The 115,343-nt window shown below is 54.1% G+C and carries 77 protein-coding genes, 2 tRNA genes and 2 pseudogenes (2 of these 81 running past the window's edge); 48 read left to right on the top strand and 33 right to left on the bottom strand.

What is annotated here, in order from left to right; translation table 11 throughout:
• On the bottom strand, positions 1-166 hold the beginning of the coding sequence (rpiB, locus tag SH287x_RS01015; RefSeq protein ID WP_479518752.1) for a ribose 5-phosphate isomerase B. It extends 305 nt beyond the left edge of the window; 166 of the gene's 471 nt are visible here — the first part of the coding sequence; the start codon lies at positions 164-166; the stop codon falls past the left edge of the window.
• Positions 166-1,317: an arsenate reductase/protein-tyrosine-phosphatase family protein gene (locus SH287x_RS01010; RefSeq protein ID WP_479516557.1), complete on the bottom strand. Its 1,152-nt coding sequence runs from the start codon at positions 1,315-1,317 to the stop codon at positions 166-168. The genes rpiB and SH287x_RS01010 overlap by 1 nt, the downstream gene beginning before the upstream one ends.
• 611 nt (positions 1,318-1,928) lie before the next feature.
• Between SH287x_RS01010 and SH287x_RS01005 the strand changes: the two genes are divergently transcribed.
• Positions 1,929-3,113 carry a hypothetical protein gene (locus SH287x_RS01005; RefSeq protein ID WP_479516555.1) on the top strand — a complete coding sequence of 395 codons (1,185 nt, stop codon included), beginning with the start codon at positions 1,929-1,931 and terminating at the stop codon, positions 3,111-3,113.
• A 43-nt stretch (positions 3,114-3,156) separates the two neighbouring features.
• On the opposite strand, the pseudogene SH287x_RS01000 reads toward SH287x_RS01005, so the two are convergent.
• Positions 3,157-3,402: pseudogene (locus tag SH287x_RS01000) on the bottom strand (chemotaxis protein CheX); the annotation flags it as partial.
• A 441-nt stretch (positions 3,403-3,843) separates the two neighbouring features.
• Positions 3,844-4,701, bottom strand: a complete 858-nt coding sequence (locus SH287x_RS00995; RefSeq protein ID WP_479516553.1) for a PilZ domain-containing protein — start codon at positions 4,699-4,701, stop codon at positions 3,844-3,846.
• A gap of 270 nt (positions 4,702-4,971) precedes the next feature.
• Between SH287x_RS00995 and SH287x_RS00990 the strand changes: the two genes are divergently transcribed.
• The gene (locus tag SH287x_RS00990) at positions 4,972-6,687 is read left to right on the top strand and encodes an ArnT family glycosyltransferase (protein WP_479516551.1); all 1,716 of its coding nucleotides are present in this window, start codon (positions 4,972-4,974) and stop codon (positions 6,685-6,687) included.
• A 271-nt stretch (positions 6,688-6,958) separates the two neighbouring features.
• Here the strand turns inward: SH287x_RS00990 and SH287x_RS00985 are convergent, their stop codons facing one another.
• The 5 genes from SH287x_RS00985 to SH287x_RS00965 form a co-directional block, all read right to left on the bottom strand.
• Positions 6,959-7,531 (bottom strand): REP-associated tyrosine transposase, encoded by a 573-nt coding sequence (locus tag SH287x_RS00985; RefSeq protein ID WP_479516550.1) that lies wholly within the window; start codon positions 7,529-7,531, stop codon positions 6,959-6,961.
• Between the two features lie 41 nt (positions 7,532-7,572).
• Positions 7,573-7,752 (bottom strand): hypothetical protein, encoded by a 180-nt coding sequence (locus SH287x_RS00980; RefSeq protein ID WP_479516549.1) that lies wholly within the window; start codon positions 7,750-7,752, stop codon positions 7,573-7,575.
• A 617-nt stretch (positions 7,753-8,369) separates the two neighbouring features.
• Positions 8,370-9,680 (bottom strand): xylose isomerase, encoded by a 1,311-nt coding sequence (gene xylA / locus SH287x_RS00975; protein WP_479516548.1) that lies wholly within the window; start codon positions 9,678-9,680, stop codon positions 8,370-8,372.
• Between the two features lie 220 nt (positions 9,681-9,900).
• Positions 9,901-10,380, bottom strand: a complete 480-nt coding sequence (locus SH287x_RS00970; RefSeq protein WP_479516546.1) for a carboxypeptidase-like regulatory domain-containing protein — start codon at positions 10,378-10,380, stop codon at positions 9,901-9,903.
• A 125-nt stretch (positions 10,381-10,505) separates the two neighbouring features.
• A complete protein-coding gene (locus SH287x_RS00965; protein WP_479516545.1) occupies positions 10,506-11,576 on the bottom strand; it encodes a DUF1559 domain-containing protein in 1,071 nt (356 codons plus the stop codon).
• 213 nt (positions 11,577-11,789) lie between these two features.
• Here SH287x_RS00965 and SH287x_RS00960 point away from each other — a divergent pair, with 213 nt between their 5' ends.
• Positions 11,790-12,554 carry a sigma-70 family RNA polymerase sigma factor gene (locus SH287x_RS00960; RefSeq protein WP_479516544.1) on the top strand — a complete coding sequence of 255 codons (765 nt, stop codon included), beginning with the start codon at positions 11,790-11,792 and terminating at the stop codon, positions 12,552-12,554.
• A complete protein-coding gene (locus SH287x_RS00955) occupies positions 12,547-13,809 on the top strand; it encodes an anti-sigma factor (RefSeq protein WP_479516543.1) in 1,263 nt (420 codons plus the stop codon). Before SH287x_RS00960 ends, SH287x_RS00955 begins: the two co-directional genes overlap by 8 nt.
• Positions 13,810-13,905: 96 nt before the next feature.
• Here SH287x_RS00955 and SH287x_RS00950 read toward each other — a convergent pair whose 3' ends face one another.
• Positions 13,906-15,690, bottom strand: a complete 1,785-nt coding sequence (locus tag SH287x_RS00950; protein WP_479516542.1) for a hypothetical protein — start codon at positions 15,688-15,690, stop codon at positions 13,906-13,908.
• Positions 15,691-16,315: 625 nt separating this feature from the next.
• Here SH287x_RS00950 and SH287x_RS00945 point away from each other — a divergent pair.
• The 5 genes from SH287x_RS00945 (at position 16,316) to SH287x_RS00925 (ending at position 23,644) form a co-directional block, all read left to right on the top strand.
• Positions 16,316-17,188 carry a hypothetical protein gene (locus SH287x_RS00945; RefSeq protein ID WP_479516541.1) on the top strand — a complete coding sequence of 291 codons (873 nt, stop codon included), beginning with the start codon at positions 16,316-16,318 and terminating at the stop codon, positions 17,186-17,188.
• Positions 17,189-17,430: 242 nt separating this feature from the next.
• Entirely contained in the window at positions 17,431-17,925 is a 495-nt protein-coding gene (locus SH287x_RS00940) for a universal stress protein (RefSeq protein ID WP_479516540.1), read from the top strand.
• A 391-nt stretch (positions 17,926-18,316) separates the two neighbouring features.
• Positions 18,317-20,932: a hypothetical protein gene (locus tag SH287x_RS00935; RefSeq protein ID WP_479516538.1), complete on the top strand. Its 2,616-nt coding sequence runs from the start codon at positions 18,317-18,319 to the stop codon at positions 20,930-20,932.
• A 15-nt stretch (positions 20,933-20,947) separates the two neighbouring features.
• The gene (locus SH287x_RS00930; protein ID WP_479516537.1) at positions 20,948-21,370 is read left to right on the top strand and encodes a hypothetical protein; all 423 of its coding nucleotides are present in this window, start codon (positions 20,948-20,950) and stop codon (positions 21,368-21,370) included.
• 165 nt (positions 21,371-21,535) lie between these two features.
• Positions 21,536-23,644, top strand: a complete 2,109-nt coding sequence (locus SH287x_RS00925) for a thioredoxin domain-containing protein (protein ID WP_479516536.1) — start codon at positions 21,536-21,538, stop codon at positions 23,642-23,644.
• 633 nt (positions 23,645-24,277) lie between these two features.
• Here the strand turns inward: SH287x_RS00925 and SH287x_RS00920 are convergent.
• Positions 24,278-25,705, bottom strand: a complete 1,428-nt coding sequence (locus SH287x_RS00920) for an IS1380 family transposase (RefSeq protein WP_479516535.1) — start codon at positions 25,703-25,705, stop codon at positions 24,278-24,280.
• A 604-nt stretch (positions 25,706-26,309) separates the two neighbouring features.
• Between SH287x_RS00920 and SH287x_RS00915 the strand changes: the two genes are divergently transcribed.
• Positions 26,310-26,396: transfer RNA gene (locus SH287x_RS00915), tRNA-Ser, on the top strand.
• A gap of 716 nt (positions 26,397-27,112) precedes the next feature.
• On the opposite strand, the gene SH287x_RS00910 is transcribed toward SH287x_RS00915, so the two are convergent.
• Together SH287x_RS00910 and SH287x_RS00905 are read right to left on the bottom strand one after the other, a co-directional pair.
• A tRNA-Ser gene (locus SH287x_RS00910) sits at positions 27,113-27,199 on the bottom strand.
• 80 nt (positions 27,200-27,279) lie between these two features.
• Entirely contained in the window at positions 27,280-27,522 is a 243-nt protein-coding gene (locus SH287x_RS00905) for a hypothetical protein (RefSeq protein ID WP_479516534.1), read from the bottom strand.
• A gap of 694 nt (positions 27,523-28,216) precedes the next feature.
• On the opposite strand from SH287x_RS00905, the gene SH287x_RS00900 reads away from it, so the two are divergent.
• Positions 28,217-28,525, top strand: a complete 309-nt coding sequence (locus SH287x_RS00900) for a branched-chain amino acid aminotransferase (RefSeq protein WP_479516533.1) — start codon at positions 28,217-28,219, stop codon at positions 28,523-28,525.
• A gap of 285 nt (positions 28,526-28,810) precedes the next feature.
• Here SH287x_RS00900 and SH287x_RS00895 read toward each other — a convergent pair whose 3' ends face one another.
• Entirely contained in the window at positions 28,811-28,909 is a 99-nt protein-coding gene (locus SH287x_RS00895; protein ID WP_479516532.1) for a 50S ribosomal protein bL37, read from the bottom strand.
• A gap of 565 nt (positions 28,910-29,474) precedes the next feature.
• Here SH287x_RS00895 and SH287x_RS00890 point away from each other — a divergent pair.
• The 4 genes from SH287x_RS00890 (at position 29,475) to SH287x_RS00875 (ending at position 37,248) form a co-directional block, all read left to right on the top strand.
• Entirely contained in the window at positions 29,475-30,458 is a 984-nt protein-coding gene (locus SH287x_RS00890) for a hypothetical protein (RefSeq protein ID WP_479516531.1), read from the top strand.
• Positions 30,459-30,617: 159 nt separating this feature from the next.
• Positions 30,618-34,115, top strand: coding sequence for a hypothetical protein (locus SH287x_RS00885; RefSeq protein ID WP_479516530.1), 3,498 nt, complete (start codon positions 30,618-30,620; stop codon positions 34,113-34,115).
• 271 nt (positions 34,116-34,386) lie between these two features.
• On the top strand, positions 34,387-34,818 hold the full coding sequence (locus SH287x_RS00880) for an ExbD/TolR family protein (RefSeq protein ID WP_479516529.1): 432 nt from the start codon (positions 34,387-34,389) through the stop codon (positions 34,816-34,818).
• Between the two features lie 132 nt (positions 34,819-34,950).
• Entirely contained in the window at positions 34,951-37,248 is a 2,298-nt protein-coding gene (locus tag SH287x_RS00875; protein ID WP_479516528.1) for a prenyltransferase/squalene oxidase repeat-containing protein, read from the top strand.
• Positions 37,249-37,272: 24 nt separating this feature from the next.
• Here SH287x_RS00875 and SH287x_RS00870 read toward each other — a convergent pair whose 3' ends face one another.
• Both SH287x_RS00870 and SH287x_RS00865 read right to left on the bottom strand, forming a co-directional pair.
• Positions 37,273-37,809 (bottom strand): hypothetical protein, encoded by a 537-nt coding sequence (locus tag SH287x_RS00870; RefSeq protein WP_479516527.1) that lies wholly within the window; start codon positions 37,807-37,809, stop codon positions 37,273-37,275.
• A complete protein-coding gene (locus SH287x_RS00865) occupies positions 37,802-38,479 on the bottom strand; it encodes an RNA polymerase sigma factor (protein ID WP_479516526.1) in 678 nt (225 codons plus the stop codon). The genes SH287x_RS00870 and SH287x_RS00865 overlap by 8 nt, the downstream gene beginning before the upstream one ends.
• A gap of 53 nt (positions 38,480-38,532) precedes the next feature.
• On the opposite strand from SH287x_RS00865, the gene SH287x_RS00860 reads away from it, so the two are divergent.
• Positions 38,533-38,697 carry a hypothetical protein gene (locus tag SH287x_RS00860; RefSeq protein WP_479516525.1) on the top strand — a complete coding sequence of 55 codons (165 nt, stop codon included), beginning with the start codon at positions 38,533-38,535 and terminating at the stop codon, positions 38,695-38,697.
• Between the two features lie 159 nt (positions 38,698-38,856).
• Positions 38,857-42,537 carry a hypothetical protein gene (locus SH287x_RS00855; RefSeq protein WP_479516524.1) on the top strand — a complete coding sequence of 1,227 codons (3,681 nt, stop codon included), beginning with the start codon at positions 38,857-38,859 and terminating at the stop codon, positions 42,535-42,537.
• A gap of 199 nt (positions 42,538-42,736) precedes the next feature.
• On the opposite strand, the gene pyrE is transcribed toward SH287x_RS00855, so the two are convergent.
• Positions 42,737-43,291, bottom strand: coding sequence for an orotate phosphoribosyltransferase (gene pyrE / locus SH287x_RS00850; protein WP_479516523.1), 555 nt, complete (start codon positions 43,289-43,291; stop codon positions 42,737-42,739).
• A gap of 560 nt (positions 43,292-43,851) precedes the next feature.
• On the opposite strand from pyrE, the gene SH287x_RS00845 reads away from it, so the two are divergent.
• Positions 43,852-44,721 carry a GGDEF domain-containing protein gene (locus tag SH287x_RS00845; RefSeq protein ID WP_479516522.1) on the top strand — a complete coding sequence of 290 codons (870 nt, stop codon included), beginning with the start codon at positions 43,852-43,854 and terminating at the stop codon, positions 44,719-44,721.
• Between the two features lie 272 nt (positions 44,722-44,993).
• On the opposite strand, the gene SH287x_RS00840 is transcribed toward SH287x_RS00845, so the two are convergent.
• Positions 44,994-46,586 carry a tetratricopeptide repeat protein gene (locus SH287x_RS00840; RefSeq protein ID WP_479516521.1) on the bottom strand — a complete coding sequence of 531 codons (1,593 nt, stop codon included), beginning with the start codon at positions 46,584-46,586 and terminating at the stop codon, positions 44,994-44,996.
• Between the two features lie 1,247 nt (positions 46,587-47,833).
• Here SH287x_RS00840 and nusA point away from each other — a divergent pair.
• The 10 genes from nusA to SH287x_RS00790 all read left to right on the top strand — a co-directional run bounded on the left by nusA (position 47,834) and on the right by SH287x_RS00790 (position 65,307).
• Positions 47,834-49,234 carry a transcription termination factor NusA gene (gene nusA / locus SH287x_RS00835; RefSeq protein ID WP_479516520.1) on the top strand — a complete coding sequence of 467 codons (1,401 nt, stop codon included), beginning with the start codon at positions 47,834-47,836 and terminating at the stop codon, positions 49,232-49,234.
• 240 nt (positions 49,235-49,474) lie between these two features.
• Positions 49,475-52,417 (top strand): translation initiation factor IF-2, encoded by a 2,943-nt coding sequence (gene infB / locus SH287x_RS00830; RefSeq protein ID WP_479516519.1) that lies wholly within the window; start codon positions 49,475-49,477, stop codon positions 52,415-52,417.
• Positions 52,418-52,699: 282 nt separating this feature from the next.
• Complete coding sequence (gene rbfA, locus SH287x_RS00825; RefSeq protein ID WP_479516518.1) at positions 52,700-53,272, top strand: 30S ribosome-binding factor RbfA; 573 nt, start codon at positions 52,700-52,702, stop codon at positions 53,270-53,272.
• A gap of 142 nt (positions 53,273-53,414) precedes the next feature.
• Entirely contained in the window at positions 53,415-54,515 is a 1,101-nt protein-coding gene (locus SH287x_RS00820; protein ID WP_479516517.1) for a hypothetical protein, read from the top strand.
• Positions 54,516-54,859: 344 nt separating this feature from the next.
• Positions 54,860-57,217: a tetratricopeptide repeat protein gene (locus SH287x_RS00815; protein ID WP_479516516.1), complete on the top strand. Its 2,358-nt coding sequence runs from the start codon at positions 54,860-54,862 to the stop codon at positions 57,215-57,217.
• A 269-nt stretch (positions 57,218-57,486) separates the two neighbouring features.
• The gene (locus tag SH287x_RS00810) at positions 57,487-58,233 is read left to right on the top strand and encodes a YebC/PmpR family DNA-binding transcriptional regulator (protein ID WP_479516515.1); all 747 of its coding nucleotides are present in this window, start codon (positions 57,487-57,489) and stop codon (positions 58,231-58,233) included.
• Between the two features lie 159 nt (positions 58,234-58,392).
• On the top strand, positions 58,393-59,451 hold the full coding sequence (recA, locus tag SH287x_RS00805; RefSeq protein WP_479516514.1) for a recombinase RecA: 1,059 nt from the start codon (positions 58,393-58,395) through the stop codon (positions 59,449-59,451).
• 306 nt (positions 59,452-59,757) lie between these two features.
• Positions 59,758-61,296, top strand: a complete 1,539-nt coding sequence (locus tag SH287x_RS00800) for a trypsin-like peptidase domain-containing protein (RefSeq protein WP_479516513.1) — start codon at positions 59,758-59,760, stop codon at positions 61,294-61,296.
• Between the two features lie 158 nt (positions 61,297-61,454).
• Positions 61,455-64,067 carry an alanine--tRNA ligase gene (gene alaS, locus SH287x_RS00795; RefSeq protein WP_479516511.1) on the top strand — a complete coding sequence of 871 codons (2,613 nt, stop codon included), beginning with the start codon at positions 61,455-61,457 and terminating at the stop codon, positions 64,065-64,067.
• 277 nt (positions 64,068-64,344) lie between these two features.
• Positions 64,345-65,307 (top strand): alkaline phosphatase family protein, encoded by a 963-nt coding sequence (locus SH287x_RS00790; protein WP_479516510.1) that lies wholly within the window; start codon positions 64,345-64,347, stop codon positions 65,305-65,307.
• Positions 65,308-66,091: 784 nt separating this feature from the next.
• On the opposite strand, the gene SH287x_RS00785 is transcribed toward SH287x_RS00790, so the two are convergent.
• On the bottom strand, positions 66,092-67,216 hold the full coding sequence (locus SH287x_RS00785; protein WP_479516509.1) for a D-TA family PLP-dependent enzyme: 1,125 nt from the start codon (positions 67,214-67,216) through the stop codon (positions 66,092-66,094).
• 205 nt (positions 67,217-67,421) lie between these two features.
• Positions 67,422-69,320: a polyprenyl synthetase family protein gene (locus SH287x_RS00780; RefSeq protein ID WP_479516508.1), complete on the bottom strand. Its 1,899-nt coding sequence runs from the start codon at positions 69,318-69,320 to the stop codon at positions 67,422-67,424.
• 524 nt (positions 69,321-69,844) lie between these two features.
• Between SH287x_RS00780 and SH287x_RS00775 the strand changes: the two genes are divergently transcribed.
• A complete protein-coding gene (locus tag SH287x_RS00775; RefSeq protein ID WP_479516507.1) occupies positions 69,845-71,323 on the top strand; it encodes an alpha/beta hydrolase in 1,479 nt (492 codons plus the stop codon).
• A gap of 13 nt (positions 71,324-71,336) precedes the next feature.
• On the opposite strand, the gene SH287x_RS00770 is transcribed toward SH287x_RS00775, so the two are convergent.
• Positions 71,337-72,452, bottom strand: coding sequence for a Gfo/Idh/MocA family protein (locus SH287x_RS00770; protein ID WP_479516506.1), 1,116 nt, complete (start codon positions 72,450-72,452; stop codon positions 71,337-71,339).
• A 263-nt stretch (positions 72,453-72,715) separates the two neighbouring features.
• Between SH287x_RS00770 and SH287x_RS00765 the strand changes: the two genes are divergently transcribed.
• The 6 genes from SH287x_RS00765 (at position 72,716) to SH287x_RS00740 (ending at position 79,135) form a co-directional block, all read left to right on the top strand.
• Positions 72,716-73,492, top strand: a complete 777-nt coding sequence (locus SH287x_RS00765) for a hypothetical protein (protein WP_479516505.1) — start codon at positions 72,716-72,718, stop codon at positions 73,490-73,492.
• 148 nt (positions 73,493-73,640) lie between these two features.
• Positions 73,641-74,150, top strand: coding sequence for a DUF4339 domain-containing protein (locus SH287x_RS00760; RefSeq protein ID WP_479516504.1), 510 nt, complete (start codon positions 73,641-73,643; stop codon positions 74,148-74,150).
• A gap of 59 nt (positions 74,151-74,209) precedes the next feature.
• Positions 74,210-75,217 (top strand): MBL fold metallo-hydrolase, encoded by a 1,008-nt coding sequence (locus SH287x_RS00755; RefSeq protein WP_479516503.1) that lies wholly within the window; start codon positions 74,210-74,212, stop codon positions 75,215-75,217.
• Positions 75,218-75,324: 107 nt separating this feature from the next.
• The gene (locus SH287x_RS00750) at positions 75,325-76,641 is read left to right on the top strand and encodes a hypothetical protein (protein ID WP_479516502.1); all 1,317 of its coding nucleotides are present in this window, start codon (positions 75,325-75,327) and stop codon (positions 76,639-76,641) included.
• A 748-nt stretch (positions 76,642-77,389) separates the two neighbouring features.
• Positions 77,390-78,388, top strand: coding sequence for a DUF1559 domain-containing protein (locus SH287x_RS00745; RefSeq protein ID WP_479516501.1), 999 nt, complete (start codon positions 77,390-77,392; stop codon positions 78,386-78,388).
• Between the two features lie 309 nt (positions 78,389-78,697).
• Positions 78,698-79,135, top strand: coding sequence for a transthyretin-like family protein (locus SH287x_RS00740; RefSeq protein ID WP_479516500.1), 438 nt, complete (start codon positions 78,698-78,700; stop codon positions 79,133-79,135).
• A 181-nt stretch (positions 79,136-79,316) separates the two neighbouring features.
• Here SH287x_RS00740 and SH287x_RS00735 read toward each other — a convergent pair whose 3' ends face one another.
• From SH287x_RS00735 to fic, 3 genes are all read right to left on the bottom strand, one after another.
• Positions 79,317-80,270, bottom strand: a complete 954-nt coding sequence (locus SH287x_RS00735) for an ABC transporter ATP-binding protein (RefSeq protein ID WP_479516499.1) — start codon at positions 80,268-80,270, stop codon at positions 79,317-79,319.
• 88 nt (positions 80,271-80,358) lie between these two features.
• Complete coding sequence (locus tag SH287x_RS00730; RefSeq protein ID WP_479516498.1) at positions 80,359-81,189, bottom strand: 3-keto-disaccharide hydrolase; 831 nt, start codon at positions 81,187-81,189, stop codon at positions 80,359-80,361.
• A 196-nt stretch (positions 81,190-81,385) separates the two neighbouring features.
• Entirely contained in the window at positions 81,386-82,474 is a 1,089-nt protein-coding gene (gene fic / locus SH287x_RS00725; protein ID WP_479516497.1) for a protein adenylyltransferase Fic, read from the bottom strand.
• A 440-nt stretch (positions 82,475-82,914) separates the two neighbouring features.
• Here fic and SH287x_RS00720 point away from each other — a divergent pair, with 440 nt between their 5' ends.
• Positions 82,915-84,219, top strand: a complete 1,305-nt coding sequence (locus tag SH287x_RS00720; RefSeq protein ID WP_479516496.1) for a hypothetical protein — start codon at positions 82,915-82,917, stop codon at positions 84,217-84,219.
• Between the two features lie 4 nt (positions 84,220-84,223).
• Here SH287x_RS00720 and SH287x_RS00715 read toward each other — a convergent pair whose 3' ends face one another.
• A complete protein-coding gene (locus SH287x_RS00715; protein WP_479516495.1) occupies positions 84,224-85,033 on the bottom strand; it encodes a HisA/HisF-related TIM barrel protein in 810 nt (269 codons plus the stop codon).
• A gap of 205 nt (positions 85,034-85,238) precedes the next feature.
• On the opposite strand from SH287x_RS00715, the gene moaC reads away from it, so the two are divergent.
• The gene (gene moaC, locus SH287x_RS00710) at positions 85,239-85,715 is read left to right on the top strand and encodes a cyclic pyranopterin monophosphate synthase MoaC (protein WP_479516494.1); all 477 of its coding nucleotides are present in this window, start codon (positions 85,239-85,241) and stop codon (positions 85,713-85,715) included.
• Positions 85,712-86,548, top strand: coding sequence for an alpha/beta hydrolase (locus SH287x_RS00705; protein WP_479516493.1), 837 nt, complete (start codon positions 85,712-85,714; stop codon positions 86,546-86,548). The genes moaC and SH287x_RS00705 overlap by 4 nt, the downstream gene beginning before the upstream one ends.
• Positions 86,549-86,777: 229 nt before the next feature.
• Here SH287x_RS00705 and SH287x_RS00700 read toward each other — a convergent pair whose 3' ends face one another.
• On the bottom strand, positions 86,778-87,905 hold the full coding sequence (locus SH287x_RS00700) for a glycosyltransferase family 4 protein (RefSeq protein WP_479516492.1): 1,128 nt from the start codon (positions 87,903-87,905) through the stop codon (positions 86,778-86,780).
• Positions 87,906-88,182: 277 nt separating this feature from the next.
• Between SH287x_RS00700 and SH287x_RS00695 the strand changes: the two genes are divergently transcribed.
• The gene (locus tag SH287x_RS00695; RefSeq protein WP_479516491.1) at positions 88,183-88,686 is read left to right on the top strand and encodes a hypothetical protein; all 504 of its coding nucleotides are present in this window, start codon (positions 88,183-88,185) and stop codon (positions 88,684-88,686) included.
• Complete coding sequence (locus SH287x_RS00690) at positions 88,683-89,561, top strand: hypothetical protein (protein ID WP_479516490.1); 879 nt, start codon at positions 88,683-88,685, stop codon at positions 89,559-89,561. The genes SH287x_RS00695 and SH287x_RS00690 overlap by 4 nt, the downstream gene beginning before the upstream one ends.
• Positions 89,562-90,302: 741 nt before the next feature.
• Here the strand turns inward: SH287x_RS00690 and SH287x_RS00685 are convergent.
• The 3 genes and pseudogenes from SH287x_RS00685 to SH287x_RS00675 form a co-directional block, all read right to left on the bottom strand.
• A pseudogene (locus SH287x_RS00685) lies at positions 90,303-90,850 on the bottom strand (REP-associated tyrosine transposase).
• Positions 90,851-90,921: 71 nt separating this feature from the next.
• Entirely contained in the window at positions 90,922-91,725 is an 804-nt protein-coding gene (locus SH287x_RS00680) for a hypothetical protein (protein ID WP_479516488.1), read from the bottom strand.
• A 681-nt stretch (positions 91,726-92,406) separates the two neighbouring features.
• Positions 92,407-95,523, bottom strand: coding sequence for a vitamin B12-dependent ribonucleotide reductase (locus tag SH287x_RS00675; RefSeq protein ID WP_479518751.1), 3,117 nt, complete (start codon positions 95,521-95,523; stop codon positions 92,407-92,409).
• A 901-nt stretch (positions 95,524-96,424) separates the two neighbouring features.
• Here SH287x_RS00675 and SH287x_RS00670 point away from each other — a divergent pair.
• Together SH287x_RS00670 and SH287x_RS00665 are read left to right on the top strand one after the other, a co-directional pair.
• On the top strand, positions 96,425-97,483 hold the full coding sequence (locus tag SH287x_RS00670; RefSeq protein WP_479516487.1) for a hypothetical protein: 1,059 nt from the start codon (positions 96,425-96,427) through the stop codon (positions 97,481-97,483).
• 64 nt (positions 97,484-97,547) lie between these two features.
• Positions 97,548-98,282 carry a DUF6655 family protein gene (locus tag SH287x_RS00665; protein WP_479516486.1) on the top strand — a complete coding sequence of 245 codons (735 nt, stop codon included), beginning with the start codon at positions 97,548-97,550 and terminating at the stop codon, positions 98,280-98,282.
• A 364-nt stretch (positions 98,283-98,646) separates the two neighbouring features.
• Here SH287x_RS00665 and SH287x_RS00660 read toward each other — a convergent pair whose 3' ends face one another.
• Positions 98,647-102,255, bottom strand: coding sequence for an AsmA family protein (locus SH287x_RS00660; RefSeq protein WP_479516485.1), 3,609 nt, complete (start codon positions 102,253-102,255; stop codon positions 98,647-98,649).
• Between the two features lie 435 nt (positions 102,256-102,690).
• On the opposite strand from SH287x_RS00660, the gene SH287x_RS00655 reads away from it, so the two are divergent.
• The 4 genes from SH287x_RS00655 to SH287x_RS00640 all read left to right on the top strand — a co-directional run bounded on the left by SH287x_RS00655 (position 102,691) and on the right by SH287x_RS00640 (position 108,190).
• Positions 102,691-103,821: a DUF1559 domain-containing protein gene (locus SH287x_RS00655; RefSeq protein ID WP_479516484.1), complete on the top strand. Its 1,131-nt coding sequence runs from the start codon at positions 102,691-102,693 to the stop codon at positions 103,819-103,821.
• Positions 103,822-104,061: 240 nt separating this feature from the next.
• Positions 104,062-104,526: a carboxypeptidase-like regulatory domain-containing protein gene (locus SH287x_RS00650; RefSeq protein WP_479516483.1), complete on the top strand. Its 465-nt coding sequence runs from the start codon at positions 104,062-104,064 to the stop codon at positions 104,524-104,526.
• 351 nt (positions 104,527-104,877) lie between these two features.
• The gene (locus SH287x_RS00645) at positions 104,878-105,942 is read left to right on the top strand and encodes an Mrp/NBP35 family ATP-binding protein (protein ID WP_479516482.1); all 1,065 of its coding nucleotides are present in this window, start codon (positions 104,878-104,880) and stop codon (positions 105,940-105,942) included.
• Between the two features lie 79 nt (positions 105,943-106,021).
• The gene (locus SH287x_RS00640) at positions 106,022-108,190 is read left to right on the top strand and encodes a hypothetical protein (RefSeq protein ID WP_479516481.1); all 2,169 of its coding nucleotides are present in this window, start codon (positions 106,022-106,024) and stop codon (positions 108,188-108,190) included.
• A gap of 24 nt (positions 108,191-108,214) precedes the next feature.
• Here the strand turns inward: SH287x_RS00640 and lepB are convergent, their stop codons facing one another.
• Positions 108,215-110,011 carry a signal peptidase I gene (lepB, locus tag SH287x_RS00635; protein WP_479516480.1) on the bottom strand — a complete coding sequence of 599 codons (1,797 nt, stop codon included), beginning with the start codon at positions 110,009-110,011 and terminating at the stop codon, positions 108,215-108,217.
• Between the two features lie 232 nt (positions 110,012-110,243).
• On the opposite strand from lepB, the gene SH287x_RS00630 reads away from it, so the two are divergent.
• Entirely contained in the window at positions 110,244-111,266 is a 1,023-nt protein-coding gene (locus SH287x_RS00630; RefSeq protein ID WP_479516478.1) for a glycoside hydrolase family protein, read from the top strand.
• Positions 111,267-111,298: 32 nt separating this feature from the next.
• On the opposite strand, the gene SH287x_RS00625 is transcribed toward SH287x_RS00630, so the two are convergent.
• Positions 111,299-112,171 carry an alpha/beta hydrolase gene (locus SH287x_RS00625; RefSeq protein ID WP_479516477.1) on the bottom strand — a complete coding sequence of 291 codons (873 nt, stop codon included), beginning with the start codon at positions 112,169-112,171 and terminating at the stop codon, positions 111,299-111,301.
• An 853-nt stretch (positions 112,172-113,024) separates the two neighbouring features.
• Between SH287x_RS00625 and SH287x_RS00620 the strand changes: the two genes are divergently transcribed.
• Positions 113,025-114,953 carry a vWA domain-containing protein gene (locus SH287x_RS00620; RefSeq protein WP_479516476.1) on the top strand — a complete coding sequence of 643 codons (1,929 nt, stop codon included), beginning with the start codon at positions 113,025-113,027 and terminating at the stop codon, positions 114,951-114,953.
• Positions 114,954-115,260: 307 nt separating this feature from the next.
• On the opposite strand, the gene SH287x_RS00615 is transcribed toward SH287x_RS00620, so the two are convergent.
• Positions 115,261-115,343, bottom strand: partial view of a four-helix bundle copper-binding protein gene (locus SH287x_RS00615; protein WP_479516475.1) — the end only. Its footprint extends 334 nt past the window's final position; the window shows 83 of its 417 coding nt (coding positions 335-417); its start codon lies off the right edge, out of view; the stop codon is at positions 115,261-115,263.

Raw genomic sequence — 115,343 nt, 5'->3', positions numbered from 1 at the left:
CCTTTGAGACCGCGCGAGCGACCAGGGCGCCGTAATCGGGATAATCGACGCTCTCCAGGTCAGAGGGGCCGAAATCAATAGGGGTATGCCCGAGATCGGAGATCTGCGAGACAATCTTGGATTTGATCTGCACGCCGCGATGATCGCTGGCAATGGCTATCTTCATCATGACGGTTGAGGTCTTGTCGACAAGAGTTCCTGAACAATCTTCTGTAAATGCGTTTCAATGATCGAACGACATTCCCGGTAGATCTCTCGACCGCCGCCAATAGGATCCGCAACATCCTTCCCTTGTGGGCTAAGAGTGCGAACCCGTGGGGCGAGGTCGGGACGTTCCGCCAGCACAGCGTCACGATGGCCACGCGTCATCGTGTAAATCATATCAACCTGTTGAAGAAGTCGCTCTGTCAACGGTTGGCTTTCATGGTTACGGAGGTCAATTCCTTCCTCAGACAGCAGAGCAATGGCTTCCGGGTTAGCAGGTGCCCCAATGGCAGCCGCCAGCCCTGCTGAGAGAACGACAAAACCATGATCGACTAATTCTTCTTCCTGGCAACCTAACTTGTCTGAAAGAATCTTCCGAAACATCACTTCAGCCATCGGACTGCGACAGGTATTTCCGGTACAGGCGAAGAGAATGACTTCACTGGCCAGGCGGCCCATGGTTCTCTCTGAGACAACTCCTTCACCAGAAATCTTCCAGCCGGAGTCGCTGATATCCACAACGGTGCCAGCTTCGCCATAACGCGATGGGCCATCATCCACGATCAGTGAAAGGGCCTCGCCATAGGTGTTCGACAAATCCGTAGCGCGTCGCATGGGGGGCTTGCCGGGCTGGATTTCAGCAAGTGAGACAAGAGGCCCAGGGAGCAGACTGAGGATGTCGGCAGGGAGGGTATGAGCCGGAACACGGAACGAAACAGCATTGTCTGTATGGCTGAGAATCTGTTGTGAAACCAATGGCAATTGCTTGAAGAACCAGCCGCAATGGGCTTGCGGAAAACGCAGGGTGACGGGGCCGGGCCAGCAACGGCGGATCAGTTTTCGACCATAGCGAGATTGCTGTTCGAGAAAATCCAGTGCTTCTTCAGCAGCTTTCAGCAGCAGTTCACAACGAATCGCAGGAGCTGACGCCTCGGGTTCCTGCATGAGCTGGCCAAGGCGTGTGATCCCTTTTTCTGAAAGGGCACTGGCAACCACGATATAGGTGGTTTCCGTGGGCAGGCCAACCAGATCTCCTTGAGCCAGAGACTGGCAGACACGATGGACGACATCTCTCGGATCGTCGGAACGGCGGATCTCTACGATGTCAGTCATCGGTGGCCGATCTGTTCCGATCTCTTGTCACGAGAAACAGTTGCGAATGAATCCCCTACGGACACCTTTAGTCTATGAACCTCGCGCCAGACGTTCAAGAGCCTCATCAAAAAACGATACGAACGTCCATTCTTCCGGTTTGAACTGATGGCTGTGACGTAAAAACAACCTCGCATGACCGGACTTGCGGCACGGCACCAGGAGAAATCGCATGGATTTACTGTACCCAAAATTCAAATCAGGAAACGCCGCCGCCACTACAACCAGCTAAATCGGAAAATTCTCGGCAAAATCCGCTGTTTTCCAAATCGCGTTATATTGCCTGCTCTACTTGTTTGGACGTGACGCCGATCTTCTTTGTAGACCAATCACGACATGAAACACGGCATGAAAACCGTACGTTTGATCTGATCACGTCCCTGCTGAAAGCGTTGGGGCCGTGTTCAGAACGCACTTGACGTGATGCCCCTTTAACAGCCCGTAAAAGCATGCTGGCTCAAAGCTGCATGCGTGACACTTTGAGAGGATCTGTGAGCAGACCCATGCGTCTGCGAGCGAATTCAGCAACCAATCCAGGACAAGGTGGCCGCCCCACCAAGGAGGGTCGAGCGATGTACGATTGCATCATTGCAGGAGGCACGGCTTTAGCAGCCCAGGCTGCGATGGTGGCATCGCGCCTGGGAATGCGGACAGCACTGATTGAGCCACGAGCCTCATGGGAAATTTCCGTTCAGCGCCTAGGGCCGCAGTGGACTCCCCATCTGCTGGGGCGATTGATTGAGCAGAGATCTTCTGAAGTTGAGCAAAGCAAGCGGCCGCGTCCTGAACAAACAGGCCGTCGTTGCCATCAAGCTGAAAAAGGTCGAGTTTCTCAATCAATGGCGATTCGGATGACAGCGGCAGCACGCGTGTGGGCAGCTCAGCAAAAAGCCGAGTTGCAGGCTGCATGTGTCGATTGCTTTGGTGGTCTGCCTCGCATTTTAGGAGCAGATGCGGCATCGGTGATCGTGGCCGCTTTGTCACAGAAAAATGATGGCACTCTCACCCTCGAGAATTCGGGGCCAACACTGGTGACTCGGATGTTGCTGGTCGCAACGGGAAGTGTGGTCGCGCCAGTGCGGCGGCTTCCCGCTTCTGCCGCGATGGGGGCAACCGCGTGTGAATCGACACAGTCCGGCTGCCAGGAAAATGATGTTTTACCGATCTCTCCGGGAGAATTATTGCTGTCTGATCAAGCTCCTCAGCTTCTGGCGGTTCTGGGAAGCAACTTATGGGCAGAAGCGGTCGCGGACTGCTACCGGGAACAGGGAAGTGAAGTCTATCTGATTGGACGACACTTGCAGGATCGGGGGCCATCAACACTGTTGAAGAGCTATCGATGCGGAGTTCGCGGGGTTCGTCGGCGCGGAGAATTCGTAGAACTGGAGCTGACTTCTGGTGAAAAACTGCTGAGCAATCAAGTGGTCTGTTGCAGCCCCGAGGTGGGTTGCACCGCACAACTGGGGTTGGCTCCTGTCGGAATTGAAGTCGATGAACGAGGCCAGCTTTGGTGTGATCCTCAGGGGCAAACATGGCATCCCCGCGTTTACGCTGTGGGGAGTGTTGTCGGATTTCCTGAGGAACTCAGCGAAGTGAATGCCGCTACGCGACTTCTGGAAGCGTATTATCGCCAAACGAAACTCCTGTTGGAAAATCCCAGCTTACATCCACCAGGCATTTCCCCAGTGAAGTCTCCAAGATGGCTGTCTGCCGGGATATCCAGCTTGCAGAAGGATGTGCCAATTCCTCCGGCGTGAGCTGGCGAGGCGTACTAATGAGAAAGCCAAGCTGAGGGAGATTCCCTTTGCCCGAGCCTGCGATCATGTTGGCCACTTCCCCAACAATATCGCGGAGAAGGGCAAGGTCTCCTCCGGCTCCTTCCCCCGTCAGGCGTTCGACAAAAAGATCGGCCGTGGTTTCCGAGACGCTGATGACCACTCGCCCTGAACCAGGGCCGGTCAAATCAATGGCGACTGAAAGCGAATCCAGTGGTTGGGCCAAAGCCGCTGACTCGATGCGATTCGTGATACATTCGGCCTGAAGCATGCACCGAAAGACTTCAGCAGCCGCATTACAAAAGGGGATGACCCAGACCGTTGGTGATTCCGGTTCATCCATGAGAGGGGTTCTCCCTGAAGAGATTAATCCGGGAAGGTTCCCTTTCCCCTCGAGGGAGAGGCCCGGGATGAGAAAGCTGGGTGAGGGGCCGATGAACCAGATGTGTTTCCAAAGCCAAGACCCATCCCCTCATCCAGTCTGCAGCCACCTTCTCACTCAATCGATGAAGGATTTGAGCGCTTTCGGATAGCCTCTCAGATTCTGTTGTAGAAAGTGCTTCTACATAATCTGTGATCAGTTTCCAAGATCGAGATTGCTTGGTAAGCAAGGGGAATGATTGACATGGCATGCTCTCGGCCCGCAGTTCCCTGAAAATGCGACCGCTGGCCTCGAAGCCTGTCTCTCAGTCGGTCAAGGGCCATTGCTGGGTTACATGAGGCAAGTCAATGTCGCATCATCGTGGCTCATCAGTTCATCAAATGATAATGACCAGTTGGCCCGCATTTCTTCTGGCGGAGATGTCGACCAGGTCGAATCACGCGAGTCGTGCATCGACCAGGGATCTTTGGCTGCCCAGGTCAGTCTTTCCAGTTGGCTGGCTGAAAGGGGGGATAAAAAGCGACAAACCACTTTATGAATCCCTTGACCGAGTTCGATGATCCGCACCACCGTCACAGCGGCGTCGATGTAACCCATCGTTGCCTGAACCGCCAGCATCCGAATCAGCAGTCGCTCGCCAGGAAGCCATTTGGCAGGAACCGCGATGGCACACCCACTGAAGCTGATATCCAGAACATCTCCCTGCTCACTACGATGAGTCATGAGTTCATCAATCACCTGCGGTAAGGGAAGCCGCTCTTTATTGACGCGAATCACGGAAGCCTTAATCGCCAGGTTCATCCGCCAATCCAGCCGACGATCCTCAGATTGACCAATTGAGCCTGCTTCAGAATCAGGCGCAAATGTCTGGTGGAAATCCTGTTCACCGGATGGCGAACTCAACTCCTCTCCTGATCCCGCAGACCGGGGCAGGTCATGATCTGATTGAATGAGTTCATCAAGTTGATGGGCTGCTTGCGGCGAAATCAATGTTTCGCGTCGCTCTTGATCGGCCGCCTGCGCCATGAACATGTCGAGCGTCATCGATGATGCCGGACAGGCTTCAACATCTTGCCATGTCACGGGTAGAAAGATGGTGTGTTCGATATCTGACAGCCGGGCTAATGAACGTGTCACCCGTGAACCAGAGTTTTGAGACCGCAAGACTGGCGATGTGAATGGAGACATGGTGACCTCGGGAACTGCGTCTGTAACACGGCGTTTTAACAACGGAACACGTTGATGGAAATCTACGTCCGATCCACGGTCGGTCAAACTCGTTCAGCGGGGTGTTCACCTCAGCTTTCAAAATAGAGAGTTTGCGCTCTTGGCGAAAAACCAGAAAGCTTTGCTGAACAGGCGGTGTTTTCGTTATAAACGGTTCAATTGAAGCTGTTCTTCCAAGGGTTTAGTGCCCTCCGTACTCTGTTTGCCGCCTTTTGTTCGCAAGGATGCGTTATGGCCACTGGTCAGATTCCTCTGGAATTGGAAGTCTCTCCCTGGGCATTTCTCACAGCCCGGCGAACCCCCTGGTGGCTGGAGACGGAGTGCTGGGTTCTGGCGTTGATCGCTATGACCATGCTGTGGTTGGCTCCCATTGAGGCGCCACTTTCAATGTCGGAAGCGACGGTTGGCCGAGCGGCTCAAGAAATGTTGCTGACCGGTGAATGGATTGTTCCCCGGTGCCAGATGGTGCCTGTTCCTCAGATTGCTCCGCTGCAAGTCTGGCTGATTGCCATGGTGGCGACGATCTCCGGGGAGGTAGATCGCTGGGCGATTCGACTTCCCACATTGCTGGCTTACTGGCTGACTGCGCAGTTGCTGTATGCCTACTGCCGTCAATTCATTGGGACGGTCGGAAGCCTGGGGGCCGGGCTGATGTTTCTCACAACATTAGGAGTCCAGATTCAGGGAGGCGTTAGTTCAGCGCTTCCGATCACGGCATTCTTTCTGGCCGTTGCGCTGCTGGTCTGGCATGTCGCCTGGATTCAAGACTGGCCGGATCTGATTCAGTGGGTGCTGCCTTATCTGGCATTGACGTTAGCCATCCTTTCAAGTGGTCTGTTTGCGGCTGTGATCTTTTGTGGCAGTGTCGGTTGCTATCTGTTCCTGCGTCGCAAAGAAGAATATGCCATCACGCTGGGGCACCTGGCAGGATGTTTGTTATGCCTGGGGCTGGTCGGTTCCTGGGCGCTGACTTATTCCGTCGTGACAGGAATGAATCCGTGGTGGGCGGCATCCACAAATCCTCTCAGCCAGGCAAACCCGTTATGGGCACTGGTTGAACATCTGGTGACGTTTCCTGTGATCGTCGCTGTGACGATGCTCATGCCCTGGGGATTGCTCCTGCTGGTCTATCTGTTCGATCACTTCCGCCGGCATTTGGGTGAGGCACGCTCTGCCGTGCAGTTTGTGAGCGTCTGCCTTTTTCTGCCGGGCATGTTGATGTGGGTTGACCCTCGCAGCACCCCATCGGCGGCATTATTGCTGCTGCCGGGGATCAGCATTCTGGCTGCGATTGTTGTCCAGCGTTCGGTCGAGGCCTATCCCACCAGCGACTGGCAATTTGTCTGGCCCACGTTTCTCCAGTGGACAGTCACCGTGACGGCTGCGGGGATTCTTTTAGCCTGCCTGGCCAAGATCCTGCTTCCAGAACGCAGCACTTCGCTGCCGTGGGATGTGCTGGGGTGGTCACTTTTGTCGCTGGGGGGGCTGGCTATCATTGTGGGACGATCAATGGGCAGGCATCCCCGGCAAGGATTGTGGGCCATGGGAGCCGTCGCTTTATTGATCACCTTGACGATTGCACCACCCATTCGCGCGGTGCTCGTGCCACCGTTGAAAATGACTGCCAAGCCGTTCGTGCCTCCACGGCCGCTGGCTGGGCAAATGCCAGAAATCAGCCTGGGGGCCATTCGTGCCGATGTGCTTCTGGCCCTTGATCAATCGCTCCCCCGACAGCCATGGCCGTTGGAAAACGAAACACTCGACGTCCGACACAACCTGTTTTGCTTTATGGAAGTTGACCATCAATCCCGCCGACTGCCATTCTCCTGGAAGCTGATTTCCCGCCAAGAAATCGCCCCCACCCCCGAGTTTCCCTATAAACAATGGTTTGTCATGGGGCAGCGCAGCGAAAAAGGTCGAACAATCTCAACAGCCCCACAACCTTAATTAACCCTCGCCCGCGCAGGCGGGAGAGGGTGGCACGCAGTGCCGGGTGAGGGATTTTCCAATGGGCGTTCTCTATAGAGCAACGTGCCTGGGTGGCCTAATGATTTGGAGTATCTACGAATCGTTTTCTAGCTACGGCTCGCCCTCACCCAACCTCTCCCATCGGAATGCATAGGTCTCTACACATCTTTAGGCGGTGTTGAGGAATGGGAGGGCTTGGGCGACAGGGTGGCGGGGGCGCACCGCACAGCGGAAGCCCCCGAATCCGCAGCTATTTGCGGATCGGGTTAAACCATTCACGGGGCAGCGGGTCGGGCGGCAGATCATTGGGTGTCTGTCTTTGATACCAGCCTGCGGATGACCACTTCCAATCGCCCGGCTGGGCTGTCAGCTGCTTCCGCACGGGATTGAGATGAATGTAGTCGATCATCCGACTCAGCGTCTCGGTTTCCGTGACGTTGCGATCATAACCTCCACCGCGCTGCCAAAAGTGGTACTCCGTCCGGCGACCCCTGGTCTGGGAAAGTCGGTCGAGGTAGCTGGGAGCCTGACTCCGAAGAAATGCCAAAGCCCGGCGGGACACAGGCAATTTGATTTCGCGAAGAATCCAGGCCACGGAATAGTCCGGGGACGGCGACCAGATCATTAAATGAACATGATCGGGCATGAAGACGTAGGCCCACACCTGAAAGCCCAGGGATTTTCGGGCTTGTCCAATGGCTTGCGACAGCCACTGGCAAGTTCGCTCGCGTGACAGCAATGGAAGTCGATGGTGGCAACTGAACGTCAATTCGTGAGCGTGACCAGGGAGGTTCCATTCTCGACGATGTGGATGATGAGGCATCGGAAACCCCCGAAAAGATTTCGAAGGCCGCACTTCAGAGCCTATCCGATCGTCACTGACCAGTCTTTTAGGGCCACAAACTCACGATCGCGTGCGACCATTCCGGGGGCTTCCGCTACGCGGTGCGCCCCCGCCACCCCGCCGAAAAATAGGCCAGCCCCCATGGGCCACCCCGCGTCCCGTACCAACGAGCCGGAAGCGTCAGCGACGGACACTCGCATTAATGATCTCGCAGTCGGGAGCATTGGTCTCTACACATCTCTGAGTCAAGATTGAACTCGAAAAAACATCCTCTGAAAAAGTAGAAAAACGTCCTCAAAGAGATCGTTAGATTCACAGAATAGGCAAAGCAGGATAGCTGGGTTTCAGGTGATGTCCCTCTACGCTTCGGGTTTTATCCTATTATTTTGGATTTTTTGAGATGTGTAGAGACCAATGCATCGGAATGGGAGAGGAGTCAATCAATTAACCCCAAAGAGAACCACCATCCTGGCGGCGTAAGACCCATTCGCGGATGAACAACTGGCCTTCATACGCCGCCACAAACCCCGCAAGGGGAACCCTCACCCGCGCAGGCGGGAGAGGGTGGCACGCAGTGCCGGGTGAGGGTTTTCCTGTGGGCATTCTCTGTAGAGCAACGTGCCTGGGCATCTATTCGTATAGCAAAGTAATGATCGCTATTTTAGCTACGGCTCACCCGCACTCAACCTCTCTCGCATCAGAACGAGAAAGGAGTAAATCAATCAACCCCAACGAGAACCACCACCCTGGCGGCGTAAGACCCAATCGTGAATGAACGACTGGCCCTCATACGCCGCCACAAACCCCGGCAGGGGTTTTACAGGTAGTCGTTGATAATGTTCTCAAGGAGTTCCTGCCGGCCCGATTGATTTGGTGCGGAGGCCTTTCCTTCGAGGACATACTTTTCGAGATCGGCAAAGCTGGCTTTATCGCTTTCGATGGTGGAGCCAATGCCGGCATCCCAGGTGGAGTATCGCTTTTTGACGAAGTCTTTCAGCACACCATCCTGGCGAATGGCGGCTGCGATTTTTGCCCCGCGGGCAAAGGCATCCATCCCGCCAATATGGGCGTAGAAAAGATCGACAGGTTCAAAGCTCTCACGGCGGACCTTGGCATCGAAGTTGATCCCTCCTGGAGCCAATCCTTTCTGCTCCAGAATGACCAGCATGCACTGCGTTGTCAGATAGATATCGGTGGGAAACTGATCGGTGTCCCAGCCGAGAAGGAGATCACCGGTGTTGGCGTCGATGCTGCCCAAAGCATTCTGCATGGAGGCATAGGCCAGTTCGTGCATCATGGTGTGACCAGCCAGTGTGGCATGGTTGGTCTCGATGTTCATTTTCACGTAGTCGGTGAGGCCGTACGCACGGCAGAAGTTGAGACAGGCCGCCACGTCAAAATCGTACTGATGCTTGGTTGGCTCTTTGGGTTTGGGTTCAAAGAGGAACTGGCCGGTAAAGCCAATCGACTTGGCATGTTCAACAGCCAGGTGCATGAATTTGGCAAGGTGATCCAGTTCCCGCTTCATGTCGGTGTTATAGAGGTTTTGATATCCCTCACGGCCACCCCAGAAGACATAGTTTTCGCCGCCTAATTCTTTTGTGACTTCAATGGCCTTTTTGACCTGAGCACAGGCATAGGCAAAAACATCGGCGTTCGGGCTGGTGGCGGCACCATGCATGTAGCGGGGATGTGAGAACAGATTTGCCGTTCCCCAGAGGAGCTTAATGCCCGTTTCGCCCTGTTTTTCTTTGAGCCGTGCGACAACGGCATCGAGATTTTTGTTGGATTCGGCGAGTGTGGCTCCTTCGGGGGCGACATCGCGATCGTGGAAACAATAGAACGGGGCGCCGAGCTTATCAATAAATTCAAACGCGACATCGACACGCTTGATCGCGTTCGCGACGGAGTCCGTCCCATCATCCCAGGGCTTCTGACTGGTGGCTCCGCCAAAAGGATCGCTGCCCGTCCCGCGGAATGTGTGCCAATAAGCCACTGCATACCGGAGCAGAGCTTTCATGCTCTGTCCTTCAACCTGCTCATCAGGGTTGTAATGTTTGAATGCGAGCGGATTCTTGGACTTTGGGCCTTCGTAAGCAATCTTGGGAACTTCAGGGAAGTATGACATGAGCGTGGCTTCTCGGGGATAAACGACAGATCAGCGCAGGCAGCCATTTCCACCCGCCGCGCGAAGTTTACCACCGAGCGAGCCACAACAACAGATTCATGATCACTGATGAGAGTTTTCGTGGGTTATTTGATTTTTTTCACAGCGCGGCTCAGGTCATTTTGAAGCTTGCCGGCAGTAGGGCTGAATAACGGCATTAACCCGTGGAGCCGGAAACCTGTTATTTTGTCAGTTGGAAAACTAAGGCCTCGGTTCCGTCATCGGGAATGTTTGCAGTCAGCCCGGACTTTTCGGGGAAGCCATAGATTATCGGAATAAGGGAGACGACCATCACGGAACTGTCGTCGGAAGCAGATGATTCGTCATTTGTTCCGGAAATGGTTTCTTCCGGCTTTCCACTGGGCGGGCCAGTTTTGGAGACAGTGACACGATATTCGCCAGGAACCACACCCATTTGAGGGGGAAAGGTGCTGAGTTCAAACTTTCCTTCGGCGTTGGTGACTGCGGATGCACCAATTCCTCCCGTTGCCACAGGATGAAAGACAACAATTGCTCCGCTGAGTGGCTGACCTTCAAAGACCACCCGGCCGTTGGCGATGACTGTTTGCGGGCGATTGGCTGTCCAGCGATCGCCCTGCTGGAAGCAGCCAGAGAATGTCAGCAGGAAAAGCATGAGCACAAGAGGTGTTGAGCGAAACATTTCTTATCAGGTTCCAGCACAAGGCTCTGAAGGCATGATCCATGAGAAGTGGCCAAACCCTGCCATTACAAAATGGCAGGGCTGGCTGGTTGTTCCTGGAAATATGTGGTCTGGCATTGACTGCTTTAGAACTCAGCGATGACTTCGCCGCCACTTCGTGTCCCCAAAGCTCCCCACACGCCGTACGGGCTAGCCGAAGTCGTGGAGATTGCCGGCAGCGGAGCGGCCTGATTGCCGGCATCAATATTATCACTAATGAAGCGAACGGCTCCGTCAGCCATCAGTGCATGAATACCCCCGGCATGCCGGCTCTCTGCACTATAAAGGCCATCGCAGTGACCAGCACCACCACCATTGCTGAGACAGCTTCCAGCGTTGGGCGGGGCGGCAGTTGAAAAAGCTGACCACCAGCCAGCGCCATCGGCCCAGCGGTACGATCGAGCCTGATCGCCGATCTTTCCGCCATCTGTGTAGGATTTTGTGGAAGCATTCCAGAGCGCACGGCAACTGGCAGGACTGGCAGTACCAGCAGCCAGAACGGTGTTGGCAATCGCACCGGGGCCGTTCACACGGTCAGCCGAGACCATCTCAGCCATCGCAATTGTATTGCTAGTTCCATCTGTCGCATCGCGGATGCCATAGCAGGTTAATGTTGCGAAGAGGCCGCGGTTTGGCAGTGTGACGGGATTGGGTGGCCGTGTGCAATTGGCGGCTGCATTCCCTGCGTGGGTATCGCCAGCGCAGAACATGTAGTTCTTTTTGCCGCGAGTATTGCCCGGATTATTCGGGTCGGCCATGCCGGAATCCGAAGGACATTGCAAAGCGGGAAGCATCTTCTTATACGGATCGTAGTTGTCGTAAGGTGGGGCGTTGAGCGTCACAATCTCACGATAGAGAGGGGTTTGCTCAATGTAAGGAAGCAGGAAAACGATCCCACTCAGGCGTGTGCGGTTACCACTGGCAATATTCAGCCCGCTTCCTGTTCCCCCCGCGAAAGGCGGAAACTTGCTGTGGATATCGTGGTAATTATGAAGAGCCAGCCCCAGTTGCTTGAGGTTATTCTTGCACTGCGTCCGCCGGGCGGCTTCGCGGGCTTGTTGAACTGCGGGCAAAAGCAGTGCAATCAGAATGGCGATAATCGCAATGACCACCAGCAGTTCGATCAAAGTGAATCCGGATTGACCACGCTTGGCCATAAAAAATCAGCTCCCAAAATGAGTTCGAGGTAAACTCAACGCGATAAACAGGCGTTCCGGTTCGGTGGGCAGAAAAATCGCTCACACCGATATAATGGCGCCTATCGTTAAAAGACACATACGCAACAGAGGTGTTCAGATGCGTTGTGGGCACTGCGCCCGCTTCTTATATCGCGGAGGCATCGGGTCTGTTACGCCGAAAATCACGACCTCATGGAAACTTCACAATACAGTTCTAAAATGGTCTTTGATCACGTTCATCAACAGCTGAAAAACGGGAAACTGATTTTGGCCATGATGTCAAACGAGAACTCTCCGGGGAGAATCACTTTAATGGAAAAGGATGCCGAACAGCCAGACGCTGTGGTTGCGCCCGGATCGTCTCCCGCGTTTTCTCCGGCAACGAATTCTCCGGCAACGGGTCAGCCACGCCTTGTTCGGGAATTGTCGCGTGAGAATTCGCGTGAACTGTTTGCCATTAATTGGGCAAAAGCCCAGCCTTCCTTGACCGCTTTTCTGATTGCCTCCACCCCCCAGTTCTCTGATGCCGAAGACCTGCTGCAGGAAGTTGCTGCGGAAATTGCTCAACGCTTTGATGAGTACGATCTGGCCCGGCCATTTCTCCCTTGGGCGCTCTGGGTGGCCAAAATTAAAATCGCAGATTTTTATCGGGCCAAAGAACGTCGACCGGTCAAATTTATTGGTGATTCCATTGAGTCACTTTCGGAAGCCTGTGATCGCGTGCAGTCGATTGTCTCTGAAGAAAAATGGGCTTTGGAAAAGTGCCTTACCAATTTGCCGGGAAGATCGCGGAGCCTGCTGCAACTGCGTTATTTTGAAGACTTGACAACCGAAGAGATTGGCGGAAAAGTCGGTATGACATCGGGCGCGGTGCGGATTGCTCTGACGCGCATTCGTTCGGCTCTTATTACTTGCGTGCGTACGAATCTGAAAGAGGCCACGGGATTACATGGATGATGCCGAAGCCTTTGAATTGATCGATGCTCATCTTGACCGTCATGAACTCACTGACGAACAGTCCGATGCGCTCACGGCATGGATCAAAGCCGATCCTCAACATGCGGATGAGGCGTTCTATCGAATTTTTCTACATTCGTATCTTCGATTAAGACTGCAAGTCGGTCTGCCACCTACTGAAGATCTCGCACGAATTTCCAGCTCCCGATCCAGCGTTGCACTCCGACAACAGCTGGCCGTCACGGACAAAGAGATTTTCCCGCAAGACAATTCGTCAGCAGCCATCGATATCGCGGCAACACAAAACAAAGTGGGTGCCCCTGGTTATTCCATTTCATGGAAAATCGCGGGAGCATTTTTCGCTTTGGCATGCGGCATTGTTGTCTGCGTTGCCGGTGTTTATCGCGGGTTTGACTCCAGCAGTCTTTTTGGAAGACGCGTTGGAGAACTCTATGTCTATGAAGGTTTTGATTATCCTGCCACCATCATGCCTGTCTCTGAAGACGGGGCCCCCTCGTGGCCAACATCCGGCGGCATGCAAGGGCTTGACGGGGGATCAGGCTGGTCGGAACCCTGGCAGGAAACCAATTCCAAAGTCGCTGTAATTGTGGACTATTCCGATAAGGGCATTGCCTGGAATCCCAAGGATATGCGGAAATTTGGCCCGCTGGGATACACGGATACCGTTGGCAATGTTCTTAAATCCTCGGGCCATCTTCTGAGAACCGCAACGAAACCCCGGTCGATCACCATGCGTCATTTTGACGCCTTGCGATTCCCGGAAAAAATGCGGGACGACGATGGTATCGGGACGGATGGAACGATTATCTGGCTCAGTTTTCTGGCGCAATCATCCATCAGCACTGCTGATAATAACCGCTACTCCTATTTACTGATTGGCTCAAAAGCTGTTGCGGGGTTGCGCATTGGTAAGTTAGGAGCCTCGCCTTCCGGCAACTGGACTGCGGTGGCGCTTCAGACGGAAGCAGAAGTTAACTTGAAAACCAGTGCGATTCCTTCCGGCGAGATGGTTTTTCTGGTCACGCGAGTCATCTTCCGTCCCGGATCAGAAGAAGCGACGGTCTGGATCAATCCCCGGCTTGATAAGGAACCCTCTGCCGACGAAGCGGCTTTGAAACTGACAATTCCCGATTTTCGCTTTGACAGCATTTCTATCCATGCGAATCACTCCACGGACTTCGATGAAATCCGATTTGGAGACACTTTTGAAGCGATTGCTCCCATGGCCAATTAAGCCATGTTTTTGCCTCGGTCACTTTCTGTTGTGATCTCCGGCTTCATTTTTCTGGCTTTGTCTCTCTGGCCTGATCTCACAGCCGGTGATGCTGAATTACCACGCTGAGAAGAGGGGAGCATCTTCAAAATCCTGAGGCACTTCGTTCAACTCTTCCGACTCTCCCCGGTCACGAAAAATCTGGAGAATCCGGGCGCGGCTGATGTCGTCATATTCAGGCTCGGGATAATTTGTCCGACCATGTTCCAGGGAACGATTGATATCGAAGTCATGGATAATCACCCGGATGCCGGGAAGTCTATTGAAGTGACGTTCTTCCGCCCGTTGACGTCCTCCGTGCATGTCATAGAGTTCAAAGAGCACTCGCATGACTTTCACAAAGTGACGGAATGACAGCCCTTTTTCCAGATAAATAAGGTCGATATCCACCCCTTTGGTGATTGACCAGTAGTGATGCCGGGCCGAGTGAGAAATCGTTCGGTAAAATGGCCATGAGAGGATCTGGTCGAGAATCGTCCGTTCTTGCAGCAACTTTGATTCACGATCCCCATCAGAAGCCAACCCAAGAATAAACCAGTGTTGCAAGCCGATCACAACACCGGCAGGAGCCGTTCGGCGTTGGCGAACGACAGGCTTCAGCAGCTTTTCTAAACCGCGAAGAAACTCTCGCCGAGCGGCAATCTCACCTCTTCGGCGGATGCGAAAAGTTTCGTCATCTTCCACAAGTGGTCGCTGTGGAGGGATGTCGGAACCTTCGATCAGCGGCTGCTCTGCTTCCACTGGTTCACGTCGCAAGAGACGATTAAAAAACGCCTTCAAACGTGTCTGTGAAATTAAAGCGAGTCGTTGAAAAGTATAGGCTCCGGGAGCGTGTGCCGGGTTAGCGATTGTTGCCAGCCAGGCATAACGGGCATTGAAAGTCGCAATCATCAACGTTCCCAGACAGGCTGACCAACCGACGACTCGTTGCATGACCGTCAGCACCATGAGGTTTGAACTCACGGTTGTTCCTGTTCCTGCGAATAGCACGACCCCTGTGGCCAGGCCAATCGGGAATGTCCATTGAACCAGCATCAGCCAACGACCATCGATCGAGATGAGTCGCGTTCCGGACGATTGCCGCCGTGTCAGCAGCAGTCCTTCGCCACAGCAGGCGATGGAAGCCAGGACGATCAGATATCCAGCAAGCAGCAACATGACAGCATATTCGATCTGGCCCCAGATCGAAGCCATCAGGACAACCCCTACGGCTCCCCAAAGACTTGAAGCGATCATCCGATGGATGCGTGCTTCCTCGTCCAAGATTTGATAAGGATCGTTGGTCATCTTGCTGGCATGCTCGACCAGCAAATCATGCAGACTGGCATAGAAAAAGATGCCGTGCAGAAGGACAGCGAACATGGCCGTTAATAGTGTGAAACTCCAGATCGCCAGCCAGGGGAGGTAAAAATAATGTGTGGCCACGAGACGCAGTTGCGTTGCCGGAAAAAAAGTGGCGAATAGCCCTAACGTCAGGATGGGAAGTGTGAGGGCCGCAATTCCGCCCCAGATACCAGGCAATCCATAGGTGCGTATGGCCCGAGTCGAGCGGAAGTCCACCCCATAATGCTGAAAACTTTGCTTGAGCTGATGAGTTCCCAGAACAGCTCTGCGCTCCAGCCAGCTGAGAAACGCCAGTGGCTGACGCCGATGAACGGCCAGAGTCAGGCCACAACCGATGAAGAGAGCGAGCAATGAGGCCAGATCAAACCAGTCGGATGTTGTTTCTCGACCGAGCAGTTCAATCAGGATCAGCAGACAGATCCACAGGCCAATCGCTGAGTGGGCCACAGGGCTGGAGGATCTGACAAGCCGCCATGTTTTTAATAGCACTTGTGCCATAGTCTTGGGTGGTCACGGGATTTCACGTGGTCATTTTTTCAAATGACATGATGACTTCAGTTTAGACAGTTCAGGCTCTCTGGCAACTCGCTGATTGATCCCGATGCAGATGATCTGAGAAACGATCAAGGATCCAACAAGAAAAAAAGGATTAATACGAATCGCAACATGAAATGGCGCCTTGGAAATCATGAAGACGAGATCCTTCAACCGACGTTCCGGTTAATCCGGACAATGGTTACTGGTGTTGCAATCGGTCGGGGCGTTGAAATCAAGATGGCAGTCACCATCAGCCTATCCTGCCCTCCTTCCGGCATCTCCACGATCTCGGGCGTTGACCCTGGGGACTCCCTCCGTTTAGGCTAATGTAGGAGATTTGAGGGAGCGATCCTGGAAAATCTTGGGCAGATTGTATCGGCCATCCGTAATTTACCATGACAAGCGTGTGAGTCGTGCTTGTCCGGTGGAGACCCATGACCTGCTATCGTCTGTCGGGCTTAACCTGCCGATCAGTAAATAAGGCAGCGAATCAAGAATAACGGGGCACCGGTCAACGGTGTCAGCAGGCATTTTTTGTTTCGGACGGGAACTTGCAGGTTCATTCTGAAACTCACAAAGGCATCTCATGCATACGACTGGGAAAGTTCTCATCTGGCTGGTGGTTCTGGCGGCTGGTGCGGGAACTGTGTTGACCGCAAAGCTGATCCAGGTGCGGAACAGCCACACACGCAAGGCCGAGCGGTTCGACAGCGAATTTGCCAAGGTCTCGCCACAACTGGAGCAGGCGGAACAGGAAAAGCAAAACTTGCAGTCGGAAATGGCACGTGAACAGTTGAGCTGGGATCGCGTTTTTCCTTCAGTGACGACCGCCGTTATCAATGCCCAGCAGGGACGGTTGACGGTCGATCTTGGCCGTGCGAACAATCTGAAAGAAAAACAATGGCTGTATGGGTTTGAGATCACTCCCGATGGCCAGTCGATCTATCGGGGCGCCTTTGAAGTGGCTCAATTGAACGATAACCAGGCCGCGCTGGTGCCGACATTCCGTCTGCGACCGGAAGATATTGCCAGCCTGAAAAGCGGCACCTGGCGCTGGCGCACGTTGATTCCCTCCGCATACCCTGCCCGCCATGGCGACTTGCAAGTTCAACTTCTCAAAGGAGATGAGTTGCTGGTTGACCGTACGGGTAACGTCCGCCTGCAACAGCAGCTCCTTAAAGATGCAACAGCTCAGTTGACTCGACGGCGTGAAGAACTGGTGGGTGGTGCTTCACTTCCCACAGAGGAATTTCGCCCAACCGAAGAACGTGCCGGACTGGTGGCCGCTCTGCGGGAAGTCGAAGAACAACGCAACCAGCTTCTGATTGATGTCGATCAACTGCGCCATGAACTGCGAAATGTTTCTGGAGCGATTGGTGTCACTCAGGAAGAAAATCTGGCCCTGGCCACCAAGCTTCCCAAGTCAGCCAATGAAACAGCCCAGCGACCCCGTGAGTAATTGGCTTGGCCACCTGAAATGTCGTGCGCTGCAATCAGATGGCTGCTGGCAGAGGATTGCTGATTAGCGATGCCATCCCCCTTCCGAGCCATGCCTAACCCCGACGAAGAACATGCGACACATTTGCTGTAGCCGCAATCCGTGGAGTAGGATCGCAGGTTCGCTGTGCGGAACATCGCCTGACAGACTGGCTTGCCCCGCGATTTCGCTGACTCCTCTCCTGTGATTCAAAGGAAGATCCCTTGAAACTACTGCTTTGTGTGGACACATCAGGGTCGTCGGATAAAGCCATCTCGCTGGTGACAGAACTGGGCCTGGGAACATCAAAATCGGTTCAGGTGACTCTCTTTACGGTCTGTGAATTCCTTCCAGAACATGTCTTTGAACTGAGCGAAACAGCAGGTTTGCAGGCCAAAGACCTGGCCACCGCCTGGGCACACAAATCCAAGTCTGTGGGTGAGTGCTCTTTGGAGGCGGCCAAAGCCAAACTCGTTTCTCAGGGATTGCCAGAATCGGCGATCAGTTTGAAGCTGAACGTTGCAAACACGACTCCCGAATCGCGCCAGGTCGCGGCTGCTGCGGGCATCATCAGTGAGATGAACGACGGGGGCTATGATCTGGTGGTGCTGGGCCGCCGTGGAGCAAAGCATGTTGCCGATAGTCTCGTCGGTAGCGTGGCCGAAAAGGTGCTTCGCGCGGCGGCAGGCAAAAGTGTTCTGCTCGTTGACTGCGTTTGACTCGTTGATTGATTTTATGGGGGGCGAGACCGCAGACATGGCTTGGCCCACATGTATGGCTTGGCCTGCACCTATGGCTCGGCCCCCAGGGAAATTCAGCATCGCCCTGTCATCGGCTTTCATGACTTACGCCTCGCTTTTGCTGGACAAAAAAGCGTAGACTCAAATGATGCACTGGCGGGTGATTCACTGGCCATGGGGGCCTTGTATCAGCGGTTCCTTTTCTGCGCCCATCCGGACACCCTTCTGTTCCACGGTTTCGTTTCATTGTTCCAATGCCAGTCCCGAATTCCTCGGAGGCTGCGAGAGAAATCTTTGGGACTTTGGTGCAAGAACCCTGCTTTCTTAAATGACAACTGACGACATTGAAGGCCTTTGAAAGACGTTCATCATGGAGTTCGCGGTCTGTCCCAGTTGTAAACAATCGGTTCTGGACGACGACGCCGTCGACTGCCCTTTCTGTGGCGCTCCGATGAAAGGGGGGCCGCGGCCTCCGGGAAGTCCAGCAGCCAAACCCGTTGCAACCAATCCAGCGGCTACGAAGCCATCTGCTGGCAAACCTGTGTCGACGGGAGCCACTACTGCCGCCAAACCCGGCGCCAGATCTGGAGTCAAGCCTGCGGCCAATCAGGGGGATCACGACGATCTTCCCTTTGAGAAAGAAGCCGCCGCAGCCACCACACCTGCGGTTGCCGCACCGACGAAGCAGCGTTCGTTCCGGATCGTTTGCCCAATGTGCGAAACGGTCGGCTATATCCCGCCCAAGGCCGCTGGCACACGGGTGAAATGCGCTAATCCGAAATGTATGGTGCCGACGTTTGATGCTCCGCCACTTCCGCCACCAGAACCTGAGCATCCGCCAGAACCTCCTCGTAAGCCGAACTATATTTTGCTGGGCGGTATCACGGCTGCCATTTGTCTTGTCGGAGGAGGCGTCGCGTTTTTTGTTGCATCGCTGCCTGCTCCACAGACCATTGGGATTCAGCAAATGAGTCCTGAGGAGGCCGCTCGCATTCTGGGTGAGGTCACGCCACCAGCACCGGTTTTACCGACGCCTGATTCCACCACCCCCACCCCTGCGACGAATGGTGACGGCAAAGCGGCCTCGGCGGCGGCCGTGACCAACCTGGCTAAAGAGTTGCCCGTCCTGATTGAAAAGGCCGTGCTGATTCGCGGAAAGCAGAATCGTAACCTGCCTTTTTCCCGCCAGCTTGCTGCCGAAGCGTATGCCGTGATGGGGAATATCCCCAAAGCACAGGAACATCTGGCGGCGTTTGATCGTGTCGGGCAGAACGTCCCGTTCTATAAAATTGCCATCTTGACTGAACTGGCATGGGCACAGCTTCGTGAACAGGATGTGGCTGGGGCCAAAACGTCGGCGTCCACGGCTTATGACCTTGTTGATAAATTGCCGACTAATGGCCGTACGCGACTGCTGATTGCAGCGCGGTTGGGGAGTCTATTAATCGCATTGGGTGACTCTGATCGAGCCACCCAATTAGCGAATAACTATTCGACACGGTGGAAGGCGGGGCTGATTGATCCTCATCAGGAAGCCGAACGGCTGGAGCGTCTGGATGGCCAAGTGGCCGCGATCTTGCAACCTCCTTTAGATCGTCTTGAAGTGACGGTGGAATCGATTGATGTTGCTCGCCCCGGTTATGCCTGGACTGAGCCACAAGCAGCGGCCATGGTGCAATCAGCGGCTGGACGAGGGTTTCAGGATCAAGCCATGGCTTGGGCCGGTCAACTCACGGGACGTCGGCAAGTTGAAGTGCTCGGGGAACTGGCGGCGTTTGAAGGTTCTCGAATGTCATCTTCGGGAACAGGAGAAATGTTATCGGCACGTGTTGGTGCCATTATGAAAGCGTCTGCCGCGAAACTGTCACCATCAGGGCGGGCTTACATCCATGCTCGTGCGGCCAATGGAGCCGTTGGCAGTTCCTCGGAAGCGGCTCGTCAGATGGCAGATGCGGCAGCCGCACGCCTGGCTGAGATTCCAGCGCCCACTCCTTTGGTTTGGCCGCAATCTGCGGGATTGATGACGCCTGAGCTGCCTGATGTCGGGCCGTTGGAGGAGCAGTTTTCGGCCTGGAGCGAACTGGCATTGGCTCGTTACCGATTGGGTGATACGGCCGGTGCCGATGCCGCTCTGAAGAGTGCGTTGGTCGTGACTTCGGCTTTGGGGCCGGCTTTGGCTCATGTCGATAAAGTTCTGGAGCAACTGAACGCGCAGGACGTCTCGGCCATTCGTAATCGGTTGAAAGACGAACTGGGGATCCGCTCAGAAGATGCAGCCCGGCAAGCCTTCTCCAGCTATCGCCGGGGGGTGCTCAACTATCGGGAACTGGCTGCAATTCGCACTGATATCGAAAATGCCATGTTTGAGCGGCTTGTCGACGCCAATGCTCAGGCGTTGGTCTGGAAGCAGCTGGAACAGATGGGAACTCAGGCGGAGAGTGTGCAGAAGCAGGTTCCGACTCGAGCCTCATCAAATCTGTACTCCCACCTGGCAACCGCTTTTCAGCTGAGTGGTGATCAGGCTGCTCAGCAAGCTGTGACAGAATGGTATCTGTCATTCACGGGAGCCTCCTCTCTGGCACCTTCCGTCACACTTCAGGCGAAAAGTCGTTTTGCCGCTGGTGAAACAGCCGCTGCGGCTCGTCATTTGAAAGAGGCTTCGGCGCCTTACCGGGCATTATTGACGGCCGTTTTTGCGGGAGGTATTCGCGATGCCTCATCAATCGATCGGGCCATCGCATTTCTCTCTCAAACAGAAGATGTCAGCATTCGCGAAGAAGCGGCTGTCTATGCAGGCCATCGGGCGAATGTTCTTGGAGGAGCAGCCAAAATTTTGACGCACTTGCAATCATTGACGCAGGCGATTGAACGGTTGGCCTGGATTCGCGGGCTGGCCATGCCCTTACCTGTCGAGACACCTGCAAAAGATAAAACCGCTTCTGTGACGAATACGAATCATTCACCTGGTGTGAATCCTGCCGACTGAGGGATGCGGCCAACAATGCCTCAATTCGCGTTATTGAAGCATGACTGGCCTGCCCCGCATGCTGATCTTCTGCTTGAAATCCCCGGATTACTCGACAATCAGGGGCAAGGGTTATGCTGGACATGGCGGGTCTCACTGGATTTCCCGACATGTGCCCGCTCCCGTGCGACACCGTTGGCCAATCATCGCGCCCACTACCTGGCTTATGAGGGGGCCGTGACTCCTGCGCCTGATGGTTCACCCCGCGGCGAAGTGCAACTCATTGATCGGGGCCACTATCTGCTGCGAACTCCGCTTGAAATCGTTGCCAGCGAGTCTCCTCCTTCCAGGCTCCTGATGCGGTTGGAAGGAGCACGATTCTGTGGAATGATGACTTTACAGTCACTTCAAGCCACTGGAGATTGGCACGCAGAATTTCTGGCGGAATCCTCTCCGTGAAATCGCAACACGAGATCGTTGTCTCACTTGATCTGGGTACCTTTCGTGCATGCTCGGGACTAGACTGCAGTGTGGCCGGGAGTGGCCGAAGCCCGCTGCGCGACTGATTCGCAGCGACACATCACCAGCAGAACGACATCCACGGATTCAAGGCGTCGAATCGATATGGAACTGAAGAATCGACTCTCGACAGAAACCAGCCTCTATCTGAAGCAGCATGCTGGTAATCCCGTTGCCTGGCAGCCCTGGGATGAAACGGCATTGAGTGCCGCGCGGGAACTGGATCGCCCTATTTTCCTGTCAATCGGTTATAGCGCCTGTCACTGGTGTCATGTGATGGAGCACGAGAGCTTTGAGAATCCACGCATTGCCGAGCTTCTGAATCAATGGTTTGTGAGCATTAAAGTTGATCGGGAAGAACGCCCGGATCTCGATCAGATCTATATGGCTGCTGTCGTGGAAATGACGGAGCAGGGGGGATGGCCGATGTCGGTCTTTCTGACACCAGATGGCCAACCCTTCTTTGGGGGGACATATTTTCCTCCTGCGGGTCGATATGGTCGACCGGGATTCGCAGAAGTTCTTGCAGCGATTCACGAAGCCTGGGAAAACCGGCGTGACGTGATTGCCGAGCGGGCCAGTCATCTCACCAGCAAAATTCAGGAACGCTGTGCGCAGATCGTGGGGAAGTCGCCGCTCAGTGAAGACTTGCTGGATCGGGCAGGCCGGACGCTGGTGAGAACATGCGATGAGCGCCATGGCGGGTTTGGGCATGCTCCCAAGTTTCCGCATGCCATGGATCTTCGCCTGGCGCTCAGGTTGGCCCATCGATTTGATACGACCGAAACCGCTGATGTCGCCCGAATCAGCCTGCTGGCGATGGCTCAAGGGGGGATTCATGACCATCTGGGAGGTGGCTTTGCACGCTATTCGACGGATGAAAAATGGCTGGTTCCTCATTTTGAAAAGATGCTCTATGACAACGCGTTGCTCTTAAACGCTTATCTCGACGGATGGCAGCACTTCCAGCTGGAAGTTTTCAAGCGAACCGCACAATCGCTGGTGGATTATGTGTTACGGGAAATGCAGGTGCCGGCTGATCAGTTAAGTGGCGGATTCTGTGCCGCGCAGGATGCGGACAGTGAGGGTGAGGAAGGTCGGTTCTTTGTCTGGACACAGGCGGAAATCCAGCAGGTGCTGACGACGGCCGGGTGTTGCGAATCTGATGTCGCTCTGTTTGAGCGAGCCTACAATGTCACTCCCGACGGAAACTGGGAAGGACATACCATCCTGAATTTGCCCATTTCACTGGCGACATTGGCCAGAGAATTTGGCTGGAGCGAAACCACGCTCGAGGAAAAGCTCGCACCGCTAAGGCAACATCTTTTTGCGCATCGTGCCCAGCGAATTGCCCCCGGCCGCGATGAAAAGCTGATTGTTGCCTGGAACGGATTGATGATTTCGGCACTTGCCCGTGCAGGAGTTGTCCTGAACGATTCGCGTGCTCTCCAGGCGGCGCAGCAGGCGGCGCAAGTGATTCTTGAACAGGCGAACGATAGCGAATTCGGCTTGCCACACTCCATTCAAGAGGGGAAAGCCCGGCAAGGGGGCTATCTCGATGACTATGGCTGCTTCATTGAAGCGTTAACGGATTTATTCCTGGCCGACGCTGATCCCGTGTGGCTGACCCATGCCAGGACGCTCATCACGGGCCTGATCAGTCGGTTTCATGATGATGAGCATGGCGGTTTTCTGTATGTCAGTTGCCATGCCGAGAAACTCATCAGTGAAAGTCGCGACTTTCAGGATAATGTGACGCCGTCGGGGAACTCTGCGGTGGCGAATGCTCTGCTCAAGTACAGCCGCCTGACGGGCGAAACAGCGATGGAAGCCATCGCGGAAGAGGTTCTTCTGGCCAGTTCTGGTCTCATGGCTCATTCGTCGATGGCCACACCCCATGGGTTGGCGGCTCTCGATCTGTGGCTCGGGCCAACTTATGAATGCGTTTATGTTCCTGCTGAGAGCGAGGGCAGCCCGGCCGATCACGAAGCGATCATGTCGACCGTCCGCACGCTCTATTTGCCGCAGGTCCTTTTCGTTCAAAGTCATGCCGGGTTGGCAGGCACATTGGCAGATGGCCTGGTGGCTGGCCGATGGAATTCGCGCGAACGTCCCGCCCTCTACGTTTGTGAAAAGGGGATGTGTCATCAACCGATTGTGGGGGCCAGTCAGATCATTCAGCGCTTGCGAGAACTCTCTCGAGCACTCGATTGATCCGCATAATACGCATTCCCATTTGAAATAGCGTTCTACGTGCCATGCTTGCGGCTCTGTGCTGTCTTTTATACATAAATTTCTTATTCCCTTGAGCAAGCGGCACGGCATTGACACCATCAAGGGGTGATGACCAGATCAACCCACGGGAGTTCCGGCCTGGGGGAAAAACCTGCTCATCGAAATGACTCCTTTGCGTTCTTCGCGCCTTTGCGGTGAGTCAAAGAATTTTTACCGCGAAGAAAAGAAGAGCGCGAAGGAATTCGGAAGAGATCGAAGGGAGACGAACGGTATGGGGCGGGAGCCTGCTCTGTGACTTTTGGACAGTATCAACCCCATGAATTCCCTCGGCTGTGTGCCAGATGTTGAGGTAACGGCCGCAAGGTGCTATCCCGGATATCTCACCAGGGCGTGGGGGTGGTGTTTTTTTGCTGGTTGGTAATCGGTTGGAGGGCTGGTGGGGGCCGATCGTTGGGGATTTCGTGATCGCGGAGCGGAATTGCAACGGATTTCCGGCGGGTTCATGGTTTTTTTCTCTGCTCAGCGCAGAACTTCTCCCCGCTCTTCGCTGTCGAAACAGGTCTTCGACCGAAGAGGACTTGGCAAACTCCCGATTTCTGAGCCATAGGCTGGTTACACTCGCAGAGGTGTCCGTTCCTGACGCCGGAGGTTGCCAAGGATCTCTCGGAACAGCGCCTGATACGGATACGCCTGCGACAACGACAGCACCACCCGTCGCACACTCACGCTGATGCGTCCACCGATCTTGAGCAGCCTGGCCCGAATCGTGTTGACCTGAGCTGTCGCCAGCGACGTGCCTTTCAGGCCGAACTCCTTGAGCGCTTTATGCAGCACATACGCCATGGTCGAGAACAGCACCCGCAACTGATTACTGCGCATGGCGTGGGTACTCGTGCGGTCGGCGAACAGGAACAACTGCTGTTCTTTAATCCGGTTCTCCATCTCGCCGCGAGCACAATACAGATCCTCGTATAGCGGCCGGGCAGCCATGCGTCTTTCCGGCAGACTCGTCACCACGAACCGGGGGTTGCTCCCTTTCGATAAGTGCTCAGCCTTGCCCACCACCCGGCGGGCCTGCGACCAGCTTTTCCGGGTGCGATACTCAAAGTCTTTGAACACCCGGGAAGAGGCCTGAGTCTGCTCGAACAGAGCTTGCGCCTCGTGCAATTCTTTCCCGATGATGTTCAGCAATCTCTTGTTCTTGGCCAGGCCGAAGACATAATCCACGCGGTTTTGTTCACACCAGTGCAGGATCGCTTCGCGACAGAAGCCGCTGTCTCCACGCACAATGATCCGCACCTGAGGCCAGGCAGCACGCAGCTTGGGAACGATCTTCGCCAAGGCCTCCACGGTGCCCGCACAGGCGTCGATATTCGAGGGTTTGAGTAAGGCCAGGAGCGGCCAGCCATCACAAAAACAGGACAGCGGCAGGTAGCAATAATTCTGGTAGTACCCGTGAAAGAACTTGCCAAGCTGATCGCCGTGAATGGGGTTGTCTGTGGCGTCGAAGTCGAGAATCAGTTCTGGCGGTACGCACAGTTTGGCCTTCATCCGAATGAAGATATCGACCAGCGTTTCCTGCAACTGGTCGATGCTGGCGACAATCTTCTTGTAGCGACTTTTCGCACTGGCTCCGGGCGGTGTGAGTTCCAGCCGGTTGAGCGTGCTCTTGCCCGCCAGCGGCTTGCCGTGATCTTGTGGATGGAGGCGATTGTGGCCAGTGATATCCTTTCGTCCACAGAGCAGCGCCAGGAGAGGATCATGGCGAAGTTGTTCGTGATCGTTGAGGTCTTCATACCCCAAAGCCAGCCCCATCACCCGCTGGAGCAGGAGTTCTTCCACGGTGAATTCAATGAGTTCTTCATCGCGATGATCGGTGAAACACCCGGCCAACTGGCGGACGATGCCGAACCGCTCTTCGACTTCGCGGAGTAAGAGCCCCCCGGCATCGGAAGTGATCTTCCCGCCGTCAAAATCAGCGACCACTTCCCGGCGATCGTGGTGCTGAAAGAGCAGCTGCTGCGTGTTACACTCTGTCATGACGAGACGTCCTTGTGCTGGCGTGGTGAGTTGTGTGGTAACAACACTTTACGCAAATCCAGGCGTCTCGTTTATGCTGCGCTGTGAGAAATCCGGGTTAGATCTTGGGTAGCAATAGAAAAGCCTTGCCAGCAAGTAGCAATCCGTTTCAACCGTATAGAAATCAGCCTCTCCTCTTCACTGCTGTCTTTCTGTCAGCCGTCCAGCGTGGCCTTCGGGTTCGCTGGACGGCTGCGTGTGTTTTCCGTTGTCTGCATGAGATGACCAACCGGCCACGCAAGTCGGCGCTCCAGGAAATTCCTCGAGGCAACTGAAGCAGATCTCACTGACCAGTGTTCGGCGAGCAGTTCCCGTGAGAAAATTGTCAAGAATGGCATGAAGTTTGAGGTCGTGCGATCAATTCCGTGCGAGCTTGCCCACGCTGGGAGCGCGAACTCAGTCAACACTGAGAGTGCGAACTCGGCTAATAAGGGGAATGCGAACTTGGCCAACAGAGTGAGTGTCTTTTGGTCAATTCAAGGCGTCAAAACTTGACAGTTGAAGCCTCATGCCGTAAACCCTGCATTACGCACTGCGAAAGCACGGCCCTGTCAGGGGGCAACCCGGAGAGATGGCAGAGCGGTTTAATGCACCGGTCTTGAAAACCGGCATACCCGCAAGGGTATCCAGGGTTCGAATCCCTGTCTCTCCGCTTGATATTGCGTTCATGTGGCAGTCGCGTTGTTTTTGTCCGTAGATCTTGCGGCGGGTATCATCGAAGCTCGCCAAGTCGATTCAACGCTCAATTTGGAGAGACCATCGGGAATTCTCCAAGCAATCGGTGCTGAAAAACACAAGGTCGCGTTGCCAAGGCTGGTGAGGGGCAGATTTCATGGCATTGGTAAAGACCATTGAGCCAAGCCAGAAGGATCGCACTACGGCTAACAGACCGACCCGTTGTCTGTGTATTGTCAAAGCTTAAAAGCGAGGTTTGAACAGGTAGTCAAGTCCGACGTCGGAGGACGTGACTACGCATGAACCCCCAAGACAAAGCCGTGGCACGGCACTCGACGCATATAGCGATATGTACACGTAATTTCCGCACAGCGCCTCATTTCAGAGTGCTCAGAAGCAAAGCGATAAGCATGCTTAAGCAAGAGAAGAGTGCGGGGGTCGGAGCGAAATACTCAAGCTCGTCACGCGGCCAGGATGAATGCTGATTACCGAAAGCCTCAATCAGCAAATGGCTCCAGGTGCAATCACCCTGGCGTTCAATTCCCCGGGGTTCAACATTCCCTACAAATGCCGAAGAAATCTTTGAACTTCTCTCGACCTGTGAAACTATCGGCGTTCAGATCGCCATCCCTCTTTTTCTGATAAGGGAGAGCCAATCAAGGGTCTTAATATTAGACCCATCTTGAAAACAAACGGAGAGGGAGGGATTCGAACCCTCGGTACCCTTTCGAGTACACAGCATTTCCAGTGCTGCACAATCGACCGCTCTGCCACCTCTCCGGGGCGAATGGCAAATGCCACTCATTCGCTAAATTTCACACGCGAAGAGCCTACTCGCAGTGAAACTCTTGTCCGTGCGATTACTCTGAAGCTTCGGCGCCAGCCTTACGGGCGGCCACAACTTCATTGTTCTTTTCAATCGCAGCAACAGCATTGAGCCGGCGAGAAATCTTCAGGCAATTCGCGGATAGCTCTCGGTACGCTGGGTACTTGGAGAACTTGGCCTTCTCAACACCTGACTGCTCAAGCACGGAAGCACGATCAGCCAGAGCTTTACGGGCGGTGACCAGTTGACGCTCCAGAACTGCACGACTCAGAGGCATGAAAACACCTTTCGGAAACCATCGCACTGACAGCGATATGAGAGCACTCCTGAGAGCGCTTGACTTATTCTCAAATTGAGCAGGAACTCCACAGTTTCGCAGATTGGCGTCTGACCTTCAACTCCACCGGGTATCCAGAAATGCGGCTCTGAACGAAATCTCGCGAATCTCTCTTGTGATTCAACGCAACTGTCGTGTTTTTCGCCGCAAACTCTTCATCGGATCAACTCGCCATCTCTTTGCCGGCCACTTGATCACTGTGGTAAGCGCCATGTGGTGGATTCCCACCGCACGATGCACCCAGGAACCCTTTGTGGTGATTTCTCACCAATTCCGTGTTGCCAGAACCCCACAGAGAAACCACACGAGGTAGCTCATCGCAAAGCATTACACAGCATTGCGATACAACGTTTTTTCTTCAAAACCCATGTTTAATGCGGTGATTTTACGCATCATTCATGCAAGCTGGGGAATCGCAAACCACCACTACGATTATTTACGTTAAACTGCTTGCCAGAAATGAGTTACAAGATGTAATCACGCTTGCCTGGGCCGAAGCATGGATTTCCACACCACGAATGGCATTCAACCTGCTTTACATTTTGTCATCGCAAACGCAGCCCACAACAACGGTTGCTCAGCATCAGATTAACGCCACACAGTTTAGCATTTAGTGAAAAGAAAGATCTCGATCATGACCAACCTCTTCAACGCTCTCCTTAATGACGAAGCCGGTTTCATTGTTTCTGCCGAACTGGTGCTGATCTCCACCATCGGCGTGCTCTCGATGATCGTCGGACTCTCTGAAGTGGCCCTCAATATCAACAACGAACTCGAAGATGTCGGAGCCGCCTTCGGCAACATCAATCAGTCTTATAAAGTGGGCGGAGTGGACGGCCACATGGGTGGCACCTACGGCTCCAAATACAAAGACAGCCAGGACTTCTGCGACAACTACTGCAACATCGTCCCCAACGGCGACTTCTCAGGCGAACGCCCATAAGCTTGCCCGCTGATCACCCGTGATTTGAATGAACGCCTGCTGCGAGATGTTTTCCACACCTAAAACAGAACAGCCCGTCGAGACGGCAATCTCGACGGGCTGTTCTGTTTTTTCAGACGGATTCGTTCAGACAAGCCGTGAGCGTGCTGTCTCATCAGGCGGGTTGATAAGCGAGATGCCTATCAACAGGAAAACCCGACCACCAGAAACTGAGGCCGGGTGCGCTGTCGGTTGATTTCAATGACTTGGTACAGCAGCTTGCGTAACTGCTATAGCACCAATGCGTTACGTACGAACCTTGGCTCGCTTGGCTTTACGGGCCTTGGAACTGGCTGGGCGTGTGCCATGGTTGGCGGGCTTGATTTTGCGGGTATTCTTGGCCATGGCTCGGCTCGCTTTGATTCAATGTGCTGAGTAAATGGACTCGCGAGAATACAGGAACCTTTGATGATCTGTCATCAGGACGGGTTCTGAACTCTCGCAGGAAACAGTGAGTGTAGTCGCCATTGGAACGGTTGCCAAGCGAATCGAGTGAGACGCCGGCACCTCATTTTTCATAAATCTTCCTTCGCTCACGAGAACAAAGGGAGAAGTATGGGCCACGCCACAAGAGAGAGGGTCACGGAATAAGGATTCTTCCTGATTTTCCTGTGGTATTTCCTTTTGACGCAAGCCCCGTCCCTTCTTGGCGTTAATCTTCTCCAGCCGGTATGATTCTGGAGTCGGCCCATCACTCAACTTTTCGCGCTGATCAGTTCTCTGTCTGGTCAATCGTTTTTTCTCACATTCAATGAATTCTTCAGTGTTCATCAATGGAATTCCCGAAACTGCCTCATGCTGGGGCCGCTGAAGACGGTAGAAAGTCATTCTTATGAAAGGCCCCGCAGGACGGATACAGACCGATTGCCGGCGACTTTGGAAATGCCCCGCATGCGGAGCAGAACGGCGCTTGTCAGGTGAGATCACCTCAACTCGCTGCAAATGCACCGGGACATCCAGCGGACAAGCGAACTCCAACTCTCCCTGGATGGTCTTGCAAGAGCCAAAACTGCGAGTGCTGCGGCCCATTGTCACGTTCGATCCTCATGCGCCGCGTGGCCCTCAATTCACTGAAGACGCTGACCCCCACCGGATTTCACAACCTGGCGTCGTGCAACCACGCACCGTTCCCAAGGGACATAAAACGCCGTTCAAACGTCCAGAAGAAAACGGCAGTAACGAACGATCTGATCAAGAAGAAGCCATCTCCCCTGTCACGAATTCGATACCTGCAATCACTGTTTCCGAAGAGACAGTGCCACAGACGTTGGCAGTTCCTCCCGAACAGAAACAGTACGCCGAACAGAAACAGCGCGAAGCGTCAAGATCCTCTCGCGGGGATCGCGGTCAGGCCGGTCATCAGCCAGCCTTGAACAAACACTCCGGTCAAGAAAAGAGAGATTCCAGAACATCGGCCCGCGAACGACTGTCAACGGCCCCCGACAAACCCCAGCAGCACGAAGACAGCCGTCGAAGGTCTCCTCATCATCCAAATAATCCAAGAACAAAAGCGGCTTTCAACGAAAGTTCCACAGCCGAAATTCTTGAGCCGGGACAAAGAACTTCTGCAGCGACCGAAGCACAACCGGCACTCCCTCCGGACGTACCGGTTTTCGTGCCTCGACTTGCAGAAGGAAATACACCCCGTGGATCATCCAGGCCATCCGCTCCGAAAAATCAAAAGGAGGAGATGACCAGAGGTGGAAATGACGATGACTTCGCCGCTGGGCTGGATATCCCGGTTGACGATTCGCCTGCCAGCCAGACGCACCACCGCGAGAAGCCATGGACTGCGCCTGTTCAACAAGAACGTCCCCGGTTATCGCAGCAGCGAAGCGAGAAACCAACTCCCTCGACTCAGGACGAAAGTTTTGGTGAAGGACTTCTTTCCTGAACTCCTGAGCTGTTTCTTCAAACATAAAAAACGCGTCGCCAGTTGAAGTTCTTGGCAGTCATGGATGTTTCGGGTGATCAAGGGAGACTGGTCGGAATGCCTTTCAGAACCGATCCATCAGATGAGGCTCATCAAGGTTCATTCGAGGGGCGAGACTCCGTGCCGGGTTTAAGTGTCGCTGCGGCCAATTCTCAGGAACAGGACTCTCCGGAAAGAAATCCTTCCGCATTCTCATCGGAAACGCGACCTCACCCAACGGATTGGACGGGCGGTGTAGAGGCCGCTATTCACCGCCTGGAACCACGGGCGTTTGTTGTGATGCCGCGGGTCTTGAGGCGTGTGATTCGTAGCGAGCTTGAACTTTCAAGCATCTGGCTGCACGTTCCCCATGCGGGGACTTATGCCATTCCCCGGGATCGATTGGTCTGGTTCGTCGCCAGAGACGAACTGGGGATCGAAATGGGCGAAAGTCTGCCCGATACGATTTTGCTGATTGCGCGTGAAGACCGCTATACCGGGGCCAGTATCGAACTGAAGCCGCAATTGTTCACGAGATACTGGAGGGCATTGTTTCATTGTCGGCTGGATCTGGAACTAAAAAAACTTCTCTCGCCAGCCTGTTTCTCGGAGTCCGAATTACGCTCGCGCATCGATCATATCGGCCAGACAGAATTTGATGAGATTCGAGGCGTCCTCAAGAGTGAAGGGCAACTCCTTTACCCTGAGAGTGCCCGGAATACTTATGCCGAGTTTGTCGCGATCTATCACGAACTCCGGTGTTTTGAACCAGAATTATTGAATCACTATTTTCCATCGCTGAAAGTTACTGACTCGCTCCACGAAATTCTTATCGAGTCATTGAGCCTTGATGAAATTCTGAAGCAGACTCGCCCGCCTGAACTGGATGAACTCACCGCGCCAACCGCTCTGGCCAAGAGCCTGCCCAGCGAGACTGATGACGATCTGATCACTCCGGGAAAGCGGTCAGCCATTCGCAGTCGCTGGCTGGCCAGAGCATCTGTAAAACCGGGCCTCCGCGGGAATGATGCCCGAGCGGCAATTCTCCTTGCAAACGCATTGGAGGCCGCACCACAGGATCAATCGGCTGATATCAATGGACAACTTCAACGACATCTCAGGCATCTGGCCGAACGACTGACAGAAGCCCTAGAACTGGATACAGCGGCTGTGGCCCGCTGGCAGAACGTATTAAATGCACTGGCCCAGGCCGCTTTCCGTAGCTATTGGAACACCTCAGCCCGTCTGCTATATGACCTGCAAAAAGTTTGCGTAGATGCTGAGCGGCAAACCTATCAGGTCAGCACCTGGCAATGGCTCTTTTCACTGGGGAAAAAGCCCCTTCGGATTCCATTGCCCAATCAGAAAGTGGTCTTGATATCCCGCCATCTGCGTTCGGCGATCGCACGTATCGGCGCGGCTCAGGTGAAACCCGAAATTCGTAGCGAGCTTTATCTCCTTCTCGAAGATGCCGCGCATGCCGCCGAGAGGCTTGCGCGCCGACAATTAAACCCTCTTATCGTCGAGGCACTGAAAAACTCCGGGCTTGTCAGTAGCAATTTTGTGGAGTCAATGGCTTTTAGTAAGGTTGTCGATGAGTTACTGGATCGCGTCGTCGAACGCGGCTTCTTTGGGCTGGGAGATGTCCGCGATGCCTTGTCGCGGAATGCCTTGAAGCTTCCTGACCTCTCCGGGGTTGGCGAATTCATCGGCGGCGATGCATTGCTGCGCACTGACCGTGCTTTAGAGGCCCCACTGGCCGGTGTCTATCAGCCTGGCCCCTTGTATTTACGAGCGTTTCAACGATTAAGTTCGTTAGCCTTTGGTGTCCCTTTAGGGAGGCTGTTTACCAAATTTGTGGCACTTCCTTATGGCGGTGCCTATGTGATTCTGGAAGGTCTTCAGCATCTGATCGGCCCGGTTTATGAATGGATCAGCGACCATAAACTTCATCTAGCAACGTTAGAAAGTATTCTGGTCTGCGGCACGTTTCTGCTGGCACTGATTCATGTCACCGCGTTTCGGCAACAGGTCTGGAATATTGTCGAAACCACTTGGAAATTCCTTCGTGGCGTGGCCTATGACATTCCCCACTGGTTGTTGAAGCAGCCTGTCGTTCAGGCGTTTTTACGCAGCCTGCCTGTCAAGATCATCCGTAGCTATCTATGGACACCCGCACTGGCCACCTGCGCCATCTGGCTGGCTGTCTGGGCCTGTGGCGAACTCCCGGCCAGATGGGGTTGGCTGGGTGGCGGAACTTTCATCATCTTATTGGCCCTGTTCAACTCGCGCATGGGCCGTGATACAGAAGAACTTGCTACAGAATGGGCTTCAGACGCCTGGCATCAGTTCCGTGTGAAGATCATTGTCGCGCTGATCACTTTCATTGTCGATCTCTTCCGGCGGATTATGGATCTGATCGAGCGTGTTCTATATACCGTTGATGAATGGTTACGATTTCGTTCGGGGGAAACAGCTCTCACATTAGGCTTCAAAGCTGTTCTGAGTGCGATCTGGAGCGTGCTGGCCTCGATTGTCAGGTTCTGTGTCACATTGCTCATTGAACCTCAGGTCAACCCGATCAAGCATTTTCCTGTCGTCACGGTTTCTCATAAACTGCTGATCCCGCTGGCCATCCCTTTAACGAAATGGAGTGCGCCACTTTTAACGCCATTCTTCTCGGCATTTATCGGCCATCGCTTCGGGCATTGGCTGGCCAATGCGTCAGGCACGATTGTGATTACCTGTATCCCTGGAGTTTTTGGATTTCTTGTCTGGGAACTGAAAGAAAACTGGCGGCTCTATAAAGCCAACCGACGGAAAGATGTCGGCCCCACAATCATTGGCCATCATGGCGAATCGATGCTGAGGCTGCTCAAGCCGGGCTTTCATTCGGGAACCATCCCCAAAATTTTTGCACGCCGCCGCAAAGCAGCACAATTGGAAAAGCCTGCTGATCGAATTCGCAAGCTGGCGCGAACCGACATGCAGTTGGAACAGGTCATGGAATCTGTTCGCCATTTTGTCGAACGCGACTTCCTGCAGTTGCTGGAAGCTTCACCAGAATGGATAGGGCCGATCCCTCGATTGGAACGCATCGAACTCTCGACGAACCGAGTTGTCGCCGTCATCGATCTCCCTGCGGTGCACGAAACCGTGGCCGAACTGGAGTTTGCCGAGCAATCCGGACTGATTGTGGCAGGTTGGCGGACAACCGGCTGGATCGATCATCTGGATGCTGCCCAGCGATCGGTCTTGCGCGCCGCCCTGCTCGGTTTTTACAAGGCGGGGGCGGTGGACATCATCCGCGAGCAGATTGAAGCCCGCTTGTGCCAGGGAAACCGGCGATACGATATTGGCCCAAGCGGGATTGTTCTCTGGCCAGATCCGGACTACCAGTCGGAAGTCACGTATTCACTCACCGAGCATCCTGTGATCTCTCCCTGGCCGAGGTCGATCGCTCGCTCTAATGGCCTTGAACCAATTCGTAGCGAAGAGTTGCTTTTCAGTGAGGTCACGCTGAAATGGGATGACTGGGTGACAGTCTGGTCGTTGTCCACGCCTCCTGGGGAATCTGATTCAGCGAACCGGTTGCTACCAATGATTGAAGTGTTTCCCCTCAAAAGACATGGAAAGTGAACAAGTATTCACGTGGATTCTTGTGCCTGATTCAGAAAGAACGATGAAACCGGCTGTCGCCCTGCTCTCCTCCGTTGGCAGGAAAGTGGTCAGTTGGCAGGAAAATGGATAGTATCAATTCCATCACCATGACAGGTTCATCTGTTGTATTCCGTTTCCTGTGATCGCTTTTCCGCCAGATCGTTCATTTGATTGTTTGGAATTGTCGATGGGATAAAGCTGGAAGAGAGTTTTTCCAGGATGCCAGCTCTTTCAGGCCCGGATGCCTGCAATGCCGCTTAAGACAGAACCCCTCGAAGAACCCAGTCTGAATCTGGCCTCGATGCTCGACATCGTGATGCTGCTGCTCATGTTTTTCATGGTTGGAACCCAGTTCAAAGAGCACGAAAAAGAATATAAGGTGCAGCTTCCGCTGGTTTCAGACGCGAAAGCTCTCAGCGGCCAGCCTGATGAACTCGTCGTGAATGTGTCGCGCGAGGGGGGGATTTTTGTCAATTCTCAGCCCAAAACGCTGGAAGAGCTGGAAGCGACACTCAAGGGAGCGATCGAAAACTTTCCCTCTCAGAACGTGATGATTCGGGGAGATGGTGCCGGGCCTTATCAACGTGTGATGGATGTCATGTCAGCAGCCAAACGTGCTGGAGTACGAAACATCTCTTTGGCGCACAAACCGGGAGTTGCTCCCCCAGAAACTTCACGATAATTCATCAGAAAGACGTATACCCGGGAACATTCGGGAAACATGGAGTGGAATTCATATTGAACGAAGCAACAACCGTTACATATTGAGCACAGGGCTGCGAAGCCCCATGGCAATGAGGGGCAATAGGGACGCATGCTTGAAGGATGGTTGGAATCCCTGGTCTGGCTAATTGATGGCGGGAGTGCTGAGACTCCCTGGCAGTGGATCGCAATCCGTCTGGCTCTTGTCTGTTGTTCGTTCTTGCTGGTCGTGCAGATCCTCTCGCTGTTGGCCACACGCTGGGGTGACCATAACGCCACGGGCAAATCGTTCCTGGCGTCACTGGTTTTGCATGTCTGGTTGGCCTTGGCCTGGGCCACCGCAGTTCAGAATTCTGTGGAATATGCAGGTGACCTGCGCGAACCAGAGATCCAATCACCTGGCCCGCCAATCAAACTGGCAGATGATGGCGACGAAAGCTCCGTCTCCTCCACAAACGCCAGCCTGTCCCACTTGATTCCCAACGAGTCGATCGCGGTCGAGCGGACGGAGCGGACGGAGCGGACGGCCTTGCCGGTGCCTCAAGCTTCTGATTTCCCCCAGCCTGAAAAAATCAGCCCCGAGAAACAGGCGGAAAGCCTGCTCCCTCAGGAGCTTCCCAAACCCGAGTTGGCTGCTCAGATGGCCCAAGTCCCGGAAGCGGTTTCTCCCCAGAATCGCCCCGTGTTCCCTTCAGTTCCCGTGGCCACCGCTCCTCTGGCGAACGAATTGCCCGCCGAGCGGCCGCTGGAAAACCCTCTGGCGGCCCGCACCCGGCAATCAATCGCAAGGACGAAATCCTCGCTCGATTCATCCGATGAACGCCCCCCCGCGTCAGGGGGAGCCGATCGGGCCGACGAGAAAATTCAACCGCTGGCTTCCCGGCTGGAACTTCCACTGGATTCAACCAGTTCAGAACCACAGCCCCAGGCATCAGTCGCTGAAAAGATGGTTCGCCGGACGGCTCCACTGGCAACCCCCGTACCCGCCATCACGCCGGGAGCTGACGGAGCAGGAACCGATCCCACTGTTCGCCCGGCTGTTCCCGCGCCTCCCCAATTTTCGCGGCAAACACCAATTCGTTCTGAACGTATGACAGAAGGATTACCGCGAGATGCCGTGCCTGGCTTGACGCCACCTCCCCCAGCCAGCAATTCAGAGAATCTCCTGGGGAACGATCCGCTGGCAGCATTACGTGTCTCGTCATCGGTCTCTTCAATGAACAACCTGGAGACACCCCCGCCTCTTCTCCCAGTTCGTCCCTCCGGCCCGATCGTGCAACGTCGGCCAGCCATCGCGATGAGTCCTCAGACCTATCAACTCCGCCGACTGGATCAACGGAAAGAGATCGCACTACAAAACGGAGGTTCGGAGGAAAGCGAGGCGGCTGTTGAACTCAGTCTGAAATGGCTGGCCACTCATCAGGAAGTCGATGGTTCCTGGAAATCGAGCCGTTGGGGCGGCGGATCAGTCAAGAGATCACCTGAAGACCCTCCCGATCTGCTGGATCGCAAAGGATCGGGATTAAATGCCGATACCGGTATCACCGGGTTGGCCCTGCTTTCGTTTCTGGGGGCAGGTTACACCCGCGAAGAAGGCCAGTATTCGCAGAATGTCAAAGACGCCATCGCCTGGTTAATGAGCCGACAACGGGAAGATGGCTATATGGGTGGCCAGGCCAACTACTACGACGGCATGTATTGCCACGGCATCGCCAGCTATGCGCTCGCTGAAGCCTGCGCGATGCAGGAAGACTCGCACAGTGATCGTGAATTACGTAACGCGGTAGCACGGGCCGCCGGGTTTACCGTGCAATTGCAGAACCGGGATGGTGGCTGGCGATACCGACAGGGAATGTCCGAAAGTGACATGAGCATGTTCGGCTGGCAGTTAATGGTACTCAAGTCTGCTGAAATCGCTGGCCTGGAAATCCCGCCAGAAACTCGCGCCGGAATGATTACATTTCTTAAAGAGCGCAGCCGGGGGACGCGCGGCGGATTGGCAGGCTATCGACGAAGCAGCCAGATGACTCCCGCCATGACAGCCGAAGCGTTATTTTGCAAGCAGATGTTCGGGATTGCTCCGACAAATGGGGCCAGTATCGAAGCGACGGCCTATCTACAAAATGCGTTGCCGCGGATGTCTCAGCCCAATGATTACTATTGGTACTACGGGACGCTGGCAATGTATCAACATGGGGGAGAACCCTGGGCTGACTGGAACAGCGCGATGCGGGAAACATTAATCCGTACTCAGCGGCAGTCAGGTCAAAACGCCGGCACCTGGGATCCGACTGACCCCTGGGGCGGGATCGGCGGGCGTATATACTCAACGGCCCTGTCAACACTCTGCCTGGAAGTTTATTACCGTTTCCTGCCGCTCTATCGAGTGAATGCAGTGCAGGGAGAATAACCCCTGTCCAACCGCTAGAGATCCCTATCGTTGCGGCGATGTCGCTGGCCAGGCCGATTGTGCCACAGCGGGTAGCGCATGAAGAATATCGTAGCGCAGTCGCTCCAGATTCTCGATGAGCACCTGCTCGGGAGTGGACGGAGTGTTCGTAACGAAACTCTGTGGCATGGGTGGTTTGGTTTTCACCGCCATGGCTCCTCGAACCACCGCTTCCAGTTCATACCAGGGGATTTCATAAGTCATTGCTAAAGAAATGACAGGTGAGATTAACAGCATCAACGCCACCACCAGGCTTTGCCCTGCGATTTGCTGCCGCACGATCTCATATTTCCTGCGCTCGGCGACCACCGCATGAGCGACTAACCGATCACGGATCACCGGATCGATTTCCGCTGGTTCCTGGCCTCGTCCTGCATGGGAGGTGACCTCTTTCGAGAAGAGGATGTTCAGTCCCTCTGACTCACCTTCAAGTTCAGTCTCCATGAGGTCAGGACTCATGAGACCAGAGAAGCCCAGTGCGCGAGCCACCAGTTGTTCGTCATCTTCAAATGAGTCAGGCATGAATGGCTTCTCCTTCGAGAGAACGAAGGAGATTGGCCAATTTGGAAATGGCGTAGCGATACCTGCTCGCCGATGTGTTCGAGCTTTCACAGGTAATGGCGGCAATTTCCTGGAACGTCATCCCTTCCCAGAATTTCAGGATAACAACCTCGGCCTGTTCAGGAGGAAGCGTGGCAAGAGCCGCCTGAATCAATTGCTTCTGCTCGGCATTTTCCAATGGATCAGCAGCGAGCAACGGCGGAGTCAGTTCCGCAAGAGCCACATCATGCAAAGGGATCGTCCGGTGGTGCCTGGCACGAAATCGGAAGGCTTCATTACGAACCATTCTCAGGAAATAAGCCCACGGATGCTCGGCAAGCTGGAGCACCTTTGGCTGCCGGGCCAGACGGGCCAAAGTCTGCTGAACAACATCTTCAGCATCCGCAGCGTGTTCTGTCAGGAACCGGGCATACCGCAAAGCACGGGGAGCCACGAGCGACACAATTTTCGACCATGCCTGCCACTGCCCATCGCCAATCAACTGTAAGGCGGCTGCAAGTTCCTGTTCCAACAGACTATTTTTCCCTCTGGCCTGATCTTGCGAACTCACGGCATCTTGCGAACTCACTGCCGGAGAAGTTGTCAGTTCGACCTGAGAAGACGCTTCTGGCGGCTGCGATGATGAGGACATACCCCGCTCCCAGTGAACCGTCGAGCGGATGCCGCAGGATGGTTAGACAATTGATGCTTGATCTGACGTGGTTCAACGCTGAAGTGACACAGGCCGCAGGGGACTCGATCAAGCGACCATTGGGAAATTTTCCGGGATTTTCCGCGCATCGTGGTCTGGAAACCTCCCTGTCGAAAGGAGCATCCATCAACCTCTGTTTGTCTATCGAAATCCCGTGAGTGGTGAAAAATCAAGAAAAAAAGCGAAATCCTTGATCCGCCCCCTGGAAGGATGGGTGAGATTTGACGAATGACAGGCAAGATACGGAAAATGGACTTCAAACCATCGGCAAAATCTGCTATTTCTGTCAAGTTGGAGAGACTTGAGGAGTTGCCGCCATGGCGGTTGCTGTGCGAGCTGACCCAGCCAGCGCAGCCCGAAAGTTGCCACGTGGACAGGGATCGTCAACGGTGCGTTATCGCTATCGCCATTTCATCGAGCGTGAGTTCTACGCGACCCGCAAGTGGTTGGGAGCGTCGTTTTTCCGTTGGTCTGACTGGTGGCGCAATGAGCTGGCACAGCTTGAACGCTACTTCCAGCAGCGCGGCGAGTGGTATGCCGTCGCTCTCGCCGGCTTTGTTGGCATTATCCTGACCACCTTATTATTGGCTGCTGCGCGAACGCCAACTCTGCCTGACGCCGTGATTGAATTACCGCAAGTTGAAATGCGGACTCCCCATCGACCTGAACCTCTCGTCGCAGAGGTTGATTCCACAATCCGACTGGCCCCCGCCATCGTACAGGCGAACTACCCTGCCGAGTTTCGCTTTGAAGGGCTGGTGCGGCAGCATGTCGCTCCCGTCGCGAGTTGGACAGCCACACCGACTGAAACAAACCTGGCTTTGCAGGTCGACTGGCTGCATGGGGTTCTGCCCGATGCCGTCATTCGAGCCATGGAATCAGCCCGGACAGAAGCCACCGGCAGCACCGATAACCGTCTCACGCCCGATCAGTGGCGACCGTTGCTCCGACTGGTGCAAGATGGCTGGAATCGCGCACAGCCGCTTCCTCCCAGTTTCGATCTGCAAAATGGGGCGAATGCGGTGCCGTACGCTGGCATTGGCGGGCGTCCCGTAACGAATGCGATGGATGATCTGACATCTGATGTTCCTCGCGCTTCCATTCCTCCCCGTGGTGAGGCATTTTTTGAAGTGGCATTGGAATCGTCGCGCCGCCCGGATTCAGCCAGTCTGGGAGAATCAACGATCAGTGTGCGAAATCTGTCTCAGGACACGTTGCCACTGATCGAGATCACGGAGCCTTTTTCCCGGATGCCGCTTGTTGTCGGTGCCTTCCCCGATGGCTACGTCGATCAACAGGGATTGAAGCGGTCGATCAGCCTCCTTCCCCCTGGGGAAACCGAACGATTGACAACGCGCTGGCACTCCAATCGGCAGATTGCGGGAGATCTGTTAGCCACTGACCTGGGACGATTCCCGCAGGGGGCCTCCAGCCGTGAAGTGTCTGTCAACCAGCCAGGAGGAACTGTCGTTCAGACGGTCGCAGAGATCAGTGCCGGAGCACTGGCGGGTTCGAGAACGGTTGTGGCACCACCCCGAAAGAATGCCGGGCTGTCGATTGAATTGGCCAGCAGCAATCAGATTGTTCAGGGCAAGAACCTCAAAATGAGTATCCGTGTGCAGAACACGGGTGAGGTGCCACTTGATAACGTGCGGATTCTGGCCGACCTGTCACCGGAACTCGCTCACTTTTACGGCAACGCCGTCGAGTATGAAGTGGGGTCGTTGAACCTGAGGCAAGAGCATGCCACCGTCTTCATTATTGAAGGAAAGAACCTGGGATCCGGGAAGGCGATCCTGCGGGCCGTGTCTCCCAATGCTCCCGTAGCGATGCAAGTTTCGGAACTGCTGGTCACTGATGGCGTCAGCTTGGCGCCTGTCAATCAATTTCCACCTGTCAATCCACCGCTCAATAACTCCCCTCTCAATAATTTGCCACCAGGTAACACGCGCGACCCACGCGATTCCCGCGAGAGTCGACCACCGCTTCCTGCTCGCGATGAGACAAACGCGTGGCCATCTGAGCCACCGGTGAGAACGCCCGAACGAAGACCAACCTCATTGGATCCACTCAACCAGCCAGTTCCCCGACAAAATCCCTTACCAGAAAGACCACTGCCGGAAAGACCGCGACCTTCTGGTAATAATGATCCCTTTGGAAATGAGCCATCGGACTTCATGCCTGTTCGGCCACGTGAACCATTGCCTCCAACGACTCCGAATCGTCCGCCCGTCGATAGTCGCTCGTTACCTGACAATTCTTCGATGAATCGTGACAGCGATTTCGGGCCAGCGCCGGAGGAATTAAACACTTTGCCCGCTCAGCGAATCCCCGCTTCACCAGAAAGACCACTCCCTGATAGGCCACTGCCAGAAAGACCTCTCCCAGAAAGACCACTGCCAAACAATTCGGGATTTGATCCGCTGGAACCACGATCAAGAGAACCACTTCCGCGCGATCCTGTTTCAACAGAAACCCAGATCCCCGCTCGCAGGCCGCTGCCGCCCATAAGGGAGACGGCCCCGCGACCCGAGTTGAGGGAGACCGCTCCTTTGCCAGCACGTCGACCGCCCGTCGGGACACGCCTCCCTGACGAGTTGGATGATCCCTTTGGCCCGGTTCCCAGCCAGCTTCCGACCACACCACGCGATCTGGTGACACCACGAGATCCAATCGTTCCGTCCACCACACCATCTCGAAGTGCTCCAGCCATAGATCGGGAAGACACGGGTTTTGGCCCGGTTCCTGGCGATCTCCTGAATACGGCTCCACCATCAAGAAGCATGAATGAACGGGACAGGCTGCAGCCCACTCCAGCTAATGGCGTTGATCCGCTCGACGCTTTGGGGCCGCTCCCTCTGGATTCTCAGGGAGATCGTCGTCGTACGGTTCCGCCGCTGGATAACGCTTTCCCCGCCGAAGGAAATCCATCAGCCAGACCACCGGTGAGTACTCAACCAGCCCCAATACGAACTCCGTCTCGTCCTTCGGCTGATCCTCTGGACGACGCCTTCCCCGATTTCCCAGCGTCTCGGCCAGCCGCAAATCCGTTGCCATCTCCGCGGCCAGCCCCGCTTTCCACTGAAGACCCCTTCCCGGCCAGCACACCGCCACCCGCTCGTTCGGAGTGGAATCCCACAATGCCGCGTTCTGCTCCCGCCTCAGCACCGGTGAATGATTCGTTCAATTTGCCTCCAGCAGGAAATTCATCTCGTGGTGGCACTCTGGACGCCGGTGATCCGGGGAGAAGCCGGAACTCTGGTCAGCGTCCGTTGGCAACAGAACCTGACCCTTTTGATGGGGCGTTTGATCCCCTTGATCTACTGGAGAACGCCAGCCCTGACAAATCGCTCTCCGACAAACTGCCCCCTGCTAAATTACCTCCTGTGAACTCTTTTCCAACTGACTCAACGCGTGAAGACAAAACCCGGCCAGGTGTGGGGGGCAATCCCACGCTGCTACCGTCGGACTCTCCAAGAACACGTCCTCTTCCTGCATTGCCGACAGAAATTCCCGACGATTTCCCAGCTTTCAGCCCGGCGGCCAATCCAGAAAGGCCTGGAACAACTCCTGCACGAGGGCCAGCTTCGCGATTGGAAACAGTCCCTCCTGTGCTTCCACTGGATCTTGATGATCCCTTCGCTCCCTCAGGTGTTGGGTTACCCTCCCCTTCCATGAATCGTCCGGCAGGAACACCGTCCCCGACGCGCGAGCGTGAAGCACCGCTTCCCAAAAGAGAAGATCCCAAGCGAAGTGACCCTCTGGATCCCTTCCCTGAGGGGGACAATATTATTCACAAACAGCGGATTCCCGGTCGACAGATCCCTGTGCCTGAATCTCCCAATATTCCTATTGCGAGAAACAGCCATGATTCACCGAGGGTCAATACGAGCCGATCCCCAGGGGCCGTCCGGGTGGCTCCCGTGTCGTCCAGCCGGGTGACAACACCGCCAACAGGACACATCATTCCCACTCACAATGCCCCCGGCGCCCGTTGATCAAGAACTTGATCGATGTCGAACAGCCTGGCAGGCCTGCTGCTTTGGGGGGAAGAGTCTGTCCAAGAATCCTCCCTCTCCCGCCAGCGAGAAGGCCGGGGTGAGGGGTATTGAGTCTTCCGTCTTTTGATAGCTATCGATAACACTTCGTCGTTTTCAACGCGCCATTTCAAGTGGCGAGCTGTCTCAGGCGATGGCCTTAAGCGGCGGGTGGTTCAATGCCAAAATCTTCAATCGAAAGCAGGCTTTTGAAAGGGAGGTTTCTCGCAGCAAAGTTAGCGGCTCCTCCTTCTTTGCGATCAACGACGCCCACAACCTGAATAATCTCCAGGCCAAATTCGATCGAGCGATCCACGGAGAGCAACGCACTGCCACCGGTGGTGACAACATCATCGACAATGACGACTTTCATGCCGGGCACCACAGGGCCTTCCAGATACTTCTGAGTCCCATGCCCTTTGGATTCTTTTCGCACAAGAAACCCGGCCAGGTCTCTTCCCCGGCGGGCAGCCTCAGTCAGTACGCCACCCACAATGGGGTCAGCCCCCAGCGACATCCCACCGAAGGCGTCAAACTCAAGGCCATCCAAAAGATCCAGCAACCCTTCGCTCAGAAGCTTCAGTCCTTCCGAGTGCAACGTAATCTGCTTCCCATCGAGGTAGTACTTCGACTTCTTACCCGAGGCGAGAGTGAAATCACCAAACTTCAATGCTCGTTGGTGGAAAAGCTCAATCAGGCGAGGGCGATCGTACATCGTGTGGCAAAGCCTCTAAAAACATCGCGACAACAGATTTTAGTAAGAGCCGATAGTCCACCCAGAAGTCTGACTGAGAACCCGCCCTTAGGCCACCTTCTCCCATAAGGGGAGATGGATTTGAATGTTCTCAGACTGACCGCTCGTGGAGTTGGTCATCTGATGGGACATGTTAAGCAATGGGCCTCAAGCAGGCCAACGAACGTGAAGACAAGTTCAATCACTTGCCGGGCACGAGAGATCAGAATGCTCTCCATTAAGAAAAAAAGACTAACAAAAAAGCAGACAGAGAACCTGTGTTCAGAAACCGTGAGCCTGCGAGAAAGATTCCGGCTGCACTAATCCCTGAAACCCCTTTAATCGTCAGCCCGCCCAGTTGTGACACCTCATTTGAGAGAACCGATCCCATCGGGTGTAAGGATCGTGAGGCATGCTTGCTTCTGTATAACTGCGGAGAACGTGTCGACACGGTCATTTACAGGGGATATCCCACTGACTCGACAGTGACTTTTGATGGTTCTTCGCTCACCAGCAGGGTGGCTGGCGAGGGGGGAATGTCTATGTTTGACACATTCAATGGCCAATGGCTGTTCGTCACCGCGATCCTGGCGGGAGTGATGGCCTTACTCATTTGCGGCGGAACAGGCTTCCTGCTGGGGTTATGGTTAGGCCCCTGGTGGCAGCGTCGGCAGTTTGAGCGGGCGCTGAAAGACGCAGCCCTCTGGCAAAACCGGTTGCTGATCGAGTTGGAGCGGGCTGAGGCCAACTGCCAACAGGCTTTAGGAAGATCGTCCCAGCCCTTCCCCATCGATCGACAAAGTCGTCTGGAGCGGGTTTTGCACCAATTGACGACGGCCCTGGAAACACTCTCTTCCCGACGTGCTGCCGGCAAACAGAACTTCGGCAGTTCGCACATCTTCCGTTTTGATTGGGTCAAGGGGGGAGAGAATACGATCTCTGGCCTGCCTGACAGAGAGGCTTTTGATCAAAATCTGGTTGGTTTATTGAACGCGACCGAGATTGCCGGAACGACCAGCAGCCTGATTCTGTGGAAAATGGATCGATACGATTCGTGCGTGACACGTTATGGCCAGGAGGCGGTCAACAAGCTTTGGTTACGCCTGGTGGCCATGGTGATTCGAGCTTCCCGAGATGAAGATCTGGTGTGTCAGATCGAGCGGGACACATTGGCGATTCTTCAACCCAATCTGCCTTCGTCCGTGTCTTGGAACCGGGCCGAGTCGCTGAGAGAATCCATCCGTTCCCATCGTTTTCTGTTGGAAGAAACGTCCCAGGAAGTGATTGTCACCGCGTCAGCCGGGTTCACCTCCAGCCAGCCGGAGGATCTCGGTGATGACATTCAGGCGAGAGCACTCAGGGCGTTATCCCGTGCGGAAATGCAAGGGCGTAATCGTCTCGAAGCGGAGTAACAGGCGATGCCCTGCGAACGATCCGTCATAGCGAACAAAGATTTACGACAGAGTGATACGCATTCCCATTTGAAATAGCGCTCGGTGTTCCATGCCTGCATCTTTGGGGGGGGCAAGCATGTTTTTGCGATCATCAACGCGCTATTTCAAGTTGCGATTCGTATCACGACTGCATTGTCAAATGCTTAAAAGCAGGGTTGAACAGGTCGTCAAGTCCGACATCAGAGGACTTGACGACTTATGAAACCCCAGGATAGAGCCGTGACAGGGCACTACTGGGCAAACTTGCCAAGCATGAAGGCGGCTCCGCGATAAGCCGAGAGATGCCGGGCTTTTGTGGCCAGGGCCTGCTCAAAAAACTGGTTGGCACCGGCTGTATTGCCTGCTCGTAATCTCTGCTGACCAATGAAGTAATAGGCTTCACAGAACTGAGCATTTCGCAAGTCGAGATCGTTCCTTTCTGCCGCGTTGAAGAGATCCTGCTCTGTGATCTTCCCTGCAAGAAAGAGAACCAGTTGATCCATCCAGTCTCGCTTGTCGACTGGTTTTGTCAGGCTGTCGGAGAAGGTTGCCGCTGCGGCTCCTTCTTGCCCGGAAAAGGCCATGGAAAGATACCGCCATGGGTTCAGATAACGGAGATTCGGGTCTTCCAGGACCGCGTTATTGAACGATGAAAGAGCACTTGGGTAATCCTTAGCAAAGAACTTGTTAAACCCGACGTCAGCCATGGCAATCGGATTTTTCGGCGAGAGCTTCAAAGCTTCATTGTAATCAACGAGAGCTTCGTTCAGCTTGCCTTGCTGCAACTTGGCGGCTGCTCGCAGGCTGTAAAGTCCGGGCTGCTGAGGATTCAGACGCAGTGACTCGTTAAAGTCGGCGATGGCGGCTGTGGGATTTTCACCATCGTTCAAATTAGTGAATCCCCGGTTGGTATAAGCCACATAGAACTTGGGATCGATCTGGATCGCACGCGAGAAATCAGCAATCGCTTCACGAGGCTTGCGGTTCTGTTGATAGAACATTCCCCGATTATTGAAGACCAGCGGATTGTTTGGGAACACTCGCGTTGTGTTCGAGAAGGCGGCTTCCGCCTCAGCCAGCTTCCGGGTTTCTGCATAGGCACCTGCCAAAGCGACATGAGCACCCAGGTGTTGAGGGCTGGATTGAAGGGCACCCAGATAAGCCGCAATCGCCTGGTCATAACTCTTCAGGTACAGCAGAGCACCGGCCTTCTGATACTGAAGATTTGCCCGTTCTTCCGGCTTGAGACTCGGGCGGGCCAGCACACTGTCAGCAAACTTGACAACCACCTCGGCATGCTCTTTTTTCTCTTCCAGATTAGCGAGAGAAGTCATGCCGTAGAGATAAGGGAGATAATAATTAATCTTATCGGTACCACCCAGCTTCAAGGCGGTACGGGAGTCTTCGATTCCGCTGCGAATCAAATCCAGATTCTGCTGCTGAATTCCCAACTCGACTCGCGCTGACCCCCGCAAATAGATCGCAATGTCATTGTTTGGATTGCGGGCCAGCATGGCCTCGGCGAGTTGAAGGGCCTTGTTGAAGTCGCCTCGTTGATAGGCCGCTTCTGTTTCGGCTTGCATCGGATCAGCGGGAGCGGGTGTTGCGTTAGAAAAACTTCCCGGCTCCTGTGACGGGTTTTGGGGACGGCTTGCCCCTGGACGGAATAACTGTGCCTGGGCAACGCGTGGCTCGCTGAGTGAAAACGAGGCAAGAAATTCATCCACCGTCCCACTTTCCGTCAGGCAGACGAAAGCCAGCACAGCCAGCCGGCGAGGCGATGCCCCCAAACTGCCGGAGATCGTCGTGATCAATGAGCACATGGAGTGTTGGAAAGTGAACATAAGAAAACTCGCTCCTGAGTTGTCAAAAATGCCATCGTGGCGGTTGGTATTCGAGTTGATTGAGTTTGTACAGGCTTCGCGCTTTCAGAAGAGAGGGACGCCAGTGAACACCCGTCGTCTTCAGGTTAAAGCGAGATCATTGTGTGATGATGCGTTCAGTCTTGGTGGTTTGTTATCGCGAAATCTGAGTCCAGGCAATTGCAATCACAATCATTCAGGGCCGCAGATTATTTCCCGCCAATGTCTTGGAGTCATGAGGCGCAATTGTGGGTCAGTTGTAAGGGTTAAAGGAGGTTAACTCACCAAGGGCTGTCCATATGAAATCGTGGCCAATTCCTGGGTTTGCAGTCAATGGGAGAGGGTAACACGGGCCGCAATTTCGATAGAGATTCTTTAAGGTATTCCCATGTTCTACCTGAATTCTTTGAGAGCGGCGTCCGCAAATCCCCATTAAAACCCGCACATACCGCATCCATCCTTTTCTCTCTGTTGTCTTTATTCTTGTTTTTTTGTGTAAAACGAACACTTGCAACAAGTGAGAAGCCCGCCACCTCTTTATCAGGGAGCTGCTGGAAAACGGCGGATGTCGATGAAATGAGAGCCAGTGCAAAGAATGGCAGATTCGTGCACAGGGGATGGTCGCAGCAGCTTGACACCCTGCTGTGACACATGTACTTTCACTAGAGAAGGATGTTCTGTGTTAATTGGTCTATGCTAGGCGCCAAGTGGAATCACTGGGTGCTGCCGTAGACTGCTGACATTCTGCGGAGGCGATCATGGCTGGTGTTGGTGTGCATCGATGGTGAGTTTCGACTTTCCATCGCTGGTTTTCGCCGTGCTGCCTGTCACTCTCTTCTAGGTACCTGCTTTGCGCGGGCCGCGGATGAGAGCGGCTCGCGACATTTCGACCCAATGCAGCCTGTGCTGCCGCAGAAAGTAGGGCATTCCCTGCTTTTTTTGTTTTAGGCCCCTCCTTTGGGGGTTGGTGTAGAGGTCATTGCTTCAGGGCAATTTCCTGTGCAAGGGTTCGCAGGTTTTCTTTCATTACTGACTGAGGTCAGCCATTGCTCTCTTTGGCATGTTAAAGAGTTCTCTTTGGCCTGACCAAGATGGTGATTCCCGAAGGAAAACAGTCCCTTTGTCCAGGAAGCATCGGTTGCGGAAATTGGTGGTGCCACTGTGGCCATCGCCTGAGGTTCCGGACGATTCGGCTTGCCGGAAGTTAATGAGTTCAGAAGAGGATAGTAATGAACGGCAACGAAGTGCTGCGGATCGTGGATTCGATCCATCGCGATAAGAGCATTGACAAGGAAATTGTCTTTGAAGGGGTGGAGCAAGCCATTCTTTCGGCCGCGCGCAAGCACTTTGGTGAAGAAGAATTGGTTGAAGTGCGGATTGATCGCAATAGCGGTCAACCTCAGGTGAAGACCAACGGCCGTGACATTGACCGCGATGAGCTGGGCGACATTCTTGGTCGCATTTCAGCCCAAACCGCCAAGCAGGTCATGATTCAGAAAATCCGTGAAGCAGAACGCGACACGTTGTTCGATGAATTCGCTCAATTGCGCAGCCAGATTGTTTCAGGCACAGTCACCCGAAACGAAGGCAGCGCAATTACCGTTAATATCGGCAAGGCTGAGGCCATTTTGCCTCGGAGCGAGATGATTCCCGGCGAGTCTCACCGCCCGAATGAGCGGATTCGTGCCGTGATCTTAGAAGTCAAAAAGATGGGGCCTCGCGTTCGCGTGGTGCTTTCGCGTGCCCATCCCGATTTTGTCCGCCGTCTGCTTGAGCTGGAAATTCCGGAAGTCAGTGAGCGAATTATTGAAATCCGTTCACTCGCTCGCGAAGCAGGCTATCGGACGAAAGTCGCGGTCTCGTGTATCGACACTAACATCGACCCTGTCGGCGCTTGCGTCGGGGTACGTGGCGCCCGTATCCGCAATGTGGGCGAGGAATTGGGTGGCGAGCGGATTGAAGTTGTCCGCTGGAATGATTCGCTCCAGGTTCTTGTTCCCAACGCCATGCAGCCTGCGGAAGTTGAAGACGTGATTCTCTGCCCAATGCTCGGTCGCGTGCTGGTGCTGGTACGTGACGATCAATTGTCGCTCGCAATCGGCAAACGTGGCCAGAATGTTCGCCTGGCCTCCAAGCTGGTGGGTTGGGATATTGATGTCATGACCCGCGAAGAGTTGGATCAGCAGCTTGATCAGGCTGTCGTTGCTTACTCACAGATTCCCGGCGTCACAGAAGAATTGGCAGAAGGATTGGTTTCTCAGGGCTTTCTCAGCTTTGAAGACCTTTCGGTCATTGAACCCGATCAGCTGATGGAAATGGGTTCATTGACGCAAGAACAGGCAGACGTGATCGTCGAGTATGCAGAGGCTGAAAGCGAACGCCTGGAAAAAGAACAGGATGTCCGCCGCGCTGCAGAAAAGGCAGATCGGCAAGTCCAGGATCGCGAGCAGCGCCGGCAAGACGAGCTTTCGAGAACAGCTGCACCGGCCAGCAAGCCTGCCAGTCCAGTGGCTGATCTCCCTGCGGCAGACAATCATGTCGTAGAGAACACGGTGGTGGACAAAACAACGACAGGCAATACTGCTGCTGTTGATGTTTCTGGTCAAGGCGAAGGGGAAGCGGCAAACTGAACATAACTCCCCCGATGTCAGCAGGTTGGTAGATCTCTCGAATCCCTGGCCTGTTGAAATGGACTATTAAAATGCTGTGAGTGGACGACGATTTCATCCAGGTGGCTCCTCAAACTGTTGCGGATCTGTCTGGTTCAAAGGGTGACTGGTTCCTGAGGCAGTGGGAAAACAACCCTCGATTTTGAACAGAGGAATGAGCGTTTGAAGATTCGAATTTTTGCTCTCGCCAAAGAGCTCGATATGGACAGCCGACTGTTGATCGAGCACTGCGCGAAGGCCGGTATCATGGTCAAAAATTCGGCCTTGGCGAGCATTTCGCCAGAGGAGCGTGATCGCGTTATGGCAATCATTCGTGGTGATGGGGCCACAGCCGTCATGACCGCCAGCGGGCCAGAAACAGTCCGCCAGCCACAGCGTGAAGAGCAAGCCCGGGAATTGGCTGGTGCCGTCCGCAAATTGCGGGATATGATCGCCAAGCCGCCAATCACCCGGAGCCATGCCGTTGCAGCTCCCGAGTTCGAGTCTCCCGCATCTGATGAACCTTCTGAGACAGAGCCGTTCACTGACGAAGCCGCTGTTGACGGTACAGATGCTAATGAGCCGGAAGAGCCACAACCTGAAGTTGCGGCTGATCTGGAAGAAGTCATTCCCGCCGCTGAAGTGATGACGTCCGCCGAGATTGAGCCGACAGTTGTCGAGACATTGGGTGGCGATTCAGTGGATGAACCACCGGCTGCTGAAGCCGTGGTTTCTCCGAAAGAAGAGAGGCCAGCAGACCCGGCCCCCATGGCCCCTGTTGCAGAAAAACCTCGCACGCCGGTCACTCCGCCTTCCCGAATGTCTGGTGTTCCGGAGCGGCCTGCGATGCCGTCGCGGATGCCAGCTGGTCAGATGCGCGCGATTGGCAGTCGGCCAATGCGTGACATGGGGATGAGCAGCCGTGGAACACCTTCACGCGGCGAACAGGGAGCAGCACCTGCAGCGCCAACTCCCCCGGCGCGTCCTGCTAACGAATCACGTCCACGCTCGAATGTTCCCGGTGTTGCCAACCTTGGAACATTCAGCGGCCCACCGGTTCCCAAGAAGGAAGAAGTTAAGCCACAGGCTCCCGAGATTCGAATCAACGGGGACGGCAAGCTGGTTGTCGCCTCTCCACTCGGTGACCGGATGGCTGGCGGCGGACGCCGTGGTGCCGACGACAAAACGAAGACCGCTGTCGGTGAATCAATTGACACACGCGGCGGTCGGCGTGGAGCCGATAAAAATCCAGCTGGCGCGGGGATGGAAGAGCTACGGGAAGCTCGACGCATCAAGCGGACCAAGGATGTACGCGGTGGCGAAGAGGACGAATCGTCTGGCCGCAAGTCCGTTCGCAAGATGATTCGCCGCCCAGGCCAGAAGCAGAGCGCTCAGCTGAAAACGATGGCTGAGATTGAGCCGCCGATTAACGTTCGGTCTCTGTCAGAAGCCATGGGACGTCCTGCCAAGCAGATTCTCGGCATTCTCTTCAAACGAGGAGAAATGTTGACCATCAACAGCCTTCTTCATGAAGATACTGCTGTGGAACTGGCCCTGGAATTGGGCGTGGATCTGACGATTAACAAGCCGAAGGACGTCGAAGACGAACTTCAGGAATACATTGATCTCCCTGACGATCCAGAAACTCTCGTCAACCGGGCACCGATCATCACCATTCTTGGTCACGTCGACCATGGCAAGACGACTCTCGTCGACAAGCTGCGTTCTGCCAACGTGGCCGCTTCAGAGCATGGCGGAATTACACAGCACATTGCGGCTTATCAGGTCGTCAAGAATGGTCAGAAGCTGACTTTTGTTGATACCCCCGGCCATGCGGCATTCGGTGAAATGCGTGCCCGTGGTGCCAACGTCACAGACATTGTCGTGCTGGTGGTGGCTGCCAATGACGGAGTGATGCCGCAGACGGTGGAATGTATTGCTCATGCGAAAGCTGCTGGCGTGCCGCTGGTGGTGGCGCTGAACAAGGTCGATTTGCCAGATCGCAACGAACAACGCGTGCTCCAGGAATTGGCTGCTCAGAACGTGCTGGCCGCTGAGTGGGGTGGCGATACCGAAGTGGTAAGAACCTCAGGTTTGACGGGCGAAGGCCTGGACAACCTGCTGGAAACCCTGTTGTTAACTGCGGAATTGAACGAGTTCAAGGCAAATCCTGATCGTCCGGCGACAGGTGCCTGCCTCGAAGCCTTCCGCGATGAAGGACATGGGCCACTGGCCTGGCTGATCGTGCAGAAAGGAACTCTCCGTAAAGGGGATGTCGTCCTGTGCGGCAAAGCCTATGGAAAGGTTCGAGCCATCTTCAATCAGAAGGATGAAGAACTCGAAGAAGCCCCGCCATCAACGCCAATCAAGCTCGCCGGTCTGGATATTGTTCCGTCGCCGGGTGATAAGTTCGTGGTGCTTAACGACCTCGATCTGGCCCGAGAAATTGCTGAACGCCGTCGCATGACCGGTCGGCAGACCTCGTTGGCATCTCGCGGTGGCAAGCGAACACTGGAAGATATTCTGAATGCAGCCCGTGAAGGGGCAGTTCAGGATCTGGGCGTCATCATTAAAGCGGATACTCCTGGCTCGCTAGAGGCTCTCCGCAATGAAATTGGCAAGTTTGAACATCCTGAAGTTCGCGTCCGGATCCTGCACGAAGGTGTGGGTGGCGTGAATGAAAGCGATGTCTACCTGGCGAGTGCCTCGTCGGCAATTATTGTGGCCTTCCATGTGATTCCTGAAGACCGGGCTGAAATGCTGGCTCAGCAGGAAGGCGTGGAAATCCGTCGCTACAACATCATTTATGAAGTTGTTGACGAAATTAAGCAGACGCTTGAAGGGATGCTTAAGCCCGCCAAGAAAGAAGTCACTCTGGGACGTGCGATTGTTCTCCAGACGTTCAGCATCAGTCGGTTTGGTACGATTGCCGGCTGTCGCGTATTGAACGGAACGATCGACCGCACGAACCGGGTTCATGTGATTCGCGATCAGAAAGTGCTCAATTCCTATGGGATTGCCTCGCTGCGACGTGAAAAGGACGATACCCGCGAAGTCCGTGAAGGGATGGAATGCGGTATCCGACTGGAAGGTTTTAACGATGTGAAGGAAGGTGACCTCCTGGAAGCCTACAAGATCGAAGAAGTCAAGCGGACATTCGATTAATACCGTGGTTGTTTCTCTGTTAAAATGCTTTGATCAGCGTTCAAGACAAGCTCAATGTTGTGCGCTGATCAAAGTGGAAAAAGTTAAAATCTGGTCGCATTGAGAGGTTAAAAGCCTCAGAGAAGTGATCGCAAAGAGTTCTGCCCTGGATCTCGAAATGACGTCCGGGCAGAGAAAATGTGAGATTGATGGGTGCTTCAAGAGAATGAGTTCTCGGTATTTCCAGTCCGAACCGGCGGAAAGCTCCCTGGTTCCCGGCGATAACTCTGGAGTTTGTCCATCATGATGTCCCGTCGTCTGGCGAAAGCCTCTCAAGCTGTTCTGGAAACAGTCAGCCTGACGATCATGCGGCACATTCGTGACCCTCGAGTCAAGAATGTGACCGTTCTGGGAGCGGAAGTCGCCCCCGATATGCGGACTGCCCGCGTGAGTGTCTCTGTGATGGGAACTCCCAAGGAGCAGTCGCTGTGTATGCACGGCCTGGAATCGGCCAAGGGGTTCATTCAGTCCAAGATCGCAGATCGACTGGAGACACGGTACACGCCAGTACTGACTTTTGTGCTTGATCAGGGCGTGAAAATGAGCATTGAAACATCACGAGCCTTACGTGAAGTTCTGCCTTATACCGACTCTGATGAAGAACTTGACGACGATGAATTTGAAGAGAGCGGGTTTGAAGAGAACGAAGACGATGATGACCTGGATAGTGATGAAGATTCTGAAGAGGGCATCGAAGAAGAATCGGAAGAGTTGACTGATCAGTTCAAGGGAAATGTCCCTGTTGAAGGAACGACAGATCTGGAAGTGGATGAGGTTCGAGACGTCAACGGCGAAGAGGGAAAGCCGTCGGCATGACGTGTCCATGATATCAGCAACAGATGCCGAATTTTTCACGGCAGCTCACTGTTGGCGGCAGCTTAAGTAGCGGATCCGCCAAAACTTGCAAAACGATGAGTCGGTGGGATTTCCTGAAACCTGACTGCGGAAGATACAAACGATGGCCTCTGCCGTACGAACAAAAACCGCCGATAAGCAGGCATTGCTCAAGAAACTTCATCCTGTTGTTAAAAAGCTGCATAAGCTTCCTCCCACGCCTGAATTTCCCGTTTTAGAAACAATGCTCTTCGCTGTCTGCCTTGAGGATTCCTCAATTGAAGAAGGGCAGGCGGGTTACGAACGATTACGAGCCGCTTTCGCTGATCTCAATGAGGCTCGCGTCAGTTCCGTCACAGAATTGCGAGAAGCTTTAGGGACAATCGAAAAGGATGAATGGAAGGCGTATCGTTACAAAGGCGTGTTACAGCATGTGTTCGATAAGAACTACACCTTTGAGTTTGAAGGTCTGAAGAAGCGTACGCTGGAGCTGGCTCAGAAGCAGCTGATCAAGATTAAGTCTGCCACGCCATTTGTCCGGTCGTTTACACTTCATGCCGTTCTTGGTGCTCACATCCTCCCTCTGGATGAACGTTCCATGCACGCGTTAGTCTGGCTGGGGCTGGCGATGCCCGGGCAGAATGCTGATGAAGTGGGTGAGTCTTTGCGGGCAGCGATCAAGAAGTCCGAAGTCGATCAATTCTGTGCGATGATCAGAGCTTTGGGAACGGATGCCAATTTAAGAGATGCCTTCCATCCAGATGTGATTGCTCCTCCCGCTGAAGGTCACGATGCGGCAACTGCGATGGATCGTCTGGCTGAATTGATGAAGCACGGCGCTGCAGCTTATGTGGATCGTCTCCGTAAACTGGAAGCCAAAGAGCAGGCAGCCAGCGACGCAGCAGCGGCCAAGCTGGCGAAGAAAGTCGAAAAAGAAACGGTCAAGAAGGCGGCAGCCAAGGCCAGTGCCAAAGAGAGTGTGACCACACCGGCACCGAAAGCCTCTGCAAAATCCACCAAGGCACCGGTTGAAAAGCCTGCTTCCGGAAAAACGTCAGAGAAAGCGACTGAGAAGAAAGTCGAGAAAAAGGCTGAAAAGGCTGTCGACAAATCTTCTGCTGCCAAGTCGGCCAAGCCTGCGGCAAAATCGACTCCGGCGAAAACCACCTCTGCCAAGTCAAAAGCAGCGGCTCCTGTCAAAAAAGCGGCCAAGAAAAAGTCCTAAGTCACCTGGTTGATTTATTCTCATAACAGTCGTGAAGGACGATATGTCCCTCACGTGTTTGAATTCACGCAAGACAGAACGTCTGGTTTGTAGGAATTAAAGCTTCCCAGGCAATCGTTCCTCCTGATGGCACCTTGTCATGGGCATGACGGGAATTGCACCTCGCCGAGATCTGTCATTTCCTTTTTTTGACAGTTTGATTGACAGTTCGTCACGATCTCCAACTTCGATTTGCTGCCTGAGCCGAAATCCGGCTACAATCAGGGGAACGAAAAAAGGGACTGCTTGATCAAGATGAGCAGCCGCCACGGAAGGATGCCCGGGGAACAGCGAAGGGGGAGCTGATGGAACGAATGGGGAATCGGGTTCGCTCGCTGGTTGTCGGCGGTCTGCTGGCGTGTACAGCGCAGGGAACAGGAGTGCTGTGGGCGAATCAGACCAGCGAGTCTGCGTCACCTGCCAAAGCGCAGACAACGGTCGAAGGCTCTCAAGACTCTGCGGAACAGCCGGCCGGAGAAGACGCCAAAGCTGGGCAGAGCGTCCCTGTGAATCCACCAGCCGCTGGCCCCACGATTCAGCTTCAAATGCTGGATGAGCCAGCGACTCCGCTGAAACCCAAGGTGCCACTCACCGAAGCGGAAGCGAAAAATGCGGAAGCCCTGGCCTGGTTCATGTCAGGCTCGCTGTTTGAATCCCGGCTGGAATGGAAGCGGGCTTATACGGCTTATCAACGTTCGGCTGAACTCAACCCGCGAGCGCCGGAAACTTACCGCAAGCTGATGCAGATCTCGCTCATTCAGGAGCAGCCGTCTCAGGCGATGAACTGGGCCATGAAAGTGGTCGACCTGGATCCTACTGATTTTGAAGTGCTGCATACGTTGGCTGCGGGAATGGCTGCCCAACAGCGTGGGGCCGAGGCAATCAAATTTCTGGAGCAGGCAGCGGAGTCACCCACTCTCGATGCTCAATCAAACTGGGCCATCCGCCTGAATCGGGATCTGGCGATTCTTTATCTCGCGACAGGCGAGCTTTCAAAAGCTGCGGACAAGTACGAAGTCCTTTTGAAAGTTTTTAAGAAGCCAGAGGATTTCAAACTGGATTCACGGTTCCAGCGAGAACTGATGAATGACCCACGCACTGGTGCGGAACGCGTCGCGCAGGTTCTTCTGGATGCCGAACGTGTTGCTCCCGCCCGCGAAGCTCTCGAACTGGCAATCAAGACAGGCAAAGCCAGTCGAGGTAATGTCAATTTCTATCAGGCCAAGCTCCTTCTGCTTGAGGGAAAGACGGCAGAGGCCCTGGTCGAACTTCAGAAGTACCTGGATGCCCAACGACAATCAAAAGGTCGCGAAGCTTATGAGCTGCTCACTAAAATTCTTGCGAAAAGCGGACTTGATAGTGAATTGATCAGCCGCCTTACCACTTTGGCAGAGAAAGATCCCCGCAATGCCACGTTGCAGTTCTTCCTCGCTGAAAAGCTGACCGATCAGGCAGACTATGAGAAAGCCGAAAAGATCTACGAAGCTTCGTTGAAGGGGTCTCGCGATCTCAAGGGATATTTAGGGCTTTCCCGTCTATACCGCAAACAGAAGATCGCAGACAAGCTGCTGGATATTCTGGGACGCGGCTTAGGGCAGGCACCTCCAGATGCGATTGATGAGATTGAAGCCGAATTTGATTCGGTGGCTAAAGATAAAGACCTGGTGATCAGCGTCATTGAAGCAGGCCGGCGGCAAGGATCTGCCGAACCACGAGAACTCACCTTTGAAGAGGCCTATCTGGTCGCCAAGTTGGCTGCTCAAAGCGAGCAAATCGATGCGGCTGTCGAATTCTTCAAGAAAGCCAAAGAGATTGCTCCCGATCGTTCAGCAATCATCCTTTCCGATCTCGCCGAAACATTATTGAAAGCCGATCGATACACCGATGCTGTGGTGGTTCTAGAAGAAGCGCTTGAAGAACCGGGCCTTGCCGATCGGAAGCCTAACCTACTTTTCCAGCTATCACAGGCCCGGGAAATGGCCGGGAATACTGCGGGTGCTCTTGAAGCGATTGAGCAAGCCATTCGTTTGATTCCCCGTGCGGCTGTCCTTCAGTTTCAGAAGGGGTGGATCTATTACCACAGCCGGGATTTTGATAAGGCCATTGAGCAGTTTGAATCAGTGATCCGAGAGTTCCCTGAAGAAACTCGCGTCGTTCGACAATGCCAGTTCAGCCTGTCCAATATCTACGTAATGAACGGAGAGATAGGACGAGGAGAAGCAATTCTCGAAAAAGTTCTCGAGGAAGATCCGGAAGATATTTCGGTCAATAATGACTTGGGATATCTCTATGCCGATCAAGGAAAGAACCTTGAAAAGGCCGAGAAGATGATCCGCAAAGCGGTTGAAGCGGAACCGGAGAACGCGGCTTATCTTGATAGCTTGGGCTGGGTGCTATTTAAGCTGGGGAAGTATCAGGAATCGATCGCTCCGTTGGAAAAAGCTGTCGGGCTGCGTTCTGGCGGTGATGGGACTGTCTATGAGCATCTGGGGGATGCTTATGAGAAGGTCGGACGATCTGCCGATGCGATCAAAGCCTGGGGCAAAGCCTTGGAGAAAACAAAAAGCGAACGATTTCCGGATGAAAAGCTGCTCAAGCGGCTTGAAGCCAAATTGACTGAGCCGACGAAGGCTTCAGATTCGCCACCTGTGCCAGCTTCCTAGAGTTTCTCCACATCCCACCTCGCTGTGCGTGCAGATTTTTCCGGGCATTCAAGGCGTTTCTCACAGATGCAACCGGTTGTGTCAGGTGTTCCTGGTCTCTTGCGGCTATTCGATTCGGAGGGAGCTTGAACGCCGTCAGGACAGCCATGAGGGCCAGCTTGATCCGGGATAGTGGACTCAACTTGCCTCAAATAGAGATCATTGAAAGCCTCGATGGTTTCTCAACAGAGTGATTCTCAAACAGTGACTTCAAGAAAAGACTGGTAGCAATGGCAGGGCATTCCCATTGGGCGAACATCGCTCACAAAAAAGGGAGATACGATCAGAAGCGGGGCAAGCTGTTTGGCAAGCTCTCCAAAGCCATAATTGTGGCGGCTCAGCGGGGTGGTGATCCCGCCGCCAATCTGGCTTTACGCTATGCGATTGATCGTGCGAAGAAGTCGAGCATGCCTGCTGAGACAATTGAACGTGCGATCAAGAAGGGGACTGGTGAACTCCAGGCCGATAACTATGAGCAGATTCTCTATGAAGGTTATGGCCCGGGAGGCGTCGCGATTCTCTGCGATATTCTCACCGAGAACCGCAATCGGACGGCAGGCGAAGTCCGGCGAATCTTCGATATCAACGGTGGCAATCTGGGAAGCACCGGTTGTGTAGCCTGGATGTTCGACCGACGCGGTGTCTATGTCGTTAAGTCGGAAGGTGTGGTCGAAGAATCGCTGATGGAACTGGCCATGGAGGCGGGGGCACTTGACGTTGGCCCGCACCCTGGTGGTTATGAAATTCTCTGTACGCCGGATTTGTTTACCAGTGTCGGCGAGGCTCTGGAAAAAGCCGGCATTGCGACCGAAGTGGCAGAAATCACCATGATCCCCCAGAGCACAGTGGATCTGGATCTGGAAGGGGGACGGGCCGTTTTGAAATTGATCGAAGGATTGGAAGACAACGAAGATATTCAAAACGTGATGTCGAATTTCAGTGTTTCCGAGGAGGTCATGGCGGAGCTTTCGAGGTAAGCCTTTGGTTCATCAAGAAAAGCTCTTGCCGGTTTCCAGCCTCTTGACTGTTCATTTGTTGTTTTGTATTTCTGTACATTCACTCAAGTTGATATACATCGCGTTCAAACAGTGTTGACGAGCGGCGCATTGCGCTGATTCAGAAAGGGATGACGAAGGATGTCGCCAAAGGCCAAGCCCGAGAAGAAGTCTGCTGCCGAGACCGACCGCGAGCATGTCAAACTGCTTGATAACGCGCTAGGCCAGATCGAAAAGGCGTTCGGGCGTGGCTCGATCATGAAGCTGACCGATGCCGGGATGGATGTCGAAGGGATCTCCACTGGAGCCCTTTCACTGGATCTGGCACTGGGGGGACGAGGGTTCCCACGCGGTCGCATTATTGAGGTTTTTGGGCCAGAATCGAGCGGAAAAACGACTCTGGCACTCCACTGTATTGCCAGCTCACAGAAGGCCGGCGGTATTGCGGCGTTTATCGATGCCGAGCATGCCCTTGATCCCGCCTGGGCGAAAAAGCTGGGCGTGAACCTGGAAGAACTGCTTGTCAGCCAGCCATCGACAGGCGAAGAGGCTCTGCAGATTGCCGAGATGTTGATTAAGTCGAACGCCGTCGATGTTGTGGTGATCGACTCAGTCGCGGCACTGGTTCCCAGGGCCGAATTGGAAGGCGAAATTGGCGATTCTCATGTTGGTTTACAGGCCCGCATGATGAGCCAGGCGATGCGAAAACTGACCGGGGTGATTTCCAAGGCCAAGACGGTCGTCATTTTCATCAACCAGATTCGTGAAAAGATCGGTGTGATGTTCGGCAGCCCGGAAACGACACCTGGCGGACGGGCGCTCAAGTTCTATTGCTCCATTCGAGCCGATGTGCGCCGACTGGCGACATTAAAAGATGGAGAAGTGACCATCGGCATGCGAATGAAAGTCAAAATTGTCAAAAACAAAGTCGCCCCGCCCTTCCGCGTTGCTGAATTTGACATGCTGAGTACGCATGGAATCAGTTTCTCAGGAGACCTGCTTGATCTGGGCGTTGCTGCCCGGCTCGTGGATCGCAGCGGAAGCTGGTTCACTTATGGCGAAAGCAAACTGGGACAAGGACGTGACAAGGCTCGTCTCTATTTGGAAGAGCATCCGGAAGTCATGGAAGAGATCAAGAACAAGGTGCTGGAACTCCATGCCGGTGGTCAGCATATCAGCACAGGGTCAAAGGGAGAGTAAGGGGCTGTCCGGAAACTCCTGAATCCTTCTCCCTGAGGGATCTCTGATACGCATTCCAATTTGAAATAGCGCTCTGCGTGCCATGCTTGCAGCTTTGGTGCAAGCATGTTTTTGCGCCAGATGGAAGAGAGCACGTTGCTCTCGACGAGAGGGTGTATCTTGCTATCAGAAACACGGATGGTAAATCAGCCCTCACCCCGGCCCACTCTTGCAAGCGGGGGAGAGAGTTTACTCAGACAGGATCTCAGTCATCAGTGGTCTGGCGGAGGCGTATGCTGCGGGAGTGGGCTAATGACAGGGAGACGAATGACTGGAGGACGACTAACGGTAGGGCGACTGACATTCATTTTCAGACTGATGCTGAGTGTGCTTTCCCTCCTTACGGCAGGAGAAGTGATCGCTCAGGAGGTGTCTCCCGCTGCTGCTTTGTCGCTTGAAACAGCGGTCCAAGCGGCGATTCGGAAGACTGAAGGGGCAGTGGTCAGCATTGCTCGCATACGTCAGTCGTCACTGGAACTGGTCGTGGGGCCGGACAATCGGGCGACTCGCATTGATCCGATGGATCCCGATTTTGTCCCCAATGAGTTTGCGACGGGTGTGCTGATCCGTGGTGCCGATTCTTTTCCCGCCGTCGTCCTGACGACCTATCATTCTGTGAAAAACGGGCAGCGTTACGGCAATCCCATCAAAGCGGATCAGTCGCGGTTGTTTGTGACTTTGCCAGGGCGAAAAGGGTGTTGGGCGACAATCTATGCAGCTGATCCCCGCAGTGATCTGGCGGTGCTGGCTCTGGATGCGGCAACAGTCAAAGCGGGAGAGTGGAATCTGCAGCCACTGGAGATTGGTCAAGCGGATCAGATGGGTAAAGGCCAGTTTGTGGTTCTGCTTGGGAACCCTTATGCCATTGCCAGAGATGGTTCGGCCAGTGCCAGTTGGGGCATGATTTCCAATATCGCCCGCCGGCCTCCTCCCGATCCTTTGGCAGTGCGTGATGAGTCACGAAAGGCCAAGCCATCGATCCATTACTTCGGTACGCTCTGGCAACTTGATGCCCGGTTATCGCTGGGGATGAGTGGGGCCGCTGTTGTGAATCTTCGAGGGGAATTCATTGGACTGGGAAGTTCTCTTGCCGCGCTGGATGGATATGAGAAATCCGGTGGATTCGCAGTTCCTTTTGATGAAGGGATCCGGCGTGTGATTGAAACCCTGATTCGCGGTGAAGAAGTGGAGTACGGCTTTCTCGGGGTGAGTTTAAACCGGGCACCGGTGGTCTTGCCCAAGTCCATTGAAGGGTTTCCTCGCGTCGTTTATGGGACTCAGGTTCAGTTGCCTTACACATATTCCCCTGCCTGGAACGGGCGAATCGAGGCGGGTGACATCGTGCTGGAAATCGACGGCACGCCCATCCTCCATGGTGATGACTTGATGAGAGAAGTGGGTCTGATTGCTCCGGGAACGTCAGTCCCTTTCAAGGTGTTGCGGAACGATCAGGAGTTGGTGCTTCCTGTAAAATTGGGGAAGTGGCCAGTGGACTGGGATGACCAGATGGTTGTCTCGCGGCCCAGGCGTTTGCCCTGGCGGGGAATGACGATCGATTTTGCCACGGGTCGGTGGAAACTCATGCCTCAGCCGGTTCCATTTTTCCGGGGAGTGGTGATTACTCAGTTGGAGCCAGAAAGCCCCGCAGCGAAAGCCGGCCTGACGGTGGGAGAGTTCATTGTCCAGCTTAACGACCGTATGGTCACAACTCCGGCAGATTTTGCAGCTTTCACTGCCCAGCCAGTCACAGGTGATGTCCGTGTGCTGCTGGGCGATGGCCGAACAGTCACCATTTCGGAAAAATAATGGCCACTTTCTGACAGGATCGGCAACGGTTGCAGAACAATTCCGGACTCTGAGGATGCACCGGTTTTACCGATTGTGATAACTTCTCTGAACAGGGCCTGACCGCCCTTGTCACAAATCTTCCTCATTTGCCTTGCAGGCACGGCAGCCAATCGACCATGAAGACTGATGAACTCCGCGAGAAGTATCTTGATTTCTTCGCTGGTAAAGGGTGCGTTCGTCGCCCCTCGGACGTGCTTGTCCCTAAAGATGATCCCACGGTGTTGTTCACGCCAGCGGGGATGAACCAGTTCAAGAATCAGTTTCTCGGGATTGGGCCGCTCGATTTTACGAAAGCGACCACTTGCCAGAAATGCTTGCGCACGGGCGATATCAGCAACGTAGGGGTGACGGCTTATCACCACACCTTCTTTGAGATGCTGGGCAACTTTTCGTTTGGGGACTACTTCAAACGAGAAGCGATTCATTGGGCCTGGGAGTTTCTGACCGATAAGAAGTGGCTTGGTCTGGATCCTTCCCGCCTCACAGTCACGGCTTATCTGGATGACGATGAAGCTGTTGGCATCTGGCAAAATGAGATCGGTCTCGATTCCCGGCAAATTACCCGGGAGGATGAGTACGAAAACTTCTGGCCAGCCGGTTCACCAACCAACGGCCCGGATGGGGTCTGCGGGCCATGCAGCGAAATTTATTACACACCACCCAGTGGTAAAAAGGTAGAGATCTGGAATCTCGTCTTTACCCAATTTAATCGCGTGGGTGAGCCACCCAACAACCTGCGTCCCCTGCCCAAAAAGAACATTGATACGGGGATGGGTCTGGAACGAACGGCTGCAGTTCTCCAGGGGTTTGAAAGCAATTATGAAATCGACACGCTCCGCCCGCTCTGTGATCGTAGTGGTGACATTGTTGGTGTGAAGTATGACTTTTCCAGCCCGGTCGGCCGGCCGCTTCGCCGGATTGCCGATCATGTGCGGGCCTGTACCTTCGCCATTCATGAAGGATGTCTGCCAGGGCCGGAAAAAGAGAATTACATTATTCGTCTGCTGCTGCGGCGTGCTTCGATGGAAGGGTTCCTGCTGGGTAAGCGCGAGCCATTCCTCTCTCAACTGGTGCCGCTCATTTCCGAAGTGATGCGCAAGCCTTATCCGGAATTGCAACAGACGATTGAAGCCGTTTCCCATGTGATTGAAGCTGAAGAAAAGCAGTTTCTGGGCGTGGTCGAGCGTGGCTTGACCAAGTTCCGTAAACTGGTGGATCAGGCCAAGGCGTCCAATCGCAAGTCTCTGTCGGGTGATGAGGCTTTCGACCTGCACCAGACAGATGGTTTCCTCATTGAATTGACCGAAACACTCGCCGCCACCGAAGGGGTGTCGGTCGATATGGCTCGATTCAAGGAGTGCCGTGAAGAGGCCAAGAAGGCCAGTGGACGTGGTGCGTTCGCTGACTCAGTGATGTCCGAAGGGCCAATCGATGCTCTGAAAAAGGGCGGTGGCACGGAGTTTGTCGGTTACGAGACAGTCACAAACACAGCCACGGTTCGTGGGATTATCGCCGATAAAAAGCTGGTGGATGGTTATGCCACGCCGCAGGTGACTATCGGCATTGTGCTCGATAAGACTCCTTTCTATGGAGAATCGGGCGGACAGGTGGGAGATGAAGGGACGATTGCCACACCCGAAGGGGAATTCGAGGTCTACGATACCCAGAAGGATGGCGAACTCTTTGTGCATATCGGACAGATCAAGTCAGGCCAGATCAAGGTCGGTGAGACGGTGACGGCTACGGTCAACGGAGCACGCCGGGCTGCGATTCGTCGCGCTCATTCGGCCACACATATTTTGCACCATGCGTTGCGTGAAACATTGGGTGAGAATGCCACCCAGCGTGGCTCCAAGGTGGAAGCTGACCAACTGCGATTCGACTTTGCTCATCCGCGTGGTCTGACAGCCGACGAACTGACGAAGATCGAAGATCTGGTCAACGCCAAGATCGCTGATGGTGCTCCGATCAACACCCGTGTGATGGCGATTGGAGAGGCCAAAAAACTGGGTGCGATGGCTCTGTTCGGCGAAAAGTATCCCGATTTCGTCCGTGTGGTGGAGATGGGCGAATTCAGCCGGGAATTCTGTGGAGGAACACATCTCTCCAACACCGGACAGGTGGGCATCTGCCGCGTGATGAAGGATGAATTGGTGGCTGCGGGCGTTCGCCGCATCAGTTGCGTCACGGGGCCAAAAGCCATTGCCCGGATGCGAGAAACGGAAGCGTTGCTTAAGGATGTGGGAGTTCTGGTCAAGGCGACCACAGCAGAGGAACTTCCCCGGAAGGTCGCCGCGTTGCAGGAAGAACTGCGCATCGCGAAGAAGGATCTCTCTCAGTATGCCTCGCAATCGCTGGCGGAGATGGCGTCCAGGTTAGTTCGCGAAGCTCCGACGGTGGGAGACATCAAGGTGATCGTCCATCGGGCAGATGAATTGGCCCGTGAGCAACTTAAAGAACTGGTCGACCAGATTCGTGCCCAAGCGGGTTCGGCGGCTGTGCTTGTTGGTCAAGCGGTCGATGGCAAGGTCTCGTTGATCGCTGGTGCGACCAAGGATCTGGCACAGCGATTCAATGCCAGCGACGCCGTGAAGGCGGCAGCCAAACTCGTCGGCGGCGGGGGTGGTGGTCGTGCGGAACTGGCGGAAGCCGGCGGGAAAATTCCGGAAAAACTCGACGAAGCCCTCAAAGAAGGTTTGGCGTTCCTTAAGAGCAAACTGGGCGGCTGATTCCAGGCGTCTCACAAATCGTTGATGACACCCCAAGGGGGAGATCGAATGAATCCGATCTCCCCCTTGGCGCTTGATGGCGATAACAGGGAAAGCCCTCTTCATAACGCTATGGGAGGAATCGACCCGGCTTGAGATTGGGGAGCGGATGAGTTCTTGTGGAAATAAGCCGTCGAACCGATCAATGACGTTGCGCATTCAAGAAGTTAGGCTGACTCCTGAAGACTCGGGAAAGTTGGCCCGATGGGGTGCGTAACGGAAAATGCGGGAGAGGGTGATGACGCTTCAGGTTTCCTTGAAATTAAGTCTTGTATTAACGACTTTGGCTGTTTTGGGAGGACTGAGCACACCCACAATGGCGGCGGATGCTCCCCCAGTTCGCAAAGTGCTGGTGATTGGTATTGATGGTTGCCGGCCTGATGCCCTTGAAGCGGCAAAAACCCCCAACATCGAGCGATTGGTCAAGAACGGCCTCTATTGCGAGAATACCGATATTCTCGCCGATCGCGTGACCAAGGGAGACACCGTCAGCGGCCCAGGTTGGTCGAACCTGCTCACTGGTGTCTGGCCTGACAAACACGGCGTGATCGACAATTCCTTCAAAGGGTCGAACTATCAGGAATTTCCCCATTTCTTTGCGCGAGTGAAAGAAGCCCGGCCAGAATCGAAGACGGCTTCGTTCAGCAGTTGGCCACCAATTGCAGAGAAGATTGTCTCGGCTGCTGACACCAGCGTGAACGCCAAGGCTCGGCATGCCGCCGATTATCTCAAAGCGGATGATGAGCTTTCTGTGGCAGCGGCGAAAGCCATCGCTGAGGGATCGAACGATGTTGTGGTTTGTTATTTTGGCCAGGTGGATGAAACGGGACATGCCAACGGGTTTCATCCCACGGTGAAGAAATATGTCGAGTCGATTGAACGCGTCGATAGCTACGTGGGGCGGCTATTGGAAGCCGTTGATGAAAGACAGAAAACCAGCAGCGAGAAATGGCTGGTACTGGTCTGTACCGATCATGGCGGATCGGGAACCAATCATGGTGGGGGGCGTGAAAAACCAGAAATCCGCCAGGTCTTTATCGTTGCCAGCGGGCCATTAGTTAAGCCCGGCAAGATCACTGAACCAACCTATCAAGTTGATATCGTTGCCACAGCATTAAACTATCTGGGAATCGAGCCGAAGCCGGAATGGAAACTTGACGGAAAGTCGATTTTAGAACTGACAAAAAACATTGAAAAGTAATTATTGACCGTCTTGTCAACTACCAGGGCCGCAACAACCGCTTATATACCAATGGGTCATGTGAGAAGAATTCTTGCGTGACCCATTGGCGTTTCAACAAGCTGCACCTGATACACATTTCAATTTGAAATATCGCTCTGTGTCCCACGCTTGCGGCTTTGAGGCTGTCTTTTATACACAACTTTTTCGCCACCTGAACCGCACCATGAAATTGGCATGGGTGGCCCATAGCACCTTGCGGCCTTTACCTCAATATCTGGCATACAGCCGAGGGAATTCAAGGGATTGATGCTGTTCAAAAGTCATAGAGCAGGCTCCCACCCCATACCGTTCGTCTCCCTTCGATCTCTTCCGAATTCCTTCGCGCTCTTCTTTTCTTCGCGGTAAAAATTCTTCGACTCACCGCAAAGGCGCGAAGAACGCAAAGGAGTCATTCCGATGAGCAGGTTTATCCCAGGCCGGAACTCCTGTGGGTTGATCTGGTCATCACCCCTTGATGGTGTAAATGCCGTGCCGCTTGCTCAAAGGAATAAGAAATTTATGTATAAAAGACAGCGGCTTTGAGGCAAGCATGCTCTTTGGATTGATGGAAGATCAGTGTCAAACGCACATCCGGCATGCTCACTCAGAGCCGTGAGAATGGCACGAAGAGCCTTGGATTCCCATCGCGGCACTCCGCCCACGGTCAAATTGATCTGAAAAAAGTTGTGTGTGTAAAAGACAGCGGCTTTGGGCAAGCATGCTTTTGAGATCATCAACTCGCTATTTCAAGTTGCGATTCGTCTCAAATCGTCCACTGGCGGTTTCTCGCGGTGATTTCCCAGCGGTCAATGACCTCGCCCTCTTTGGCCACATAGGCAAAGGGAAAGAGCGGCACTGTTGTGCAGACATGCCGGGGGATCCCCCAGACCACACGGCCGACAGGGAATGCCTCGCGGTCATTTGTCTCGACAACCAGATGTTCCTCGCTTTGAAGAACCTGCTTCCCATCGTTGATTTCCGGCAGCCAGACCCGCTGGCCCATTGCCTGATCGGGTGAGACCGCCTTATGCCCCAGATCCAGCGTGATCCGCGATGATGTGGGCCGGCTGATCACCCGGCTCAAGACAAACGCACCAGCAGCATAATCCATCTCGGGGAATTTCTGAGCATAGCCCCAGTCATGCAGCACACAAGTGCCGGGACTGAGTTCAATCGCGGGATCTTCGATCTGGCTCCATGGGCCAAATGTTCCCGTCCCTCCACAGACGATCCTGGGGACTTTCAAACCAGCGGCTAACAGTCGGTCACGAAATTGCCGGACATTCGACCAGACCTCTTGAACGGAAGCGACACGTTCTTCGACATTAATCTGGTGCAGATGTCCGTCATAGACATGCAGGCCAGCCGCCTTCACTCCGCTTGTGGAGGAGAGTTTCTGATAGAGCAACTCCGCTTCGGGAAGTTCGGGGGCAATGCCCGTCCGGTTCATTCCCACATTGAGATCCAGCAGCACATCCAGCGTGATACCCGCTGTGCTGGTCATCTCGCCAATCGCTTCGATAGCCTGGGCATCATCGGCCAGAACCGTTAATCGTGTTTGTGGAAACCGATGCCGGAATTCAGCGGCCCGCCTGAGATTTGGCCCGACGACCGGGTAGGCTAACACCACGTCTGTGGCACCGGCTCGTGCCACCATTTCGGCTTCTGCGAATGTGGCAGCCTTGTGATGAGTGATCCCTCGCTGTACTTCCAGCTTGGCCAGATCCAGCATCTTGTGGGTCTTGCAATGCGGGCGCAGCCGACTGACATCACCGCTGGTGCGGATCATCTGGTCAAGATTCTGTGTGATGGCCTCCAGATCAATGACCAGCGCCGGCGAAGGGATGGCTTCCGTCGCCTGTTGTGAGAGAGGAGCACTCCACTTCATGTCAGATCACTTCAACTTTCAAAACAGAAATTCAACGTTGCTGGAGCAATCTGGCTCACAGGTCGATCTCCGGCAAAGAACGATTTCCTTATCGGGATTGCATTGCCCGTGTGGCCTGATCGCCGACTTCAAGTGATCGCGACGTCCTCAAGGGGGATCAAGCGGCCTCTTAAGGTCTCATGACAATCATGGGCCGATTCATCTGTTAATTTTTCACAAGAGACGGTCGCAGCAGATTCATGGGGACGATTGTTGGCTGAGGTTTCACCGGAAGGTGGTCTTCTGCCAGCACGGTATCAATCACGAAATAGAGCAGTTCCCGCAGTGGCTCGGGGGTGACGGTATCGGCCAGAGCTTCGACCCTTGCCCGGGATTTATCCACCAGGAGATGAGCCTTCGTGAAGATGTCGTACTTCTCAAAATGGCGTTTGAAAGCTTCAAACCTGGCGTGGGGATTCATTGACGACTGAGCAACGCGGATGATTTCGTCCCGTTCTTCAGCCGTTGAAGCTTCCCAGGCCATGGCCCAGAGCAATGTGGGGCGTAGCGCCTGAGCATCCTGTCCTGCGACCAGCTTGTTATGGTCGTCCCCCAGCCAGTCGCCCAGGTCATTAAGGATCTGAAACGCGACCCCCAGATGCCTTGAAAACTGCACAATCATTTCGGTGTAAGGCTCTGCCGGGCCTGCCAGACGAATTCCGGCATACAGCGCCGCTTCAAACGCAGGTGAGGTTTTCAGGGCATATATTTTCATCGCCTCTGCGGGTGTCAGTGCATAACTTTCTGAACGTGACCACTGTAGCTCAGCCCCCTGCCCTTCGCAGAGCTTCATATGAGCAGCAGCGAACGCATCCAGCACATCAGCCGCAACGTCAGCTCCCAGTTCTTTCCGCGACGACGAGACCAGACGATATCCCACGCCAATCAAATGATCCCCCAGGTTGATGGCCGACCCAACCCCGTACTTGCGATGCAGGGTTTCTTTCCCATATCGAAACTGATCGTTGTCCTGAATGTCATCATGAATCAGCGACGCTTTGTGGAAGGCTTCAATGGCCATCGCGACCCGGCCAATGGGTGGTGCATAATCGGGCACCTGATCCTGATGATCCTTCGAGAGTCCCACAGCTCCTGTGAGAGCATCATAAGCGGCCAACGTGATGAAGGGCCGCAAACGCTTCCCTCCATTCTGAAGCCAATCCATCACGACAGCTTCAGTGAACCGCAAGGGAGACAGTGAGTCTGCACCGTTCGCCGGAGACGGGGATCTGTCATTGCGGACTGGCTGGGTGATCAACTCGAATTGGTCGTCAAAAATCCGGTTGGCAGCCCTCATCAGAGGAACATAACTGCGCGTCTTCTGAGAAGGTGCCGGTTCGTATTTATCCAGGCACTCCCAAACCCATGACTCATCCAGCGAGGTATTTTTGCAATCGCCGGAATGGAGCGGCACGGCATAAGAGGGAACTCCGGCGATCAGAATTTTGTCAATCGCCTTCTCCAGAACATTCAGGCAGGCCACGCCCAGAATGCCGTCAATGTGCCCTGACACAATGATCTTCAAGACGATTGGCGAACCTTCAGCAACGAGCACCTTGTAGCCCAGCTTCTCGGCCTTGACCTTGTAGTCGGCAATCGAGCAAGCACCGCAACGTTCGCAGTCGAGACCAAACTCGTCATAGTCTGCGGGGCAACCTTCGGCATGTTTCAAACAATGGGGGAGCAACAGCATCCGTCGCTCAAACGGGATCGCCAGAAATTGTTCACGCCAGAAGACATTTCCTAGCATCACCATCGCAAAGCCAAGGAATTTCTCTGGCTCGCCCCCCTTCAGGAGCATCTCACGAGCCATCGCTTCCAGCGCGTTTTTCGTGAATGGCTTCGATCGATCCAACTGATGGCAAAAAGCGATGGCGTCATCGCGCAGCTTTTCCCGGTGAGCCAACGTTTCCGGGACAAATTTGAACTGGGCAGTGCTGCGGCGTTTGGGCTGATCATGACCCGATTGAGAAACTTCGGTCTTGATCAATTCGTCTGTTGTTGCAGCGCTGGATGACAAATCGGGTGCCTCGGAAAGAGCAGCAGCGGGGGAAGTCGTCGTCATTCGAGTCTATTTCACCAGCTGGAGGTGATCTTTGCCTGATTCCATACCACTGGATGTAATTCTCTCTCTGAAGTCCCATGCAGTGGCAAGACGTTTCGAGAACCGGCAGCCATAAGAAGTGATCTCGGGAACACGATCAAGTCAGGGCACAACACTCCATCAAAGTGTGTTTTGTCAGTCCCTAATGATCTGATCTGTCACAAAGAGCTTCCGAATCTCGCTGCTGGATCTTACCCCGCAACATCCCCTGCGACGAGGGGTTGCTCACAGAACTTTCCCGGCTGGCCTAATTTCCGTTGCCCAGCGGATCTGGTCAGCAGGAAAATCTCCCCGTGTTCGCGAATATCAACTCGTCATGTGAACACCTCGCCTCGATGGCTGGCGTCTTCTTGTTTTTTTCTGGCGCATGACCGGCAGAAACCGCCGTCGACCGACCTGTTCACCCGGACAATCGCACTTCGCGCGCCGCAACAATCGGCATAAAACACGGCTCCTCACTTAATTCCGGCAAGGATGCCTGAACGATGCCAGCAATGCCTTCCAACACCCTTTCAATCTTCCGATGGCTGACCAACTGGTGGATTCCCACCGCACTGGCCTTGATGGTGAGTTTTGCTGGATGCGGTGCGGCCTCTCGCGATCAATCTCGCTCCAGTAGCGCGACGGACATCTCTTCCTCGGATCAATCAGTTGGTGACGCGCCACCGTTTGCCTCGGGAGGGACTGCGACGGCACCTGATCTTCCGGATGCCAGCGCATGGCCTGATCCTTCGGGCGGTGGACAAAAGCTCGAAACCTCCTCCTCCCAAGGCCCACTCCTGCCGGAACTTCCTCTCCAGTTTGAACCTGCACTTGCTCCGCCACAAATTCCGCCCACTCTCCCTGACACTGCTTTTGAAACGGTGAAAATTGAAGCGAACGGACGAGCCGCGATGGAGCCGAAGATTGTCGAGTTTCACACCATTGCTCCCGAAGCAAGCCCCGCTCGGTCTGCTCTGCCGGCGGCTCCTAAAGACCAGGGCTTTTCACGAGAAACGATTTACTTCGCCACAAATCGCAATCGCACCGGAGCCACTACAGCCAGTAAAGCGTTCGGCACCCAGCGTGGGGATCTCCAATGGGGGATGTGCCAGGTCAGCATTCCTTACAAGCACAAACCCGGCGAACTCGAAACAAAAGCCTGGTACCAATGGAGCGAAGATCCGAAAGAGCATATTGTGCTCATGGATCATCTCGATAATCTCTCTGAAGCCAACTGGATGACACGGATCCGCCAGAAGCTGGCTGGTGCAACCTCCAGCGAAATCCTCGTGTTTGTACATGGCTACAACGTCACCTTCGACAACGCTGTCCGTCGGACGGCTCAGCTGTCTTATGACCTCAATTTCCCTGGAGCCGCTGTCTGTTTCAGTTGGCCCGCCGGAAACAACATGGTCTACACCACGGACTGGAATAACGCGGAATGGTCACTTCCCCATTGTCAGCAGGTTCTCAAGCAACTGGCACTCTTTTCCCGTGCCGAGAAGATTCACATTGTGGCCCATAGCATGGGAAGCCGGGTGGTGACGTTCTCATTGAAAGAACTGATCCGTGACATGCCGCTGATGGAAAATCAGCCGCTGTTCAATCAGGTGATTCTTGCGGCTCCCGATCTTGATGCCGACATTTTCCGGACGCAGATTGTTCCGTCGATTCAGCGGGCGACCCGTCGTTTGACGATCTACGCCTCTGAGCAAGACGTGGCCCTGAAGCTGTCGCAAGGGCTGAATGGTGGCACGCGACTGGGAAGCGCCACTCAGGTCTCGCTGACCGATCAGTCGCGCGACTGGATCGACTGTATTGACGCCACTTTGATGGCGAAAGAAGCATTGATGAGCTTTCAGCATGCTTACTATGGCGATTCTCCCCGTATGATCGGTGACCTTCGCCGTGTGCTGGCAGGAGAAAACGCCACGACACGTGGCCTGTTGTGCGAAAAGCCGGGACTTTTCCAGATTCGCTGATGCTCAAAACCACTCAAGACAGAGGGACGCCGCTGGCTTGAAGCACAGCCGTCTGGACGGCAAGATCGTGTGCATAGGAAAAGTCGCTGGCTTTCTCGCCTCGAATAATCTTAGCCATATCGGCCGCGTCACTGACATAGCGTGGAAAGCGTGGCATCGCGATCTCCTGCACACCTTTGGTGTAGCTCTCGCCACTCTCGGCATCCTTGATGGCTTCGCTGAGCGATAGCCGCACAGACGGATTGTCCAGCGGCTGGATATGAAACGTCCCTTTCGTTCCGCAAACCGTCAGATGCCGGCGGGCAAACCCGTCCACTTCCAACCCTGTCGAACGGACAGTGGCGGTTGCCTTGGGATATTCAAAGACTGCCAGCATATTATCGACCAACTGGTCTTTTCCTGTCCCGGTACGACGCGCATAGGGTGTGATTTTCTCCGGGTTGGGCATCACGCTCATGACCAGATCGATCACATGGCATCCCAACTCAAACATGATTCCCCCCGGATACTCTCCGAGTTGTTTCCTCGTCCCTGGATCGAGCACTTTGCTCATGACGGCATGGACTTCAAACACATCCCCCAGCCAGCCCTTTTGCAGAAACTCCCGGAGTAATATCACGGCCGGGCTATAGCGATACATATAGCCCATCTGGACTAATAGCTTTTGCTTTTCCGCAGCTTCCAGAATGCGGCGGTAGTGGCTGAGCGATTCTCCTGCTGGCTTATCGAGATGAACATGTTTGCCAGCTCGAATCGCGGCTTCGGCTGCTGGTAAAAGATCACGAACATGCGTCTCGACCAGCACAGCCTGCAAACCGGTCAAGTTCAGTAGTTCTTCCTGTGTCATCCATGGCAAGTCTTTATAAGCCGCTTGCGACTGCGCATGACGTCGCAACTTCTCGTCTGATTCAACAATCCCCACGACTTCATAATCCGGGGAATTGCGATAGACCGCGAGCTTGCTGGCATGGGCATGCCCGACACCGATCTGCCCGATTTTAATTTTGGACGAACTTGGATTTCCTAGCGGAGAAGCGACCTGGGCGGCCTGCGACCACTGGCTTGTCCAACTGGTCGCAGCAATGCCTCCACACCATTTTAACAAATCCCGGCGTGTTGGAGTTCGCATGAAAACAGGCCTCGCTTCATGAGTGTCAATCATCAAAAGTCAATCAGGTATTCATCAGCACGACAGTAAGGAAATGCCGAGTCGACTTCCATACTTTTTGTGAAAGATCTCAGCTTGTCTCTCGAGAGAATCACCGGACATCTCCGTTCTGCCGACTTCTGACAATCTTTTGTAGATTTCTGTTGCGATCTGGCCGGACGATCAGAGAAGTTATGCGGGACTGATGTTGTCCGATGAAAGTTCCACTCTGAGGATTTGCCAAAGTGACCAGAGCCTCTCAAGTTCATGACTATGCCGCACCGCGTAAGTACGCGATTGTTCTGAGTTGTGTCGACGCCCGACTCCTCGACAACCTTGTCGAGTTTCTGGACGAGGATAATTTAACCAATCGCTACTACCACATCACACTCCCCGGCACCGCATTGGCGTTAACAGGCGAATGGAAGAAGGATCACGAGGCCTATACAAACGCCGCCGAAGAAGTGCATACAAACAGCAAGGATTGCAACAAGAAAAAGCCTATACCCACGCTGGAAACTTTGTGCTGTAAGTTTGACGCATGGAAAAACTGCTTTTTAGATCAATTCCGTTCAGCTTTGATTCTGACCGGTGGACAAATTTCGGATATCTATATTGTACAGCATGAAGACTGTGGAGCATTTCGTCTCTTCATTGGACATGACCCTGCCCAGCCTCAATGCTGCCAAGCGATCGACCCAAAGCCAATGGCGGATAAATCATCAAAGGAACGCACTCCAACCGACATCGATCAGGAAGTTCACCAGCGACATGCGAATGCCCTCGCGCAATACATCATTCACGATTTTTGTAAAGACCTTCGCATAGATGATTTCATGGGATTAAATAAGATTCTTCAAGACTTCCGGCCTGCAATCCATACGTTTTTCATGGATCTGCGGGGAACAGTTAAGTGGCTTGATTCATTTAAGCCCTGCTACTGCGACGACTCTCCTTCAATGCCTGCTCCGGCTAAACCCGGATCAACTAAGATCACTCGTAAAAAAGGACAGCGGAAGTAACGTGAGGACTGTTATGGAAAACTATGCACCAGCATCTGCGATATGCCTTCTCGCTTGATCTCATCACGGCCCCTGAAGTCCGGCAATCACTGATCTCGATCTCCATGATTCTACTCTGATTATTTGTTGATCAATCCTAGGAAAATGTATGAGTATCTATTTGCATGTGAATGGTGAACGACGGGGGCCGTTTGAATTAGCTGATGTCAATGCGCAAATCGCAGAGGGGAAGCTATCACCTTATGGGGTAGATGCCTGGTACAAGGGCCGCGACAACTGGATGCCGCTGGAAAATCTGCCCGGCGTTGTGATTCCATCCTCGCTCTCCCGATCTGATTTGCCACCCGCTCATTCTCGCCCTGCTGCCAGTGAACAGGGCGGAGATAGCACTGGTGGACTTATCCCTTACAAAAATCCACATGCGCTGATCGGCTATTATCTTGGGATTGTCGGCTTGTTCCCCCTCATCGGGATTCTCTTTTCGATTCCCGCGTTTATTTTGGGGATCATCGGCCTGAAAAAGCGGAGCCAGAACCCGATCATTAAAGGGAGCGTTCACGCATGGATTGCCATCGTCCTGGGGTTTATTGCGACCAGCTACAATGGCCTGATGATACTGGGAATTATTGTTGCTCTCTCACAAGCTGGCAGGCGCTAATTGATCGTTGTTTGCCAGTGCGAATCATCGTTATCCGTCATTGTTAAAGCACGGGAACTATGGCTGCCTTACCATCAATGATGTCTGCCGAACTGACACTGGTCAACGGCAGCACGGGTGACCCGGTTCTGTTGATCGACTATCCCGATCGCAACGATGCGCTGTTGCTGGATGGTGGTGACAATAGCTCGCTCTCGCTGGATCAACTGGCTGATTTGACAGCAGTTTTCATCACGCATCACCACATTGATCATTTCATTGGTCTGGATCGTATCCTCCGGGCCAATCTGGATCGAGACAAGACGCTATCCCTCTATGGCCCGCCCGGAACGATTGAAAAGGTGGCTGACCGCATTCGTAGCTATGAATTTCAATACTTTCCCTTTCAAAAGATTGTGATTGATGTCTGTGAGGTTCATCGCGAACTTCTGCGGATTGGACGACTGGATTGTGGACGGCGATTCCCGCCTCCCGAGGTACGCGAGACTTCCTATTCCGGCCGAGTGATTTTCGAGAACTCCACGGTTCAAGTGGAAGCCACCTTTGCCGATCACACCGTGAACTGCCTCAGCTATGCCGTTATTGAAAAGCCGGGATGGTTTCTTTCTTCTGCGGCTTTACAAAAAAGTCACTTAAAGCCGGGAGCCTGGATTGCCGAGGTTCTCACTCGCCTGCGTGACAATGGCTCGGATTCATCGCCAATCCTGATCGATGGTGGAGTGTTTCCCTTGTCGTATTTGCGCGACAAATTTTTCCGTCTGTCGGCGGGAGCACGGTTAGCTTTTATCACCGACACTGCTTTAAGCGAAGGTGTTCGCAAGGATCTTCTCGCACTCGCTCATCGCGCGAATCTGCTTTACTGCGATTCATTTTATTTGAGTGCGCAGGCCACACAGGCGAATAAATACCGCCACATGACGGCCCGGCAAGCCGGTGAACTGGCCCGGTCGGCCAAGGCGGAAAAATTGATCCTGATCCACTTCGCTCAACGGTACGCCGGTCGATACGAACTTCTGGTGGAAGAAGCTCGTGAAGAGTTTGCGAACGTTGCCGCTGAATTCCGCTGATCCAAAGCCGGCTTTTTCACGTTCTGTGTTCACGCACGTGACTCAAGCCTGCGGATTAGCTTACGAACCAGTGAGGACGGGGTGGTTGTACCCCATAGAACAAGAACATGACTGAATCGAACATCACATCCATCACACAGGATCACGACGAACGTTCTCATGAAGGCGTTGATGATCGATCAAGTACGTCTCAGCTTCTTGAGATGGATGCTGCCGTCGCGCTCAACATGCTGCGTGAAGGGAAGCCACTTTCTAATGTCCGCATCAGCCGGTTGAAGCTCACGGGAGAGTTTCCCTGCGCACTGCATCTCAAGAACGTCGTGCTGGATCGGCCAGTCTTCAAGAAGGCGATCTTTCATGAGAGCGTTGAGTTGATCGGTTGCTCGTTACTACGAGGACACTGCGACAAGCTTTCGACTTTCGAGAAGACGTTGACGTTCAAGTCGTGTCATTTTCGGCGAACAATCCTTTCAGGTCTGACGGTCAAGGGGTTTTGCCGATTTGACTGCAGCGATTTCTCAGGCAACGCGGATCTGTTTCATTGCACCTTTGAAGGTGACGCGAAATTCTGGGAAGCAAAGGTTGATGGCTGGCTGAATGTCAAACATTGCCAGTTCCAGAGAGTTGCGGACTTTCGCAGTATCCATATTGTCCAGGGAGCGACGTTTGAACATTGCCTCTTTCAAAAGGAGGCGTTGTTTCGTGGTGCGACCATCGAGAAAAAACTCGACTTGATGACGTCGCATTTCGATGGATCGCTCGACCTGTCGAAGGCCAAGCTGCGCGACTTCGTTTATTTAGAAACCATTTCCCAGGGGAAGGCTCAAACATTTTCCTTTGCGAATGCCGTTGTCGACCGCATGCTGATCAAGCCTCAGCAGATCCAGGGGCGACTGGCTTCTGAAAACGCAAAAGACCATGAGTTGGCGATGCGCGAATACGGGCTGCTCAAAGCCACCTTTCAGACGCTGCACCGGTTTGATGAAGAAGACTGGGCTTACTATCGTTTCAAGGTCAACCAGCGCCAAAGCAAACCCCGTTCGTGGCTGCGTCCCTGGTCAAAACTGGCTCAGATCTGTGATCTTCTCTTGCTGGACTGGGGTTGCGGCTACGGAACCAATCCCACGCGGGCGGTGGTGTCGGCGTTGCTGATGATGTTGTTTTTTGCCGTGCTCTATGCGATTGGCTACCAGCATTTCGAGATCAGCAGTCCGCCCATCGCCGACTTGCCTGCCGATGGTTTCGTGAACCGGGCCGTTTACGCGCTGATGACCACGGTCAGCGTGTTCACGTCGGGATTCGGTGGTGACCAGTTCAACACCGCCCACGGGTGGGTACTGATCCCACTCAACATTGAAGCCCTGTTAGGGACATTGTTGTGGGGCTTGTTCGTGGTGGCGTTCAGCCGCAAAGTCATTCGCTGATCACACTCGTGCCGTGTCACGGCTTTGTCTTAGGGTTGATGTCGCCGCAACGTCCTCCGTTGTCGGACTTGACGACCTGTTAAACCCTGCTTTTCAACTTTGACAATGCACTCGTCTTTTAATCACAGGGCGGACGAACCAGAGGGAGTGCGCCCTGTGATCTGGGAGTTCCTTCAATTCTCAGTTGATACGTTTTGCCTGCTAATCAATTGCGCAGAACTGCGCATTCTGTGCACAAAAGACAAATTTTTATCGAGCTTGTTGTCTCTTGAAAATAGTAGCCGATTTTATGTCGCTGCACGAAGGGCATACTCACCCAAGCTCACGGCAAGCATCAACTGAGATGACCCTTTTAAGCTGATTCTCAAGCGGCAGAAGCATTAAAACAGGCTGATTTCAAAGAGAGGGCTTCTGTTTTTGATCTCACGTTCGCGAGGCATACACATTGCCTCCTTAGTCCACTTTTGGGACTGAAGAGATATATTCTGGTCGCAGAAAACTTCCGCTAGTAGCGGCGACTCGATCGCGGCACGGCAATTGCCTGAATGGCATTCCATGACTGAACAGGGTGATTCACCTGAACGCCCTCTTGTTTTGCCCAGTGACTTTTTCTGACTGCTGATGACACGAAAAGGGTTCTCATTCCAACAAGGTTTACGAGTCCCAAAAGTGTCTCTGGCCTTATTTCTCGTTTTGATTTTCTTTGTTGGGTTTAATTTTTGCCCTCCCTCTTGAACAGGAGTTTTGCATGACATTCCCAGGGATTCACCGCCGCTTCGCTTCGCGCCTGCGTCAGGGCTTCACGCTGATTGAGTTACTGGTCGTCATCGCAATTATTGCGATCTTGATCGCCCTGTTGCTCCCCGCAGTTCAACAGGCCCGGGAAGCAGCTCGCAGAACCCAGTGCAAAAACAACATGAAGCAACTCGGCCTGGCCCTGCACAATTACCACGACACGCATACTAAGTTTCCGCCCGGTGTGATTCACCCGGTCGCTTCTGTCTATACAAAACCCACATTCACGACAACCGGCTATATTCAATTTTCGGACGCTGCTAATTCCTACGGTTGGGGAGCATTCATTCTTCCTTTTATCGATCAAGCCAACCTTTACACCAGCATGAATTTCAGCTCGCCATGGGTAACAAGTCAGGCACGAAATGTCCTGCCCGCCTTTGTCTGTCCTTCGGACGTAGGCAATGGAATCAATCCTTACTACTACGATGCACGCGAGATAGGTTGGTCAGGCGCATCTTCCAGCCAGCGTGTGGGGAAATCTAACTATGTCGCCAACCATGGAACCGGCACCATGTATCCGCTCGCGTTTAATTCACAGAGCAAGACGCTGGGTGTCTCAGGTCATTTGAGCTCACTTAATATGAAAGATTTTATCGACGGTACTTCAAACACGATTTATCTAGCCGAGCGAGACTCAGTCCGAAATGACAACTATTATCCAAACGGCGGAGCAATCTGGATTGGTTCACCATGGCTCAATGGACAGCCCATTTTTCATAATCACGTGAGATTCCCTGGATCTGCCGCAGAAGCAACCACGGTCGCAATCAACTTGGTAACAACCGGGTCAACCAGCAATATCGAAGAAGTGGCGAGCAGCCAGCACACCGGCGGAGTCCATGTTTTGCTTGCCGATGGGTCGACGAGATTTTTAAGTGAAAACACAGGGTGGGAAGTTCTTAAGTCTCTGGCATGCCGAATTGACGGAACGACTGTAGGAGAATGGTAAGGTTCACAGCTTCGGATTCTGTTGAGCGGATGCTGTCTCGGGAGACACCAAAAGCATCGTTATGCCGGAAAATGATCTAATGGAGATTCCCTTCTGATTTGACAGGTTCAGCAAAGAGTGGTGAGCAGGCCCACGAGCCTGTGGACAAGCTCAATAACCTGTCAGGACAGAGGGGGCGTACCACGCAGCATGATCACTTCAAGTGTTCCTCCCCTTGTCTTGCGAGAGGGACGAGCATCCGCCTCTCCTTCTTCTTAGGAAATCACTGTGGCCTTACTCTGCTCTTGGCACGTACTCTGTTTCTCTCTGATGGCTTCCCTGCTTCTGTTGGCACAAGGATGCGGAGGAGGTGATTCCATTATCCTTGCGGATGTTTCTGGTGTGATCACACTGGATGGCAAGCCACTGAGCAATGCGAGAGTCGTCTTTTCACCGATTCCAGTGAAAAAAGGATTGAGTGGCCCTTCGTCATCCGGGGTGACAGACAGTGAAGGGAAGTATCAGTTAAAAACTCCCTTTGGAAAATCAGGAGCGGCCGTAGGCACTCACAATATTACGATTTTTGATGAACCTGTGGATACCGCTCCTGCAGTAGCAGGCAAAGGAGAGCCAATCTTGCCTCCCCCTCCGCCCACAAACAAAAGAGAACCAAAGCTGAATTTCTACGCACAGGATGGGGCGATTTCGTTTGAAGTCCCCAGAGGTGGAAGCTCAGTCGCAAACTTTGGACTGCACAGCAGGAAGTAATAGAAATTGTAAGGGTCGTTATAGATAGAGGCTAACTTTTCATTGACAGAAACGGAAGCAACAGCAGGTATACGGAGTGCCAAAAATGCCTCTGCTTGACGACTATCAGCCAGCGTTAAATAGAGAATAGGTGAACCAAGCCGTAGGGAGCATAATCCACCACTTCATATACCCGATTGCACTACACCTCCAGATCAGCGTCTTCAAACGTGCGGCCGGTGACGTTGAGAAAAACTTCTTCCAATGTGGGGCGGACAAGGCTGATCGCGCGCAGTTCATCGCCCATTCTGGAAGCGATCTCCTCAACCATCCCGGCATGAACGTTCCCATCCACACGGAAGGTCTGCCCCACCAGATGGGCCTGATATCCCGTACGCTCCAGCAGTAATGCCTGAAATCCCTGAGGATCGCGCGGCGTCATTGACAACGCATCACCGCCGACCGTCTCTGTCAGCGCCAAGGGGGAACCTTCCGCCACCTTCCGCCCCTGATCGAGGATCACCACTTGATCGGCCAGTTCGGCCTCTTCTATCAAGTGAGTGCTGACCAGCAGCGACAGCCCTTCTTTTCGCAGGCGAGCCAGATGTTGCCACAAATCCCTGCGGCTGCCGGGATCCAGCCCCACGCTCGGTTCATCCAGTAGCAATAGCCTGGGCCGATGAAGCAGCGCTTTGGCCAATTCAACCCGCCGCTTCCAGCCACCTGAAAGCGTTTCCACCGTCTTCTTCAACCACGGATCAAGGCCCAATGGTGAGGCGCACTCTGAAACTCTCTGTCGCAAGTCGTTCGATGAAAGCCCATAAAGCTTTCCCTGATGCCAGAGATTTTCTTCGACGGTCAGGCGGGTGTCCAAGCTTGGCGACTGGAATGTCACGCCGAAGAGATGACGCACCGCCTGGGGAGAGGAAGTGATCTCGGCCCCAAATATTCGTCCGCTCCCGGCCTGCCACGGCAACAAGGTGGCCAGCAGTCGAAACAATGTCGACTTGCCGCTGCCGTTAGGCCCCAGGAGCGCACAAACCGCACCTTCGGCGACAGAAAACGAGACGCCATCCAGCGAGAGAACATCTCTTTTTCGCGTCGTATAACGATAGGAGACATGATCGATTTCGATAGCGCAGGTCGTGGTCATCATATCTATTTATCAAGGAGCCGGTCTGGCTGTTCTGCTTTTTCGCTTCCCGGCTTCCCCACTTTCCCGGAGTCACTTAGCTTTCACAGTGTCATTCGGCAGGAAGTTCCAGCAGTTCAACCTTGCGGAATTCCACGGGATGGCTTTCCGACTGCAACGAGATGGTGCCCGACTTCAGCAGCTTTTCGCCCCCATTGGCTTTGATCAGTTCTTTCGCGTGCGCATCGCGGTCATCGAGTTGAGGCTCGGTGTATTCGAGAACGACCTCTCCGTTAACGCTGTGCCGGAAGAGTTTGTCTCCGCGAACTTCGATTTCGGCAGTGACCCACTGATCGCCGTCATAAGTCTGCGATGTGGAATTCGTGCAATGCGGCGTGAAGAGCTTACCGTTCATCACCACGTTGGTTCCTGGGGTGCAGAGATTGGCGGTCGAGCGTTTTCCCTTGCCAAGCCCTCCCAACAACTGGACTTCAATCGAGGCGGGAAAGTCCTGATCAATGGTCATGGTCTTGGGGTCTTCCCCGTGAAGCATGGCTCCGCTGTTGCGTGTGGCCCATCCTGGCCCGCCTTTGCATTGATCGCCGGCAAAGCGGTATTCGACCCTCAAGTGGTAATTGGAGAAGGGCTTGTCGTAAAAGAGATGCCCGAATTTTTCGCCAAAAGTGGGGTACTTTTCAGGTTCGTAGACCACTTTGAGAACACCGTCTTCCACACGGAAGGTGTTGCCGTAGTTGTCACCGAGTTCGTGATAACGAATCTTGGGAGTCCAACCGGTGAGATCCTTGCCATTGAATAACTGAATCCACTTTTCGCTGGATTTGGGAGTATCCGCAGGGGGGGCTGACTCCTGGGCCGAGAGCGAATTTCCCTGCATCAGGGAGAAAGCCATCAGAAGCATTAATGAAGCAGTAGAACGGATCATAGGTGTCTCATCGACCAAAGGTAGGGCCACAGGCTGAGCAGCACAGTCACAAGACCAGAATGGTCACCGTCCGGAACGATCAGTTGTTTTCCGGAACTGTTCCCACCGTGAACATCACTGCTGAAGATCAGCGAATTGAGTGGAAGTGATCCTAACACAACCCTGAAAGCCGCGACACGGCACCAGCCATCATCACTCAAGAAATGGAAGAGTCATCACTGCTCAGTAGTGTCAGAAGCTCGACATTCAGGAACAGCTTTTCACGGCCGGACGTTCGCTCTTCCAGCACACCGATTTCTACGAGCTGCTTGAGATAACGGGAAGCGGCCTGACGTTCAGCCAATCCGGCTTCGACAACATTCTGAATGCGACAATAAGGCCGGGCAAAAAGAAGATGAACCAGTTCCAGTGAATAGATTTTGGGTCGTTCTTTACGAACCAGATCAGCGGTGCGTTGTGAGAGCTTGCGAATGGCGTCAATCTTCGCGGTTGTCCAACGTGCGGTCGCTTCCACTCCGCGAAGGATGTAAAGAATCCAGTTTTCCCAACTCTGGTCGCGGGTCACTTCGAGCAATAGCCGATAATAGTCAGACTTATTGCGGATGATATAGCGGCTCAGATACAGGATCGGGAGCGTTAACAACTGCTCCTGAATGAGAAACAGGCTATTGAGAATGCGGCCTGTGCGGCCATTGCCATCGGTGAAAGGATGGATGGCTTCAAACTGATAATGCCCCACCGCCATACGGATCAGTGGATCGATCTCGCTGGAGTCGTGCATGAACCGTTCCCAGTTGGCCAGAAGATCACGCAGCAACTCTTCACCCACAGGAGGCGTATAAACGACCTCTCCATGAGTTCGCGCCAATGCCGTTCCCGGCACGCGTCGAACGGTCATCTCCATCCCTTTGATGATCGTGCAAACCTCTTCGGCCGTGCGTGTGTTCAGCGGTCTCCGGGCCAGTTCCTGATACCCCTTTAAGAGGGCCTGACTGTATCTCAGAGCCTCTTTGGTCTCAGGGTCGGCATGTTCATCATCCTCCCGGAACTGAAAGAGCCGGTCGTTGGTGGTCACAATGTTCTCAATTTCCGAACTTGCCTGAGCTTCCAGAAGGGGAATCGTGTTAATCAGCATCCCCTGATTGGGAATCAATTCCGCTGCCTGTTTCAGTTCACCCACGGCTGCCCGCGCCAGAATACAAGCCTTGAGTACAGGTTTGGTTTCCAGATCCACCATGGGAGGCAGCTTGGGCAGTTCCAGGTAGGGTACAGTCGGATTCCACATAAATCTTATCACATCATTGTTTTATGTCTGATTTCCCGTATCCACCGTATGTTCTGGCTTGAACTGAGTCAATAAAACGTGTCGCTATTTTTCGATTTCTGCGACATGTTTTCTCGTCATGTCGTCGTGAGCGACATGTCGGCAGAATGTGTCGCTGTTTTTCTTTTTCTGCGACATGTCATGATGATCTGTCGTCATCAGCGACACGTTTCCAGAACATGTCGCTGTTTTTCGTTTTCGGCGACATATCAGTGAAAACTCTACAATGAGCATCAAAGCAATTGTGAACGTCAGTTTGATGGGGCAGTCCTTGAGGATCGTGAATCTCACTGCGTCAGAAACAGGCGATTGCCTGCATATTCCATCAAAAATATTCGCGACGAAACAGCAAATCGGCGATGATCTGGCCTGCTGACTCAATGCACATCTGGAGAGTTTTCATGCTTAATCGTCGTGATGTTTTGAAGCAGTGGGCATACACCGCTGGTCTCTCGGCAGCGGGAGTTCTATGGCCTGCCACTCATCGGTCGCGGGACGTGGCGCTCATGGCACAGGACGTAGCCGGCGAACAACTTCCGCCCGTTCGTGCGATCACCACAGGGCCGAAACATCACTGGTTTGGCTATTACGACAAGCTGCAATTCGATCCCACGAATACCAAAGTTCTGGGCATGCAGGTGGGATTTGAACATCGGTCGCCCCGTCCCGATGATGTCATTGAAGTGGGCTATGTTGACCTGGCCAGGAACGACCAGTGGGTTCCGCTCGGCACCACGACTGCCTGGTGCTGGCAGCAGGGTTGTATGTTGCAATGGGTTCCCGGCTCATCATCACAAGTCATCTGGAATGAACGGGGAGAGTCGCAATATGCCTCAAGGCTCTTTGATATCGCGACTGGGACAAGCCGCGTGATTGATCGGGCGATCTATACCTTGTCGCCTGATGGGCAATCTGCCATCACGACTGACTTCCGCCGCTTGAACGATGTTCGTCCCGGGTATGGTTACACGGGGATTGCCGACCCCGCAGCCAATCAGCTGACCCCAGAAAACGCTGGCATCTGGAATATCGATCTTAAGTCCGGCCAGTCGGAATTGATCATCTCGATTGCGCAGGTTGCCGGATTGGGTGCGGCTCATGCGGATATGGAGGGGGCGAAACACTGGTTCAATCATCTGCTGATAAACCCCGATGGCTCGCGATTTACGTTCCTCCACCGATGGAAACCCACCAGCGGGAAAACGGCTTTCCGCACGCGGATGCTGACAGCGAAGCGGGATGGCAGCGATCTCTTTGTGATCGATCCTTCAGGAGAAACATCACACTTTGTCTGGCGTGATCCCGAGACAATCACCGCCTGGACACGGCCTCTTGGTCATCCCGCGGGCTTTTATGAATTGAGAGACCGCACGGGGGAAGTGGAACCGATTGGAGCCGGCGTGATGGTGGTCAACGGCCATAACACTTATCTGGAGCGTCCAGGAGAATCATCGACCGCATGGATTCTGAACGACACTTACCCCGACAAAAATCGTCTCCAGCATCCTTATCTCTATCAGGTTTCAACGGGAAAACGATTCCCGCTGGGCCACTTCCTCTCCCCGAAGGAATATGTGGGCGAGTGGCGCTGCGACAACCATCCTCGTAGCAGTCGTGATGGACGCTGGGCCTGCATCGATTCCCCGCATGGTGGTGAGGGGCGTCAGATGTTTCTAATCGACCTGAAGCCGATTCTTGATGCATGACGATTCAGGGCAGGTTTCCCGAAGAAGAAGAAGCGAGCATACTCAGCGGAGAGATCGTGCCCGTCATCAGGGAAGTGGCCACGAGAACGCCATCGACGCCTTGACCGAGCAAGCGTTTGACGTCATCAGCCTGGCGCATGCCCCCACCGGCCAGCAACGTCGGGCCGGTGACTGAAGCATGACCTTCAAGTGAAGAGAAGGCCTTGCGCAGCGCGGTGATTTGCTGGCTGGTTGATCCCCCCGTGGCGGAACCCACATCAGCCAGATCCAGGATGATCCACTGAGAAAACCCTTTGGTTGCGAGTTGCAAGACAAACGAGCTGAGTCCTGGCTGCTGGAGATCTTTGGGGGCTTGCCAGACGCTCCCCCGGAAGTCGAGCGAGATCCAGAGTCGCCGGGTGTCACCAAGATCAACGGCAAGATCACAGATCCATTTCAGTGAGGGCAAGGATTCTGTTCCCAGGATCACGTCGTAACCCTGATCAATGGCCCGCTTCACCTGGGCCATGTCTTGAAAACCAGCGTCGATCAGAATGCGTGTAGAGGTTTCGGGAAGTTGAGGCCACGCTTGCGGTTGTGGTTGACCATAGACGATGCCATCGAGATCCGCCACATACATCCAGCGGGGATGCCATTCGTCCGCAAATTGATCTGCCAGTGCTTGTGGCGTGAAAGCCTGTCCGTTGTCAGTCATCCACGGTTGGTATCTGGCCCGTTCACCAGCCACAGCATGCACAGCCTGGCCATGGCGAATATCGATCACTGGAACAATCCGTGACGACGCTGGCCACTCGATGGAGAGAGTCTCACTCATGGATGTTCCATTTTGATAGTGGTTCATTTTCAAGATGACAAGCCATCGGTTCGTCGGTCAAGACGCGCGCGTCAGAAATAGACCACAGAAAGGTCTGATGAGCGGCTGGCAGGCGGGCGTCTCCCTTCCACGTTATTCTGATAAAATCCGGCGGTTTCTCCATTCATAAACACAGACATTCATCTCGTAAACACAGGCATTCATCATGACGGATCTCACTCATTTTGACAGCGAAGGACGCTCGCGAATGGTGAACGTCGGCGACAAACCGGTCACCCAACGGACAGCGACGGCAGAAGGGCTGGTGACGGCACAGCCAGAAACGATCACGCGCATCGCCGGTGGAACTTTGGCCAAAGGGAACGTGCTGGAAGTGGCCCGGCTGGCTGGCATCATGGCGGCCAAGAAGACGGGCGACCTCATCCCGCTTTGTCATCCTCTGGGGTTAGATGGAATCGACATCGATTTCAACATTGCCTCGCCCACAGAACTCCGCATTGTGGCGACGGCGAAAATCACAGCCCGAACCGGCGTGGAAATGGAAGCTCTGACCGCCGTCTCAATCGCTGCTCTGACGGTCTATGACATGTGCAAGAGTATCGACAAAAGCATGGTGATTGGCTCCATCCGCCTTCTTTCCAAAACGGGTGGTCGATCTGGCGACTGGAAAGCAACCCCATGAGTGAAAACGTTTCAGTCCCGTCATGGCAGAACGAAGTTGTGGCAGGTGTTCGATGTGAGGTTCTGGCTCCGGAAGCTCCGCAAGCCATTATGATTTTTCTGCATGGAATGGACGGTCGCCGGCCATCGGAAAGCCTGCGCTGGACGCAATTGGCGTGGCGGCATCAGGTGAAGATCATTGCGCCCGATGGGATGCGTCTGGAGAGATTTGCTGATCATTCGCGAATGGATCATACGACTGCGCCGTACTGTTGGTGGATGGATGCGGGGGAGATGCCACTGGAACCTCAGGTTGATAGCAGCGTCATACCGCCAGTGACACCGGTCATAACGCCGGAAGAGTGGGTTGTGGATCACATGCAACCAGCCCTGAGTCACCATGATTTACCGGTGGTCATGGCGGGCTATGAAGTGGGAGGGCATGGAGCTTTGCGGATGGCGTATCGATATGCCCGTAAGTTTCCCATTGTCATCGCCATGGCCCCCAAGGTGGATCTCCATCATATGCAGGGGTTGGGAACCTCATTAGATCGACTCTACCCAACCGCAGAAGCCGTTCGACAGCAGGAAGCGACCGTCCGTTTACACCCTTTGCAGCGTCCCATCGCCCAGTTCATCACTTGCGATCCAGCCAACGATTTTTGCTACTCAGGCTGCCAGACTCTCGTGACAAAGCTCAGCTCAACGGGTTGTCCTCATCAGGTCGACTTTTCGCCACATCGTCGGGATCAGACGCCAGAACATGAGACCGCATCCGAATGGACAGTGTCCGAATGGGAGGTCTCTCCAGAACGTTTCTTCGCGTTTCTTTCAGAAGCCATTCTGAGGATGTAATACCTTATTATCACGGCTTTGTCCTGAGGCACTCTGTTTCAAATTCACTGACAAACTCTGTTTCTTGTGACTGCCGTCATATAGAGGTCCAAAGCGACGCTGAGGCCCCTGGCCATCTTCTCCCACTGGGGAGCAGGATTTGAAAATCCCTCACGCGATACTGTACCGAGCATCCATGAGTGGCTAAATGCGGGTCAATAGAGAGAGAGAGCCGCCACAAAGTGCGAAACTATCTTTTCGTGAGTTGCGGCATCGCCATGGTTGTCGCTGTGGACATGCGCTCGTCAAGAACTTCTCGGTAGACTTCAACCGTTTCAGTCACCATGCGGTCGACGCTGAATTCGGTCTCGGCTTCAAGCATGGCGGCTGCGCCAATCCGACGGGCAAGATCAGGGTTACTCAAAAGTTCCACAATTCGTTCTGCCAGGCGAACACTGTCAGAAGGCGGAACCAGCAAGCCCGTCTGGTTATCACGGACAACGTTGAACACTCCGCCGACGCTGGTGGCAATCACTGGTCGCCCCATCGCCATGGCTTCCAGCATGATGGTGCCGATCCCCTGTTGCAGCGAGGGAAGGCAGAAAATATCCATGGCGCTCAGTGCGTCAGAAAAGTCGAGCAGATTGGGAACAAACGTCACGTGTTCTTGAATGCCCAGCGTGCGGGCCAGCTTGCGCAGGTTTCCTTCTTCAGGGCCAGCCCCCGCAATCAGGAACTCGATATCACGATGCGATCCCAGCACATGAGCGGCAGCCGCCAGGAAGAAAGGAAATCCTTTGACCGCTTCCAGTGGGCCAGCGGTACCAACCACAGGGATTTTGCCCGCTTTTAAGACAAGCGATTTGTCTTCATCACTGGCGCGTGGTACTCCACAGGGAATCACCACGAAAAGGTCTTCTGGTAATTGTGAGCGTTCAACCAGAGCCGCTTTCACTGATTCACTGACCGTAATGATTCTGCGGCAAAGGTTCGGGTCAGGTTTCAGGATCTCGTGGTTGGCCAGATAGTCATGCACCGTCAGTACGTAGGGACAGTTTAACCGACGGGCTATCCATTCCCCATGTCCCAGGGCGGTTCGAGACTGGATATGAATCAAATGGGGAGGATGCTGCATCAGCCGCCGGCAGTACATTTCCAGAACGACCTGCCGCCAGAGAGGAGCATCCAGATAAGGAAGCACCTCAATTCCCAATGACTTCCGGCGTGTCAGGTCGACGGTGCTAGCCCCCGGACAGACCACGCTTTGCTGGAATCCATATTCGGCCAGACGTTCAGCCAGGCGCAGCGTATAAACCGAACTTCCCCGAAACTGGAAGTTAGCCGAAATCATCAGAAGTGAAATATCGTCACGTGACATAACTTTCAGGATACACCACGCCACGACATGATGCGCGTTTTCCAAAGGTTAGATTTGACGACTATGCGATAACTACATTCCATGTTTGGAGTTATGAACAGACCACCGATTTGAGAGAAACGAGATTTTCAAAGAAAATGTGACGAATGAATGACTCCGGCTGATCTTGCCGGAATTTGACCATCTGAATTACAACAGTGCGTTCCGCTTTCTGTTTGTGTCGCTTATGGATTTGCGAACAGACAGGGACTCAACGATTTCGAGGTGCAGGGACGCTGTGGAATACTCGCTCAAACCGCTCGGAAAGACCTGCGCAGCGACGGGAGTCCCGCTCTCGCCGGGAACTGTCTGCCAGTCCGTGCTGATCGAGCAGAATGGGCAGATGCAGCGTTTGGACTACCGTCACGATGCCTGGCCCGGCCCGGCTCCCCACCAGATTGCGGCTTGGCAAACGATTGTTCCACCACCACAAAACCCCGATGCCATCCATCTTGATTCCGACAAGTTGCTGGGATTATTGGAGCAAATCAGCCCCGCAGGTTTCGATGATGTTCCCGGGCAGGCCGAAGCCATTCGGTACGTAGCCGCCCTCTTTCTTCTTCAGCGAAGAAAGCTCAAGCTGGATGATGCTTTCAAAGTGGGGGGGACGGAAGTTCTGCGACTGCTTGGCTCACGAGGCGAAGGCCCCTTTGAACTGACCAATCTGGCTTTGTCAGATGAGGAAATTCATCAACATATTCAGACGCTCAAGTCTCGTCTGGCGGCGGAGGTGTCGGCATGACTCAACGACCTTCCACGACAGATTCACAGTGCATTTCGCGGCGGGCAGCCCTGGGATGGCTCGGTCTACTCGGCATGCAGGGGTGTTCGTCACTTCGAGACTGGAAAAAGAAAGACGAGTTTGCCAAGCGAACCAACTGCCCACTGGGAGCAGAAGCCACGGCAGACGACTATATTGCTCAGATCAATCAGAATGTGGATCGAATTGACGGTTGGCGGGCAGGCCGGGTGCATATCCGGGCCAATCACATTCCTCTGACAGCAGATATCGCGGTTCAAAAAACAAATCTTTTGCGAATCTCGGTCACCAGTGCGCTGGGGCAGGAAGTCGATCTGGGATCAAATGAAGAGATCTTCTGGTTCTGGGCCAAGCGGAATGATCCACCCGATCTCATGTTCGCCCGGCATGAACAAATGGCCGAAGTTCAGCAGAATGTCCCCATTCCGTTTGAGCCAGGCTGGCTGATGGAAGCGTTGGGCGTGGCCAACATGGAGCCTGAAGGGGTCACCCTGAACCGTTCGGGTGATGGTCGGACGGCAGCTCTTTCGACGTCACATCTTTCTCCTGCGGGGATCCCGATTCGTAAGGTGGTGACGGTTGATGCCTGTCATGGCATGATTCTGGAGCACGGACTCTATGACCCGCAGGGACGAGTGATCGCTCAGGGCCGCTTACGCCAGCATTATCGTGATCAATTGTCAGGAGCCATTCTGCCGCGTCAGATGACACTGGATTGGCCTTTAGCCCAGATGAATATGGTGCTGACGTTCGACAAAATCGACGTCAATCCTCGCAGTATTCCTCAACAAGTCTGGCAGCCCCCCGACATGCCCAAAGCCCGCCTGGTCAATATGGCTGAAGCCGTCCGCAGCTAATAGCAGGGCGACTGCAGGCAGAAAATCTTAATTGTTTTTACGCCACAAATCTTTGAGGTGTTAACGAACCTGGTGCACGCCGGGGACTTCATGCACCCTACATAACTACCAACAGTGTTTGCACGGTATTCTTTGTAAAAAGCATTATCCGGTGCTGGGCAACGACTGTAAAGAAACAAGTCCTGCCCTCACGACACCACCGGCGATTATTGGACATAAGAGGTCACCTTTATATGCGACAAAAGTAGGGTGCATGCCAATGCACCAATTTGGCATGAATTGCAAACACTTGCGTCAAAACAACAGCTATCGCTCTGGCTAGTAAAACCCAGACGACGCATCTCTTGAGTTAATGAAAGCTGTTCACACCCCACCCGTATTGACAGAGGGAGAAACACAAACGCTGGTGCATTCCGGGGACTCCATGCACCCTACATAACTACCAGCAATATCTGCACGGTATTCTTTGTTAAAAGCGGTATCGGGTGACGACCGCAAAGTAACAAGCCCTGCTCTCACAACACCACCGGCGACAACCGAACATAGGCGACCACCTTATTCGATAAAAAGTAGGGTGCATGCCAATGCACCAACTTGGCATGAATTGCAAACAAATTGCGTTAAAACAACAGCTATCGCTCTATCTAGAAAAATCCGAACGACGTATCTATTGAGTTAATGAAAGCTGCCCACACCCCACCCATACATACACCTTGATGTATCCTGAAGACTTCATAGCCCCTACTCTAGATTCATACCTTGAATCACTTCCGGTTGGGTGCGACCCCATCCTTGGGGATAGTGTCCCGTACGGACATATTTTCGGAATGTCGAATGTTCCCAATCCCACGGGATGGCGGCAAGTCCATGCTTCACCGGATTATAGTGGATATAGTCGAAGTGGGCTTCGAGGTCGTGTTCATCTCGAATCAGGTGCTCCCAGAATCGTCGTTGCCAGACGCCCTTGTCTCCCCTCCGCCGGCGATCGTCGGAAGTCGGTGCCTCCTCGCCTCCGGCGCGCAACCACGCTGTTGTGAAATTTGCCTTGATCGCCTGCCATCGGCGGGAAAAGTCGCGATCGCCCGGCGGCAGGTTCCAGATCGCGTGCAAATGATCGGGCAGGAGACGATGGCCAATGTCTCGAAGGGACGGTCGGCGGAAACCTTGCGGAACGCGTCCCCCAGAAGTGTGCGTGCTGTCTCGTTCGCAAATAACGGCGTCCGGTGTTGAGTGACGACCGTGAAAAAGTAAGTCCCGCCCTCCCGATACCACCGGCGATAGTCGGACATAGGGGCATCCAGAAAAAAAGGAATGAGAGTCATTCCGAAACGTAGGGTGCATGCCAATGCACCAATTTGAATCACGACCAAACGATTGTTAATTCTTTAGTAGTGTACTTGATATCGACTTCACCAAACTCAATCTGTGGTAGCAAAGAGCGAGCGAATGGACGAACCGGATTTGGATGAAGCAATCCAACATACTGACCCGGAAGTGTTCCCAGTCCACAAAGTAAGATTCCGGAAATGGAGCTTCGTGCATATCCAATTTGTTCGGTTTTGTCAGGTTTGAGGAAAGCCGCATGGTTGAGTTGGGTTTCCACATATGTCGGCTTTTCCAAATGGCCCGTTGATAAATTAACGGTACGAACAAATTGTATATCTCCGGTCAGAATATCGTCAGCACGCCCCTTACAAAAATGTCCCATCGCAACATATGAATGAAAGGTGCCAATTGCGAGAAGGCGTGGAGCGTCGAGACCTGCTAACTGAGAAGCTTTTCCGCTGCATTCTCTTTGAACAAGTTGAGTCATTGCCCTGGGGTTAAACGGTGTGAGTTCACGTTTTGGCTCATAGTGAATGCCAGTTTTCTTGGCAGCCGTCTCAATCTTGATGCAGGTTGCATCTACGTAAAAAACTTGTTCATCTTTGACGCAATAAAAATCTGGGATTCGACCGCTCGAAGATCGAATTTGATTTGGTGCGACATTGACTTCGTTTTTTTCAAGAAGTTCTCTGAAAGCCGCTTCACAAATCGCCGCTTCAACGTCGTTCTTTAGAAGTTTCTCCCATTCGTCACCGTGTGCTGGATTAAACTGATCAAGCCATTGCCGATGCTCGTTAGTCAAGTCGCTCCAATGAGGATTCGAGAGTGTGGGTGCCATACGGATTGATTCCCTCCAGCGAATTATCAGTGCGTTCCACAGCAATTTGATATACCCTCACGAAAAATGTAGAAAGAAAGGGCCATTGACTCGTAGTCTACAGCCCTTTCTTTGTGTTGCTGTTCAGTGAGGGTCAGTTGTTGTCGCGTGCAGTATAGCGAGCTGCGGCCTGCACTAATTGCGTCTGACAAGAGCTGCGGTATGTTACTTTTTCTTTGAAGAGCCTTTTTGTGAGAGGGCCGATCCTGCAGCCGACTTCGAGTCCTTTCCTGTCCGACCGTCTTTAAGAACGCGAGAGGCAGCTGATGCAGCTTGGTCACTTGTCTTTTTGTCAGTCATGCGAGCATACCTTTCTTTTGACAGCTATGTAGCTGTCCGATTGAAGCGACCGATGCATCTACTATCGCATGATAGAAACGAACTGCAGGCCGCCTACTATATAGACCCGAGTAGATGGAAATATGTTCGCGTGAAAGTGTGGAAAATTAGGGGTTCGTGGAGAAAATTTACGAAGGGTGTCGTTTATTTGGTTAGTTGTGCAAATTTGATTATTGGGGGGGGGGGGGGGGGGCTAGTTTTATGTTGGAATGGTGCATTCCGTAGAAACTCCATGCACCCTACTTTTAGAATTGATACGAAAAAAGCCCCGACTTTTGGTCGGGGCTTTTTTTTAGAGGTGTGCTAGCTACAACCGAGGCTGGTGCCGCAGTTGTGGCAGAGGTAGCAGGCGCCGTTTCTTACGGTGATCGAGCCGCAGTTGCTACAGGCGGGGGCGTCGGTCTGGAAGCGGCTGAATTGCTGGTTCCTGATGCTCTGCTCTAACGTCTGAAGCTCCAGGCTGGTCATCGCATGGCTTTTACCATGATTCATGTTCCCGTTGCTGGCGTGGCCGTTGCTATGGCCATTGGCTCCTGAAGCGGGCAAGGGAGCGTGAACGCGCTTGTCGATTGATGGAGGCAGCTTGTTGCTTCCTTTGATCTCCGGCTTCTGGCTGCCATTCAACCCGTGGGCTGGCTTAACGGCCGGAGTCGCAGGTGCGGCTCCGGCCACGGGATGACTTTCCGCACTCTCGCCTTCATCTTCTGTACCAGCTTCTGCCCGGCGTGGGACATTGGCCTCACGGAAGCCAGGCATGAACTGAATCGCCATCCAACGGAAGATATAGTCGACCACGCTCTTGGCGTTGGGGATATCCGGGTTCTGTGTCCAACCGGAAGGCTCGAAGCGGCTGTGCGAGAATTTCTCGACCAGAACTTCCAGCGGCACGCCGTATTGGAGGCACATGGACGTTTCTGTCCCGATGACATCCATCAGGCCGCCAATCGTGGAGCCTTCCTTGGCCATGCTGATGAAGAGTTCGCCGGGAGTGGCGTCTTCAAACAGGCCGACGGTGATATAACCTTCATGCCCACCCACCGAAAATTTGTGAGTCAGCGAATGACGCGTAGTTGGCAGGCGGCGGCGAACCGGTTGGCCGGGAGCCACTTCTTTATTGCCATCGGCCCCCTTCTTGACATTGAGCGGCTGGCTCTGCTTGGAGCCGTCACGATAGACCGCCAGAGCCTTCAGGCCCAATCGCCAGCCTTCGGCATAGGCTTTTTCGATGTCTTCGACCGTCGAATCAGCGGGCATGTTGACGGTCTTGGAGATCGCCCCGGAGAGGAACGGCTGAGCGGCGGCCATCATCTTGATGTGAGCTCGCCACTGGATGCTGCGGGTGCCATTGGCGGGCTTGAACGCACAGTCAAAGACCGCCAGATGCTCGGCCAAAAGGTCGGTAGCGGCTTCGATCGTGTCGTGCTCTTCGATGGCTTTGACGATCCGTTCGACTTCGGGCGAATCGTAGCCGATGGTCTTGAGAGCCAGCGGCACGGTACGATTGACGATCTTCATCAGACCGCCACCCGCCAGCTGCTTGTACTTCACCAGAGCGATATCGGGTTCGATGCCGGTGGTGTCGCAATCCATCATGAAGGCGATGGTGCCGGTCGGGGCGAGAACGGTTGACTGGCTGTTGCGGAAGCCGAAGCGGCGGCCGCTATCGACGACGTCATCCCACACGCCTTCAGCCGCCTTGCGGAGGTATTCGGGGCAAGAGCTGTCGATGCGGTCGACCGAATCGCGGTGCATCCGCATGACGCGGAGCATCGGGTCGGCGTTGTTCTTGTAGCCCTCGAACGGCCCGGCAAACGAGGCAATCCGCGACGAAGTGAGGTAAGCCTGACCAGTCAGCAGCGAGGTGAGAGCACCGCAAATCCCGCGGCCAGCGGCACTGTCGTAAGGAATGCCCATCGACATGAGCAGGCTGCCCAGATTGGCATAGCCCAAGCCCAGCGGGCGGTATTTGTGGCTATTGGCGGCAATTTGCGGTGTGGGGTAGCTGGCGTGGTCAACCAGGATTTCCTGAGCCGTCAGGAAGACATTGATAGCAGAGCGGTAACGCTCCACATCGAAGAGGCCATCTTCTTTCTGGAACTTACGCAGGTTGAGGCTGGCGAGGTTGCAAGCCGTATCATCGAGGAACATGTACTCTGAGCAGGGGTTCGAGGCGTTGATGCGGCCATCGTTCGGGCAGGTGTGCCAGCGGTTGATGATCGAATCGAATTGGACGCCGGGATCGCCGCAGCTCCAGGCACCTTCGGCCATCTGTCGCATGACATAACGGGCTTCGTACTCGGGGCCAGCTTTGGTGGCATCCGTGACCCAGTGGGTGACCCACTTTTTGTTATCCTCATAGGCCCGCATGAACTCATCGCTGAGGCGGACAGAGAGGTTGGCGTTCTGATACATGATCGAGCCGTAGGCTTCACCATTGAAGTTCGAGTCGTACTCGCCGGATTCAATGAGGACGCGGGCCTTCTTCTCTTCTTTGATTTTGCACTGGACGAACTCAAGGATATCCGGGTGCCAGTCCTTGAGAGACTGCATCTTGGCAGCCCGGCGAGTTTTGCCACCCGACTTCACCACAGCGGCAATCTGGTCGTAAACCCGCATGAAGGAGAGAGGGCCGGAAGGGGTTCCACCGCCAGAGAGCTTTTCCTTGGCGCTGCGGATCGAGGAGAGGTCAGTACCTGTCCCTGAACCGAACTTGAAGAGCATGGCTTCGCTGGTGGCGAGGCGCATGATGTCTTCCATGTTGTCGTCGACCGACTGAATAAAGCAGGCGCTGGCTTGTGGATATTCGTAAGAGGTTTCGGCGCGGGTGACGGTCTGGGTGTCGAAATCCCAGCGGTAGTTCCCGCGGGAGCCTTTCACGCCGTACTGATGGAAGAGGCCCACATTAAACCAGACGGGCGAGTTGAAGCTGCCGTATTGATGCAGGCAGAGCCAGGCGAGGTCGTTGTAGAAGTTTTCGCCATCTTCGCGACTGGCGAAGTAGCCGTCAGCGATGCCCCAATCGGCAATGGTGCGGGCGACGCGATTGATCACCTGACGAACGCTGGTTTCACGTTCGGGTGTGCCGTGTTCGCCGTAGAAATACTTACTGACGACGACGTTGGTGGCCAGTGGGCTCCAGTGAGCGGGGATTTCGCAATCCTTCTGCTCGAAGAGAACTTTGCCGTTCTCGTCTTTAATGAAAGCCGAGCGGAGTTCCCATTCGCAGGTCGCGAACGGATCCACACCTTCCGGGCAGAACTCGGGCTTGATTCGCAATGGGGCCGCTTCGGGGAGCGGTCGCGAAGTCCCTGGCTGAAAATTAGCTGGCTGAAAACTCCCGGAACGGGAGCCATTGGCATTTGCCGGACGGAGGCCGACGGGGGTCAATTCAGACGTGGCAAGTCCTTTATGCTCGTGCATCATGCACTCCATATCCATGGTCAAGAAAGGGAAAACACCAGAGCCTGCCAAACCAGCAGACTAAACAATTTATCACAGCGCACGAACGAACACATCTGTTGATCGTGGGATGTTCAATAGAACAATAAAAATAGCCGTCGACAGATCACAATGTGCTGGGGATGGTCACCACCGGTACAGAACGCATTCCATGCTCCGGCAGCGAGCGGGCTGGCGACCCGTCAGAAGGTTCTTTCGTCGAAAAAACCACCATAGCTTGTGCTGAAGTAGCCAGTAACCAACAAGATCTTGTCAGCCACTGCGAGTCCCCACGATATCCCGCAAGAAGAGAATGTCAAGCCGTCTTCTTCCTCAATCTTGTGGCGAAAACGCCACAGTCCACCACAAGTTGTGGTGCGAAACGGATTTAGTGTTTACCGGGGAAAACGACCTTGTGAGAGAATCTTCATAATCCCATGGCGAGAAATTCTTCTCAGTTCACCCAGTTTAATCTGACAGTGTGCTACGGGCTTTTTGCCGCTTGATGAGGGGCGCCGCTGAGGGTGGTGGCAGGGGCAGCATGAACACTTGCCGGCAAGCTGCCATCACTTCATTCAAAATGGCCCGTTTTGTCGCAGTTTCTGCCGCTTCTTCACGGGTGAGTTCCCCTTGCCGGAAAGTTCGCTTGTGAAATAGCCTACCGTTCTGCCTGAAAGTGTCGGTGCTATCACTCCTCGCTCTTTGCCCCTCTTATTTTCCATTCATCCCGTATCGCCATGGTTTCTGGTCGCTCGACCGGAATCTCGTGTCGGTCTCCCGCTCGCGGCGGAAATCCTTTCCCATGTGGTGTCTTCATTGCCAAGATGATGTCGCTTCTGTGTTGATGCCGGATCACCGGCATTCGCGATGCACGCATTGTGGAATGACACTGGCAGCGATACTGGATCCAACTCCTCTCTCTGGAGGAGGAAAGCCGATTTCCAGTCCGGTCAGCAACAACCCGGGAGTCCCTACTGAAGCCACGGCACGGCTTTCCCCTGAACATGCGACGACAACTTCCCGCGATGCACGGGATCTGCTGGCGCGCTGGGCGACATCCCGTGCGTTTGAATCACTGGAACGGCCTCTTCTTCCCGATTTGGCTGCTGGCCCTCTAAGAAACCCCTCGATCACCCGCGCGGCTACTCATCCGGATGTTCAGCCTCACCAAGCGGAGAAGAATGTCGAGGCAGTGGATATGGGATCGCCCAAGCGAGCGGCTGATCACGTTGAATTACCGCCTCAGCCTCACGCTGCCGAGACATTGCCAGTGCGGCCCTCCCCTGAACGGAGGATTGATTTGTCGCACGGTGAAGGCGCAGCTCCCAAGCCGAAGCATCGCCCCAAAAAGAGGCGAACATCTCACGAGATTCATCGACGTTACGATAAAGAACAGGCTCGACTGGCGGGCCGACGTCCTCATTTCGATTTAAGGCGGTTGCGAGAGCGCGAACTCGAAGAAGCCGATATCCGATTCTCCTATCATCCGGCAGCATCTCTTCATTCACAGGAGAGAAAAACCACTGTGATGAGAGAAGAGACCGTGGCGTCTCGACCGAAATCTCCCATTGAAAAATCGTTCAACTGGGGCATTGTCGCGGGCCAGGTGTGTGCTTATCTGGGAGTCGCTTTACTGACCTGCGGCACATCGCTGGTTCTGTGGAGTCATTTTGGCGGGCCGGTTGAGCATGCTCCCACAGGCTGGTTGATGACAACTGCCGGACAAATGCTGTTGTTTCTTGGTGTGGTGACTCTGGTCTCATCGGGGATGGAACAAACGACCGATGAAGTCGCGACTCGCATCAGCACATTAGGCGAGAAAATTCTGCGGTTGGAAATGGCTCAACGAGAAATGAACATTAAAGAGCCGCACTATGCCCGTTCCAGAAGCCGACACTCTTTGTCGTCGCGTCGCACATCACGTCGGCGCGAAGATGACTGATCGCGTTTTTATTGATCTCTATTGATTCGTATTTTGTCGAATGATTTCGAGTGAGGTGTTCTGTATGTCTCTCCCTAAATTGCTGGCTGGTGCCGCCTGCTGTAGCATGCTAACCCTGGCTTCCAGTTGCACCTCTACGAAAACGACCAATACGGCTCGAACTGCCAGAGAACAACTATTGGTCTCAAATGCGATCGATCATGCTCTTGAAAAAGTCGACCTCTCGACGATCAACGGGACAAATTTATATATTGAAGAAAAGTATCTGGAAGGGGTTGATAAAGCTTATCTTGTCGGGTCGTTGCGGCATCGGGCGATGCTGGCTGGTGCGAATATTGTCCCCAAAGCTGAGGAAGCCGACATTGTTCTGGAGCTTCGCTCCGGGTCGATTGGCACCGACTCTGCCGATTCGTTCATTGGCTCGCCGGAAATCACTCTGCCAGGGATGCTGACGCTGCCTGAAGTTCGACTGGTGAGCCGTTCTCGACAAACGGCGACTGCCAAGTTAGGTCTGGTGGCCTATGACCCGAAATCAAAGCAGTTGTTGGGCCAGGGTGGTGTTTCTTCAGCATTGGCTGACGACAACAACCTCTTTGTCTTCGGGGTCGGCCCCTATCACTACGGAACAGTGAAAGAGGAAATCGAACGCACCGCGACACCAGCCGCTGATTCGGCGAAGTATCTTCCTTCGCAAGTGGCGTTTCACGGAGCAAAGCCGATTGGTGCGGCGATTGCTAAAGGCGAGGAACCCGCGGGAGAATTTCAGCTGACGAGCGATGAACAGCCCGCAAAAGAATAGACCTGTTCCCGGGTCTCTCTATTTTAAGCTGAGTGCGATTGGGGATATCCCGGTTTGCCGGGCGCATGCTAATACACCCGTTGTTATAGATGACGCAATCAGCATCTATTGGTGCATTGCGCTTCGCTTCATGCACTCTACCTACTGACTATTTATCTGGAGCGAGAAGCAGGGTAGCCCAGGTTGCAAAGCAACCATGGGCCACCCACGGGATTCTCTGGATTGGTGGGTTGCGCAAAGCCTTAACGCCACCCTACGACTCTCCTAACCATCCCGCCACAAAAGCCGAGGTCAAGTAGTACCAAACAACGACCACTCCGGGGTGTAAAAAGAGTATATACGCCGCTATCTATTGAGCTGAGTGCTATTTGGGGCGTCCCAGTAATCGTTCCAGGCCGTTCTGGATTTTGCCGTCCAGCAGCGTTTCCACAGTAGAACTGGCTGCCCGGCCTGCCAGATCGCCAATGCCGCGAACATCGATCTGGGGACTGGAAAGTGTTCCACCCACCGGGATATTAATTGACTGACCTTTTAACCCGGCAAAAACTTTCTGATCGCCAATCCAGTCGTCCATCAGCGGGATCTGCACCATCATCTGTAACGATTCATCCAGACCAACAGAGCCGGTGGTTTTGATCGTGGCCAGCTTGGTTTGAAAGATCAGTTGGCGATGATGCAGTCGACCGTTGACCAGACGGAAATCGGTTTGCTGCTCGGGCATGTGCATCAGATTGTCAACATTCCCGCCAGTCGATCCCCGTTGAAAGATATTGCGAACCTGTTGAACAACGCCTGAAATTTGCGTCGCCAGGGGGCCGGCAGCGACTTGGGCACCATGGATCCTGAGAACACCTCCGACATCGGCTGCATTCATGTTTGTCAGCGGGATTTGTCCACCGGCCAAGTCCACACTGCATGACCCACTGACTCGAGTGGCGTCAGCAAGAAGCGGAGCAGCGTACTTCAACCAGGTCTCACAAAGTTCCTGCGAGAACTGAAGATTCTGAGCCACCTCGCCTTTGGGAAGTACCAGCAGTGGAACCGAAGTGGCCAGATGAATGGCCGGGGTAATGGTCACTTTCCCCTGATTGACAGTGGTGCTGATGGGTGTCATCCGCAACCAGCCGTCTTCCAGCCGCCCACCAATATCGGCAGGCCCCACTTCCAGATTGTAATAGTTGGCCGACTCCCAGCCGATGCCCGCTTCTCCCGATAAAGCTCGCAGCCAATCGAGATCGCTGGGGGCTTCTTGCGGGAGGTTGCTCAAGCCGACCGGAGTCACATTTGTCCCGGTTTGTTCTCCGGGAAGTGTGCCAATGAACTGAAACTTCCTTCGCCCGCTTCCTGAAATGCGTAAGGGCTTGGTGGCATTAGCCGTGAGGGCATTGGTAGCCAGACGAGGAGCCAGCCGATCCCAGTCGTAGGCCAATTCCCCGGTCAACTCAATACGGCGGTCGCTGCCGTCGAGTAAGATCTTCCCGTGCGAAGTGAGACCCAAACCATTCCCCTGGAGTGACAGGTTGGCCAATTCCCACTGATTTTTACCCAGTTCTCCCTTGACCAGCCCGTTGATGACAATGTTTGACTCTTCAAAGAGAGGCTGCCACGTCCCTTGTTCTCCCGGTCGTTTGGCAAGCGACTGAATTTCAATCCGATCCGAATGAAGCTGTGTCTCCAGGCTGATGACTGCCCCTTGAGCCGCCACTTGCACTGTCCCTGAGACGATGCCCACGGGAATCGTGGTCATGGGTTGCGAAGTGGAATTAAACCAGCGAGCCAGCGTGGCGAGATCGGTTTTCAGGCCGAGAGTTCCTTCCAGCCTTTTGAACGTGGAATCGATCATTTCCACAACAATTTGCTTTCCATCCAGATTCAAAGCTGAACTGCGAAGCGTGATCAGGGGGATGGAAATCTGGCTGGTGGAACGATCCATGGCGGCGTCCAGATCGACACGTATCTCTCGGTCGATCAATTGCACACCCTGGCCCATGAGCTGAGCATCGCTCCAGCGCAGTTTGCTACCAAGAACATCCACACGCTGCTTATCCCAGGTGATGGTTGCCTGCTGATCAATCAAGCCATCCGCTTCATAGGCCCCGACCAATTGCAAGGAACGGGCGCGAACCATCCAGCGGCGGGCACCGCCTGTGGTGGTGAGTTCCACGTTTCCTGAGCTTCCATCCATCATGAGAGGCTGAAGCAGGCGAACGAACATCTTGTCGCTGGCCGAAGCAATCGTGAGGCTGCCATCCAGCGCCTGTGAAGGGCTTTGTCCCGCAGGGGCATAGAGTGTGGTATTGACCCCCATCCTCAGTTCGGATTCGTTCCAGACAAGATTGCCGGGAAGCGTGCAGGCAAAACGGCTGGCGACCAGTTCACCAGCAAGAACGACCCGCTCAGTGGTGGTTCTTTTCAACGTAAAGCCGCCGGCCAATTCTCCTTGAAGTGCGAGGCTTCCCAGATCAACAAATCGACCACATTCTTCTGCTAATCGGGCCAGGTCAGCGCGAAGATCAACCTGTCCATCATCCAGCGTCCCTTTGCCTTGAACGTCCAGAAACGGAGCCTTGACCTGAATACTTTCCACTTCAGCCACACCACCATCATTCAGTAATGACAGGCGAGCGGTGACGGGTTCGGGCCAGGTCAATTTGCGATTCTGATCACGAGCCTCGAGTCCTTCCAGTTTTCCCGAGACCGTCCAGCGTTGCTGACCAACCGCCGGCCTGGATGAGACCGCCGTCGCTTCCAGGCGTCCCGCTTCGATCGAAACTCCGTCTCGAATCCGCAGAGTGTTTGGCAGTAACCGGGCGAGGCGTGCCAGATCTACCGCTGCTGAAAGCCGGAAATCAGCCAGCTCGGCTAATGCCTGAGTGGCACTCTGTTCGCCGGCCAATGCGGATAACAACGCGGTCAGGGGAACCGGGCCATCCAGATCAACGCCCCCAACATCGGTTGTGAAACGTAACTTTTTGAAAGTCATGACGGAACCACTCTGTCCCGCTTCGCCAGCCAGTACCACCGCTTTAAGCTGTGGCAGGTCGCTTCCCAATTGCGGCAACCCCGCCGCTGAAAAGTCGGTCAAACTGACCTGGCCATTCCAGACCCATTGGGATGTATCTGCGGTAGTTCCCAGCTTCCAGTTGGCTTTCCCTGCTGCGGCGAGCAATCCCCCCAGACTTGCCTGGGGCGCAGTCCGCCGAACGAAGGCTTCTCCCATGGCCAGTGGAAGGGCGTCGCACTGAATTTCAATCGCCCCTTGGGTGTAAGTCGCTGCGCCGGTCGGTGCGAGGGCATCCAATTCGAGCTTGAGAGGAGAATTGGCTCCCCCTCCCTGAATCTGGCTCTGCAGAAGGAGTGCCAGGTGTGTGGCTGAGGTGTCGGCTTCGATCGTAAAACTGACATCCAGCCCATCAATCAGGAATTCACGAGACGGCGTCGTTTCCTGCCATTTCACTTCTCCCTGTTCCACTTTGAAGTGATAGGCATAAGGATCGCTTGTTGCTTCACCAGCCAGTAATTCGTTGAGAAGTTGTTCGACATTGGAACTCTCGCTGGTGAACTGGAGATTCACCTGAGGTTTGTGAAATGTCATCAGGCCGGGGGACATCGCATTTTTGGCGAGTGCCATCAAGGTCGACTCGGTGGTCATTCGCTCGAGTTTGACGACCACATTCCCCTGAGCATCTGCGACGACGATATCACGCAGTTCAATCGTATTCAGCCAGCCCAGGCTCGCTTCACCGATGGTGATTGTCCCGGTGAAATGGGGGAACAGCAGCCCGGGAACCCGTTGCTTCAGTGACGTTTTGGCCACGATGGTCGGTGCCAGCCACGCGGTGGTCGCTAACAGCACTAAGAAAATTCCGAGCCATTTTCCTGTACGGCTTTTGGAGCGAACCGCCTCTGTGGAATTGTCCGATGACACAGAAGAGGCAACAGACGCCTCCGAAACAGGGGCCTGAGATTCCACAGCAGCACTCCACGGCAAAACAACATTGCGTGCAGCACCTGCCTGTCAGCCGGTTGGTAATAGGTTTGAAGCCCCCGGCCCGATGAATCGGTCTGCACACGTCGACCTGATCCTCAGGATCGGTTCATACGTTATCTTCGGTTCTATGGAAACCTGTGAATTCTCTGGCGAGCAACCTCCTCTACTGCAAACTTTGCGCAATCCTCCTGAATTCACGCCAACGGACTTGGGAATGTGATCGTAAGAACAGGTTCGCAATCACGGTCGGACGGCCCGGATTTCAGTCTTATCAAAGCCTTGTCATCCCTTTTTAGAAAATCAGACGTCTGGACGGTCACTTTGGCAGAGTATATCATTGATATGTTATTGGTTGATGCGTGGTTATAAATCGCCGCACCTTTATTTGTTGATACGTTTGGGTGGAGTAGAGAAAATATGCAGGCTTCTTGTTCGTCATCTTCTGGTTTGTCAGATCGTGCAGAATCACGGCGTGGATTCACGTTGATTGAGTTGCTGGTGGTGATTGCCATTATCGCGATTCTGATCGCCTTGCTGTTGCCGGCTGTCCAGCAGGCGCGGGAAGCGGCCCGCCGGACGCAGTGCCGCAACAACCTCAAGCAACTGGGTCTGGCTCACCACAACTATCACGACAACTTCAGCACGTTCACTTACCGACAAGGTGGGAGTGATACTGGTAGCTCAGATCCCAATCGTTACACAAACAGTAATTCCGGTCGACTGAGCGGCATCGTCGGGTTACTTCCATACATCGATCAAGCTCCGCTCTTCAATCAGATCGCGGGGGCATTTGCGAATACAGGGGGATCACCTTCGCCGGCACCGGCAGGCGGCCCGGCACCATGGTTTTCCACGACCCCTTATGTGATTAACTATGCTCCCTGGACTGCCAAGATTCCCGGATTGCAGTGTCCTTCTGCGGGAACAAACCGTGCCAGTGGAAATGATGCATCGCTTGGTCGGAATTCTTATATGTTTTCGGCGGGCGACTCTTCGTCGATCGATTCCAGATCCCCACGAGGCGTCTTTGGATATTGTTCACGTGTTCGGATCGGGGACATTACCGATGGCACCAGTAACACCATCCTGATGGCGGAAGCCGATTTTTCGACGGGAACTCGAGATATTGGAAATGTTCAACGCCCATCAGGGGCGTCAGTTCTTACTCCAAATGGCTGCTTGGCTCTGTTCAATCGTTCTACTCGAGAATACATCGCATCTGCTAATCCCCAGCCTTACCGAGGGACTCGCTGTATGGATGGCGGAGGGTCGTACAGTGCCGTAAGCACCATTCTGCCGCCAAATTCCCCATCATGTGCGTTTGATAGCTGGGACTATGGCAACGGCATTTACTCAGCCAGCAGTCGTCACACGGGTGGTGTGCATGTGCTGATGGGGGATGGAGCCGTTCGTTTTGTCAGCGAAAATATCGACTCTGGAAATCAGGGGGCCGACTCCGTTTTGGCCAACATGCCAACCCAAAGCCCGTATGGTGTCTGGGGATCTCTGGGAACAAAAGCTGGCGGAGAAGTCGTTTCCGATTTTTAGTTCGGAGCAAGGGTCACTGGTCAACACCCATGTTACCGCCTTACTTTCCTAAGCAGACGGGCGTTCGCTTTCCTGTTTTCTGGCAAAAGAATGGGGTTTCGTTAGTGCAGATCAATACTTATTGATATTCTGTTTCAATAACATCGACCTGAGATGGCTCAGTGGCCCTGTGCAAACGATGCACGGGGCCGCTTCGTTCATGCCGCTCTCTTCAATTCACTCCTGATGACAGGACATCTCATGATTCAAAAGACTCCGTTCATTTCCTGCCTGGCGCTGGCGTGTTTAATGAGCGTTGGCTGTGGCGGCGGTGCTGATGACAAATGGACGAAGGATCGTCCCAAGACGTTTCCTGCCAAAGGGGTTGTCCTCAACGATGGCAAACCGGTCGAAGGGGCCAGCATCAGCTTCTTTTCCGTCGAAGGAAAGCATTCTCCCTATGCCTTGACCGATGCTCAGGGGAAGTTTGTCCTTTCCACCTTCGGTCAAAATGATGGAGCACCGCTTGGCCAGTACAAAGTCATGATTACCAAGAAAGAAGTCGAGACAAAGCCCCATCCCAAGTTCCCGGAAACGGAACCGCCCACGGTCGTGAAAGTGACCTGGATCGTTCCCGAGAAATACAGCCTCTCGTCAAAAACGCCGCTGGAAGCCTCTATCACCGAAGGCAAGCCTGCCGATTTTACGTTCGATGTGAAAGAGTAATCCGTTTCAAGCTGACAAAGGTCTTTGCCCGGAATGCCTGTCTCAATTCAGGCGTGCCGGGCATGCCCGACGTTCCTTTCTATAGCCCGTCAGATGCCTTGCTGAACGTTGATGTGATGGCATCACGACTGGCATTTCATGAAAAGGGTTGCCAGAATTTGAAGGTGAGACTGCAAAGTTCATCTGGCAACACTGCTGGCTGGTCTTGGCAACTCGGGCTTGGCCATGACAAGAATCTCGGGAAACGTGTGTATTGAAGCGCAGTCTGCTGACTGCCCCGGTGGCGTTTTCCCGAACCCTCTTTGATTCAGGCGCGACATCCGTTTTCTCTGCTGAAGATTGCTCTCTCCTATGGCTGACGAACAGACCTGGCTTTCCACGCTTTCTGCGATCAAAGATCCGCACCTGGGCCAAACGCTGGGATCGCTCAAACTCGTCCGCGGAGTCACGCTCAGAGACGATAAGGTCATTATCGCGCTGGATATCCCTTTCCCCGGATATGTCAAAGCCAATGCCTTCAAAGAGACGGTCTTGAAAGCGGTGGCTCCTTTAGCTGCCGGCAAGCCGGTCGAGCTTGATCTTGAACTGAACATCAAGGGGAAAAACTCCGGCGGCGCGATTGGTTTGAACATCAAAAACGTGGTCGCTGTCGGCAGTGGAAAAGGGGGCGTTGGCAAGAGCACTATCGCCGCCACGTTGGCTTATGGCTTGCAAGAACTGGGCGCGAATGTCGGCTTGATGGATGCGGACGTCTACGGCCCCAGCGTGCCCCATCTGGTGGGGAAGAATGAACAGCCAGTGGCGGTGGAACGCACCGGGCCGGACGGCAAGAAACTGATGCGGATTCAGCCCGTGATTGCCAACGGGCTGCCCACCATTTCGATGGGCTTCTTTGTGAAAGAAGACCAGGCTGTCATCTGGCGCGGCCCCATGCTGCATCAGGCAATCTCGCAGTTTCTCCAGCAGGTCGAATGGGGCCCGCTCGATTATCTGATCATTGATATGCCTCCCGGAACCGGCGATGTCTCGCTCACGTTGTCACAACTGCTGGGACTGGCGGGGGCGGTTGTGGTTTGCAGTCCACAACAGGTCGCGCTGCTGGATGCGGTGAAAGCCGTCAGCATGTTCCGACAAGTGAAGATTCCCGTGCTGGGGATGGTCGAGAACATGTCGGGCGACATTTTTGGTCGTGGCGGCGCTCAAGCCAAATCCCAGGAACTGGGGATCCCTTTTCTGGGCGAACTCCCCATGGAAGCCGGAATCCGCGTGGCAGGTGATGCCGGGGAAATTGCCCGACTGGTGCGCGAAGATAACACGTCACGCGATGCTTTGCTGACGATCTGTGAAAACGTCGCTGAGCAGATCGCCAAAAGCCTGCTCAGTGCCCCAAGCCTGCCGACACTGGAGATCCTCTAGCGTTCAGAGCATTCCCTTCACAGAATGAACTCATCACCATTGAGATAAACTTCCCGAAGCGCGGAACAGGTTACTGCTGATGTCTCGCAAGAAGCCACACAGTGACAAGATGCGGCACAGTGAGCCATCCCCTTCGGGGAAAGCGTCGACGACCACACAGACAATACAGAACCCGGCACTCTCTCCGCACGTGGAAGTGGTGGTGGCCTGTCTGGTCGGCTTGAGCTTATGCGTCCTCTGGTGGTTGCCATTCTTTGAAGGAGCCACGCTGATTGGTGGCGACCTGTATTCGTATTATCTCCCACAAAAAGCCTTCTTTCAGCACGAACTGAATGCTGGTCGGCTTCCCTTGTGGAATTCCTGGACAGGTCATGGCTACCCCGTGGTGGCCGAAAGTCAGACGGGTCTCTTTTATCCGCCCCGATTCCTCACGGTCTGGCTGTTTACTCCAGATCGTGCGTACGTCGTCGAGCAGATGTTCCATTATGTGGCTGCATTTCTGGCGATGTGGCTGTATCTGCGGCAGTTGAGCCTCTCGATCCCCGCGGCGATCTTTGGCAGCGTTGTCTATGTTTACGGCTGGTTTCCCACGCGAATCATCTTTGAATGGGCCATTATTGGTGGCCTTTACCTTCCACTGGGATTGTGGCTGATTGAGCGGTTTTTCCTCTATCGCACCTGGAAGTATCCTCTGGCGCTCGCCGGGATGCTGGGGTTGCAACTGCTCTCGGGCCATTACAACCTGGCGTTTCTGGAATTGCTGACGTGGCTGGTTTACGTCCCCGTGCGTCTGGCCGTCATCTTCCGGCAACAAGCTGCAGCAGAAAAAGAACCTTCAGCCGCTCCATGGCGATGGCAACCACTGGCCGCCGCACTTTTGTTGGCAATGGTCAGTGGTCTGGGGTTGGGAGCCATCCAGCTTTTACCGACCTGGCAGCTAAAAGGGGAATCCCAACGAGCCGAAGCTGGCAATAGTTTTCAGCCGGGATATGGACATATCCCCCCATTGTTCCTGACACAACTAATGATGCCATCGTGGTGGATGCAGGACGCGAATGTCGATGATCTGCTCCCCCGCATGACCAGTCTTTGCAATGCTGGCACAAACCGGGTGGAAGCTCATCTCTATGCGGGGCTTGCGATTTGGTTAGGGTTAGCCGGCATGGGGTTCTTTCTTCTCAAGAAAAAACCTGTTTCGGGATGGATTCCCGCATTGTTGATCTCTGCGGCCGTTGCGGCCCTGTTTGCCACAGGGCTTCCTTTGATCGTCACGGCGAAGCTTCCGGGGTTTGCCTATTTTACTGGCCCCGGACGATTCGGAATGCTCGTGACCTTCTGTCTGGCGGCCGCCGGGGCGATGGCCTGGGATGCTGTCATGACTCTGATGATCCGCCCGCTGCGTTTCCCTCTTTGGGGCCTGCTGCTGATCTTTACGTGGTTCGATCTGGGGATCGTGGCCTCTCAGGCGACTTATGGTGTGATTCTTGAAAAGTCGCCCTATCAGTTTGCTTCTCAAAGCCGCGTACGTCAGATACTGGCTGATTCACCGCATCAACCCGTGCGGCTCTATGCTCCCGGCCCGAACCTGCCCAATCTGCTGGGGCAGTCTTCAACACCCGTGTATCTGGGGATTGGCCCGGCGGCTTACTTTGCTCAAGATGCCGAGTTCCCGAAAGAGGCCCCATTCGGCGAACAAATCGAATTTCTCTCGAAGCAGGGAGTCACTCACTGGCTCTCGATGACTCCGCTCGAACCGTCTCACTCGGGAGCACTGGAATTGGTCTGGTCGGGCTTTGATGAATTCCTCAATCGCGCATGGGCACGCTTTGAAGAACCTCTTTATCTGTACCAGCTGAAATCACCACTTGGCCGCGCATATTTTGAAGAAGCCGGCCTTCGTGAACAGCGCCCCATCAAGTTCATTCATCACACACCTCAGTTGATAGAACTTCAGGTCGCAACTGGCCCTGCGGGGACTTTGGTGTTGAACGAACTGGCCGACAAAGACTGGAAGTTAACGATCAATGGTGTTCCCACAGACTGGCAACCAGAGGGGCTGAGTCGCCACGCAGCACTCACAGAAGCGGAAGCAAAACTGGTCTGGAGCTATCAACCAAAGATGGTCTGGCTGGGAGCTGGAATCAGCCTGTTGATATTCTTTGTGCTGGCCACGCTGGCCCATCTCCGCTTCTGGCATCCCCAATTGACGAAATGGTGGGACAACGCCTTGCGACAACAAGCCGATTGACAGTGCTGCTTTCAATTGACGGCGTTATCGGAGAAATCGCACCCGATCCAGATCGGGTAACCGCAGCAGCCATTCATGCTCACCCACTTTTAACCGCCCAGGCTGAGACGGAAGGTGGACAAGAAACGGCTTGCCAACCAGCAGGTTCTTATGAACGGCTGGCATCTCCCACCGCCGGCTGTCGTGTGAGACCGGGCTATTGTCACCCAGTACGAAATATTCGTCCTCGTTCAATTGATATGGACGATTCACACCATTCCGACTCCGCTGAAATGTGTAGTAGATATCCCGATAGAGAACAGGACGAGAGACACGCACCGTCCCCCCCGTGGCTCCGAATCGAATCGGCATTCTGGGCGGTTCAACATTCGGTGGTATTGGCGACAGGGGCCACGCGGGGAATACTTCCTGCTCATCAATCGCCAGAGCGATTTGTCGATCGATCATCGAGACTTCAACTTTGATCGATTGACCCGGTTCGGGAGGCGTCCAGGGGCCAATACGTAGCGGGCGATCTTCGCTTTCACCGAACAGCATCACCGCTTGCCGCTCACTATCGAATCGGGCGGTATATCGTTCTTTCCCATCTGTCATTTGTACCAGAAAACGGGCAGGCCCCTGAGGAAATGCCAACTCGGAAACAAATGCGAGATCACGCACCGCACTTGGTTCAATCGCGGCTTCAGGAGGGTTGTAGCCGTAGCGATCCGTGATGGGCGCTAAATGGGAAGCGGCTTTTAACTGATCGACCGCAAGATGAAAGAGGGGATCTTTAGAATTGATCTTTAAAAAGGAAACCATGTCGTCTGCCAGAACGCCGTAGCAACTGAACTGCTGCTTTTCGGGTTGATATTTAATTCCTGAGGGAGGCAGGATTGAAGCCGCCAGATCTTTCGGCCAATGGCTTAAATGCACCGTGGTCGTATGCGTCCCGCCGGCACGAATCCAGTGCTGGTATTCAACCCACGAAACTTCGGTTGAAGGTTTTGGCTTCTCCAAAGTCTGGCTCGAGGTGGCCTCTGCTGCCATGGCCAGCGGCTTATCTTCAACTCTGTCAGCTTCGGCTTTATGAGGGGGAGGGCTGGAATTTGTGCTGGCTCCTTCACGGAACAGAAAGCTTGTTCCGGAAACTCGCCAACCTCTCGTTTGAGACGTTGAGTCGATCACGCCCTCTTCAGGCACCCAGCGTTCGTGAAAATTGGTGTCTGCGCGAGGGTGATGTTCCTGATTAAAGACCGGGATCCACAGAGCACGCTGTGTCTTCAGGGGCTTTCGTTCCAGATGGTCATTGATCCAGAGATCGCCGGATTGAATCCGGACGGCTTCACCCGGCAGACCGACAATCCGCTTCACATAGGCTTCTGTCGGCAGGTTCGGGTTACGAAAGACCGCCACTTCCCAGCGGGCGGGCTGATTCCATAAATATGCCTGTTTATTAACGAGCAGTTGATCGCCATGGTTACGAGGCACATTGGCCAGGTCAATTCCCGATTGGCTGCAATTGGGACAGATGGCCCGTTCGACAGCGAACTCGGGTGACGACGCTTCAAGCCCCGCTGCCGATTCGTCCCAGGCAGTTCCGTAGGCAAAAAGCTCCTGGCACTTTGGGCACGCCACCCGCTTATGAAAACCAAGCAAAGTCGGCGCCATCGACCCGGTGGAGATCATGAAGCCTTCTGCAGCAAACGTGCGAAACAGAATGACCGCCAGCAACAAAGCGACAATTGATTCAAACGTCGTACGCAGTGCTCCACTGGCCACAGCGGTTGCCGACGGCTGCGGAATATCCCGGTCATGGTTGATGGGCGGCAACTGCGGCATGAAAATCTGGCCGGAACTCGGAAGAATATCACAGGCGAAACAGCACGCCCCTGATCAGCATCTTAAAACAAACCGGGCCTGCATGGCCTCACCAATGCCCTCTCCAGTGTATGCACCGCAGGTCACCCCGAGAAGATCGACAACAATTTCAAATTTGTGATCGTCGATTTCGGAGGGAAGAAGTTGGGAGTCACTCTCTGCGGTGCATCATCAATAACAGGAACGATACCACATGAAATTACGGGTCAGCTTGCCAGAAAATCTGCTGGAAGTCATTGGCAAATCGATGGTTGCCGCTCTTTCGGCTGTTGTTGTACTCGTGGCCGCCCCCTGGGTTCACGCCGCTGAAGCCCCATGGCCCAAAGCACTGACGGAATTTGTCCCCCTTGTTCAGGAACCTCTATTTTCTGGACGAGGTATCGCTGAAAACCCATCTGGCAGCCTCTCTGAAAGCCCGTGGGATGCCCGAATTCGCGAACGAGGCGACCTGATGCGACTCTCACCGCATGAATGGCGACTCTGGTTCACGGGATACGATGGCAGCAAGTCCGGGATTCGCCAGTTGGGCATGGCCACATCCCCTGATGGCTTAACCTGGAAGCGGGTTCAAGACGGCCCGTTCTTGCCGGGGGAATGGGTCGAAGATGTCTGCGTTCGCCAGATTCCCCTCACTGGTGACAAAGTTGCTGGCCAGAAACGCTTTGTCATGTTCGCCGAGGGAAAAGACGATCAGATGCAGTGGTTCGATTCATCCGACGGCAAAGATTGGAAGCCTCTGGGAGGCGTGGAAATCCGTCGTACCAATGGTGAACGGATCCCACCCGGCCCTTATGGCACCCCCACACTCTGGATCGAAGATGGCGTTTGGCATCTCTTTTATGAACGACGAGACGCCGGTATCTGGCATGCGACATCAACCGATGGTCACGTCTGGAATCATGTCAGCGATACTCCGGTTCTGGTTCCTGGCCCCCAGAACTTTGACCAGGTACTGATCGCTGCCAACCAGATTTTCCGCCATGGTGGCTTCTACTATATGGTCTTTCATGGAACGGGCGACACCATGGCCCCGCGACGTTGGGCGACCGGTCTGGCCCGCTCAACCGACTTGATTCACTGGGAGAAATATCCCGACGGCCCCTTACGCCCCATCGACGAAAACAAATCCAGCGGCATCATTGTGCACGATGGCCTGAGGTATCGTCTCTATACCATGCACGACCAAGTCGTTGTGCATGTCGGCCCTATAGAATGATCCTGCTGAAAGCTCATCAGATCAGGCGTATTTCAACCTGTCGGACGAATTTGATGGCGACCGCCTTTGTGAATCAGTTCATTCACCGCCCAGTCGTAATAACTCTTCAGCGTCGTTTCCCAGTCACTTTCATTCAATAACTCATGCAGATGATCGGGAAGAATCTGGAGATCATGAAACTGCCCGGACAAGGCTGACATGAGTTCCATTGAGCCACGCGGATCAACAGTTCGGTCATCGCTCCCCTGCATAATTTTCACGGGGACACGAATTCGTGCAGCGTGATCGTGAACTTGCCGTAAAGCGGATTGCATCGAAAAGAACCAGCGTGCGGTAATGCTTCGCTGAAGAAATGGATCTTCCCGGCGGCGGGCAATAAACTCGGGATCATGAGTCATTTGCTTGTGGCGCAGTTTTGTTACAAAGCGGGTTGTGGGCGCCAGATAATTGCAGAGAGCACCCACAGCCAGCAATCCCAGCGGAACATGCTGGCTCATCTTCAGCAATGGAGAGGAGAGCGCCAGAGCACCCAGGCCACGGGGGTCTGTTTCGGCATAACGGCAGGCAATTAACCCACCCATGCTATGGCCAAGCACCAGAAGTTTGCTGGGGTCGAGAGATAACTGATTCCGAATCGCCACGAGATCCTGCACATAGTCCTGAAACGTGCGGACATCAGTACGAATCCCACCTGAGCGACCGTGCCCGCGTAAATCGGGCACAATCACGCGGACACCGCGTTGCAACAGCCACCGGGAAACATGGTTATAGCGGCCGCCATGCTCCGAGACTCCGTGCACAATCATCGTGACCCAGCCCGCACTGCGATCGGGGCGAAAGTCACGGTAGCGGAGATCCAGCCCGTCCGCGGTACGAACCTCTGAGAGCCAGCAGGCACCATTCACCGGGGAATTCCTCCAAGGCTGACATGACATCGGCGAAGACAACATTCCTTGACATCGGTTGTCGGCTGCCCGATTCACAACTGATTGAAGGAAACTATCGCAATTCTCTCGATCATCCGGTTTCCTCAAGTGGAGAAATGCGACTTTCTTTCCCGGATCATCTTCATCGCCTTAGCCGGACAGTTCAACTCATCGACAAATCTTTACAGCCTCTCCCCAGTTCACCCAATTCGTGCAAAATCTCGCGAGAGCAATCAGGAAAGACTTCCAGAATCGGAACACCAGACTGGGGAAATCATCGAACGTTTGCCCACCCTTCCGAGGTAAATCTCTGAGGCAGTGCGGGAGAGGCTCTGGTTTGGATTGTCACACTTGCTGAAAGATACAGATAAATCATCGTATCTTACTTGTGATGCTGCACTTACGATTTTCTCAGTCAAGCTGTGTCACACTCGCAGCATTGGGGTGAGCGTGCTTGTTCAAAGCTTTGAGCAGGGGACGTTGAGAAGCAGGCACGATGTTTAAGACCGGAATCGAAGCCATTTGATAGAGGGTCACAAAAAACTCGGTGTTAAGAACATGTCCGGAATGAGAGATGGCGAGGAATTTGACAAAGTCGGTAATTGCACTTCTGGAAATTGGTCGATAGCGTAACATTCAGGCAATTACGATGACGTGCTGCAGAATTGCGCGTTCTGCTGCGATGATGGTTGGTATTTTGTAGATCGTGTCTTGAGAGAAAAGAGATCGCCTTCAGCTCGCGGCAAATCCCTTGAGCTGAGGCGGGAATAACGCACAATGAATAGCCTCATCTCAGTGGACGCACCGAGGTGACCAGGTTTTTGGAGAAGTCATGGCCAGCATCCCTCATCCCCAGGATGACATCATCTACGAGATGGATTTCGCCCCGCCCTGGTGGGAGCGGATCAAAGAGGGCGGTGCATGGACTGTCAGCGTGGGCTTCCATCTGGTGCTCCTCTTTGTGGTCTCGCTGTTTACCTTCTCAGCCACAATCCGTGAGCAGTTGGCGATCACCAGCATTCTGGAAGAAGCTCCCAAGGAAGAAGCCGAATACAGGTTTGATACAACCGTTTCGGACAACATGGGCAACAGCGATACCAGTTCTCACATGCTGGGGGCTTCTCAAACGGCCTCTGTGACGATGGGAATGAAATCGCAAGAAGACTTCAAAGAACAGCTTGAAGAACCCTTCAGACCAGAACTCCCCACGGTTGCAGTTGTCGTCGAGCCATCCCGCACTGAATTAACTCAGGCAATCAGCACTCAGGGAGCCACTGAGCACCCTGGAGGAGTTGAAGGGGCCGTTGATCGCATGGCTTTTGAAATTGCGGCCTCATTGCGAGAGAAAAAGACCCTCGTTGTCTGGCTGTTTGATGTGTCGCCTTCGTTGCACAAGCGCCGCAATATCATCGCTGACCGCGTGGAAAACGTTTACAACCAACTGAATGCGATGAATGTGTCCGCAGATAAGGCGTTGAAATCCGTGGTTGTTACCTACGGGGAAAACACACGCATTCTGACAGATGAGCCTCTGGACGATGTTTCGCAACTCATCAAGACGGTGCGGGGTGTGAAAAGCGAATCCGGCGGTCTGGAAAACACTTTCGGCGCTGTGATGACCGCAGCCAGCAAATTCATGAGCTACCGGACAAAAATGGGCCGGAACGTCATGATGATTGTCGTGACGGATGAAGCCGGCTCTGATGCCCGCGAAAAACTGGAACAGGCCATTTCCGTGACGAAACGCGCCGGGATTCGCTGTTACGTCGTCGGTGATGCCGCTCCTTTCGGAAAACGCCAGATTGAAGAACCCTTCCAGATGGAAGATGGGGAGCAGGTGATCGGCGTGATGGAACGCGGGCCGGAATCCTTCTATCAAGAATTTGTCCATCTGGGTTTCTGGGGAGTGAATGCGTATGGCCTGGAAAACCTTTCATCGGGGTTCGGCCCCTACGGGTTGACCCGTCTCTGTGCAGAAACCGGGGGTCTCTTCTTTGTCGCTGATGCAGGCAAAGGGCCATCGCTGGATCCACAAACCATGCGGAACTATCAGCCCGATTACCGACCCATCCCGCAATTGGATGCCGACATCCGCAAAAACATGGCCAAGCAGGCGCTGGTCGCTCTTGCTGAGCAGAACAAGGATGTTCAGATTCCTCTGCCCAACCTTGGTTTCCCTGCTGCGAATGATGGTGAATTGCGAACGGCCATTGACCGGGCACAAAGACCTCTCGCCGATTTCGACTACAAGATTTCTCAGCTGTTGACTCAACTGGAAGTCGGTGAAAAAGATCGCGCCAAAGTCACTGAACCTCGCTGGAAAGCAAACTACGATCTGGCCATGGGTCGACTGTTGGCATTGAAAGTCCGTGCCTTCGGTTACAACACCATGCTGGCTGAAATGAAGGCTTCTCCTCGTAAGTTCGAGAAGCAGGGTAACAACCGCTGGGAGTTGGTTCCTGCCAAGGAAATCACTTCAGGGGCAAGCGTCAAGAAACTGGGCAACCGCGCGAACGAGTATCTGAAACGCGTTGTTGACGAGCATGCGGGAACCCCTTGGGCGTTGCTGGCCGAGCGTGAATTAAGCCGTCCTTTGGGCTGGGATTGGAAGGAAGCCTACTACAACCCCGCTCCCATGCGTGCTGGTGGTGGTGGCAACGAGAAATTACGGCCACGATTTGCCGAAGAAGAAGATCCCAAGACAGGCAAAAAAGTGAAAAAAATGATCCCTGCCGGCGGCCCGGTGCGCCGCGAGATTTAATCCCAGTCACGGCTTTGTCTTGGAGGATTGGTTGAATGGGGATGGGTTGAATAAGGTACAGCATCCTTCCGTACCTGCATCCTCAATCCTACGACTCGCCACATAAAATGGCCTGTTGAGTGTCACTCAGTGTCTATCCGGGGAAGCTCCCTCTCCCTCGTGGGAGAGGCCCGGGATGAGAAAACTGGGCGAGGGGATCGATGAACCAGCCGTGTTTCCAAAGCTAACACCAATCCCCCCTTCCCCTCATCCGGCCTTCGGCCATCTTCTCCCTCAGAGAGAAGAATTTGATGGCTACCGCCCCGACTTACTTGCCAAGCATTTTGGCGCAAGCCTTCGCACACTTGGCGCACATCTCAGCACATTCTTGACAGCATGGCTTGTTGCTGG

The organism is Planctopirus sp. SH287 (assembly GCF_056500625.1).
This window is presented reverse-complemented; position numbering and strand designations above follow the sequence as displayed.

What these genes read in the sequence shown, in the direction of transcription:
- SH287x_RS01010 (WP_479516557.1), bottom strand. Translation starts at nt 1,317, where the DNA reads ATGACTGACATCGTAGAGATCCGCCGTTCCGACGATCCGAGAGATGTC.
- SH287x_RS01005 (WP_479516555.1), top strand. Translation starts at nt 1,929, where the DNA reads ATGTACGATTGCATCATTGCAGGAGGCACGGCTTTAGCAGCCCAGGCT.
- SH287x_RS00995 (WP_479516553.1), bottom strand. Translation starts at nt 4,701, where the DNA reads ATGTCTCCATTCACATCGCCAGTCTTGCGGTCTCAAAACTCTGGTTCA.
- SH287x_RS00990 (WP_479516551.1), top strand. Translation starts at nt 4,972, where the DNA reads ATGGCCACTGGTCAGATTCCTCTGGAATTGGAAGTCTCTCCCTGGGCA.
- SH287x_RS00985 (WP_479516550.1), bottom strand. Translation starts at nt 7,531, where the DNA reads ATGCCTCATCATCCACATCGTCGAGAATGGAACCTCCCTGGTCACGCT.
- SH287x_RS00980 (WP_479516549.1), bottom strand. Translation starts at nt 7,752, where the DNA reads ATGCGAGTGTCCGTCGCTGACGCTTCCGGCTCGTTGGTACGGGACGCG.
- xylA (WP_479516548.1), bottom strand. Translation starts at nt 9,680, where the DNA reads ATGTCATACTTCCCTGAAGTTCCCAAGATTGCTTACGAAGGCCCAAAG.
- SH287x_RS00970 (WP_479516546.1), bottom strand. Translation starts at nt 10,380, where the DNA reads ATGTTTCGCTCAACACCTCTTGTGCTCATGCTTTTCCTGCTGACATTC.
- SH287x_RS00965 (WP_479516545.1), bottom strand. Translation starts at nt 11,576, where the DNA reads ATGGCCAAGCGTGGTCAATCCGGATTCACTTTGATCGAACTGCTGGTG.
- SH287x_RS00960 (WP_479516544.1), top strand. Translation starts at nt 11,790, where the DNA reads ATGGAAACTTCACAATACAGTTCTAAAATGGTCTTTGATCACGTTCAT.
- SH287x_RS00955 (WP_479516543.1), top strand. Translation starts at nt 12,547, where the DNA reads ATGGATGATGCCGAAGCCTTTGAATTGATCGATGCTCATCTTGACCGT.
- SH287x_RS00950 (WP_479516542.1), bottom strand. Translation starts at nt 15,690, where the DNA reads ATGGCACAAGTGCTATTAAAAACATGGCGGCTTGTCAGATCCTCCAGC.
- SH287x_RS00945 (WP_479516541.1), top strand. Translation starts at nt 16,316, where the DNA reads ATGCATACGACTGGGAAAGTTCTCATCTGGCTGGTGGTTCTGGCGGCT.
- SH287x_RS00935 (WP_479516538.1), top strand. Translation starts at nt 18,317, where the DNA reads ATGGAGTTCGCGGTCTGTCCCAGTTGTAAACAATCGGTTCTGGACGAC.
- SH287x_RS00930 (WP_479516537.1), top strand. Translation starts at nt 20,948, where the DNA reads ATGCCTCAATTCGCGTTATTGAAGCATGACTGGCCTGCCCCGCATGCT.
- SH287x_RS00925 (WP_479516536.1), top strand. Translation starts at nt 21,536, where the DNA reads ATGGAACTGAAGAATCGACTCTCGACAGAAACCAGCCTCTATCTGAAG.
- SH287x_RS00920 (WP_479516535.1), bottom strand. Translation starts at nt 25,705, where the DNA reads ATGACAGAGTGTAACACGCAGCAGCTGCTCTTTCAGCACCACGATCGC.
- SH287x_RS00905 (WP_479516534.1), bottom strand. Translation starts at nt 27,522, where the DNA reads ATGCCTCTGAGTCGTGCAGTTCTGGAGCGTCAACTGGTCACCGCCCGT.
- SH287x_RS00900 (WP_479516533.1), top strand. Translation starts at nt 28,217, where the DNA reads ATGACCAACCTCTTCAACGCTCTCCTTAATGACGAAGCCGGTTTCATT.
- SH287x_RS00895 (WP_479516532.1), bottom strand. Translation starts at nt 28,909, where the DNA reads ATGGCCAAGAATACCCGCAAAATCAAGCCCGCCAACCATGGCACACGC.
- SH287x_RS00880 (WP_479516529.1), top strand. Translation starts at nt 34,387, where the DNA reads ATGCCGCTTAAGACAGAACCCCTCGAAGAACCCAGTCTGAATCTGGCC.
- SH287x_RS00875 (WP_479516528.1), top strand. Translation starts at nt 34,951, where the DNA reads ATGCTTGAAGGATGGTTGGAATCCCTGGTCTGGCTAATTGATGGCGGG.
- SH287x_RS00870 (WP_479516527.1), bottom strand. Translation starts at nt 37,809, where the DNA reads ATGCCTGACTCATTTGAAGATGACGAACAACTGGTGGCTCGCGCACTG.
- SH287x_RS00865 (WP_479516526.1), bottom strand. Translation starts at nt 38,479, where the DNA reads ATGTCCTCATCATCGCAGCCGCCAGAAGCGTCTTCTCAGGTCGAACTG.
- SH287x_RS00860 (WP_479516525.1), top strand. Translation starts at nt 38,533, where the DNA reads ATGCTTGATCTGACGTGGTTCAACGCTGAAGTGACACAGGCCGCAGGG.
- SH287x_RS00855 (WP_479516524.1), top strand. Translation starts at nt 38,857, where the DNA reads ATGGCGGTTGCTGTGCGAGCTGACCCAGCCAGCGCAGCCCGAAAGTTG.
- pyrE (WP_479516523.1), bottom strand. Translation starts at nt 43,291, where the DNA reads ATGTACGATCGCCCTCGCCTGATTGAGCTTTTCCACCAACGAGCATTG.
- SH287x_RS00845 (WP_479516522.1), top strand. Translation starts at nt 43,852, where the DNA reads ATGTTTGACACATTCAATGGCCAATGGCTGTTCGTCACCGCGATCCTG.
- SH287x_RS00840 (WP_479516521.1), bottom strand. Translation starts at nt 46,586, where the DNA reads ATGTTCACTTTCCAACACTCCATGTGCTCATTGATCACGACGATCTCC.
- nusA (WP_479516520.1), top strand. Translation starts at nt 47,834, where the DNA reads ATGAACGGCAACGAAGTGCTGCGGATCGTGGATTCGATCCATCGCGAT.
- infB (WP_479516519.1), top strand. Translation starts at nt 49,475, where the DNA reads ATGGACAGCCGACTGTTGATCGAGCACTGCGCGAAGGCCGGTATCATG.
- rbfA (WP_479516518.1), top strand. Translation starts at nt 52,700, where the DNA reads ATGATGTCCCGTCGTCTGGCGAAAGCCTCTCAAGCTGTTCTGGAAACA.
- SH287x_RS00820 (WP_479516517.1), top strand. Translation starts at nt 53,415, where the DNA reads ATGGCCTCTGCCGTACGAACAAAAACCGCCGATAAGCAGGCATTGCTC.
- SH287x_RS00815 (WP_479516516.1), top strand. Translation starts at nt 54,860, where the DNA reads ATGGAACGAATGGGGAATCGGGTTCGCTCGCTGGTTGTCGGCGGTCTG.
- SH287x_RS00810 (WP_479516515.1), top strand. Translation starts at nt 57,487, where the DNA reads ATGGCAGGGCATTCCCATTGGGCGAACATCGCTCACAAAAAAGGGAGA.
- recA (WP_479516514.1), top strand. Translation starts at nt 58,393, where the DNA reads ATGTCGCCAAAGGCCAAGCCCGAGAAGAAGTCTGCTGCCGAGACCGAC.
- SH287x_RS00800 (WP_479516513.1), top strand. Translation starts at nt 59,758, where the DNA reads ATGACTGGAGGACGACTAACGGTAGGGCGACTGACATTCATTTTCAGA.
- alaS (WP_479516511.1), top strand. Translation starts at nt 61,455, where the DNA reads ATGAAGACTGATGAACTCCGCGAGAAGTATCTTGATTTCTTCGCTGGT.
- SH287x_RS00790 (WP_479516510.1), top strand. Translation starts at nt 64,345, where the DNA reads ATGACGCTTCAGGTTTCCTTGAAATTAAGTCTTGTATTAACGACTTTG.
- SH287x_RS00785 (WP_479516509.1), bottom strand. Translation starts at nt 67,216, where the DNA reads ATGAAGTGGAGTGCTCCTCTCTCACAACAGGCGACGGAAGCCATCCCT.
- SH287x_RS00780 (WP_479516508.1), bottom strand. Translation starts at nt 69,320, where the DNA reads ATGACGACGACTTCCCCCGCTGCTGCTCTTTCCGAGGCACCCGATTTG.
- SH287x_RS00775 (WP_479516507.1), top strand. Translation starts at nt 69,845, where the DNA reads ATGCCAGCAATGCCTTCCAACACCCTTTCAATCTTCCGATGGCTGACC.
- SH287x_RS00770 (WP_479516506.1), bottom strand. Translation starts at nt 72,452, where the DNA reads ATGCGAACTCCAACACGCCGGGATTTGTTAAAATGGTGTGGAGGCATT.
- SH287x_RS00760 (WP_479516504.1), top strand. Translation starts at nt 73,641, where the DNA reads ATGAGTATCTATTTGCATGTGAATGGTGAACGACGGGGGCCGTTTGAA.
- SH287x_RS00755 (WP_479516503.1), top strand. Translation starts at nt 74,210, where the DNA reads ATGGCTGCCTTACCATCAATGATGTCTGCCGAACTGACACTGGTCAAC.
- SH287x_RS00750 (WP_479516502.1), top strand. Translation starts at nt 75,325, where the DNA reads ATGACTGAATCGAACATCACATCCATCACACAGGATCACGACGAACGT.
- SH287x_RS00745 (WP_479516501.1), top strand. Translation starts at nt 77,390, where the DNA reads ATGACATTCCCAGGGATTCACCGCCGCTTCGCTTCGCGCCTGCGTCAG.
- SH287x_RS00740 (WP_479516500.1), top strand. Translation starts at nt 78,698, where the DNA reads ATGGCTTCCCTGCTTCTGTTGGCACAAGGATGCGGAGGAGGTGATTCC.
- SH287x_RS00735 (WP_479516499.1), bottom strand. Translation starts at nt 80,270, where the DNA reads ATGATGACCACGACCTGCGCTATCGAAATCGATCATGTCTCCTATCGT.
- SH287x_RS00730 (WP_479516498.1), bottom strand. Translation starts at nt 81,189, where the DNA reads ATGATCCGTTCTACTGCTTCATTAATGCTTCTGATGGCTTTCTCCCTG.
- fic (WP_479516497.1), bottom strand. Translation starts at nt 82,474, where the DNA reads ATGTGGAATCCGACTGTACCCTACCTGGAACTGCCCAAGCTGCCTCCC.
- SH287x_RS00720 (WP_479516496.1), top strand. Translation starts at nt 82,915, where the DNA reads ATGCTTAATCGTCGTGATGTTTTGAAGCAGTGGGCATACACCGCTGGT.
- SH287x_RS00715 (WP_479516495.1), bottom strand. Translation starts at nt 85,033, where the DNA reads ATGAGTGAGACTCTCTCCATCGAGTGGCCAGCGTCGTCACGGATTGTT.
- moaC (WP_479516494.1), top strand. Translation starts at nt 85,239, where the DNA reads ATGACGGATCTCACTCATTTTGACAGCGAAGGACGCTCGCGAATGGTG.
- SH287x_RS00705 (WP_479516493.1), top strand. Translation starts at nt 85,712, where the DNA reads ATGAGTGAAAACGTTTCAGTCCCGTCATGGCAGAACGAAGTTGTGGCA.
- SH287x_RS00700 (WP_479516492.1), bottom strand. Translation starts at nt 87,905, where the DNA reads ATGTCACGTGACGATATTTCACTTCTGATGATTTCGGCTAACTTCCAG.
- SH287x_RS00690 (WP_479516490.1), top strand. Translation starts at nt 88,683, where the DNA reads ATGACTCAACGACCTTCCACGACAGATTCACAGTGCATTTCGCGGCGG.
- SH287x_RS00680 (WP_479516488.1), bottom strand. Translation starts at nt 91,725, where the DNA reads ATGGCACCCACACTCTCGAATCCTCATTGGAGCGACTTGACTAACGAG.
- SH287x_RS00675 (WP_479518751.1), bottom strand. Translation starts at nt 95,523, where the DNA reads ATGCACGAGCATAAAGGACTTGCCACGTCTGAATTGACCCCCGTCGGC.
- SH287x_RS00670 (WP_479516487.1), top strand. Translation starts at nt 96,425, where the DNA reads ATGACACTGGCAGCGATACTGGATCCAACTCCTCTCTCTGGAGGAGGA.
- SH287x_RS00665 (WP_479516486.1), top strand. Translation starts at nt 97,548, where the DNA reads ATGTCTCTCCCTAAATTGCTGGCTGGTGCCGCCTGCTGTAGCATGCTA.
- SH287x_RS00655 (WP_479516484.1), top strand. Translation starts at nt 102,691, where the DNA reads ATGCAGGCTTCTTGTTCGTCATCTTCTGGTTTGTCAGATCGTGCAGAA.
- SH287x_RS00650 (WP_479516483.1), top strand. Translation starts at nt 104,062, where the DNA reads ATGATTCAAAAGACTCCGTTCATTTCCTGCCTGGCGCTGGCGTGTTTA.
- SH287x_RS00645 (WP_479516482.1), top strand. Translation starts at nt 104,878, where the DNA reads ATGGCTGACGAACAGACCTGGCTTTCCACGCTTTCTGCGATCAAAGAT.
- SH287x_RS00640 (WP_479516481.1), top strand. Translation starts at nt 106,022, where the DNA reads ATGTCTCGCAAGAAGCCACACAGTGACAAGATGCGGCACAGTGAGCCA.
- lepB (WP_479516480.1), bottom strand. Translation starts at nt 110,011, where the DNA reads ATGCCGCAGTTGCCGCCCATCAACCATGACCGGGATATTCCGCAGCCG.
- SH287x_RS00630 (WP_479516478.1), top strand. Translation starts at nt 110,244, where the DNA reads ATGAAATTACGGGTCAGCTTGCCAGAAAATCTGCTGGAAGTCATTGGC.
- SH287x_RS00620 (WP_479516476.1), top strand. Translation starts at nt 113,025, where the DNA reads ATGGCCAGCATCCCTCATCCCCAGGATGACATCATCTACGAGATGGAT.